Annotated in this window: 101 protein-coding genes, 2 tRNA genes and 1 riboswitch (2 of these 104 only partly in view); of the genes, 38 read left to right on the top strand and 65 right to left on the bottom strand. The window is 71.3% G+C overall.

Annotated features, from left to right (window positions below; genetic code table 11):
* Nucleotides 1-357, top strand: partial view of a VOC family protein gene (locus tag IGS69_RS13580; protein WP_190899540.1) — the 3' portion only. It extends 36 nt beyond the left edge of the window; only the last 357 of its 393 coding nucleotides appear in the window; its start codon lies beyond the left edge, outside the window; it ends in the stop codon at nt 355-357.
* A 1-nt stretch (nt 358) separates the two neighbouring features.
* Here the strand turns inward: IGS69_RS13580 and IGS69_RS13585 are convergent, their stop codons facing one another.
* Nucleotides 359-1,495, bottom strand: coding sequence for a dipeptidase (locus tag IGS69_RS13585; RefSeq protein ID WP_190899542.1), 1,137 nt, complete (start codon nt 1,493-1,495; stop codon nt 359-361).
* Between the two features lie 390 nt (nt 1,496-1,885).
* Between IGS69_RS13585 and IGS69_RS13590 the strand changes: the two genes are divergently transcribed.
* Together IGS69_RS13590 and IGS69_RS13595 are read left to right on the top strand one after the other, a co-directional pair.
* The gene (locus tag IGS69_RS13590) at nt 1,886-2,740 is read left to right on the top strand and encodes a helix-turn-helix domain-containing protein (RefSeq protein WP_190899544.1); all 855 of its coding nucleotides are present in this window, start codon (nt 1,886-1,888) and stop codon (nt 2,738-2,740) included.
* 38 nt (nt 2,741-2,778) lie between these two features.
* On the top strand, nt 2,779-3,243 hold the full coding sequence (locus tag IGS69_RS13595) for a hypothetical protein (RefSeq protein ID WP_190899546.1): 465 nt from the start codon (nt 2,779-2,781) through the stop codon (nt 3,241-3,243).
* A 228-nt stretch (nt 3,244-3,471) separates the two neighbouring features.
* On the opposite strand, the gene IGS69_RS13600 is transcribed toward IGS69_RS13595, so the two are convergent.
* The 4 genes from IGS69_RS13600 to IGS69_RS13615 all read right to left on the bottom strand — a co-directional run bounded on the left by IGS69_RS13600 (nt 3,472) and on the right by IGS69_RS13615 (nt 6,774).
* Entirely contained in the window at nt 3,472-3,747 is a 276-nt protein-coding gene (locus IGS69_RS13600; protein ID WP_332836556.1) for a DUF397 domain-containing protein, read from the bottom strand.
* 179 nt (nt 3,748-3,926) lie between these two features.
* The gene (locus tag IGS69_RS13605; protein ID WP_190899550.1) at nt 3,927-5,105 is read right to left on the bottom strand and encodes a dipeptidase; all 1,179 of its coding nucleotides are present in this window, start codon (nt 5,103-5,105) and stop codon (nt 3,927-3,929) included.
* A gap of 5 nt (nt 5,106-5,110) precedes the next feature.
* A complete protein-coding gene (purE, locus tag IGS69_RS13610; protein ID WP_003990723.1) occupies nt 5,111-5,638 on the bottom strand; it encodes a 5-(carboxyamino)imidazole ribonucleotide mutase in 528 nt (175 codons plus the stop codon).
* The gene (locus IGS69_RS13615; RefSeq protein ID WP_190899552.1) at nt 5,635-6,774 is read right to left on the bottom strand and encodes a 5-(carboxyamino)imidazole ribonucleotide synthase; all 1,140 of its coding nucleotides are present in this window, start codon (nt 6,772-6,774) and stop codon (nt 5,635-5,637) included. Before IGS69_RS13615 ends, purE begins: the two co-directional genes overlap by 4 nt.
* A gap of 163 nt (nt 6,775-6,937) precedes the next feature.
* Here IGS69_RS13615 and IGS69_RS13620 point away from each other — a divergent pair, with 163 nt between their 5' ends.
* Nucleotides 6,938-7,438 (top strand): GtrA family protein, encoded by a 501-nt coding sequence (locus tag IGS69_RS13620; RefSeq protein ID WP_190899554.1) that lies wholly within the window; start codon nt 6,938-6,940, stop codon nt 7,436-7,438.
* Nucleotides 7,439-7,459: 21 nt separating this feature from the next.
* On the opposite strand, the gene IGS69_RS13625 is transcribed toward IGS69_RS13620, so the two are convergent.
* Together IGS69_RS13625 and IGS69_RS13630 are read right to left on the bottom strand one after the other, a co-directional pair.
* The gene (locus IGS69_RS13625) at nt 7,460-8,734 is read right to left on the bottom strand and encodes an ATP-binding protein (RefSeq protein ID WP_190899556.1); all 1,275 of its coding nucleotides are present in this window, start codon (nt 8,732-8,734) and stop codon (nt 7,460-7,462) included.
* A 28-nt stretch (nt 8,735-8,762) separates the two neighbouring features.
* On the bottom strand, nt 8,763-9,440 hold the full coding sequence (locus tag IGS69_RS13630; RefSeq protein ID WP_030844734.1) for a response regulator transcription factor: 678 nt from the start codon (nt 9,438-9,440) through the stop codon (nt 8,763-8,765).
* A gap of 514 nt (nt 9,441-9,954) precedes the next feature.
* On the opposite strand from IGS69_RS13630, the gene IGS69_RS13635 reads away from it, so the two are divergent.
* Nucleotides 9,955-11,460 carry a peptide MFS transporter gene (locus IGS69_RS13635; RefSeq protein ID WP_190899557.1) on the top strand — a complete coding sequence of 502 codons (1,506 nt, stop codon included), beginning with the start codon at nt 9,955-9,957 and terminating at the stop codon, nt 11,458-11,460.
* Between the two features lie 89 nt (nt 11,461-11,549).
* Here the strand turns inward: IGS69_RS13635 and IGS69_RS13640 are convergent, their stop codons facing one another.
* The 4 genes from IGS69_RS13640 to IGS69_RS13655 form a co-directional block, all read right to left on the bottom strand.
* Nucleotides 11,550-12,539 (bottom strand): hypothetical protein, encoded by a 990-nt coding sequence (locus IGS69_RS13640; RefSeq protein ID WP_190899558.1) that lies wholly within the window; start codon nt 12,537-12,539, stop codon nt 11,550-11,552.
* Nucleotides 12,540-12,669: 130 nt separating this feature from the next.
* Nucleotides 12,670-13,371 (bottom strand): LPXTG cell wall anchor domain-containing protein, encoded by a 702-nt coding sequence (locus IGS69_RS13645; RefSeq protein WP_190899559.1) that lies wholly within the window; start codon nt 13,369-13,371, stop codon nt 12,670-12,672.
* Between the two features lie 314 nt (nt 13,372-13,685).
* Complete coding sequence (locus IGS69_RS13650; protein WP_190899560.1) at nt 13,686-14,240, bottom strand: ATP-binding protein; 555 nt, start codon at nt 14,238-14,240, stop codon at nt 13,686-13,688.
* A 243-nt stretch (nt 14,241-14,483) separates the two neighbouring features.
* A complete protein-coding gene (locus IGS69_RS13655) occupies nt 14,484-14,861 on the bottom strand; it encodes an STAS domain-containing protein (protein ID WP_190899561.1) in 378 nt (125 codons plus the stop codon).
* A gap of 250 nt (nt 14,862-15,111) precedes the next feature.
* Here IGS69_RS13655 and IGS69_RS13660 point away from each other — a divergent pair, with 250 nt between their 5' ends.
* The gene (locus IGS69_RS13660; protein WP_385863061.1) at nt 15,112-16,026 is read left to right on the top strand and encodes an RNA polymerase sigma factor SigF; all 915 of its coding nucleotides are present in this window, start codon (nt 15,112-15,114) and stop codon (nt 16,024-16,026) included.
* Between the two features lie 89 nt (nt 16,027-16,115).
* Here the strand turns inward: IGS69_RS13660 and IGS69_RS13665 are convergent, their stop codons facing one another.
* From IGS69_RS13665 to hutU, 5 genes are all read right to left on the bottom strand, one after another.
* Nucleotides 16,116-16,460: a hypothetical protein gene (locus IGS69_RS13665; protein WP_385863058.1), complete on the bottom strand. Its 345-nt coding sequence runs from the start codon at nt 16,458-16,460 to the stop codon at nt 16,116-16,118.
* A gap of 65 nt (nt 16,461-16,525) precedes the next feature.
* Complete coding sequence (gene hutI, locus IGS69_RS13670) at nt 16,526-17,821, bottom strand: imidazolonepropionase (protein ID WP_190899563.1); 1,296 nt, start codon at nt 17,819-17,821, stop codon at nt 16,526-16,528.
* Entirely contained in the window at nt 17,818-19,209 is a 1,392-nt protein-coding gene (locus IGS69_RS13675) for a formimidoylglutamate deiminase (RefSeq protein WP_232543511.1), read from the bottom strand. Before IGS69_RS13675 ends, hutI begins: the two co-directional genes overlap by 4 nt.
* On the bottom strand, nt 19,200-20,402 hold the full coding sequence (locus IGS69_RS13680; protein ID WP_190904488.1) for an allantoate amidohydrolase: 1,203 nt from the start codon (nt 20,400-20,402) through the stop codon (nt 19,200-19,202). The genes IGS69_RS13675 and IGS69_RS13680 overlap by 10 nt, the downstream gene beginning before the upstream one ends.
* 29 nt (nt 20,403-20,431) lie before the next feature.
* The gene (gene hutU / locus IGS69_RS13685) at nt 20,432-22,096 is read right to left on the bottom strand and encodes a urocanate hydratase (protein WP_190899564.1); all 1,665 of its coding nucleotides are present in this window, start codon (nt 22,094-22,096) and stop codon (nt 20,432-20,434) included.
* Nucleotides 22,097-22,231: 135 nt separating this feature from the next.
* Between hutU and IGS69_RS13690 the strand changes: the two genes are divergently transcribed.
* Complete coding sequence (locus IGS69_RS13690) at nt 22,232-23,605, top strand: type III PLP-dependent enzyme domain-containing protein (RefSeq protein ID WP_190899565.1); 1,374 nt, start codon at nt 22,232-22,234, stop codon at nt 23,603-23,605.
* Nucleotides 23,606-23,963: 358 nt separating this feature from the next.
* Here IGS69_RS13690 and IGS69_RS13695 read toward each other — a convergent pair whose 3' ends face one another.
* Nucleotides 23,964-24,806, bottom strand: coding sequence for a MurR/RpiR family transcriptional regulator (locus IGS69_RS13695; protein ID WP_190899567.1), 843 nt, complete (start codon nt 24,804-24,806; stop codon nt 23,964-23,966).
* Nucleotides 24,807-24,981: 175 nt separating this feature from the next.
* On the opposite strand from IGS69_RS13695, the gene IGS69_RS13700 reads away from it, so the two are divergent.
* Nucleotides 24,982-25,404 carry a hypothetical protein gene (locus IGS69_RS13700; RefSeq protein WP_190904489.1) on the top strand — a complete coding sequence of 141 codons (423 nt, stop codon included), beginning with the start codon at nt 24,982-24,984 and terminating at the stop codon, nt 25,402-25,404.
* 14 nt (nt 25,405-25,418) lie between these two features.
* On the opposite strand, the gene IGS69_RS13705 is transcribed toward IGS69_RS13700, so the two are convergent.
* Nucleotides 25,419-26,180, bottom strand: coding sequence for an SDR family oxidoreductase (locus IGS69_RS13705; protein WP_190899569.1), 762 nt, complete (start codon nt 26,178-26,180; stop codon nt 25,419-25,421).
* A 145-nt stretch (nt 26,181-26,325) separates the two neighbouring features.
* On the opposite strand from IGS69_RS13705, the gene IGS69_RS13710 reads away from it, so the two are divergent.
* Complete coding sequence (locus IGS69_RS13710) at nt 26,326-27,165, top strand: helix-turn-helix transcriptional regulator (protein ID WP_190899571.1); 840 nt, start codon at nt 26,326-26,328, stop codon at nt 27,163-27,165.
* A gap of 392 nt (nt 27,166-27,557) precedes the next feature.
* Here IGS69_RS13710 and IGS69_RS13715 read toward each other — a convergent pair whose 3' ends face one another.
* The gene (locus tag IGS69_RS13715; RefSeq protein WP_190899573.1) at nt 27,558-28,946 is read right to left on the bottom strand and encodes a cystathionine beta-synthase; all 1,389 of its coding nucleotides are present in this window, start codon (nt 28,944-28,946) and stop codon (nt 27,558-27,560) included.
* 156 nt (nt 28,947-29,102) lie between these two features.
* On the opposite strand from IGS69_RS13715, the gene IGS69_RS13720 reads away from it, so the two are divergent.
* The 3 genes from IGS69_RS13720 (at nt 29,103) to IGS69_RS13730 (ending at nt 32,569) form a co-directional block, all read left to right on the top strand.
* The gene (locus tag IGS69_RS13720; RefSeq protein WP_190899575.1) at nt 29,103-30,128 is read left to right on the top strand and encodes an SGNH/GDSL hydrolase family protein; all 1,026 of its coding nucleotides are present in this window, start codon (nt 29,103-29,105) and stop codon (nt 30,126-30,128) included.
* Nucleotides 30,129-30,292: 164 nt separating this feature from the next.
* Nucleotides 30,293-31,513 (top strand): acetyl-CoA C-acetyltransferase, encoded by a 1,221-nt coding sequence (locus IGS69_RS13725; RefSeq protein WP_190899577.1) that lies wholly within the window; start codon nt 30,293-30,295, stop codon nt 31,511-31,513.
* 273 nt (nt 31,514-31,786) lie between these two features.
* A complete protein-coding gene (locus IGS69_RS13730; protein WP_190899579.1) occupies nt 31,787-32,569 on the top strand; it encodes a hypothetical protein in 783 nt (260 codons plus the stop codon).
* 94 nt (nt 32,570-32,663) lie between these two features.
* Here the strand turns inward: IGS69_RS13730 and IGS69_RS13735 are convergent, their stop codons facing one another.
* The gene (locus IGS69_RS13735; protein ID WP_190899581.1) at nt 32,664-32,969 is read right to left on the bottom strand and encodes a hypothetical protein; all 306 of its coding nucleotides are present in this window, start codon (nt 32,967-32,969) and stop codon (nt 32,664-32,666) included.
* 101 nt (nt 32,970-33,070) lie between these two features.
* Here IGS69_RS13735 and IGS69_RS13740 point away from each other — a divergent pair, with 101 nt between their 5' ends.
* Nucleotides 33,071-33,301: a DUF4287 domain-containing protein gene (locus tag IGS69_RS13740; protein WP_190899583.1), complete on the top strand. Its 231-nt coding sequence runs from the start codon at nt 33,071-33,073 to the stop codon at nt 33,299-33,301.
* A gap of 79 nt (nt 33,302-33,380) precedes the next feature.
* On the opposite strand, the gene IGS69_RS13745 is transcribed toward IGS69_RS13740, so the two are convergent.
* The 3 genes from IGS69_RS13745 to IGS69_RS13755 all read right to left on the bottom strand — a co-directional run bounded on the left by IGS69_RS13745 (nt 33,381) and on the right by IGS69_RS13755 (nt 35,840).
* Nucleotides 33,381-34,289: a Bax inhibitor-1/YccA family protein gene (locus tag IGS69_RS13745; RefSeq protein ID WP_190899585.1), complete on the bottom strand. Its 909-nt coding sequence runs from the start codon at nt 34,287-34,289 to the stop codon at nt 33,381-33,383.
* 157 nt (nt 34,290-34,446) lie between these two features.
* Nucleotides 34,447-35,622, bottom strand: a complete 1,176-nt coding sequence (locus IGS69_RS13750; protein ID WP_190899587.1) for a 4-hydroxybenzoate 3-monooxygenase — start codon at nt 35,620-35,622, stop codon at nt 34,447-34,449.
* A gap of 134 nt (nt 35,623-35,756) precedes the next feature.
* Nucleotides 35,757-35,840, bottom strand: a tRNA-Leu gene (locus tag IGS69_RS13755).
* A 416-nt stretch (nt 35,841-36,256) separates the two neighbouring features.
* Between IGS69_RS13755 and IGS69_RS13760 the strand changes: the two genes are divergently transcribed.
* Together IGS69_RS13760 and IGS69_RS13765 are read left to right on the top strand one after the other, a co-directional pair.
* Nucleotides 36,257-37,027 carry an ABC transporter ATP-binding protein gene (locus IGS69_RS13760; protein ID WP_190899589.1) on the top strand — a complete coding sequence of 257 codons (771 nt, stop codon included), beginning with the start codon at nt 36,257-36,259 and terminating at the stop codon, nt 37,025-37,027.
* A 49-nt stretch (nt 37,028-37,076) separates the two neighbouring features.
* Nucleotides 37,077-39,605, top strand: a complete 2,529-nt coding sequence (locus IGS69_RS13765) for an ABC transporter permease (protein WP_190899591.1) — start codon at nt 37,077-37,079, stop codon at nt 39,603-39,605.
* A 54-nt stretch (nt 39,606-39,659) separates the two neighbouring features.
* Here the strand turns inward: IGS69_RS13765 and IGS69_RS13770 are convergent, their stop codons facing one another.
* The 17 genes from IGS69_RS13770 to IGS69_RS13850 all read right to left on the bottom strand — a co-directional run bounded on the left by IGS69_RS13770 (nt 39,660) and on the right by IGS69_RS13850 (nt 57,655).
* Entirely contained in the window at nt 39,660-40,952 is a 1,293-nt protein-coding gene (locus IGS69_RS13770; RefSeq protein ID WP_190899593.1) for a class I SAM-dependent methyltransferase, read from the bottom strand.
* A gap of 253 nt (nt 40,953-41,205) precedes the next feature.
* Nucleotides 41,206-42,594: an NAD(P)/FAD-dependent oxidoreductase gene (locus tag IGS69_RS13775; protein ID WP_190899595.1), complete on the bottom strand. Its 1,389-nt coding sequence runs from the start codon at nt 42,592-42,594 to the stop codon at nt 41,206-41,208.
* Between the two features lie 420 nt (nt 42,595-43,014).
* Nucleotides 43,015-43,956: a Ppx/GppA phosphatase family protein gene (locus IGS69_RS13780; RefSeq protein ID WP_190899597.1), complete on the bottom strand. Its 942-nt coding sequence runs from the start codon at nt 43,954-43,956 to the stop codon at nt 43,015-43,017.
* A complete protein-coding gene (locus IGS69_RS13785; RefSeq protein ID WP_190899599.1) occupies nt 43,953-44,483 on the bottom strand; it encodes a DUF501 domain-containing protein in 531 nt (176 codons plus the stop codon). Before IGS69_RS13785 ends, IGS69_RS13780 begins: the two co-directional genes overlap by 4 nt.
* A 53-nt stretch (nt 44,484-44,536) precedes the next feature.
* Nucleotides 44,537-45,013 (bottom strand): FtsB family cell division protein, encoded by a 477-nt coding sequence (locus tag IGS69_RS13790; protein ID WP_190899601.1) that lies wholly within the window; start codon nt 45,011-45,013, stop codon nt 44,537-44,539.
* Between the two features lie 102 nt (nt 45,014-45,115).
* Nucleotides 45,116-46,396, bottom strand: coding sequence for a phosphopyruvate hydratase (gene eno, locus IGS69_RS13795; protein ID WP_190899603.1), 1,281 nt, complete (start codon nt 46,394-46,396; stop codon nt 45,116-45,118).
* Between the two features lie 251 nt (nt 46,397-46,647).
* Nucleotides 46,648-47,334: a transglycosylase family protein gene (locus IGS69_RS13800; RefSeq protein ID WP_190899605.1), complete on the bottom strand. Its 687-nt coding sequence runs from the start codon at nt 47,332-47,334 to the stop codon at nt 46,648-46,650.
* A gap of 3 nt (nt 47,335-47,337) precedes the next feature.
* Nucleotides 47,338-47,504: riboswitch (cyclic di-AMP (ydaO/yuaA leader) on the bottom strand.
* A 228-nt stretch (nt 47,505-47,732) separates the two neighbouring features.
* A complete protein-coding gene (locus IGS69_RS13805; RefSeq protein WP_190899607.1) occupies nt 47,733-48,680 on the bottom strand; it encodes a LysM peptidoglycan-binding domain-containing protein in 948 nt (315 codons plus the stop codon).
* A gap of 121 nt (nt 48,681-48,801) precedes the next feature.
* Nucleotides 48,802-50,127 (bottom strand): cytochrome P450 family protein, encoded by a 1,326-nt coding sequence (locus IGS69_RS13810; RefSeq protein ID WP_190899609.1) that lies wholly within the window; start codon nt 50,125-50,127, stop codon nt 48,802-48,804.
* A gap of 87 nt (nt 50,128-50,214) precedes the next feature.
* Nucleotides 50,215-51,234 (bottom strand): nucleoside triphosphate pyrophosphohydrolase, encoded by a 1,020-nt coding sequence (locus tag IGS69_RS13815; RefSeq protein WP_190899611.1) that lies wholly within the window; start codon nt 51,232-51,234, stop codon nt 50,215-50,217.
* 77 nt (nt 51,235-51,311) lie between these two features.
* Nucleotides 51,312-51,959 (bottom strand): SurA N-terminal domain-containing protein, encoded by a 648-nt coding sequence (locus IGS69_RS13820; RefSeq protein WP_190899613.1) that lies wholly within the window; start codon nt 51,957-51,959, stop codon nt 51,312-51,314.
* A gap of 142 nt (nt 51,960-52,101) precedes the next feature.
* On the bottom strand, nt 52,102-53,598 hold the full coding sequence (locus IGS69_RS13825) for a serine/threonine-protein kinase (protein WP_269783202.1): 1,497 nt from the start codon (nt 53,596-53,598) through the stop codon (nt 52,102-52,104).
* A gap of 38 nt (nt 53,599-53,636) precedes the next feature.
* A complete protein-coding gene (locus IGS69_RS13830; RefSeq protein WP_190899617.1) occupies nt 53,637-54,266 on the bottom strand; it encodes a hypothetical protein in 630 nt (209 codons plus the stop codon).
* Nucleotides 54,267-54,450: 184 nt separating this feature from the next.
* Nucleotides 54,451-55,194: a GNAT family N-acetyltransferase gene (locus tag IGS69_RS13835; RefSeq protein WP_190899619.1), complete on the bottom strand. Its 744-nt coding sequence runs from the start codon at nt 55,192-55,194 to the stop codon at nt 54,451-54,453.
* A 65-nt stretch (nt 55,195-55,259) separates the two neighbouring features.
* A complete protein-coding gene (locus IGS69_RS34615; RefSeq protein WP_232543512.1) occupies nt 55,260-55,472 on the bottom strand; it encodes a hypothetical protein in 213 nt (70 codons plus the stop codon).
* A 22-nt stretch (nt 55,473-55,494) separates the two neighbouring features.
* Complete coding sequence (locus IGS69_RS13845) at nt 55,495-56,850, bottom strand: tetratricopeptide repeat protein (protein WP_190899621.1); 1,356 nt, start codon at nt 56,848-56,850, stop codon at nt 55,495-55,497.
* Nucleotides 56,851-56,920: 70 nt separating this feature from the next.
* A complete protein-coding gene (locus tag IGS69_RS13850) occupies nt 56,921-57,655 on the bottom strand; it encodes an HNH endonuclease family protein (protein WP_190904490.1) in 735 nt (244 codons plus the stop codon).
* Between the two features lie 197 nt (nt 57,656-57,852).
* On the opposite strand from IGS69_RS13850, the gene IGS69_RS13855 reads away from it, so the two are divergent.
* Complete coding sequence (locus IGS69_RS13855; protein WP_190899623.1) at nt 57,853-58,038, top strand: antitoxin; 186 nt, start codon at nt 57,853-57,855, stop codon at nt 58,036-58,038.
* Between the two features lie 220 nt (nt 58,039-58,258).
* On the opposite strand, the gene mfd is transcribed toward IGS69_RS13855, so the two are convergent.
* From mfd to IGS69_RS13870, 3 genes are all read right to left on the bottom strand, one after another.
* Nucleotides 58,259-61,792, bottom strand: coding sequence for a transcription-repair coupling factor (mfd, locus tag IGS69_RS13860; RefSeq protein WP_190899625.1), 3,534 nt, complete (start codon nt 61,790-61,792; stop codon nt 58,259-58,261).
* Between the two features lie 239 nt (nt 61,793-62,031).
* Nucleotides 62,032-64,611 (bottom strand): ABC transporter permease, encoded by a 2,580-nt coding sequence (locus IGS69_RS13865; RefSeq protein ID WP_190899627.1) that lies wholly within the window; start codon nt 64,609-64,611, stop codon nt 62,032-62,034.
* Entirely contained in the window at nt 64,608-65,396 is a 789-nt protein-coding gene (locus tag IGS69_RS13870; RefSeq protein WP_030844842.1) for an ABC transporter ATP-binding protein, read from the bottom strand. The genes IGS69_RS13865 and IGS69_RS13870 overlap by 4 nt, the downstream gene beginning before the upstream one ends.
* Before the next feature lie 469 nt (nt 65,397-65,865).
* Here IGS69_RS13870 and IGS69_RS13875 point away from each other — a divergent pair, with 469 nt between their 5' ends.
* The 4 genes from IGS69_RS13875 (at nt 65,866) to IGS69_RS13890 (ending at nt 70,194) form a co-directional block, all read left to right on the top strand.
* Entirely contained in the window at nt 65,866-67,359 is a 1,494-nt protein-coding gene (locus tag IGS69_RS13875; protein ID WP_190899629.1) for an MFS transporter, read from the top strand.
* Between the two features lie 21 nt (nt 67,360-67,380).
* Nucleotides 67,381-67,914, top strand: coding sequence for a GNAT family N-acetyltransferase (locus IGS69_RS13880; RefSeq protein ID WP_190899631.1), 534 nt, complete (start codon nt 67,381-67,383; stop codon nt 67,912-67,914).
* Nucleotides 67,915-68,122: 208 nt separating this feature from the next.
* Entirely contained in the window at nt 68,123-68,584 is a 462-nt protein-coding gene (locus IGS69_RS13885; RefSeq protein WP_190899633.1) for a DUF485 domain-containing protein, read from the top strand.
* Nucleotides 68,585-68,613: 29 nt separating this feature from the next.
* Nucleotides 68,614-70,194 (top strand): sodium/solute symporter, encoded by a 1,581-nt coding sequence (locus IGS69_RS13890; protein WP_385863102.1) that lies wholly within the window; start codon nt 68,614-68,616, stop codon nt 70,192-70,194.
* 516 nt (nt 70,195-70,710) lie between these two features.
* Here the strand turns inward: IGS69_RS13890 and IGS69_RS13895 are convergent.
* The 4 genes from IGS69_RS13895 to IGS69_RS13910 form a co-directional block, all read right to left on the bottom strand.
* Nucleotides 70,711-71,598, bottom strand: a complete 888-nt coding sequence (locus IGS69_RS13895) for a coiled-coil domain-containing protein (protein ID WP_190899637.1) — start codon at nt 71,596-71,598, stop codon at nt 70,711-70,713.
* Nucleotides 71,599-71,748: 150 nt separating this feature from the next.
* Entirely contained in the window at nt 71,749-72,210 is a 462-nt protein-coding gene (locus IGS69_RS13900; protein WP_190899639.1) for a carboxymuconolactone decarboxylase family protein, read from the bottom strand.
* A 178-nt stretch (nt 72,211-72,388) separates the two neighbouring features.
* Nucleotides 72,389-75,298 carry an SUKH-4 family immunity protein gene (locus IGS69_RS13905; protein WP_190899641.1) on the bottom strand — a complete coding sequence of 970 codons (2,910 nt, stop codon included), beginning with the start codon at nt 75,296-75,298 and terminating at the stop codon, nt 72,389-72,391.
* 7 nt (nt 75,299-75,305) lie between these two features.
* Nucleotides 75,306-76,310 carry an SMI1/KNR4 family protein gene (locus tag IGS69_RS13910; protein WP_185007719.1) on the bottom strand — a complete coding sequence of 335 codons (1,005 nt, stop codon included), beginning with the start codon at nt 76,308-76,310 and terminating at the stop codon, nt 75,306-75,308.
* Nucleotides 76,311-76,655: 345 nt separating this feature from the next.
* Between IGS69_RS13910 and IGS69_RS13915 the strand changes: the two genes are divergently transcribed.
* Nucleotides 76,656-77,258, top strand: a complete 603-nt coding sequence (locus IGS69_RS13915; RefSeq protein WP_190899643.1) for a YwqJ-related putative deaminase — start codon at nt 76,656-76,658, stop codon at nt 77,256-77,258.
* 86 nt (nt 77,259-77,344) lie between these two features.
* On the top strand, nt 77,345-77,839 hold the full coding sequence (locus tag IGS69_RS13920; RefSeq protein WP_190899645.1) for an SUKH-3 domain-containing protein: 495 nt from the start codon (nt 77,345-77,347) through the stop codon (nt 77,837-77,839).
* A gap of 13 nt (nt 77,840-77,852) precedes the next feature.
* Here the strand turns inward: IGS69_RS13920 and IGS69_RS13925 are convergent, their stop codons facing one another.
* Nucleotides 77,853-79,151, bottom strand: coding sequence for a sensor histidine kinase (locus IGS69_RS13925; RefSeq protein WP_190899647.1), 1,299 nt, complete (start codon nt 79,149-79,151; stop codon nt 77,853-77,855).
* A gap of 168 nt (nt 79,152-79,319) precedes the next feature.
* Between IGS69_RS13925 and IGS69_RS13930 the strand changes: the two genes are divergently transcribed.
* From IGS69_RS13930 to IGS69_RS13960, 7 genes are all read left to right on the top strand, one after another.
* Nucleotides 79,320-80,198: a hypothetical protein gene (locus tag IGS69_RS13930; RefSeq protein WP_190899649.1), complete on the top strand. Its 879-nt coding sequence runs from the start codon at nt 79,320-79,322 to the stop codon at nt 80,196-80,198.
* Nucleotides 80,199-80,209: 11 nt separating this feature from the next.
* Nucleotides 80,210-80,283: transfer RNA gene (locus tag IGS69_RS13935), tRNA-Gln, on the top strand.
* 130 nt (nt 80,284-80,413) lie between these two features.
* Entirely contained in the window at nt 80,414-81,862 is a 1,449-nt protein-coding gene (glmU, locus tag IGS69_RS13940; protein ID WP_190899651.1) for a bifunctional UDP-N-acetylglucosamine diphosphorylase/glucosamine-1-phosphate N-acetyltransferase GlmU, read from the top strand.
* 134 nt (nt 81,863-81,996) lie between these two features.
* Nucleotides 81,997-82,977, top strand: coding sequence for a ribose-phosphate diphosphokinase (locus IGS69_RS13945; protein WP_190899653.1), 981 nt, complete (start codon nt 81,997-81,999; stop codon nt 82,975-82,977).
* A gap of 185 nt (nt 82,978-83,162) precedes the next feature.
* Nucleotides 83,163-83,759, top strand: coding sequence for a 50S ribosomal protein L25/general stress protein Ctc (locus IGS69_RS13950; protein WP_190899655.1), 597 nt, complete (start codon nt 83,163-83,165; stop codon nt 83,757-83,759).
* A 69-nt stretch (nt 83,760-83,828) separates the two neighbouring features.
* Nucleotides 83,829-84,431: an aminoacyl-tRNA hydrolase gene (gene pth, locus IGS69_RS13955; protein ID WP_190899657.1), complete on the top strand. Its 603-nt coding sequence runs from the start codon at nt 83,829-83,831 to the stop codon at nt 84,429-84,431.
* A 54-nt stretch (nt 84,432-84,485) separates the two neighbouring features.
* Nucleotides 84,486-84,977: a hypothetical protein gene (locus IGS69_RS13960; protein WP_232543514.1), complete on the top strand. Its 492-nt coding sequence runs from the start codon at nt 84,486-84,488 to the stop codon at nt 84,975-84,977.
* Between the two features lie 79 nt (nt 84,978-85,056).
* Here the strand turns inward: IGS69_RS13960 and ppc are convergent, their stop codons facing one another.
* Nucleotides 85,057-87,789, bottom strand: a complete 2,733-nt coding sequence (ppc, locus tag IGS69_RS13965) for a phosphoenolpyruvate carboxylase (protein ID WP_190899661.1) — start codon at nt 87,787-87,789, stop codon at nt 85,057-85,059.
* 295 nt (nt 87,790-88,084) lie between these two features.
* Here ppc and IGS69_RS13970 point away from each other — a divergent pair, with 295 nt between their 5' ends.
* Together IGS69_RS13970 and IGS69_RS13975 are read left to right on the top strand one after the other, a co-directional pair.
* Entirely contained in the window at nt 88,085-89,098 is a 1,014-nt protein-coding gene (locus IGS69_RS13970; RefSeq protein WP_190899663.1) for an acyl-CoA desaturase, read from the top strand.
* Entirely contained in the window at nt 89,095-89,772 is a 678-nt protein-coding gene (locus IGS69_RS13975; protein WP_030844886.1) for a TetR/AcrR family transcriptional regulator, read from the top strand. The genes IGS69_RS13970 and IGS69_RS13975 overlap by 4 nt, the downstream gene beginning before the upstream one ends.
* Nucleotides 89,773-89,783: 11 nt before the next feature.
* Here IGS69_RS13975 and IGS69_RS13980 read toward each other — a convergent pair whose 3' ends face one another.
* Nucleotides 89,784-90,143 carry a VOC family protein gene (locus tag IGS69_RS13980; protein WP_190899665.1) on the bottom strand — a complete coding sequence of 120 codons (360 nt, stop codon included), beginning with the start codon at nt 90,141-90,143 and terminating at the stop codon, nt 89,784-89,786.
* A complete protein-coding gene (locus tag IGS69_RS13985; RefSeq protein WP_190899667.1) occupies nt 90,143-90,973 on the bottom strand; it encodes a trans-aconitate 2-methyltransferase in 831 nt (276 codons plus the stop codon). The genes IGS69_RS13980 and IGS69_RS13985 overlap by 1 nt, the downstream gene beginning before the upstream one ends.
* A 138-nt stretch (nt 90,974-91,111) precedes the next feature.
* Here IGS69_RS13985 and tamR point away from each other — a divergent pair, with 138 nt between their 5' ends.
* Nucleotides 91,112-91,609 carry a MarR family transcriptional regulator TamR gene (tamR, locus tag IGS69_RS13990; protein WP_190899668.1) on the top strand — a complete coding sequence of 166 codons (498 nt, stop codon included), beginning with the start codon at nt 91,112-91,114 and terminating at the stop codon, nt 91,607-91,609.
* On the opposite strand, the gene IGS69_RS13995 is transcribed toward tamR, so the two are convergent.
* Complete coding sequence (locus tag IGS69_RS13995) at nt 91,568-92,335, bottom strand: LuxR C-terminal-related transcriptional regulator (protein ID WP_190899671.1); 768 nt, start codon at nt 92,333-92,335, stop codon at nt 91,568-91,570. The genes tamR and IGS69_RS13995 overlap by 42 nt on opposite strands.
* A 301-nt stretch (nt 92,336-92,636) precedes the next feature.
* Between IGS69_RS13995 and IGS69_RS14000 the strand changes: the two genes are divergently transcribed.
* The 3 genes from IGS69_RS14000 to IGS69_RS14010 all read left to right on the top strand — a co-directional run bounded on the left by IGS69_RS14000 (nt 92,637) and on the right by IGS69_RS14010 (nt 94,862).
* Nucleotides 92,637-93,095 (top strand): GNAT family N-acetyltransferase, encoded by a 459-nt coding sequence (locus IGS69_RS14000; protein ID WP_190899673.1) that lies wholly within the window; start codon nt 92,637-92,639, stop codon nt 93,093-93,095.
* A 97-nt stretch (nt 93,096-93,192) separates the two neighbouring features.
* Entirely contained in the window at nt 93,193-93,852 is a 660-nt protein-coding gene (locus IGS69_RS14005; protein ID WP_190899675.1) for a hypothetical protein, read from the top strand.
* On the top strand, nt 93,840-94,862 hold the full coding sequence (locus IGS69_RS14010) for a hypothetical protein (RefSeq protein ID WP_385863022.1): 1,023 nt from the start codon (nt 93,840-93,842) through the stop codon (nt 94,860-94,862). Before IGS69_RS14005 ends, IGS69_RS14010 begins: the two co-directional genes overlap by 13 nt.
* 57 nt (nt 94,863-94,919) lie before the next feature.
* On the opposite strand, the gene galK is transcribed toward IGS69_RS14010, so the two are convergent.
* From galK to galT, 3 genes are read right to left on the bottom strand one after another with little or no spacing between them, the layout of a single operon-like run.
* Entirely contained in the window at nt 94,920-96,074 is a 1,155-nt protein-coding gene (gene galK / locus IGS69_RS14015; protein WP_190899677.1) for a galactokinase, read from the bottom strand.
* Nucleotides 96,074-97,042, bottom strand: a complete 969-nt coding sequence (galE, locus tag IGS69_RS14020) for a UDP-glucose 4-epimerase GalE (RefSeq protein ID WP_190899679.1) — start codon at nt 97,040-97,042, stop codon at nt 96,074-96,076. Before galE ends, galK begins: the two co-directional genes overlap by 1 nt.
* Nucleotides 97,039-98,100 (bottom strand): galactose-1-phosphate uridylyltransferase, encoded by a 1,062-nt coding sequence (gene galT, locus IGS69_RS14025; protein WP_190899681.1) that lies wholly within the window; start codon nt 98,098-98,100, stop codon nt 97,039-97,041. Before galT ends, galE begins: the two co-directional genes overlap by 4 nt.
* 164 nt (nt 98,101-98,264) lie before the next feature.
* Here galT and IGS69_RS14030 point away from each other — a divergent pair, with 164 nt between their 5' ends.
* Nucleotides 98,265-99,944 (top strand): sodium:solute symporter family protein, encoded by a 1,680-nt coding sequence (locus tag IGS69_RS14030; protein WP_190899683.1) that lies wholly within the window; start codon nt 98,265-98,267, stop codon nt 99,942-99,944.
* 21 nt (nt 99,945-99,965) lie between these two features.
* Nucleotides 99,966-100,283, top strand: coding sequence for a hypothetical protein (locus IGS69_RS14035; RefSeq protein ID WP_190899685.1), 318 nt, complete (start codon nt 99,966-99,968; stop codon nt 100,281-100,283).
* 354 nt (nt 100,284-100,637) lie between these two features.
* On the opposite strand, the gene IGS69_RS14040 is transcribed toward IGS69_RS14035, so the two are convergent.
* From IGS69_RS14040 to rsmI, 10 genes are all read right to left on the bottom strand, one after another.
* The gene (locus IGS69_RS14040) at nt 100,638-101,318 is read right to left on the bottom strand and encodes a helix-turn-helix transcriptional regulator (RefSeq protein ID WP_190899687.1); all 681 of its coding nucleotides are present in this window, start codon (nt 101,316-101,318) and stop codon (nt 100,638-100,640) included.
* A gap of 279 nt (nt 101,319-101,597) precedes the next feature.
* Nucleotides 101,598-103,493 carry an outer membrane protein assembly factor BamB family protein gene (locus IGS69_RS14045; protein WP_190899688.1) on the bottom strand — a complete coding sequence of 632 codons (1,896 nt, stop codon included), beginning with the start codon at nt 103,491-103,493 and terminating at the stop codon, nt 101,598-101,600.
* 61 nt (nt 103,494-103,554) lie between these two features.
* Complete coding sequence (locus tag IGS69_RS14050; RefSeq protein ID WP_190899691.1) at nt 103,555-105,345, bottom strand: outer membrane protein assembly factor BamB family protein; 1,791 nt, start codon at nt 105,343-105,345, stop codon at nt 103,555-103,557.
* Nucleotides 105,346-105,537: 192 nt separating this feature from the next.
* Nucleotides 105,538-107,346 (bottom strand): ABC-F family ATP-binding cassette domain-containing protein, encoded by a 1,809-nt coding sequence (locus IGS69_RS14055; RefSeq protein WP_190899693.1) that lies wholly within the window; start codon nt 107,344-107,346, stop codon nt 105,538-105,540.
* 166 nt (nt 107,347-107,512) lie between these two features.
* Complete coding sequence (locus IGS69_RS14060) at nt 107,513-108,415, bottom strand: 4-(cytidine 5'-diphospho)-2-C-methyl-D-erythritol kinase (RefSeq protein WP_190899695.1); 903 nt, start codon at nt 108,413-108,415, stop codon at nt 107,513-107,515.
* Nucleotides 108,412-109,302: a 16S rRNA (adenine(1518)-N(6)/adenine(1519)-N(6))-dimethyltransferase RsmA gene (rsmA, locus tag IGS69_RS14065; protein ID WP_190899697.1), complete on the bottom strand. Its 891-nt coding sequence runs from the start codon at nt 109,300-109,302 to the stop codon at nt 108,412-108,414. The genes IGS69_RS14060 and rsmA overlap by 4 nt, the downstream gene beginning before the upstream one ends.
* A gap of 154 nt (nt 109,303-109,456) precedes the next feature.
* Nucleotides 109,457-111,016, bottom strand: a complete 1,560-nt coding sequence (locus IGS69_RS14070; protein WP_190899709.1) for a resuscitation-promoting factor — start codon at nt 111,014-111,016, stop codon at nt 109,457-109,459.
* Nucleotides 111,017-111,139: 123 nt separating this feature from the next.
* The gene (locus tag IGS69_RS14075; protein ID WP_190899711.1) at nt 111,140-112,030 is read right to left on the bottom strand and encodes a TatD family hydrolase; all 891 of its coding nucleotides are present in this window, start codon (nt 112,028-112,030) and stop codon (nt 111,140-111,142) included.
* Between the two features lie 92 nt (nt 112,031-112,122).
* Nucleotides 112,123-112,551: a hypothetical protein gene (locus IGS69_RS14080; protein ID WP_190899713.1), complete on the bottom strand. Its 429-nt coding sequence runs from the start codon at nt 112,549-112,551 to the stop codon at nt 112,123-112,125.
* A 311-nt stretch (nt 112,552-112,862) separates the two neighbouring features.
* Nucleotides 112,863-113,711, bottom strand: a complete 849-nt coding sequence (gene rsmI / locus IGS69_RS14085) for a 16S rRNA (cytidine(1402)-2'-O)-methyltransferase (RefSeq protein WP_190899715.1) — start codon at nt 113,709-113,711, stop codon at nt 112,863-112,865.
* Between the two features lie 111 nt (nt 113,712-113,822).
* On the opposite strand from rsmI, the gene IGS69_RS14090 reads away from it, so the two are divergent.
* A protein-coding gene (locus tag IGS69_RS14090; protein ID WP_190899724.1) for a dolichyl-phosphate-mannose--protein mannosyltransferase crosses the window boundary here: on the top strand, nt 113,823-114,222 show its start. It continues 1,349 nt past the right edge of the window; the window shows 400 of its 1,749 coding nt (coding positions 1-400); its start codon is at nt 113,823-113,825; its stop codon lies off the right edge, out of view.

Here is a 114,222-nt window from a genome sequence, read left to right on the forward strand (position 1 = left end):
GACTGCCCCGACCCCCGCCAACTGGCCCGCTTCTACGCCGGGGTGGGCGGCGGCACTCCGGAGGACGACGACCCCGACTGGGTGGTGCTGCGCATCCCCGGCGGACCCCGGCTCGCCTTCCAGCGCTCCCCCGGTTACACGGCGCCGGAGTGGCCGCGGGCCGACCGCAACGCCCAGCAGTTCCACCTCGACTTCGACGCCGGTTCGACCTGGGACGAGATCGACGCGGCGGAGGAGCGGGTGCTGGCGCTGGGCGCGCGGGTGCTGGACAAGGAGGACGACGAGAAGAAGGACTTCCGCGTCTACGCCGATCCGGTGGGGCACCCGTTCTGCCTGTGCCGGATCGAGCACGACTGACCTACCCGTCCAGCTCCGAGATCGTCGCCGTGGACGGCTCGCGGCGCTGCTGGGCGGCGCGGGCCGTGAAGTCGGCGCCGCGCAGGACCCGCTGGACATTGCCCCAGGTCAGCAGCGCCACGTCCGCCTCCTCCCAGCCGCGCCTCAGCAGCTCCGCGATCAGCCGCGGATAGCAGGAGGTGTCGCCGAGCTCCTGCGGGTGCGCGGCTCCGGAGTCGTAGGTGCCGGACAGTCCGACGCAGTGCGCTCCGGCCACGGCCCGGACGTGGTCGAGGTGGTCGGCGACATCGCGGACGGTCGGGCCGGTCTGCTCGGCGGTCAGCGGCACCAGGCACAGCCCCTTGGCCGCGCCGAGCTCCGCCAGCAGGTCGTCGGGGAGATTGGCCGGGTGGGGGCGCAGGCTCCGGGCGGCGGAGCGGCTGCACAGCACGGGCGCCCGGGACAGGCTCAGGACGCGGCGCAGGGTCTGGGCGGAGGCGCCGGAGAGGTCCGCGATCACGCCGAGGCGGTTCATCTCGCGCACGACCTCCTCGCCGAACCGGGTCAGACCCGCCTCGCTCGCCCAGGACACGCCGGTCAGCGTGAGGACGCGCAGGCCGAGCAGGTGCAGCTGGCGCAGGATGCCGAGCGAGTCGCCCAGGGCCGGGGCGCCGGCGGGGCCGAGGAGCACGGCGACGCGGCCGCAGTTGCGGGCGTCCGCGACCTGTCCGGCCGTGACGGCGGGCCGCAGGCCCTCCTCGCAGGTCCGCACGACGGTCTTCGCCAGGTCCAGCTGCTCCAGGGTGGCGCCGACGGCCCGGTCGCCGTCCAGGCCCTCGGGCAGATGCAACGACCAGAACAGCGCGCCCACATGGCCGCTGCGCAGCCGGGGCACGTCCGTGTCGACGGTGCTCTCACCGTCTTCCAGGTCGTACCAGGACAGGCGCTTGAGCGCCCAGGGCAGTCCGTTGTAGCCGTCGGCGACGGGGTGCGCGGCCAGGATGGCGCGGGCCCGGGTGACGGGCGCGTCGCCCGGGTCGGAGACGGGCTCGTAGGACTCCGCCGTCACGACGCCCTCGTCGGGGTACGGCTCGGCCAGTTCGTCGAACTCGCCGGCGGCCGCGGCGGTGGTGCGCAGGTCGTCCTGGAGGTCTGCCATGGCGGCTCCGTACGGTCGTTCGTGAGGTACGGTCACCGTCGCACGGCGCGGGGAGTGGTTCCTGGTGGGCGGGGCGTTCGGAGTACGAGGCCGTGATCACGCCGGCTGTCACTCCCCCGGCCCGGGGGGGCCGTATGCACGTTCAGCCCCTTGCGCACCACTGCTACGCAGCCATCCGCCCTACGGTGTGAGCTGCACCACTCGCGAGGTCTACGCCAGCTCAGGTCGATTAGACAGGTGTCATTCGGGTATCCCCGGATTGACGGCAGCGTCAAGCGTGCGGCCATTCGAGTCACTCGATGGGATGATGGTCGATTCGCACCCGTAGGATGGGAAGGTTTCGGCACGCCAAGTGCTGTTTCGCCGCCGTCACTCTCCCGAAGGAGCGCCATGCCCAGGTCCGTGGACCCGAGCCTCAACCGCCGCAAGCTGCGTCTCGCCCTCAAGGCGGCCCGCGACAAGCGCGGCCTGACCCAGCGGCAGGCAGCCGAGGCCCTCGAGTGGTCGCTGAGCAAGCTCATTCGCATCGAGGCGGGGTCCGTCAGCCTCTCCGTCACGGACCTCAGGGCGATGCTCCACGAGTACGGGGTCGAAGACGCGGATCTGGTCGCGGAGTTGGAGGAGGCGGCCCGGGGCAGCAAAGGCCAGTCGTGGTGGTCCGGTTACAACGACATCATCAGCCAGCCCTTCGCCCAGTACCTGGGCTACGAGAGCGCGGCGAACGCCATCAGGGGCTACCACCCGAGTGTCCTGCCCGGCCATGTGCAGATCGCCGACTACGTGGCCGCGCTCTTCGATGCGGGACAGCCCGACGCCAGGGCCCAGCGGTACATCGACCTGCGCATGGACCGGCAGGAGCGGGTCCTCCAGGACGGCGGTCCGGAAGTCGAGATGATCATCGACGAGGCGGCCGTACGGCGCCAGGTGGGGGGCCCGGCGACCATGCGCCGTCAGCTGGCCTACCTCAAGGAGCTGATCAGCGAGAACCGCGCCACCCTCCGGGTGCTCCCCTTCACCGCCGGCGCACACGACAGTCTGGACAGCACCTTCTTCCTGCTCGGCTTCCAGGCCGACGAGGACGTGCTCTACATGGCGGGCCCGGGCGGCACGCTGACCAACCGTGACGACCGCGAACTCGTCGCCCGGTACCAGGAATGCTTCGAGGACCTACGCAACAAGGCGCTGACCGAGGACGAAACGGTGGCGTTGCTCGACGATCTCATCGAACATTTCCACCGCACCTGACCGCCGGTTCAGAGTGCCACGGGGGCCCAGGGGAAGCCATGACGACGAACAAGGGAAGGAAGAGGCGCAGCGCACCGGAGCAGTCCCCCGGTACCGCCCACGCCGACTCCACGCACCCGGCTGCCCCTGGGCCGGGCGGGCCGCAGCGCCGGTCCGAGCGCTCTGCCCTGGTTCGCAGAGCCCTCGTCTGCGGCGCGGCATGCGCCCGGCTGCTGCGCTTGAAGAAGGCGGAAAACGACCACCGCGTGGAACGCAGGCGTGCGCACGTCGACGACGTCCTGCGCGTGGTCCGCAACCTCGCCGCGCTGGTCCTGTTCACCACCGCCGTCTCCACCCTCGTGGCCTACGCCGGCATTCGGATGGGTGTGCCTCCGGAGATCTGCTGGATCGGCAGTGTCGGCAGTGGACCCATGCTGGTCCGCAGCTTCATCAGGCTCTTCGAGACGGTGCGTCCCTTGCTCCCGGACGCACCAGAAGATCCACCGTCCACTGACGGGCCGTAGCGGGTGAGCGCACCCACCACCAGCCCGCCACCGCCGACACCCCGACCAGCACGGTCAGCCACATGGTGAGCCGCGTCCACAGCCCCCCGCCCAGCAGCGAGGCGCCCGCACCGGCAGCCGAGGCGAGCGCACCGGTCACCAGGCAGTATGCGATCAGACCGGGCTCTCTCGTACTCATGCGCGTACGGTTTCGTCCGCTCGTTCCACGTCCGCCGGAAGAGGAGTCGCTCATGGCTCCGCCTGACCGGGTGCCGCGCACGACACCCATGCCATCGCCGTATGCCAGGCGTCGGGTGCGAAGCTCAGCACCGCCTGGTTCGGGCACTTGGAGTCCCGTACCCGGATCTCGCCCGGGGTCAGGGCGATCTCGCAGCAGTTGGGTTCGCTCGACGTGGTGCTGTAGCTGCTGCTGCGCCATGAAACCGCACCCTGATCCTCAGCCAACGCCGCCCCCTCCCGCACGCCGAGATGCCGCTCCTGCTCGCCCGGCGCCGGGAGCCACACCCGCGCGGTCGGGCCCCGTCATCGCCGGACTCGATCCGAGACAACCGCGATGACGCGGTCGATGTCCATCTCGGTTCTTACCCCTCGTAGCCGCGCTTCAACAGCTCGCAGCCGGCCCGCCCCCTCGTGACGGGTCGCGGGGTGCGTACACCGGCCAAGGTCACGAGCCGCGCGGGGCGTCAGCGGTCGAGGTCCTCGATGCGGGCGTTGGACGGCGGCCGCGTCGTCTGGAGCCCCCGGGCCACGCCCTCCGCCGCGTCCAGCACCCGGACCGCGTTCTTCCAGGTCAGCTTGGCCAGATCGGCCTTGGACCAGCCGCGGTCGAGCAGTTCGGCGAGGAGGTTCGGGTAGCCGGAGACGTCGGCGAGGCCGTCGGGCGTGAAGGCCGTGCCGTCGTAGTCGCCGCCGATGCCGAGGTGATCGATGCCGGCCGCCTCGCGCATGTGGTCCAGGTGGTCGGCGACCGCCGGCACCGTCGCGACGGGCCGCGGGTGCCGCTCCTCGAAGGCGCGGTGGACCTTCATGGCCTCCGCGGTGGTGTCGAGGTGGTGGAAGCCGTGGGCGCGCATGTTCTCGTCGGCCGCGGCCGTCCAGTCCACGGCCGCCTGGAGCACGAACTTCGGCACGAACGTCACCATCACCATGCCGCCATTGGCAGGCAGCCGCTCCAGGACGTCGTCGGGGACGTTGCGCGGGTGGTCGCACACGGCCCGGGCGGAGGAGTGGGAGAAGATCACCGGGGCGGAGCTCGCGTCGAGCGCGTCCCGCATGGTCGTCGCCGCCACGTGGGAGAGGTCGACGAGCATGCCGAGCCGGTTCATCTCCCGGACGACCTCACGGCCGAACGCCGTCAGACCGCCGGCCCTCGGCTCGTCGGTCGCGGAGTCCGCCCAGTCCACGTTGTCGTTGTGGGTGAGGGTCATGTAGCGCACGCCGAGCCCGTACAGCCCGCGCAGCGTGCCCAGGGAGTTGGCGATGGAGTGGCCGCCCTCCGCTCCCATGAGGGAGGCGATGCGGCCCTCCCCGCGCGCGGCCTCCATGTCGGCGGCGGTGAGCGCGGGACGCAGGTCCTCGGGGTGACGGGCCAGCAACTGCCGTACGCAGTCGATCTGTTCCAGCGTGGCCGCGACCGGGTCGGGCGCGTCCGCGCGGACGTACACCGACCAGTACTGGGCGCCGACCCCGCCGGCGCGCAGCCGGGGGATGTCGGTGTGCAGATGGGCGCTCTGGTCGGCGGCGATGTCGCGGGCGTCGAGGTCGTAGCGGACCTGCTCGCGCAGCGCCCAGGGCAGGTCGTTGTGGCCGTCGACGACCGGGAACTCGCGCAGGAGTTCCCGGGCTGCTTCGCCGGAGGTCATCGCCGTCACTTCCCCGCGCCGAAGCCGAACCCGCCCGAGCCCTCGACCTTGGAGCGCAGGCGCTTGCCCTTCTCGGTGGCCTGGTCGTTCAGCTCCTGCTGGAAGTCGCGCATCCGGCCGCGCAGTTCCTCGTCGTGCGCGGCGAGAATGCGGGCGGCGAGCAGACCGGCGTTGCGGGCACCGGCGACGGAGACCGTCGCGACCGGGACACCGGCCGGCATCTGCACGATCGACAGGAGGCTGTCCATGCCGTCGAGGTACTTCAGCGGCACGGGCACACCGATGACGGGCAGCGGGGTCACGGAGGCGAGCATGCCGGGCAGGTGGGCGGCGCCGCCCGCCCCGGCGATGATCACCTTGAGCCCGCGGGCGTCGGCCTGCTCGCCGTAGGCGACCATCTCGCGCGGCATGCGGTGCGCGGAGACGACGTCGACCTCGTAGGCGATCTCGAACTCGTCGAGGGCCTTGGCGGCGGCCTCCATGACGGGCCAGTCGGAGTCCGACCCCATGACGATGCCAACAACAGGGCTCATTCGGTGATGGTGCCTCTCAGGTAGCCGGCAGCGTGACGGGCGCGCTCCAGCACGTCGTCCAGGTCGTCGCCGTAGGTGTTGACGTGTCCGACCTTGCGGCCGGGCTTCACGTCCTTGCCGTACATGTGGATCTTGAGCTGGGGGTCGCGGGCCATGCAGTGCAGGTACGCGGAGTACATGTCCGGGTAGTCGCCGCCGAGGACGTTGACCATGACCGTCCACGGGGCGCGCGGGCGCGGGTCGCCGAGGGGCAGGTCCAGGACCGCGCGGACGTGGTTGGCGAACTGGCTGGTGACGGCGCCGTCCATCGACCAGTGGCCGGAGTTGTGCGGGCGCATCGCCAGCTCGTTGACGAGGATCCGCCCGTCGCGGGTCTGGAACAGCTCGACCGCGAGGTGCCCGACGACGCCGAGCTCCTTGGCGATGTTCAGCGCCATCTCGGAGGCCTCCAGGGCGAGGGCCTCGTCGAGGTCGGGCGCCGGGGCGACGACCGTGTCGCAGACGCCGTTGACCTGCTGCGACTCCACCACCGGGTAGGCCACGGCCTGGCCGTGCGGGGAGCGGACGACGTTGGCGGCCAGCTCCCGGACGTAGTCGACCTTCTCCTCGGCGAGCACGGGGACACCGGCCTTGAACGGGTCGGCGGCCTCCTCGACGGAGTCGACGACCCACACGCCCTTGCCGTCGTAGCCGCCGCGGACGGTCTTGAGGACGACCGGGAATCCCTCGCCCTCGGCCGCGAAGGCCGCCACGTCCTGCGGGTCGCTCACGATCCGGTGCCGGGGGCAGGGCACGCCGATCGCGTCGAGCTTCGCTCGCATCACCCCCTTGTCCTGGGCGTGCACGAGCGCGTCGGGGCCGGGGCGCACGGGGATGCCGTCCGCCTCCAGGGCCCGGAGGTGCTCGGTGGGTACGTGTTCGTGATCGAAGGTGATCACATCGCACCCACGGGCGAACTCGCGCAGTGTGCCGAGGTCGCGATAGTCGCCGATGACGACATCGCTCACGACCTGCGCAGCGGAGTCCTGCGGGGTGTCACTGAGGAGCTTGAACCTGATGCCCAGCGGGATGCCAGCCTCGTGTGTCATACGAGCGAGCTGGCCACCGCCGACCATGCCGACTACGGGGAACGTCACTCCCTCAGGGTATCGGCCGCGCCAGGGTGGCCGGTTTCCCGTCCCTCCCCGGGGCCACCCGGACCATCTCCGGCCGTCGACCGGCATCCGCAGGAAGATCGCGCGGGAGGGTGGTTAGCATGGCTGGATTGACGCCGACGACCGGACGGGGGCCTGCACGACCATGGGACATGGTGCCTCTCGGCTCCGACGGATCGTCCGCGAAGTCGCCAAGTTCGGCGCGGTGGGCGGTGCCGGGGTGCTGGTCAACCTCGCCGTCTTCAACCTGGTGCGGCACACCACCGACCTCCAGGTGGTGCGCGCGAGTGTGATCGCCACCGTCGTCGCGATCGTCTTCAACTACGTCGGCTTCCGCTACTTCACGTACCGCGACCGGGACAAGAGCCGCCGCACGCGTGAGATGACTCTCTTCCTGCTGTTCAGCGCGGTCGGCCTGGTCATCGAGAACGGCGTCCTGTACGCGGCCACGTACGGCTTCGGCTGGAACACCCCGCTCCAGAACAACGTCTTCAAGTTCCTGGGCATCGGCGTCGCGACCCTGTTCCGCTTCTGGTCCTACCGCTCCTGGGTCTTCCGCGCACTCCCCGCCCGCGAGGGCGACCCGGCCCCGGTCCTGCGGAACGAGCCGGCCGTCCCTCCGAAGACGAAGCAGCGGGTGCCGTAGCCCTCCGGGCCCGGGGCGCGCCTAGCGGACCGTGGGTTCCCCGTCGTCCTCGGGCTTGTTCAGCGGGATGCGGGACAGGAACAGGCCGAAGACCGGGGGCTTGGTCTGGAGCATCTCCAGGCGGCCGCCGTCGGCCTCCGCCAGGTCGCGGGCCACGGCCAGGCCGATGCCCGTGGAGTTGCGGCCGCTGATCGCCCGCTCGAAGATCCGGGCGCCGAGGTCGCCGGGGATGCCGGGGCCCTCGTCCGTGACCTCGATAACCGCCTGGTTGCCGGTGACGCGGGTGCGCAGGGCCACCGTGCCGCCGCCGTGCATGAGGGAGTTCTCGATCAGCGCGGCCAGCACCTGAGCGACCGCGCCGGGCGTGCCCACCGCGCGCAGATGCCGTTTGCCGGAGCTGACGATCGCCCGCCCCGCGCTGCGGTACGCCGGCCGCCACTCCGCGAGCTGCTGCTGGATGACCTCGTCGAGGTCGAAGGAGACGGCGGAGCCGGTGCGCGGATCGCGGGAGTTCGTCAGCAGCCGCTCCACGACGTCCGTGAGCCGCTCGACCTGCGTCAGCGCGATGGTCGCCTCCTCCTTCACCGTGTCCGGGTCGTCGGTGAGGGTGATCTCCTCCAGCCGCATCGACAGCGCCGTCAGCGGGGTGCGCAGCTGGTGGGAGGCGTCCGCGGCCAGCCGGCGTTCGGCGGTGAGCATGCGGGCGATGCGCTCGGCGGAGCCGTCCAGCACGTCCGCCACCCGGTCCAGCTCGGGCACCCCGTACCGCTTGTGCCGGGGGCGTGGATCGCCCGAGCCGAGCCGCTCGGCCGTCTCCGCGAGGTCGGTCAGCGGCGACGCCAGCCGGTTGGCCTGGCGGACGGCCAGCAGCACCGCGGCCACCACCGCGAGCAGCGCGACCAGCGCGATGATCAGCAGGGTGCGGCCGACCTCACGGGTCACCGAGGAGCGCGGCTCCTGGACGACGACCGTCTCGCCCTCCTCGCCGGGCGCGGTCGCGCTGATGACGTCCCCGGCGGGCTTCGTGCCGACCTCGATGGGCGACTTCCCGGGGATGCGGATCACCGCGTAGTAGCGGTCCTGGGTGACCTGCTTGCGCAGCACCTCCGCGTCGACCTGCTGCGCCCCGAAGAGCCGGCTGTCGACGATGCTGGCGAGCCGGACCGCCTCGGACTCCACCCGTTCCTGGGCGCTGTTGCTGATCGTCCGGGTCTCGACGATGACGAGGGAGACGCCGAAAACGGCGATCACGACGAGCACCACGGCGAGCGTGGACTGGATCAGTCGGCGACGCATGTCCTGTTACCCGAGCCCGCCTCGCGGCTCAGCTCTTCTCGAAACGGAAACCCACACCGCGCACGGTGGCGATGTAGCGGGGGTTGGCCGCGTCGTCGCCGAGCTTCTTGCGCAGCCAGGAGATGTGCATGTCGAGGGTCTTGGTCGACGACCACCAGGTGGTGTCCCAGACCTCCCGCATCAGCTGGTCGCGGGTGACGACCCGGCCCGCGTCGCGCACCAGCACCCGCAGCAGGTCGAACTCCTTGGCGGTGAGCTGGAGCTCCTCCTCGCCCATCCAGGCGCGGTGCGACTCGACGTCGATGCGCACGCCGTGCGTGGCGGGGGGCTGCTGCGGCTCGGAGGCGCCGCGCCGGAGCAGGGCCCGCACCCGTGCGAGCAGTTCGGCGAGCCGGAACGGCTTGGTGACGTAGTCGTCGGCGCCCGCGTCGAGCCCGACGACGGTGTCCACCTCGTCGGCGCGCGCGGTCAGGATGAGGATCGGGATGGCGTGGCCTTCGCCCCGCAGGCGGCGGGCCACCTCCAGTCCGTCCATGCCGGGCAGACCGAGGTCGAGCACGACCAGGTCGACTCCGCCCTGCAGTCCGGCGTCGAGAGCGGTGGGTCCGTCCTCGCGGACCTCGACCTCGTAGCCCTCCCGGCGCAGAGCACGGGCCAGCGGCTCCGAGATGGACGCATCGTCCTCGGCGAGCAGTACACGGGTCATGAGGTGATGGTAGACCTGCGGCGCCCTGAGCTGGGGTGTGACCGGAATCCTTGATTCTTACCGTCGGCATACCCGGTTCTCACGGACCGGGGGTAGGTGCACGCACCTCTGCCTGTGGGGTGCGATCCTGGTATGGACCATGGAAACCGGGCGTGCGGTTCCTTCGAAACCTGTGATCCGCGTCTCAAGCTCTTCCATATGCGGCGGTGTCCTGACGTATGGTGAATCTACGCCTGTAGCACCACGGCGACCTTCGGAGGCCGTTTGCCCTGAGGGTCTCTTTTGTGTGCGGGCCGGTTCCCGCCGGCCCCGACGTGAACGACCTGTGGCCGGGCCTCGTAGTGCGGCGACGCGCGTAGAGGCGTGGATCCCGGTGGCGACCGCCCACCGCTTCGTGACCCGGAGCGGACCCCCGTAGGCGTCGGGCGGACGGCCGTACCCACCGGTGCCGGCAGCCCCCCACCGGGCGCACCACCGCTGCCGCGGGGCGCGTCCCGAGCAGCAAGGAACGACCATGGCGTCCAGCCTGACGAAGGACTCGGCCCGACCGGGCACCCCCGGTTCCGAGAAGACCTTCTTCGGCCACCCCCGCGGACTGGCCACTCTGTTCATGACCGAGATGTGGGAGCGATTCTCCTACTACGGCATGAGGGCCCTGCTCCCGCTGTACCTGGTGGCCCCGGGTGGCCTGCACCTGTCGGCGGGCACGGCGACGGCGATCTACGCCGTGTACCTGTCGCTGGTGTACCTGCTCACCCTGCCCGGCGGCTGGTTCGCCGACCGGGTGCTCGGCCCCCGCAAGACGGTCGCCGCCGCGGGTGTGGTCATCATGATCGGCCACCTGTGCCTGGCGCTGCCCGCCGCCGCGAGCTTCTACGTCGGCCTGAGCCTGGTCGCCATCGGATCCGGTCTGCTGAAGGCCAACATCTCCACGATGGTCGGCCACCTCTACGACGGCCCGGAGGACCCGCGCCGCGACGGTGGCTTCACGGTCTTCTACATCGGCATCAACCTCGGCGCCTTCATCGCGCCGCTGGTCATCGGCACCGTCGGTGAGAACGTCGACTGGCACCTGGGCTTCGCGCTGGCCGCGCTCGGCATGGCGCTGGGCATCGTCCAGTTCCTGCTCGGCAGCCGCCACCTGGACGCCCGGAGCAGCGTGGTCCCGACCCCGCTGACGCCCGCCGAGAAGGCGTCCACCCTGCGCAAGGGCCTGATCTGGCTGGCCATCGCCGTGGTCTTCTACGGCCTCGTCGGCGGCACCGGCCACTTCACCCTGAACTGGGCCCTGATCCCGCTCACGCTCCTCGGCCTGATCGTGCCGATCCTGGTCATCTCCCGGATCATGCGTGACAAGGACCTGGACTCCGGCGAGCGGTCGAAGGTGTCGGCGTACATCTGGTTCTTCGTCGCCGCCGCCGTGTTCTGGATGATCTACGACCAGGGCGGCTCGACCCTGTCGCTGTTCGCCGAGGAGAGCGCCGACAACACGGTCTTCGGCTGGGAGTTCCCGGTCTCCTGGTACCAGTCGGTCAACCCGGTCCTGATCATGGCGCTGGCGCCGGTCTTCGCGTGGCTGTGGCTGTGGCTGAACCGGCGCGGCAAGGAGCCGAGCACCATCGTGAAGTTCGCCTCCGGTCTGGTGCTGGTGGGCGCGTCCTTCTTCCTCTTCCTCGCCCCGCTGTCGATCGCCGAGGGCGGTCACAAGGCCGCGGCGATGTGGCTGGTCGCGATCTACTTCGTGCAGACCGTCGGTGAGCTGACGCTGTCCCCGGTGGGTCTGTCCGTGACGACGAAGATGGCTCCGGCGAAGTACGCCTCGCAGATGATGGGCGTCTGGTTCCTCGCGGTCACCGCGGGCGACTCCGTCACCGCGCTGCTGTCCAACCCGGCCGTCGGCGGGGTCAACCTGGACAAGGCGGGCTTCGTGGCGCTGGAGGCAGCGCTCGCCGTGGTCGCCGGCTTCGCGGTGTTCATGTACCGCAGGAAGGTCAAGGCCATGATGGGCGACGTCCGCTGATCACCGCCGTCTGACTCCTCGAGCAGGGCCGTCGCACCCCCGGGTGCGACGGCCCTTTCTCATGTCCCGGGCGGTCATGCCCCGGTCGGTCATGTCCCGGTTGATCGCGGAGGGTCGGCTTCCGGGGCGAACCAGGGCTCGGTGGAGGCCCGGCGGGCCAGGGGCGGCCACCCCCGGCGCAGCGGACGGGCCGCGTGGCCGGGGCGGCGCGGTCGTACGTGGTCGATCACGGCCAGGCCCGCGCGGAACAGCGCCGCCGGCACGACGAGCAGGACGAGGACCCAGAACAGGGTCACGCCCCAGGGCCGTCCCACGCCCCAGGGATGCTCGGCGAGCACTTTGCCGCCGTACTTCAGCGACACGGTGTAGTCGCCGTGCGCCCCGGCCCCGAGCTCCACGGGCAGCTCGATGCGGGCCCTGCCGCCCGGGCGGATCGTGCCGCGCCACCGCTGGTCCTGCCACTGCGGGGCGAACACGCCGTGCGAGGTGCCGACCTGGAAGACCGGGTTCCTCACGGGGGACGTGCCGACGTTGCCGACGGTGACCACGAGGGTCCGGGAGGGCGGGGACCCGAACCAGGTGAGCAGACCGCCCGAGCCCCGCAGCCGGGTGTCCGCGAGCAGGGAGAGCCGACCACCGGCCGCGTCCGCGGGCAGCGGCTCGACGGCGTGCCCGGCGACCTGGAGGGCCGCGTCGGCCTCGGCCCCGAGTCCGGTCACCGTGGCCACATGGACCACGCAGGGGCACGGCACGGGCGGCTCCACGACGGGCAGTTCGCGGCGGAAGCGCCCGTCGGCGCCGGTCGTGACGGCCCGGCCGTCGGCGTTGGCGCAGGAGTTGGTGCCACCGGTCACCCCCCGCTTCGGCTCGGCCTGCCCGCACACGAGCAGCGTCAGCAGGGCACGGGGCCGCCAGCCGCTGCCGCTGACGGTGATCGAACCACCCGCCCCCGCCTGGGACTCCGACAACTCGACGCCGGGCCGTTCCACCGCTCCGACGGGCCCGGCCCCCGCCAGGACCAGCAGCAGCGCGAGCAGAGCCGGCAGGGACACATACGGAAGACGGACGACGGGCGGCATCGGCGGCTCCAGCGGTGGTGCGGTGCGGGCCCGCGCCGGACCGAGCGGCGTACGGCCCTGTCGTGCGGACGGGTCCTCGGCGTGCCGGGCCGGGCTCAGCGACGCACCTGGCAGGAGGTGTTCACGGCGGTCAACCGCCCGCCCGAGCTCCCTGGTGACGTCGTGTCAGCCACAGAGCCCCCGCCGCGCCGGCGAGCAGGACCGTGCCGCCGAGGGTGCCGAGCGCGACGGCCGAGTCCTCGGGCCCGGTCTGCGGAAGTCCGTCACCGGTGTCAGCGCCGGAGCCGCCGCCCTGGGCGGAACCGCCGGCACCGCCCGCGGCCCCGGCGCTGACGTCCAGGGTGAGGGACGGGCCCGGGTCGTTCGTCGGGGTGCACGTGGTCGTCGTGCCGAGCGCCTTGATGGTGAGCACTCCGGCCGTGAAGGTGACCTCGCCGCTCTTCTTCGGCGTGTACGTGCCGCTCAGATCGCTGATCTTGATGGGCGTGCTGGCGGGGATCGCGGCGTCGTTGGCGGGGCCGGACACCGAGAGGGTGCCGCTGTCGGTGCCGCCCAGGGCGATGGTGGCGCTCGGCGTCATCGCGCCCTTGCCCAGTTCGACCGGGCTGGAGGAGACGCCCTTCTGCCAGGACATGGTGATCCGGTAGCCGCTGCCGCTCTTGACGCCCTCGATGTCGATGGGCGAGACGGCACTCTTGTCGCCGATCGGCGTCTTGCACTGGTAGTTGACGTCGACGACCTCGGCCCGGGCGACGGGGGCGGCCATCCACACCGCCGAGCCGGCCAGGGCCGCGGCGGACGCGAGTGCGGCGGTTCGTTTCCGGTACGACACGGTGCCGCTCCCCTTCCTGTTCCTGACGGCGCATCAGATCGGGCCGTCAAGGTACGCCCGGGACCCTGAGGAAGGAAGACACGGCGCAGGCCGGATCTGTGGGGATCCGGCGTGCGGTGAGTGACGCAGGAGGGGAGGCGCGGCGCGGATCCCCACGCAGGATGGTCACCCGTTCGGACGCATCCCAGGGGCGCTCACCTGGGCGCGAGATCAGCACGTACGCCCGAGATCGGACAGGAATGCCCGTGATCGGACAGGTGCACCCCGGGGTCGAGCCGGTCAGGCGCCGGGGCCGAAGGCGCACTCCCCCAAGATCAGGCGGGTGCGCCCAGTTCTGCCCACACCGTCTTGCCGGAGACACCCGGCGCCCGGACGACGCCCCAGTCCAGGCACAGGCGCTGGACGATGAACATGCCATGACCGCCCGGGCGCCCCGCGCGGTGCGGGGTGCGGGGGGCGGGCTGACCGGTGCCCCGGTCGGCGACCTCGACGCGGATGACCTTGTTGTCGCAGGTGATCCGCAGCTGGTCCGGCCCCTCGGCGTGCAGGCAGGCGTTGGTGACCAGTTCGGAGACGACCAGCAGCACATCCTCGGCGGCGGCCCGCTGGTCGGCGGAGGCGGCGGGCAGCCAGCCCCACGCGTACAACGCCTGGCGGGTGAAGTCGCGGGCCAGCGGAACCACGCCGCTCTCGCCCTCGAAGCTCAGCCGGCGCACCTGCCGGCCGCCCGGCGGCGCCGCGGCCCCGGACGGCGCGTCCACGCCCTCGGCGGCCGCACCGGCCGCCGCTACGCCACCCTCGGACGCCCCGGAAGCGCCGCCGGGCTCCGGCCCGCGGTCGCCCGGCGGGTAAGGCCGGGTGGTGCTCATCAGCGCTTCACCTCACCGATTCACCAGTTCACGATTCAAAAAATTCACTGCACAGTCGGTCACGCAGGGCGCGGCACGTCGGTTTCGCGGCGCCCCCGCCACCCTGGCGACCGACAGGTTCAGGATGTCTCCTGCCCTGGCGGACCGACTGAACACCCATGTATTCGGCACGAAAGACGTGACGGGGCTGGGACACCGGTCACAGAGGGATGGCCGAGGCACCGCGCGCCGACGCACCGCCGGTCAGCCCGACTCGTCGGCCAGGGCCGCCTCGAGCGAGTCATGGACGCTGAAGACCGCATCCGCACCCGTGATCTCGAACACGCGTGCCACCACCGGCTGCATGCCGGCGAGCGAGACGCCGCCCCCGGCGGCCTCCGCCTTCAGCCGTGCCCCGAGGAGCACGTTGAGCCCCGTGGAGTCACAGAACTCCAGGCGTGCGCAGTCGATGACCAGGCGCTTGAATCCCTTGGCGAGGCAGTCCTCGAGTGGCTCGCGCAACAAGTCGGCGGTGTGGTGATCCAACTCACCCGCCGGGGTCACGACTGCGCTAGAGCCCTCTTCCCGCACCTCCACCAGAAGCCGGCCAGACTGTGTACTGCCGACCGTCCCGCGGTCCATGCCGTCTCTCTCTCCCGACGTCGAGGTGGTTGCTGACGCACTCGAACACTACGCCTTCCCCACACGGTCCGACACCCGAACAACTACACACAAACGGACATATGCCCACAGAACGCACTTGCGGTGGGCTCCGGAAAGCGGGTAGGCCTAGTAAGGACACGTAACCGACACGGCCGGCTTTGGAGGCGCCGCACACCGCAGTGCACCTGACGGCTCCGGCAGCCTTATGCCGAGAACGATGGAGGACATCATGTCACCCCGGCTCGACGAGTCGCGTACCCACAAAGCGGCGTCGACACCCCCTCCGGAACATCTGGATCCCATCGAGCAGGTCGAGATGCTCGTCACACAGGACGACCTTCTCTCCGGACTTCCGGACATCCCCCCGTACGAGGAAGTCGACGCGGTCGACGCCCGGGCGCTGTCCAAGACCCTCTTCGAGCGTCTGGAGACGCTGGAGGAAGGGACCCACGAGTACTCGTACGTCCGCAACACACTCGTCGAACTGAACCTCGCGCTGGTCAAGTTCGCCGCCTCCCGGTTCCGCTCCCGCAGCGAGCCGATGGAGGACATCATCCAGGTCGGCACCATCGGCCTGATCAAGGCGATCGACCGCTTCGAGCTGGCCCGCGGCGTGGAGTTCCCCACGTTCGCGATGCCGACCATCGTCGGCGAGATCAAGCGCTTCTTCCGCGACACCTCATGGTCCGTGCGCGTTCCGCGCCGGCTCCAGGAGCTGCGGCTCGACCTGGCCAAGGCCGGCGACGAACTGGCCCAGAAGCTCGACCGCGCCCCCACGGTGGCCGAGCTGGCGGAGCGCCTCGGGATCTCGGGCGACGAGGTCGTCGAGGGCATGGCGGCGTCGAACGCCTACACCGCCTCCTCGCTGGACGCCCAGCCGGAGGAGGACGACTCCGAGGGCGCGCTCGCGGACCGCATCGGCTACGAGGACCACGGGCTCGAAGGCATCGAGTACGTCGAGTCGTTGAAGCCGCTGATCGCGGAACTCCCGCCGCGCGACCGGCAGATCCTGTCCCTGCGGTTCGTCGCGGGCATGACCCAGTCGGAGATCGGCGAGGAGCTCGGCATCTCGCAGATGCACGTCTCGCGTCTGCTGTCGCGGACGCTGGTGCGGCTGCGCAAGGGGCTGACCGTCGAGGAGTGATCCTCGGCGACCCTGGTGTACGTGTCCCTCGGGGGCGGGCCGGACGGCCCGCCCCCGGGCGCGTGCCACCGGTGGTCCGCGGCGGCCTTTCAGTGGTCTGCCCGGCGGCCCCTCAGGAGTTGAGGACCAGCGCCGCCGTCGGCAGCAGGGGGGGCCGTCAGGCTCAGCAGCCAGTAGGTGTGCGGAGCCAGTGCCGTCCGGCGCCGGAGCGGCCGGTTGGCGAGCCACCAGACCAGGCCGTAGAGCGTGACCACGGGGACGACGATCACGAGCCAGAGGGCCATGCCGTCGTTCTCGGTGGGTTCCCGCACGGTCCAGCCCGCGTCCGCGAGCGGCCAGTTCACCGCGAGGTACCAGAGCAGCCAGAACGGCACCACGCCCGGGATCCCGAGCAGGACGTTCGCCACGAGTGGTGCCGACCAGTGCTTCAACATCCGCCCCGCCCTTCGGTGATGCCCGCCGTCCGCCGACGCGGCACCCCATTCTCACCGGCCGGTGATCACACCACACGCTCTCCGCGCCGCCACACCCCGCGGGCCAGCGGGACGCCGGGGCGGTAGGCCAGGTGGACATGGCTCGGGGCGTCGAGGAGCGTCAGGTCCGCGTACGCGCCCGGGGTGAGGCGGCCGACGTCGTCGCGCCGCAGGGCCGCCGCGCCGCCCGCGGTCGCCGACCACACGGCCTCGTCCGGGGTCATCCCCATGTCCCGCACCGCCAGCGCGATGCAGAACGGCACGGACGAGGTGAAGGACGAGCCGGGGTTGCAGTCCGTGGACAGCGCGACCGTGACACCCGCGTCCAGCAGCCGCCGCGCGTCCGGCCATGCGGCCCGCGTGGAGAACTCGGCGCCGGGCAGCAGGGTGGCGACCGTCCGGCCGCCGGCCAGGGCGTCCACGTCCGCGTCCGTGAGGTGGGTGCAGTGGTCGGCGCTGGCCGCGTCGAGCTCGACCGCGAGCTGCACACCGGGGCCGTAGGAGAGCTGGTTGGCGTGGATGCGGGGGTGCAGGCCCTTTGCCTTGCCGGCGGTGAGGATCGCGCGGGCCTGGTCGCCGTCGAAGGCGCCCTTCTCGCAGAAGACGTCGATCCAGCGGGCGTGCGGGGCGCAGGCGTCGAGCATCTCGCCGGTGACGAGGGCGACGTAGCCGGCCGGGTCCTGCGCGAACTCGGGGGCGACGATGTGGGCGCCGAGGTAGGTGACCTCGTCGGTGTGGGCGGCGGCGATGCGCAGGGCGCGGGCCTCGTCCTCGACGGTCAGGCCGTAGCCGGACTTGGTCTCGAACGTGGTGGTGCCCTGGCGGAGGGCTTCGGCGAGGTAACGGGTGACGTTGGCCTCGAGTTCCCCGTCGCTCGCCGCCCGTGTGGCCGCGACGGTGGTGCGGATGCCGCCCGCGCTGTACGGCCGCCCGGACATGCGGGCGTTGAACTCCTGCGTCCGGTCGCCCGCGAAGACGAGGTGGGAGTGGGAGTCGACGAAGCCGGGCAGGACCGCCCGGCCGCCGGCGTCGACCCGGTTGTCAGTGGCGGGTGCTTTGCTTTGATCACCGGTCCACACGACGCGGTCGCCTTCGATGACGACGGCCGCGTCCTGGACCAGTCCGAGGGGGGATCCGTCACCGAGGGAGGGGTCGTTGGTGACCAGGCTGGCGATGTTCGTGATGAGCGTGCTTGCGGTGCTCGCGGAGTGGGCGGGGCTGACGGTCGTCGCGTTGCTCATGGCGTCCTTGGTGGCCTGGTCGGCGGTGGGATCGGGTTCGGGGGCGGAGCCGGGCCGCGCGGGCTGGCGGCCCGGGGTCATCCGCGCAGGGCTTCGACGGCGTCCGCGAGGGCTCGGGGCACGTCCGGTACGAGGCAGTGGACCCCGTCCCGTACGACGTGCCGGCCTGCCACGACCGTATGCGACACGTCCGCTGCCGACGCGGCGAATACGGCCGTCTCGGCCCCGAGCCGCGGAAGCGGCCCTGCCGTCCTGACCGAGTCGAGCGCGATGGTGGTGAAGTCGGCGAGCGCGCCGGTCTCCAGGGCGCCCGCGTCCTCCCAGCCGAGGGCCGCGTGGCCGTCGGCGGAGGCCGCCCGCAGCAGGGCCGCCGCCGTCCAGTGACCGCGGGTGCGGGTGCGCAGGCGCTCGTTCAGTTCCATGGCCCGCGCCTCTTCGAGCAGGTCGATGACGGCGTGGCTGTCGGAGCCGAGGCAGAGCGGGGAGCCCTCGTTCTGCAGGGCGACGGCCGGTCCGATGCCGTCCGCGAGGTCCCGTTCGGTCGTCGGGCACATGCAGGTGCCGGTGCCGCTGCCGCCGATGAGGGAGACGTCCTCGGCGGTGAGGTGGGTGTTGTGGACGCCGGTGGTGCGCGGTCCGAGGACGCCGTGCAGGGCGAGGAGCTGGGTCGGGGTGCAGCCGTGGGCCTCCCGGCACGCCTCGTTCTCGGCGGTCTGCTCGGACAGGTGCACATGGAGCGGGGCCCGCCGCTGTTCCGCCCACCGTGCGATGGTCTCCAACTGGTCGGCGGGCACGGCCCGTACGGAGTGGATCGCCGCTCCGATCCGTGCGTGATCCCGTTCTTTGAGAAGTGAAGAGCGTGCGGCCCAGGCCTCGGCGTCCCCGTCGGAGAAGCGGAGCTGATGAGCGGTGGGGGGCTGTCCGAAGCCGGAGGAGAGGTAGGCGGTGTCGAGGAGGGTGATGCGGATCCCGGCCTCGGCGGCGGCCTCGATGAGGGCCTCGCCCATGGCGTTGGGGTCGGCGTAGGGGGTGCCGCCGGGGGCGTGGTGGACGTAGTGGAACTCGCCGACGGCCGTGATGCCGGCCAGCGCCATCTCGGCGTACACGGCGCGGGCGAGGGCGTGGTAGCTGTCCGGGGTGAGCCGGCCGGCCGTGGCGTACATGACCTCGCGCCAGGTCCAGAAGGTGCCGGAGCCGACCTGGACGGTGCCGCGCAGGGCGCGGTGGAAGGCGTGGCTGTGTGCGTTGGCCAGGCCGGGCAGGGTGAGTCCGCGCAGGACCTCGGCGCCGGGGGGCGGGGCGGGGGTGCCGGTGCGGACGGCGGTGATGCGGCCGTCCGCGACCTCCAGGGCGACACCCGGCTCGATGGGGGTCCCCCCTGCCCGAGCGGAGCCGAGAGCCCGGGGGAGAGTGCCGAGCCAGGCGTGCTCCAGCCAGTACGTCCGCGGGGCCGCTGTCGTCACCTGCACGCCAGTCCTTCCAGTACGTCGGCGAGTGCGAGTACCCCGGCCACACAGTCGTCCTCGCTCGCCGACTCGGCCGGGGAGTGGGAGACGCCGGTGGGGTTGCGCACGAACAGCATGGCGGTCGGGATGCTCCCGGACAGGATCCCGGCGTCGTGTCCCGCGCCGGTGCCGAGGACGGGGACCGTGAGGTCGGTGTCCGTACCGAGGATGCGGGCGAGTTCGTCGCGCAGGGCGTGGTCGAACTGGACGACGGGAGTGAAGGACTCGCGGACGATGTCGAGGTCGACGCCGTGCGCGTCCGCGTAACTCCGGGCCGCCTTCTCGATGCCGCCGACCACGGTGTCGAGGGTCATCTGGTCCTCGGCCCGGGAGTCGAGCCAGCCGCGCACGAGGGAGGGGATGGCGTTGACGCCGTTGGGTTCGACGGCGATCTTGCCGAAGGTGGCGACGGCCCCGGCGAGTTCGGCCTCGCGCCGGGCGGCGAGGACGGTCTCGGCGTAGGACAGCATGGGGTCGTGCCGGTCGGCGAGCCGGGTGGTGCCGGCGTGGTTGGCCTCGCCGCGGAAGTCGAACCGCCACCGGCCGTGCGGCCAGATCGCGCTGGCGAGGCCGACCCGGTCGCCGGACAGGTCCAGGGCCCGGCCCTGCTCGACGTGCAGTTCGACGAAGGCGCCGATGCGGGCGAGCCGTTCGGGGTCCGGCCCGATGGCGTCCGGGTCGTGTCCGGCCGCCTCCATGGCCCGGGGCAGCGTGACGCCGTCGCCGTCGGTGAGCCGGTGTGCCTGTGCGCGGGTGAGCTGCCCGGCGGTGAGCCGGGACCCGACGCAGGCGAGCCCGAACCGGGCGCCCTCCTCGTCGCCGAAGTTCACGATGGCGAGGGGCCGGGTGAAACGGGCGTCCCTGCTGCGCAGCTCGTCCAGCGCGGCGAAGGCGGACACGACTCCGAGGGGGCCGTCGAAGGCGCCGCCGTCCGGCACGGAGTCGAGGTGCGAGCCGGTGACGACGGCGTCCCCCTCGGCGGGGTCGCCGAGCCAGGCCCACTGGTTGCCGTTCCGGTCGACCTCGTGGCGCAGCCCGCGGGCCGTGGCCTGCTCCTCGAACCAGGCCCGGCATTCACCGTCGACCGCGGTCCAGGCGAAGCGCCGGTAGCCGCCGGAGCCGGGGTGCCGCCCCAGGGGGAGCAGCTCGCGCCACATGTGGTGGAAGGAGCCGCCGCTGTTCCGGGTCACGCCTGGTCACCTTCGCGCATCGGGACGCGGACGCCCCGCTCCCCCGCCACCGACTCCGCGATGTCGTACCCGGCGTCCACGTGCCGGATGACGCCCATGCCGGGGTCGTTGGTGAGCACCCGGCGGATCTTCTCGCCCGCGAGCGCCGTGCCGTCGGCCACCGTGACCTGCCCGGCGTGGATGGAGCGGCCCATGCCGACGCCGCCGCCGTGGTGGATCGAGACCCAGGACGCCCCGGAGGCGACGTTCACCATGGCGTTCAGCAGCGGCCAGTCGGCGATCGCGTCGGACCCGTCGAGCATGGCCTCGGTCTCGCGGTAGGGGGAGGCGACGGAACCGCAGTCGAGATGGTCGCGGCCGATGACGACCGGCGCGGCCAGCTCCCCGCTCGCGACCATGTCGTTGAACCGCTCACCGGCCTTGTCGCGCTCGCCGTAGCCGAGCCAGCAGATCCGGGCGGGCAGGCCCTGGAAGTGGACGCGTTCGCCGGCCATCGTGATCCAGCGGGCGAGGGACTCGTTCTCCGGGAAGAGGTCGAGGATCGCCTTGTCGGTCTTGGCGATGTCGGAGGCCTCGCCGGACAGGGCGGCCCAGCGGAAGGGGCCCTTGCCCTCGCAGAACAGCGGGCGGATGTAGGCCGGGACGAAGCCGGGGAAGGCGAAGGCGCGGTCGTATCCGGCGAGTTGGGCCTCGCCGCGGATGGAGTTGCCGTAGTCGAAGACCTCGGCGCCGGCGTCCATGAAGCCGACCATGGCCTCGACGTGCCGGGCCATGGACTCGCGGGCCCGGGTGGTGAAGCCGGCCGGGTCCTTGGCGGCGGCGTCGGCCATGTCCTCGAAGGCGACGCCGACCGGCAGGTAGGCCAACGGGTCGTGGGCGGAGGTCTGGTCGGTGACGATGTCGATCGGGGCGCCCTCGGCGAGCATCCGCGGGAGCAGCTCGGCGGCGTTGCCCAGGAGGCCGATGGACAGCGGCCTGCGCTGGTCGCGGGCCTCGGTGGCCAGCTGGAGCGCGTGGGCGAGGCTGTCGGCCTTCACATCCAGATAGCGGTGCTCGATACGGCGCTCGATGGCGCGCGGGTCGACGTCGATGCAGATCGCCACGCCGTCGTTCATCGTCACGGCGAGCGGCTGGGCGCCGCCCATGCCGCCGAGGCCTGCGGTCAGGGTGATGGTGCCGGCCAGCGTCCCGCCGAACTTCTTCGCGGCGACGGCGGCGAAGGTCTCGTAGGTGCCCTGGAGGATGCCCTGGGTGCCGATGTAGATCCAGGAGCCGGCGGTCATCTGCCCGTACATGGTCAGGCCGAGGTGTTCGAGGCGGCGGAACTCCTCCCAGTTAGCCCAGTCGCCGACGAGGTTGGAGTTGGCGATGAGGACGCGCGGGGCCCACTCGTGGGTCTGCATGACGCCGACGGGCCGGCCGGACTGGACCAGCATGGTCTCGTCCTGCTTCAGCCCTTGCAGCGTGCGCACCATCGCGTCGAAGGAGCGCCAGTCGCGGGCGGCCTTGCCGGTGCCGCCGTAGACGACGAGCTTGTCGGGGTGCTCGGCGACCTCGGGGTCGAGGTTGTTCCGCAGCATCCGCAGGGCGGCTTCCTGCTGCCATCCCAGGGCGCTCGGTTCCGTGCCGCGCGGCGCTCGGACAGGGCGTGGTCCTGACATGGTCTGCCTCCTGGGGGGTGCGTGGTGCTCCCGGCGGTGTGTTGCTGTGGCTATTCACATCCTGGACGTCTGAATAGAGCTAGTCAATACGTCGGGGCGTCGGCGCGGCGACGCCGTGGATGTTTGGCTGGATGCATGGGCGCACACATCGAGACGGCAGAGGCGGGCGACAGCGGGGCCCGGCGGGCGGCGCGGCGGGACGAGGCGGTGCGGGCCGCCGTGGAGCAAGGGCTGCTCGGGCCCGGCAGCCCCATCGTCGGGCTGCTGGACGTCACCGGCATCCGGGAGTCGGCGGCGGAGCTGCGGGCGGCGTTCGAGGCGGTGGTGGCGCCGGGGACGCCCGTGCTGCACGCCTTCGCGGTGAAGGCGACCCCGCTGGTGCCGGTCCTGCGGCTGCTGCGGGAGGAGGGCGTCGGCGCGGAGGTCGCGAGCCCGGGCGAGCTGGCCCTGGCGCGGGCGGCGGGCGTGCCGCCGGAGGCGACGGTGCTCGACTCGCCCGCGAAGACGCCGGCCGAGCTGCGCGAGGCGCTGTCCCTGGGCATCGCCGTCAACGCGGACAACCCCCAGGAGCTGGCCCGGATCGACGCCCTGATGCGGTCCTCGGCCAGCCGCTCTCCGCTGGGGATCCGGGTGAATCCGCAGGTCGGCGGGGGCTCCATCGAGGCGCTGTCCACGGCGACGGCCACCTCGAAGTTCGGGGTGGCGCTGCGTGACGAGGGGGCGCGGGAGTGGGTCGTCCGGGCGTATCTGGACCGGCCGTGGCTGACCCGGCTGCACGCGCACACCGGGTCCCAGGGCATTCCGCTGGCCCTGATGGCCCGGGGCGTGGCGGAGACGTACGCGCTCGCGGAGGAGATCAACCGGCGGGCCGGGCGGCGGCAGGTCGACACGCTCGACATCGGCGGCGGCCTGCCGGTGAACTTCGCGTCGGAGGAGACGGATCCGACCTACGCGCGGTACGCGCGGCTGCTGGCCGAGGAGGTGCCGGGGCTGCTCGACGGGCGGTACGGGCTGGTCACCGAGTTCGGGCGGTCACTGCTGGCCAAGCACGGGACGGTGGTGGCGCGGGTCGAGTACGCGAAGGCCTCCGGCGGGCGGGCGGTGGCGGTGACGCACGCCGGGGTGCAGGTGGCCGCGCGGACGGTGTACGCGCCGGGGAGCTGGCCGCTGCGGATCTCCGCGTACGACGCGAAGGGGCGGCCCAAGGAGGGGCCGGAGGTGGTGCAGGACGTCGCGGGACCGGCCTGTTTCGCGGGGGACCTGCTGGCGGAGGGGCGGTCCATGCCGCTGCTGGAGCAGGGGGATTACGCGGCGGCGCTGGACACCGGGGCGTATTACTTCGCCCATCACTACGGGTACAACTCGCTGGTGCGGCCCGGGGTGTACGGGTTCCTGCCGGGAGGGCGGTTCGCGGTGGTGCGGCGGGCGCAGACGGTGGGGGAGGTTGTTGCGGAGTCGGGTGGGGCGGAGGTGGACGCGTTGACGGGGGCGGGGTGGGAGGTTCCGTAGGTTTGCGGTCGGGTTCGGTGCGGTTCCGTAGGGTTTCGGCCTCGGGTGCGTCGTGGCTTGTCGCGCAGTTCCCCGCGCCCCTAAGGGCAACGCCGCGGGAAGGACCGCCGGACTCCGGCCTCGCGTGCGTGGGGGCTTGTCGCGCAGTTCCCCGCGCCCCTAGGGCATGCGCCGCCGTCGGATTGCAAGAGCGCCCAGCCACCACAGCGGGGCCGCTCCCGCCCGTACGACGACGGCCACTCGGGCCAGTCCCTGTCCTCCGCGCGTCACGTCCAGCCTCCGTCCGGTCTCCTCATCGTCGGGAGCCGTACGGTAGCGGCGGAACGTGAGACGAGTCTTAAGAAGCCCGCCCGTGCCGTCAGTCGACGAACAGGCCCCGCGCCGCCGCCTTCGTGTCGAACTCCTCGAGACGGGACTGGGCCTGGGGCAGGTCGTCGCACATGGCCTCCAGCAGCACCCGGCCGAGCAGCATCGGCGCGCAGGCCGTGTCGAAGGCGAGGCCGGTGCCGACGGCGGCGGGCAGCAGCAGGTCGGACACCTTGGCGACGGGCGCGAAGGCGGAGTCGGCGACCGTGACGACGGTCAGCCCGGCCTCCTTGGCGTAGGCGAGGGTGTCGACGACCTCGCGGGGGTGCCGGGGCAGCGCGAAACAGAGCAGTGCGCTCGCGCCAGCCCGGACGGCGGCGTCGATGCGGTCCTGCAGCATCGTGCCGCCCTCGCCGAGCAGCCGTACGTCGGGATGCACCTTGGCGGCGAAGTAGGCGAAGCCGTGGGCCTGGGCGGCAGCGGCCCGCAGGCCGAGGACGAGCAGCGGCCGGGAGGCCGCGAGGAGGCGCCCCGCGCGCTGGACGGGGCCCGGGTCGGCCAGTGCCTCCGCCAGGTGCCGCAGGTTCTCGATCTCGGCCTCGACGGCCTGCTGGTACTCGTTGTGGGACCCGGCCTCCGCCGCGGGCTCGGCGGGGGCGACCTCGCGCAGATGGCGGCGCAGGGCGGGGTAGCCGTCGAAGCCGAGGGCGACGGCGAACCGGGTCACGGACGGCTGGCTGACCCCGGCCAGCTCGGCGAGCTCCACGCTCGACAGGAACGGCACCTCGGCGGCGCGCCGCACCATACTGTGCGCGATGCGCCGCTGGGTGGGCGTCAGCCGGTGGCCCTCGAAGAGCGCCTGCAGCCGCGCGGCAGGGCTGTCGGTCACGCTCATGACGTGCTCCCCCTCGCCTATTCAGTAGCTGAGGATTCTGCATGAGCATATGCAGAGCGGCAAGCCGGACCGGAGGGCGGCGGCGCGCCAGGACCGGGAACCCCCGGGGGGAACAGGGGGGCTAACCCCAGTGCGGCGGGCGGCGGCGCTTTCTACCGTGGACGGCATGACCGGAATGGACGCGCGGGACACCGACCTCAAGAAGGAACTCGACGCCACCCTGCACGCCCGCAGGGAGCTGGGCGAGGAGTACGAGCCGGCACTGATCGAATCGTTCCTGGAGAAGCTCGACCAGCGGATCGACGGGGCGGTGGAGCGCCGGGTGCGCCGGCAGCTCGCGGAGCAGCAGATGCAGGCGGCCCGGGACTCCCGCTCGCCGAAGGTCACGGACTCCTGGGGCGAGCGGTTCGGCTTCGGGATCGTCTCCCTGGTCCTCGCGGTGCCGCTGTCCGCGATCGGCGGGGGCGTGGCCCGGCTGCCCGGGCTGCTCGTCGCCTGGGCGGGCATCGTCGGCGTCAACGTCGTCCAGGCGCTGCGCTCCAACCCGAACCTCTTCGGCCGCCGCAAGTCCTCCCAGGACGGTGGCTGGGAGGACTAACCAGGACCGGTCGTTCAGACCTGCCGCGTCGGCAGCGCGATGATCTGCCGCAGGTTGACCCGGCGCGGCCGGCTCGTCGCGTAGGCCACGAGGTCGGCCAGTTCCTCCGCGGACAGGGCGCCCACCTCGTCGAGCATGCCCTCGACCTGCCGGGACAGGTCCGCGTCCGCGATGTGGGTGCGCAGTTCGCTCTCCACGAACCCGGGCTCGATGTTGGTGACCCGGACGTCCCGGGGCCCGAACTCCCCGCGCAGGGCCTCCGACAGATAGGTGACGGCGGCCTTGGTCGCGCCGTAGACCGCGTAGCTCGGGAAGCTGAGGTGCGCGGCGATGGACGAGATGTTCACGATGTCGGCCGTACGGCCGTCGGCGGCGGCGCTCACCAGGTCCTCGGTGAAGGCGCCGATCATCCGCAGCACCCCGGAGACGTTGGTGTCGAGCATCCGCTGCCACTCGTCGGAGCGCCGGGCGTCGACGGGGTGGGGCAGCATGACGCCGGCGCAGTTCACGACCAGGTCGACGGTCCCGTACTCCGCGTGGATGCCCGCCGCGGCGTCCGCGACGGACGTCTCGTCGGTGACGTCCGCGGCGACGGCCAGGGCCTGCCCGCCGTCGGCCCGGATCTTCGCCGCGACCTCGGTCAGCCGTTCCGCCCGCCGGGCGACCAGCGCGACCCGGGCGCCCCGGGCGGCCAGCAGCACGGCGACGGCCTCGCCGATCCCGCTCGCGGCTCCGGTGACGACGGCGGTACGGCCGGCCAGGTTGTCGTACGACATGGGATTTCCCTTCGGTGCGGGCCGGGGCGTCTCCCCGGCCTCGGACACCACCTTCGGCGGCCTCGGCCGCGCTACCCAGGGCTGCGCTCTTCCTGGGTCTGTCAGTACCAGGTTCGGCGGGCCCGGGCGGCCTAGGCTCGGGGGCATGGACGGAGAACTGGGAGACTTCCTGCGCTCGCGCCGCGCCCGGATCCAGCCGGAGGAGGTGGGGCTGCCGTCGTACGGCCGCCGCCGCGTCCCGGGTCTGCGCCGCGAGGAGGTGGCGCAGCTGGCCGGGGTGAGCGTCGACTACTACGTCCGCCTCGAACAGGGCAGGGGGCCCGGGGCTCCCTCCCGGACCAGGTCCGGGGGTGTCTCGGACGCCGTGCTGGACGCGATCGCCCGGGTGCTGCGGCTGGACGAGGCCGAGCACGAGTACCTGCGGGCGGTGGCCCGGCCGCGCCGGCAGGACGGGTACGGGCCGGCCGCGCCCCGGGTGCGCCCGGGGGTCCAGTTGCTCCTGGACGGCATGGACCGCCATCCCGCCTACGTCCTGGACCACCGCATGGACGTCCTGGCCTGGAACCCCCTCGCCGACGCCGTGCTCGGCTTCGGCGGCGCGGACGGCCTCAGCCTGCCGCGCCGTCTCTTCCTCGACCCCGCCTCGCGCGGGCTCTACCCGGACTGGGCCGAGGTCACCGCCCAGATGGTCGCGCACCTGCGCCTGCAGGCGGGCCACCATCCCGGCGACCCCGCCACGGGGGAGCTCGTCGCCGAACTCGCCCGGGCGAGCGAGGAGTTCCGCCGGCTGTGGGGGGACCACCTGGTCAAGCCCTGCGACTACGGCGTGAAGCTCCTGCGGCACCCGGTCGCGGGCCTGCTGACCCTCCCCTACGAGACCCTCACCATCCCGGCGGCGCCCGACCAGACGATCGTGGTGTACGCGCCCGAGCCCGGGTCCGAGACGGCGGAGCGGCTCCAGTTGCTGGGAAGCTGGAAGGCGTAGCAGACATCGGGGAAGAGAGATGCGCGGGGACCGCCGCACCCCCGTGAACGGGGGGCGGGACGACGGCGGTCCCCGCGAAGGACGCGGGCCCGGTCAGGGCCGGGCGTGCGCGTCCATGGCGTCCGTGGAGGTCCGGGAGCCGCTCCGGAGGTCCTTGACGCCGTTCGGCGCCGGTTCGGGCGGGGAGGCCTCCCCAGTGCTGAGCGCCTGGGAGGTACCTCCATCGCCCTTGCCGACATCCACCAATGTGCAGGACACGTGTTAAGCGGGTGCTGCGCGGACGTGACACCCGCGTACCGGTTCCGCGAAGTCCGCGAACTCCGCGAAGTCCGCGGAGATCACGGACGCCGCGAGTTCACCCGGCGCACGGGCAGTTCACCGGCCGCCGGCCGTCACTTCCCCGTGCGGGCCAGGAAGGACAGCAGGTCCTGGCGGCTGACCACACCGGTCGGCTTGCCCTCGACGAGGACGATCGCCGCGTCGGCCTTGCCCAGCACGGCCATCAGGTCCGCGACCGGTTCGCCGGAGCCGACCTGGGGCAGCGGGCCGGACATGTGCTTCTCCAGCGGGTCCTCCAGCGAGGCGTTCTTGCTGAACAGCGCGTCCAGCAGCTCGCGTTCCACGACCGAGCCGACGACCTCGGCCGCCATCACGTCGGGGTGTCCTGCGCCGGGCTTGACGACCGGCATCTGCGAGACGCCGTACTCGCGCAGCACGTCGATGGCCTGACCGACGGTCTCCTCCGGGTGCATGTGGACGAGGGAGGGCATGCGGTCGCCCTCCTTGTCGTTCAGGACGTCGGCGACGCGGGCGCTCGGGCCCGTGTCCTCCAGGAAGCCGTAGTCGGCCATCCACTCGTCGTTGAAGATCTTGCTGAGGTAGCCGCGGCCGCTGTCCGGCAGCAGGACCACGACGACGTCGTCCGGCCCTAGCCGCTCGGCGACCTCCAGCGCGGCCACGACGGCCATGCCGCAGGAGCCGCCGACGAGCAGGCCCTCCTCCTTGGCGAGGCGGCGGGTCATCTGGAAGGAGTCCTTGTCGGACACCGCGACGATCTCGTCGGCGACGGTCCGGTCATAGGCGGTCGGCCAGAAGTCCTCGCCGACGCCCTCGACGAGGTAGGGCCGGCCGGAGCCGCCGGAGTAGACGGACCCCTCGGGGTCCGCGCCGACGACCTTCACGGAGCCGCCGCTGATCTCCTTCAGATAGCGGCCGGTCCCGGAGATGGTGCCGCCGGTGCCCACGCCCGCCACGAAGTGGGTGATCTTCCCCTCCGTCTGCTCCCACAGCTCCGGACCGGTGGAGTGGTAGTGGGAGAGCGGGTTGTTGGGGTTGGAGTACTGGTCGGGCTTCCAGGCCCCCGGCGTCTCACGGACCAGCCGGTCGGAGACGTTGTAGTACGAGTCGGGGTGCTCGGGGTCCACGGCCGTCGGGCAGACCACGACCTCGGCGCCGTACGCGCGCAGCACGTTGATCTTGTCGGTGCTCACCTTGTCGGGGCACACGAAGATGCACTTGTACCCCTTCTGCTGCGCCACGATGGCGAGCCCGACGCCGGTGTTGCCGCTGGTCGGCTCGACGATCGTGCCGCCGGGCTTGAGAGCGCCGCTCTCCTCCGCCGCCTCGATCATGCGCAGGGCGATGCGGTCCTTCACGGAACCGCCGGGGTTGAAGTACTCCACCTTGGCCAGGACGGTCGCCCTGATGCCCTTGGTCACGCTGTTGAGCTTCACCAGCGGGGTGTTGCCGACGAGGCTGATCATCGAGTCGTGGAACTGCACCGTTGTCTCCGGATGCCGCAGAAGTGGTCTGAGTGGTGCCGCCAGCCTATGACCTCGTCGTGGTCCGTGACGGTCGTTCACTCCCTGTTGCGATTGGGCGACGGGCTGTACGGGGCAAGCACTGGGTGTACGGGTTCGAGGAGGTGGCAGCGACGCATGACGAGCATGTCGAGGGCGAGGGTGGCCCGGCGGATCGCCGCCGGCGCGGCGTACGGCGGCGGCGGGGTCGGGCTGGCCGGGGCGGCGGCGGTCGGGCTGGTGCTGGCCGAGGTGCAGCTGGCGCGGCGCCGGGTGGGCAACGGCACGTCTCCTCATGTGCCGCACGCGGACGGGCTGTACGGCCGTACGTACGCCGGTCCGGTCGAGGCACCGCTGAGGCTGACGATGCTGGGCGACTCCACGGCCGCGGGCCAGGGCGTGCACCGGGGCGGGCAGACGCCGGGAGCGCTGCTGGCGTCGGGGCTCGCGGCGCTGGCCGAGCGGCCGGTGGAGCTGCGCACGGTGGCGACTCCGGGGGCCCGTTCGGACGACCTGGACCGCCAGGTGGCCCTGGTGCTCGCCGATCCCGGTCCGGTGCCCGACATCTGCGTGATCATGGTCGGGGCGAACGACGTCACCCACCGCATGCCCCCGACCCGCTCGGTCCGCCATCTCGCCTCGGCGGTCCGTCGGCTGCGCACGGCCGGTGCGGAGGTGGTGGTCGGCACCTGCCCCGACCTCGGCACGATCGAGCCGGTGCGGCAGCCCTTGCGCTGGCTGGCCCGGCGGGCCTCACGCCAGCTGGCGGCCGCTCAGACGATCGGGGTCGTCGAACAGGGCGGCCGCACGGTGTCCCTGGGCGACCTGCTGGGCCCCGAGTTCGCCGAGAATCCGCGCGAGCTCTTCGGCCCGGACAGCTACCACCCCTCCGCCGAGGGCTACGCGACGGCGGCGATGGCGGTCCTGCCGACCGTCTGTGCCTCCCTGGGCCTGTGGCCCGCCGAGGAGGAACGCCCGGACGCCTCCCGCCGCGAGGGCTTCCTGCCGGTGGCACGGGCGGCCGCGGAGGCCGCCTCGGAGGCGGGGACGGAGGTCGCGGCGGCGATGCCGAGCGGACCGCGCGGACCGTGGGCCCTGCTGAAGCGCCGGCGGCGCCGGCGGGTCCCCGAGCAGGAACCGGCCCCCGCGAGCCCTTCGAACTGAGGGGCGGAACGAAGCGCACCCGGGAACAGAAAGGAAGAGGCAGAAAAGCAAGCGCTTGGAAACTGCGGCCAGGGTCACACCGCGACACCCGTGACCCAGCCCATACGTACGGGTAACTTCCCAGACAGCCCAAGCAGACCACCCGGTACGTCAATGGAGCCGTGATGCCCGAAGCCGTGATCGTCTCAGCCGCCCGCTCCCCCATCGGCCGCGCCTTCAAGGGCTCCCTGAAGGACGTGCGGCCGGACGACCTGACCGCCACGATCATCCAGGCCGCGCTGGCCAGGGTCCCCGAGCTGGACCCGAGGGACATCGACGACCTGATGCTCGGCTGCGGCCTGCCCGGCGGCGAGCAGGGCCACAACCTCGGCCGCGTCGTCGCCGTGCAGATGGGCATGGACCACCTGCCGGGCTGCACCGTCACCCGGTACTGCTCCTCCTCCCTGCAGACCTCCCGGATGGCCCTGCACGCCATCAAGGCCGGTGAGGGCGATGTCTTCATCTCGGCCGGTGTCGAGACGGTCTCCCGCTACGCCAAGGGCAACTCCGACAGCCTTCCGGACACGCACAACCCCCTGTTCGCCGACGCCGAGGCCCGGACCGCCGCGGTCGCCGCGTCCGAGGGCTCGACCTGGCACGACCCGCGCGAGGACGGCCTGCTGCCCGACCCGTACATCGCGATGGGCCAGACCGCCGAGAACCTGGCCCGCGTCAAGGGCGTCACCCGCCAGGACATGGACGAGTTCGGCGTCCGCTCGCAGAACCTCGCCGAGGAAGCCATCAAGAACGGCTTCTGGGAGCGCGAGATCACCCCGGTCACCCTCCCCGACGGCACGGTCGTCTCCACGGACGACGGCCCCCGCGCCGGCGTCACCCTGGAGGGCGTGCAGGGCCTCAAGCCGGTCTTCCGCCCCGACGGCATGGTCACGGCCGCCAACTGCTGCCCGCTGAACGACGGCGCCGCGGCCCTCGTGATCATGTCCGACACCAAGGCCCGCGAGCTCGGCCTCACGCCGCTCGCCCGGATCGTGTCGACCGGCGTCTCCGGCCTCTCGCCCGAGATCATGGGCCTCGGCCCGGTCGAGGCGAGCAAGCAGGCCCTGCGGCGCGCCGGGCTGGGCATCGGCGACATCGACCTGGTCGAGATCAACGAGGCGTTCGCCGCCCAGGTGATCCCCTCCTACCGCGACCTGGGCATCCCGCTGGAGAAGCTGAACGTCAACGGCGGTGCCATCGCCGTCGGCCACCCGTTCGGCATGACCGGCGCCCGCATCACCACCACGCTCATCAACTCCCTCCAGTTCCACGACAAGCAGTTCGGCCTGGAGACGATGTGCGTCGGCGGCGGCCAGGGCATGGCCATGGTCATCGAGCGCCTCAGCTGAGCGGCGCACCGTAGCCGCCATAGCACCCACGGTGAGACCCCGGCCCAGAACCCTGGAAACTCCAGGGTTCTGGGCTGTTTTGTGATCCAATCTCCCCCAGGATGTGACCTATCTCCCTCCGCCAGGGGAGAACCGCAGGTCACAACAGCCACACCCCCTCCCCCGACACCGAAGCCATGTCCGTTTCGTGACGTTACGCACTGACAGCTGGTTAGTCCGCCCTTCAAGCTGAGGTAGGAAGTCGGGGGTCGACTTTGAACCGGGAGTACGTCAGTGAGCGCCATGCCGATCGCGTTGCTGGTCACCACGGCCGCCACGGGCGCCGTGGGCGTCGCCGTCCTGCGCACCGTCCTGCAGCTGCGCCGCCAGGTCGCGGCCCTGCACACCGCGCTGGCCGAGAGCCGCGCCGCCACCACCCGGGCGCTGCTGCCCGCCGCCCGTACCGCTGCCGACACCGATGAGATACGTGCCGCCGTGGCGGCGGCGCTCGCCGAGGAGCGCGAGCGGGAGCTCGCCGAGGCGCGGGCGTTCTGGGCCGCCCAGGAGGCCCGTGACGCCTCCGACGCGCCCTCCCTGCTGGGCCTGCCCGAGGTCGATGTGTTCCTGCCCCGCCAGGCCGATTTCGCGGGCCTGGAGCCGGTGTCCGAGCCCGGCGCCGACACCGAGGAACCCGCCACCGAGTCCCCGGAGCTGGCCGCGGCCCGCCGACGTCACCCCTCGCACCCGGACTTCGTGCCGACCCAGCCGCCGGTCGTGAACGACCACGAGCGCACCGTCGCCACCCTGGAGGAGCTGGCCTCCTCCCGCATCGAGCTGACGGACGTCCGCCCCGGCCCGCTGGGCACCCTGGACGTCTACGTCTTCGCCGACGGCACGACCCTGTGCATGACCCCGGGCCACCGCGAGACGGCTGAGCACCTCTCCGCGGCCCTTCGCGCAGGCGCGACCCCGGTCCTCCTGGGCGGCTCCGGCATCTCCGGCGCGTACACCCTCACGTTCGAATGCGGCGAGGAGAACGTGTACATCCTGGCGGACCGGGTCATCGCGTCCCTTTAGGAAGCGCCCCGTCAGGGGCGCGGGGCTGTATCAATGTGCGGCTCCGCCGCGTGGGCGCGAGCAACCACACTCGGCCCGCACCCGCGAACGAAGCTCAGACCCCCGCCCGCTTCTGCGCCTCCTCCACCAACGTCACGGCTTCCTCGACGTCGGCCCGGCCGGGGGCCACGACCGCCAGATCGTTCCCGGCGACGGTGATCTGATCTGCCGCTGCGAACATCCCCGCATCCGGCATCTCCCGGGGCTCCACGCCCTCGAGGACCTGCGCCCTGCGGGCCAACTCCCGGGCCAGCCCGAGGGCCTCGGCGGCAGCTCCCCGCTGCAGCCGGCTCTGGGGCGCGGCCCTCAATCGATCGGCGAAGTGCTCCACCGCACGGGTCAGAGGCGTCGTATCAACCACGCGGCGAGCGTACGCGTCCCAGCGGGACTGTTGCCAACGGGCGGACACTCAGGCACGGTGACCTGAAGGACCGGCTTACATCCCAGCGTCCGGAGGCGCCGATGTCCCAAGTCTTCTCCGAAGAGACCCACCGCAACCTGCTCGCCCGCATCCCCCACTGCACCGGTCGTGAGATCTCCGACTGGTTGCGCACCGTCGAAGACGGTCCGGCGCTCTTCCGCTTCGAGGAAAAGGTCAGCTGGCTCCGGCACGAACACAACCTCGCGTACGGCCACGCCAAGGCGATCATCCACGAGTACGACCTGAGGAGGGCCGCGCGCAAACTGCTCTAGGCGCGCCCACCGCACCCCTCCTGACGACGACGAAGGGCCCCGGCCGAAGCCGGGGCCCTTCGCGCTACGACTGCCTGGACTAGTCGCTGCTGTTGAGGATCGAGATGAGCCTCAGGAACTCCAGGTAGATCCACACCAGCGTCAGCGTGAGGCCGAAGGCCGCGAGCCAGGCCTCCTCGCGCGGGGCACCGTAGGCGATGCCGTCCTCGACCTGCTTGAAGTCCAGGGCGAGGAAGCAGGCACCGAGGATGATGCCGATGACGCCGAAGACGATGCCGAGGGGACCGCTGCGGAAGCCGAGGCCGTCACCGCCGCCGAACACCGCGAACAGCAGGTTCACGGTCATCAGCAGGATGAAGCCGAGCGCGGCCGCCATCACGAAGCCGTAGAAGCGTCGGTTGACGCGGATCCAGCCGGCCTTGTAGGCGATCAGCACACCGGCGAAGACCGCCATCGTGCCGATCACGGCCTGCATGGCCGCACCGTCGGCGATGCGGTTGTCGACGATGTTGGAGACGACGCCGAGGAACACGCCCTCGAACGCGGCGTACGTCAGGATCAGCGCGGGCGAGGCCTTGCGCTTGAAGGACTGCACGAACGCCAGGACCATGCCGATCAGGGCGGCGCCGATACCGATGCCGTAGCTACGGCTGATGTTGGCGTCGTCGATCGGCAGCAGGGCCCAGGAGAGCGCCGCGGTGAGGATGAGCACACCGAGCGTGCTCGCCGTGCGCAGGACGACGTCGTCGATGGTCATCCGGCCGGTGGTGGCCGGTGCCTGCGGCGGCGCGCCGTACTGCAGGTCCTGCTGGGCGTAAGGGTTCTGCGCGTACGGGTTCTGCGCGTACTGGTCGCCCGTCGGCTGCGCGTACGGGTTGCCCTGGGTGGCGACAGCGGGACCCCCGGCCTGCGGCGCGGTGTTGAAGCCCGCGTAGCCGTTGTCGCGGCTGAACCCCCGTCGCGAGAAGACCGGGTTTCTGCTCCTCATTTCACTCCTCCATGGCCACACGTCGTGGCCTTGGCTCAAGAGTAATAGGTAGGCAAAGGAATGACCCTACTGCTTGGGGAGGATCTTTCCCTCGTCGTGCTGCGCAACACGCTACGCGGCTTGGTGATTCCCCTCACCACAGGGGGTCACTCCCGGCTCAGCCGAACGGGAAGCCCGTGTAGGCCTCCGCCAGGTCCGTCTCGGCCGCGCGGGACGAGGCGATCCGCTCCAGCCGGGCGAGCTGGAGCCGGTCCTCGAAGGCCGTCGCGGCGGGTGCGCGGTGCAGCAGGGCCGTCATGTCGTTGGAGAACCGCTCGGCCTGCCAGACGCGGCGCAGGCAGGTCGCGGAGTAGGCGTCGAGCAGGTCCGGTGAGCCGGTCTCCTGCTGGTGCGTCAGGGCCCGGGCGAAGGTCACGACGTCGCCGACGGCGAGGTTCAGACCCTTGGCCCCGGTCGGGGGGACGATGTGGGCCGCGTCACCGGCGAGGAAGAGGCGGCCGTGGCGCATGGGCTCGTGGACGTAGGAGCGCATGGGGGTGACCGACTTCTGGGTGATCGGGCCGCGCTTCAGGAGCCAGTCGTCGTCGGTCTCGAACCGGCGTTCCAGCTCGTCCCAGATCTCCTCGTCGCTCCATGTCCCGGCGTCGGTGCCGTCGGGCACCTGGAGGTAGAGGCGGGAGACGGCCGGGGACCGCATGGAGAGCAGGGCGAAGCCGCGGTCGTGGCGGGCGTAGACGAGCTCGTCGTGCGAGGGCGGCACATCGGCGAGGACGCCGAGCCAGCCGAAGGGGTACGTCCGTTCGAAGACGCGGGCGAGTCCGGCCGGGATCGCCTTGCGGGCCACGCCCCAGAAGCCGTCGCAGCCGACGACGTAGGCGCACTCCAGGACGTCCTCGCGGCCCTCGTGCCGGAAGCGGATGCGCGGGGCGTCGGTGCCGGCGTCCTCCACGGCCAGCGCCTCCGCCTCGAAGAGCAGCGGCCCGCCGTCCTGGAGCTGGAGGGCGATGAGGTCCTTGCACACCTCGGTCTGGGCGTAGACGGTCACGGACCGGCCGCCGGTGAGGGCGGGGAAGTCCACGCGGTGGCGCCTGCGGTCGAACCGCAGCTCAATGCCGTCGTGGCGCAGCCCCTCGCGGTCCATGCGCTCACCGGCGCCGGCCGCGCGCAGCACGTCCGCGGTGCCCTGCTCCAGGATCCCTGCGCGCTGCCGCCGTTCGACGTAGGAGCGGTCGCGGCTCTCCAGGACGACCGCGTCGATGCCCGCGTTGTGGAGCAGCCGGGCGAGGAGGAGGCCGGCGGGGCCCGCTCCGATGATGCCGACGGTGGTGCGCATCGGACGACCTCTTCTCAGTCACGTTCGCCAGGTGAAATTTCCTTCACCATGTGCGTGTGAGTCTCCGACGGCATGCGGCCGCTGTCAACGGTCGGGCCGTGAACTCTTCAATGGACCACGCAGGGATCGGAAGGTGCCCGGAGCCGGACTTGAACCGGCACGCCCGCGAAGGGGCAGCGAGGTTTAAGCTCGCCGTGTCTGCATTCCACCATCCGGGCAGGCCGTGGGCTCCGCATCGAGGTTCCGAGACTATCGGGACAGGTCCCCCGAACAGCGGAAGCGTGGACCGATGTTGTCTTATTTTATTGACGTCTGAGGGTGCATCAGCACACGGAACGCGCCATCCGCACTTGCCAATAGCCTTCCCTGTGCCGGTCGGCCGCGCATGCGGAATGACGGAATTTCACCGCCCGAACGAGGGCACTCCACCTGTTCTCGACACCCGGACGCATCGGTTCCCGACACGGGGGCTCCTCAGGGGTGTTCGTCATCCCCAGGTATGACACCGCTCGGCGCGGTCAGACCCGAGTCGGCCTTCGGAACCAGAACTACGGGTGACTACACGGCGCCATGGGGCCCCGACGATGGAATACGTCCTTCCCCGTGCACAGCCGTCCGACAGGAGAGCCATCCCGTGACCACCGCATCCCTCACCGACCGGGCCACCACCGCGGCCGCGCGCGCCACGGATCTCTCGAAGATCTACGGGCAGGGTGAGACCCGGGTGGTCGCCCTGGACCGTGTCTCCGTCGACTTCCGGCAGGCCGAGTTCACCGCGATCATGGGCCCCTCCGGCTCCGGCAAGTCCACCCTGATGCACTGCGTGGCCGGGCTCGACTCGTTCTCCTCCGGCTCGGTGCGCATCGGTGACACCGAGCTCGGCTCCCTGAAGGACAAGCAGCTGACCAAGCTGCGCCGGGACAAGATCGGCTTCATCTTCCAGGCGTTCAACCTGCTGCCCACCCTGACCGCCCTGGAGAACATCACCCTTCCGATGGACATCGCGGGTCGCAAGCCGGACAAGCAGTGGCTGGACTCCGTGATCCGGATGGTCGGCCTGGCGGACCGGCTCGGCCACCGGCCGTCCCAGCTGTCCGGCGGTCAGCAGCAACGCGTCGCCGTGGCCCGGGCGCTGGCCTCCCGGCCCGAGATCATCTTCGGGGACGAGCCCACCGGAAACCTCGACTCGCGCTCCGGCGCCGAGGTGCTGGGCTTCCTGCGCAACTCGGTGCGGGAGCTGGGCCAGACGGTGGTGATGGTGACGCACGACCCGGTGGCCGCGGCCTACGCGGACCGGGTGATCTTCCTGGCGGACGGCCGGATCGTCGACGAGATGTACGGGCCGACGGCCGACTCCGTGCTCGACCGCATGAAGGCGTTCGACGCCAAGGGCCGTACGAGCTGACGCCCCCTCATCTACGCCCCGGCCCGAACCGACTGGACTGAGAAAACCCATGTTCCGTACCGCCTTGCGCAATGTGCTCGCGCACAAGGCCCGGCTCCTGATGACCGTACTCGCCGTGATGCTCGGCGTGGCCTTCGTGTCGGGGACCCTGGTCTTCACCAACACCATCTCCGACGCCTACCAGAAGAGTTCCGCCAAGGGCTTCGACCAGGTCGACGTCGCCGTGACCGCGGACTACCAGGACGCCGAGGGCGACCGGGTCGGCAAACGCCATGAACTGGACCAGGCGCTGTTCGACAGGAGCGAGCGGGTGCCCGGGGCCGCGTCCGCCATCGGGGTCGTGCAGAACTTCACGGCCCTCGCCGACAAGGACGGAAAGCTCATCGGCGACGGCTTCCAGTCGCAGGGCGGCAATTACTGGGGCGCCAAGGACCCCCGTTACCCGCTGGTCAGCGGGCGCGCCCCCAAGGGCCCGGGTGAGATCCTCATCGACTCCCGGACGGCCGAGCGCGCCGGCTACAAGGTCGGCGACACCGTGCGCATGTCCGTCGACGGGCCGGTCCTGACCCCGAAGATCACCGGCGTCTTCACCACCGACGACGGCAACGTCGCGGCCGGCGGCAGCCTCACCCTGTTCGACACGGCGACCGCCCAGAAGCTGCTGGGCAAGCCGGGCGTGTACGACCAGATCGCCGTCAAGGCCGAGCCGGGCGTCACACAGGCCGCGCTGAAGGCGCAGCTGGACAAGGCGCTGCCCGAGGGCACCGTCTCCACCACCACCGGGAAGCAACTCGCCGACGACCAGGCGGAGGCGATCTCCCAGTCGATGAGCAGCATGCAAAATGCCCTGCTGGTCTTCGCCGGCATCGCCCTGTTCGTCGGCACCTTCATCATCGCCAACACCTTCACCATGCTGGTCGCCCAGCGCACCAAGGAGCTCGCGCTGATGCGTGCGGTCGGCGCCTCGCGCCGGCAGGTGACGCGCTCGGTGCTCATCGAGGCCTTCGTGGTCGGCCTGGTCGCCGCCGTGACCGGTCTGGTCGCGGGCATCGGCATCGGGGCCGGACTGCGCTCCCTGATGGGCACGTTCGACGCGACCGTGCCCGACGGGCCGCTGGTCATCACGCCCGGCACGGTCGTCGCCGCGCTCGCGGTCGGCGTGCTGGTGACCATGCTGGCGGCGTGGCTGCCCGGCCGCCGCGCCGCGAAGATCGCGCCGGTCGCGGCCATGAGCAGCGTGCACGCCAAGGCCACGACCAAGTCCCTGGTGCTGCGCAACACGCTGGGCGCCCTGGTCTCGGCCGCGGGCGTCGCGGTGGTCCTCGTGGCCACGACCATGGACGGCACGGACGGCCAGATGCCGATGGGCTTCGGCGCGATGCTGCTCATCACCGGTGTGTTCATCCTGACCCCGCTGCTGTCCCGCCCGCTGATCGCCGCCGCCGCGCCGCTGCTGCGCACGTTCGGCACGCCGGGCAAGCTGGCCCGGCAGAACTCGGTGCGCAACCCGCGCCGTACGGCGGCCACCGCCTCCGCGCTGATGATCGGCCTGACCCTGATCACCGGCATGACGGTGATGGCGGGCAGTCTGCAGCAGGCGATCGAAAAGCTGGCGTCGGCGTCGATCAAGGCCGACTACGTGGTGTCCATGGCGAACGGCAACCCGCTGTCGCCGGACGTGGAGAAGCAGCTGAAGCAGGCCGGTGACGTCACCGCCACCAGCCCGATGCTCAACGCCGAATCCCGGATCGACGGCCGGAGCGAGTACCTGACCGGCATCAACGGCGCCACGATCGGCGACCTGGTCGGCCCGAAGGTGGACGGCGGGTCCTTCAAGGTCGGCGGCACCCAGGTCGTCGTGGACAGCGAGACCGCCAAGTCCTACGGCTGGAAGACCGGTTCCGCCTTCACCGCCTCCTTCGCGGACGGCGAGAAGCAGAAGCTCACGGTCGCCGGCACCTACAAGGGCAACGAGTTCCTCAGCGGCATCCTGCTCGACGAGAAGGTCCTCGCCCCGCACGAGGCGGACCCGTACAACATGAAGGTCATGGTGAAGACCGCGGACGGCACGTCCGACGCGGTGCAGGACAAGCTGGAGAAGGCCCTCGGCACCAACCCGGCCGTCAAGGTGCAGTCCAAGGACGACATCTCCAACGAGATCGCGGAGATGTTCACGCTGATGCTGAACATGGTCTACGGCCTGCTCGCGATGGCGGTGATCGTGGCGGTCCTCGGTGTCGTCAACACCCTGGCCATGTCCGTCTTCGAGCGCTCGCAGGAGATCGGCATGCTCCGCGCGATCGGCCTCGACCGCAAGGGCATCAAGCGGATGGTCCGCATCGAGTCCCTGGTGATCTCCCTGTTCGGCGCGGTGCTGGGCATCGGTCTCGGCGTGTTCTTCGGCTGGGCGGCCGGTGAGCCGCTGGCCTCGAAGATGGCGACCTACGAGCTGGTCCTGCCGTGGGCGCGGATCGGTCTCTTCCTGCTGCTGGCCGCGACGGTGGGCGTCCTCGCGGCGCTGTGGCCGGCCCGGCGCGCGGCGCGGCTGAACATGCTGGAGGCCATCAAGGCGGAGTAGCGGGACGCGCGAAGGGCCCCTTTCCCACCCGGGGAGAGGGGCCCTTCGCCGTGGTCAGTTCCAGGTGCGGGCGCGCAGCGGCAGGCCCGACGTCCCGGACTCGGGAGTGCGCACGGCGAGGACCTGGTTGACGCCGATGCGGTTGCGTTCGAAGGCCACGGCGGAGGCGGCCATGTAGAGGCGCCAGACGCGGGCGCGGCCCGGGCTGGTGAGCCGGGCGGCGCGCTGCCAGTCGGCCTCGAGGCGCTCGACCCAGCGGCGCAGGGTGAGGGCGTAGTGCTCGCGGATCGCCTCGACGTCGCGCACCTCGAACCCGGCGCGCTCCAGCTGGGCCACGGTCGCGCCGATCGGCTGGAGCTCGCCGTCGGGGAAGACGTAGGAGTCGATGAAGGCGTCGACGCTGTACGCCGTCTCGTCCCCCTGCGGGCGGCGGGCGATCTGGTGGTTGAGCAGCCGCCCGCCGGGCTTGAGCAGGCCGTACAGGTCGGCGGCGTACTCCAGGTACCGGTCGGCGCCGACGTGTTCGGCCATGCCGATGGAGGAGATCGCGTCGTAGGGCCCGTCGCGGACGTCGCGGTAGTCCTGGACGCGGATCTCGACCTTGTCGGTGAGGCCCTCGTCGGCGACGCGCTTGCGGGCGTAGGCGGCCTGCTCCTGGGAGAGCGTGACGCCGACGACGCGCGCGCCGTGCTCGCGGGCCGCGTGGATGGCCATCGAGCCCCAGCCGCAGCCGACGTCGAGCAGCCGCAGGCCGGGTCTCAGACCCAGCTTGCGGCAGACGAGTTCGAGCTTGTCCCGCTGGGCCTCTTCGAGGGTGCTGTCCGGGGTGGGCCAGTAGGCGCAGGAGTACACCATGGACGGGCCGAGGACGATCTCGTAGAAGTCGTTGCCGACGTCGTAGTGGTGGCTGATGGCGCGTCGGTCGGTGCGCTTGGTGTGCAGGTGGCGGCGGGGGTTGCGGGCTTCCTCGCGGGGCGGGGCGGGCGGCAGCGGGGGCCCGGCGAGCCTGACCAGTCCGCGGACGGCGGCGCGGACCTCGGGGTCGCGCAGGGCCTGGGCGAGGGTGCGGGCGTCCTCGCCGCGCTCCCAGATGAGACCGGCCAGCAGATCGAGGGTCGCGTAGAGGTCGCCCTCGATGTCGAGGTCGCCCGCCACCCAGGCGCGGGCCAGGCCCAGTTCGCCCGGCTTCCACAGCAGGCGGCGCAGCGCGCGGCGGTTGCGTACGACCAGGGTCGGTGCGCCCGGCGGGCCGGACTGCGAACCGTCCCAGGCGCGGATGCGCACCGGGAGCGGTGCTCCCAGCAACTGTGTGAAGAGGCCCTGCAGCCGCGGCGCGGCGTCTGCCATGGTGTGCACCTCCGATTGGGGCATCCCCTGCTCGAGCGAAGTCGAGAGCTTGGGGAAGGGAATCCCGGAATGTCCGACACCACGTAAACACCTGCGGGGCTCGGGCGCAGTCCCCGGCACGCGTCACGACTGGGCAAAACCGCCCCTTCGCCCGCGCGTTCGCCCGCCCGGACGCGCGGGCCGGGCACGCCGAAGGGCCTCCCGCACCACGGATGGCGGGAGGCCCTTCGTCAGGCGGATGACCGACCGGAGGTCAGGAGGCCTTGGCCTTCTCCTCGGTCTTCTCCTTCGGCGCGGCGGCGACCGGGGCCGGCTTGGCGGCCTCGTAGAACTCCTCGCGCGGCGTCTCCATCGCGCCGAGCGAGACGACCTCGCGCTTGAGGAACATCGCCAGGGTCCAGTCGGCGAAGACGCGGATCTTGCGGTTCCAGGTCGGCATGGCCAGACCGTGGTAGCCACGGTGCATGTACCAGGCGAGACGGCCCTTGAGCTTGATCTTCATCTTGCCCATGACGATCATCGCGACGCCCTTGTGGAGGCCGAGACCGGCCACCGCGCCCTTGTTGGCGTGGCTGTACTCCTTCTGCGGGAAGCCCCGCATGCCGGAGACCACGTTGTCGCCGAGGACCTTGGCCTGGCGCAGCGCGTGCTGGGCGTTCGGCGGGCACCAGGCGTTCTCGTTGCCCGCCTTGCGGCCGACGAGGTCCGGGACCTGGGCGTTGTCGCCGGCGGCCCAGATGTAGTCGGTGCCCTTGACCTGGAGGGTCGGCTCGCAGTCGACGTGACCGCGGGGGCCCAGCGGCAGGCCGTAGCGGGCCAGGGCCGGGTTGGGCTTGACGCCGGCGGTCCACACGATGGTGTTGGAGTCGACCTCGAGGCCGTTCTTCAGCACCACGTGGCCGTCGACGCAGGAGTCCATGGAGGTGGACAGGTAGACCTCGACGCCGCGGCCCTCGAGGTGCTCCTTGCCGTACTTGCCGAGCTTGGGGCCGACCTCGGGGAGGATCTTGTCAGCGGCGTCGACCAGGATGAAGCGCATGTCCTCACGGGACACGTTCTTGTAGTACTTCGAGGCGTCCCGGGCCATGTCCTCGACCTCGCCGATGGTCTCCGCACCGGCGAAACCGCCGCCCACGAAGACGAAGGTGAGCGCCTTGCGGCGGATCTCCTCGTCGGTGGTGGAGTCGGCCTTGTCGAGCTGCTCGAGGACGTGGTTGCGCAGGCCGATGGCCTCCTCGACGCCCTTCATGCCGATGCCCTGCTCCGCGAGGCCGGGGATCGGGAAGGTGCGGGAGACCGCGCCGAGCGCGATCACCAGGTAGTCGAAGGGCAGCTCGTAGGCCTCGCCGACCAGCGGGGAGACCGTGGCGACCTTGCGGTCCTGGTCGATGGTGGTGACCCGGCCGGTGAGAACCTCCGCCTTGGGCAGCACGCGTCGCAGCGGGACGACGACGTGGCGCGGGGAGATGTTGCCGGCGGCGGCTTCGGGGAGGAAGGGCTGGTAGGTCATGTACGACCGGGGGTCGACGACCGTGACGGTCGCCTCGCCGTAGCGCATCTTCTTCTGGATGCGCCGAGCTGCGTACAGGCCTACGTACCCACCGCCTACTACGAGGATCCTGGGACGCTCCGTGGTGCTCATGCCATCGAGTATCCACCCGCCTCAGGGGGGTGGCTCGTGCGCCCCTTCACAAGCTTGGGTGGGGTGTGTGCTATCCTCCGCGGCCCGCGTGATCCACGTCATGGTGACAACCGGGCTCCTTTGTGCACCCCGGAGCGTTGTCAATGCCGTGTGAGCTGCCTCTCTGCGCCGTTGGAGCCCCCGTGAGGCCCTCCCCGAGCGCCACCCCGAGCAGCTTCCCGACCCCCTCCATACCATGCTTCTGAACATGTTCAAAGGGCCGTTCAGTCCCCGGACGGGTCAACCGGGCCCTTCTCTTCGCCCGGGAGGGCCGAATTCCTTGTGAAGAACTTCACGAACTTTCCCGACAGACCGTCGCCCGGAGGTCCCTCCGGACCCCGGGACACGCTCATTCGTGATCCATGCCTGCTCAGAAGCGGGCTACGCGACCGACCATGCGATGCCGTCCAGGATGTCGTGCTCGCTCACGATGACCTCCTGCGCGCCGATCCGCTCCATGATCGACAGGAGCACCAGGGCACCCGCCCCGATCACGTCGACCCGGCCCGGGTGCATGGAGGGCACGGCCGCGCGCTCGGCGTGGGTGGAGCGCAGCAGCCAGTCGGTGATCTCGCGGACCTTCTCGCGGGAGACGCGGGAGTGGTGGATGGCCCCGGAGTCGTACTCGGGCAGCTCCTGCGCGATCGCCGACACGGTCGTCACGGACCCGGCCAGGCCCACCAGCGTGCGCGCCTCGCGCAGCGGAACCGTCTGCTCGGCGAGGTCGAGCGCGGCCTCGATGTCGGCCCGCATCGCCGCGATCTGCTCCTCGGAGGGCGGGTCGCTCACCACGCCGTCCCGGACCAGGTGCCGCTCGGTCATGCGGACACAGCCGACGTCCACCGAGCGGGCCGCCCGGACCCGGTCGTCGCCCACGACGAACTCGGTCGAGCCGCCGCCGATGTCCACGACGAGGTAGGGCGTCGGAAGGTGGTCGCTCCCGGCGAGCTCCTTGGTGGCGCCGGTGAAGGAGAACTCGGCCTCCTGGTCCCCGGAGATCACCTCGGGCTCGACGCCCAGGATGTCCAGCACGCCGCGCACGAACTCGTCGCGGTTCTCGGCGTCCCGGGAGGCGGACGTCGCCACGAACCGCAGCCGCTCCGCCCCGTGCTCCTTGATGATCGCGGCGTACTCGCGGCACGCCGCGAAGGTCCGCTGGAGCGCCTCGGGGGCGAGCCGGCCGGTGCGGTCGACCCCCTGCCCGAGCCGCACGATCGTCATCCGGCGGTCCAGGTCGACGAGCTCCCCGGTGGCGGGGTCGACGTCGGCGACCAGGAGCCGAATGGAGTTCGTACCGCAGTCCACGGCGGCGACACGGGTCACTGGGCGTCCTCCTCGGCGGTCGTCACACAGGCGCCCTTGCGCCACCACTCGGGCAGCATCGCCAGAGCCTCGTCGCCCAGCGGGTTCACGCCCGGCCCCGCGGCCAGCGAATGGGCCACCAGGACGTGCAGGCACTTCACCCGGTCCGGCATGCCGCCCGCGCTCGGGAAGTTCTTCAGCTCCTCGATCTCGTCGCGCCGCCGGATGTAGTCCTCATGGGCGGCCCGGTAGGCCGCCGCGAGCTCCGGGTCCGAGGCCAGCCGCTCGGTCATCTCCTTCATCACGCCGTTGGCCTCCAGCGTGCCGATGGCCGAGTTCGCCTTCGGGCACGTCAGGTAGTACAGCGTGGGGAACGGCGTGCCGTCCGGCAGCCGCGGGGCCGTCTCGACGACGTCGGGCTGTCCGCACGGGCAGCGGTGCGCGATCGCGCGCAGACCGCGCGGGGGCCGACCGAGCTGCTGCTTGAAGGCCTCGACGTCGGCGTCGGTGGGCTCGGTGCGCGGGGTGGTCGGCGGGGGCGTTTCCATGACTGTCTTCAGGCTGTCTTTCTCTGGGTTCAGGTCACTGAGCGGGACTCGGGTCACCGGCCGGCGGCGTCGGCCTTGTCGACCCCGTCCCAGACGTTCGAGTACCAGGGGCGGTCGGCCGCCCCCAGGTCGGTGCGCGACTGCTTCGCCGCGTGCGGGTCGACGACGATGAAGCCCGTCTCCCCCGGCATGACGTAGTGCAACCGCCGCCGGATCTGCTGTTCGGCGTACGCGTCGTCCTGCCAGCGCGCCTTCAGGTCGCGCAGCCGTTCGACGCGCTCGCGGGCCTGCCGCCGTTCGCGCTGGAGGTCGTCGATCTCGGCGCGCTGCGAGACATACTCCCGCATCGGGTAGGCCAGGGCCACGATCAGCGAGCAGAGCACCAGGGCGAGCAGCGCGGCCCGGCCGGTCAGCCGCGAGCGGCGGGCCTGGCGCTTGGTCTGCGAACGGTAGACCCGGGCCGCGGTCTGCTCACCGAGCAGCCGGATCCTGGTCGCGGTGGAGAACCGGTCCCGGTCCTTCACGGCCATCTGTCCGCCTCCCGCTCCACCGTCACACGCGCGTACGTCCCCGGACACGGTACGGGACCGAGTACGGGGACGTACGTACGACGCTGCCTCTTGTGGCCGGGGTCAGCCCTTGAAGCGCGGGAAGGCGCTGCGGCCGGCGTAGACCGCGGCGTCGTCGAGGATCTCCTCGATGCGCAGCAGCTGGTTGTACTTGGCGACGCGCTCGGAGCGGGCCGGGGCACCGGTCTTGATCTGGCCGCAGTTGGTGGCGACGGCCAGGTCGGCGATCGTGACGTCCTCGGTCTCGCCGGAGCGGTGCGACATCATGCACTTGAAGCCGTTGCGCTGGGCCAGCTCGACGGCGTCCAGGGTCTCGGTGAGCGAGCCGATCTGGTTGACCTTGACCAGCAGCGCGTTGGCGGCGCCCTCCTCGATGCCGCGGGCGAGGCGCTCGGGGTTGGTGACGAACAGGTCGTCGCCGACGAGCTGGACCTTGTCACCGAGCTTGGCGGTGATGGTCTTCCAGCCCTCCCAGTCGTCCTCGAACAGCGGGTCCTCGATGGAGACGAGCGGGTACGCGTCGACGAGCTCCGCGTAGTACTCGGTCATGTCGGCCGCCGAGCGCGCCTTGCCCTCGAACGTGTAGACGCCGTCCTTGTAGAACTCGGAGGCGGCGACGTCGAGCGCCAGGGCGATCTGCTCGCCGGGGGTGTAGCCGGCCTCGTTGATCGCCTCGAGGATGAGGTCGAGGGCCTCGCGGTTGGAGCCGAGGTTCGGTGCGAAGCCGCCCTCGTCGCCGAGGCCGGTGGACAGGCCGCGGCCCTTCAGCACCTTCTTGAGGGTGTGGTAGACCTCGGTGCCCCAGCGCAGCGCCTCGGAGAAGGACTCCGCGCCGATCGGGGCGATCATGAACTCCTGGATGTCCACGTTGGAGTCGGCGTGCGAGCCGCCGTTCAGGATGTTCATCATCGGCACCGGCAGCAGGTGCGCGTTCGGGCCGCCCAGGTAGCGGAACAGCGGCAGGTCGCTGGCCTCGGAGGCGGCGTGGGCGACGGCGAGCGAGACGCCGAGGATGGCGTTGGCGCCGAGGGAGCCCTTGTTGTCGGTGGCGTCCAGGTCGAACATCGCCTGGTCGATCAGGCGCTGCTCGGTGGCGTCATAGCCGACCAGCTCCGGGCCGATCTGCTCGATGACCGCGAGGACGGCCTTCTCCACACCCTTGCCGAGGTAGCGGTTCGGGTCGCCGTCGCGGAGCTCGATGGCCTCGAAGGCGCCCGTGGAGGCGCCGGACGGGACGGCGGCACGACCGGTGCTGCCGTCGTCGAGGCCGACCTCGACCTCGACCGTGGGGTTGCCTCGGGAGTCCAGGATTTCCCGGGCTACGACGACGTCGATGGACGGCACGAGCATCTCCTTCTTGATGTGACGCGGTACGCGGGTCGCGTGGACCCGGCGAGGTGCGGGCCCGGTGGCTCGCGACATGAGCCTAACCGGCTCGGGGCGATCGGCCACCGGGTCGCCCACCCCATGGACAGAACCGAGCGTAAATTGTTTCCGAACGGAACAAAGCCGGTTGCCGAAAAAACCCCGCCCCGGTGCGTACGGGGGATGACGCACCGGGGCGGGGAGCCCGTGGGGACGGGGGTGGCCGCTGCTTACTTCAGGTGCAGCTGCTGGCCCGGGTAGATGAGGTTGGCGTCCTCGACGATGTCCTTGTTCAGCTCGAAGAGCTTCTCCCAGCCGCCCTTGACCTTCTCCTCGGCCGCGATCGAGCTCAGGGTGTCGCCCTTGACGACCTTGTACTCGCCGTCGCCCTTCTTGACCTTCTTGCCGGTCGGGGTGGTGACGGTCTTCTTCGCGGCCGGGCGCTCGTCGGAGCGGGAGGCCGGCTGCTGGGTCTCGCGGGACTCCGTGCTCTGCTCGCTCTGCGCGGAGCTGCCGGAGTCGGTGGAACCGCCGCCGGTGTAGGCGGCGCTCGACAGGCCCTTGCCGCAGACCGGCCAGGCGCCCTTGCCCTGACCCGCGAGGACCTTCTCGCCGATCTCGATCTGCTGCGCCTTGGTGGCCTGGTCGGCGGTGGCGGCGTACTTGGTGCCGCCGTAGCCGGCCCACGTGGAGGCGGAGAACTGCAGACCGCCGTAGTAGCCGTTGCCGGTGTTGATGGACCAGTTGCCGCCGGCCTCGCACTGGGCGACGGCGTCCCACTCGGAGGCGGTGGCGGCGGAGGCGTTGCCGGCCGCCATCAGCGGGGCGGCGACGGCGGCACCGGCGACACCGGCGACGGCGATGGCACGGGTGGCCTTGGACGGACGACGGTGCTTGCCCTTGCCGGAAAACAGCATGGTGGATCCCCTCACCGACGCCTGCGAGGTGAGCTGTCGGGTTCGGGCCGGTTGAGTTGCCCGGCCGTGTCCCTCCCGGGACACGGCTTCACCCCAAGCCCTTCCGGCGCAACTGGCCGGTCGGGCACCTACCTTGGGTCCCCCGCTCCTGCCTACGGCGCTTGACGCGACGACTGTTCCCGTACGGCCGCTGGCAGGATTCGGCGTTGCGGCAGCCGGGGCTCGCGGTGGCGAGCGGTCATGACCGTAGACACGCGATCCACGGAATTTCAAAGACGATCAGGGCTTCTGAGATCTATCTCTCACGGACCCCAAACAGGACATTCACCGCGAAGTATGACGCGAACTCGCGCGGTTTCGGGGTGACTTCCGCCCCCGTTTCCGCACTGCCCGAACGGCTACTTCTCGTCCCCTTCGCCCTCCACCGTGAGCTTCTCACCGGGGAGGATGAGGTCCGGGTCCGAACCGACGGCCTTCTCGTTGTCCTCGTAGAGCTCGTACCATCCACCGCTGACGTCAAGGGAGTCGGCAATGGACCACAGGCTGTCGCCGACTCCCACGATGTAGTCGCCCTGGACGGCGTCGCCGGAGCCTCCGTCGCCGCGCGAGGCGTGACGGCCCGTGGACTCGTCCGCACCGCCGCTGCCGGACGGGAGGGATTCGTCGGCACTGGGGCCGCGGTGGCGGCCGGAGCCGGTACCGGTCTGGGCCGAGGATTCGTCCGCCTGGCGCGAGTTGCCGGCCTCGCCGCTCCCGGGGGTGGCCGACGCAGAGCCGCCGGATCCCTCGTTCCGCGACGCCGAGTCGGCGGATTCAGACGACTTGTCCGACTTGGACTTTTCATCCTCCGTGCCGGGCGACGACGACGGGGACGAGGAAGGGCTCGCGGACGGCGACGACCCGAGCGAGTCGAGGAGGCCGGGCGAGTCCGTCGGGGCGGACGAACCGGATGCGCCGGAGTCCGAGCCCTCGCCCTGCTCGAGCCCGGAGAGCAGTCCGCAGGTGCGCCACGCGCCGACCCCCTGGTCGGCGAGGATTCTCTCGGCCACGGCTATCTGCTGGGAGCGGCTGGCCAGGTCGGCGCTCGCCGCGTAGTCGAGACCGCCGTGGTTCTCCCAGTCCTCCTGGGACAACTGCAGGCCGCCGTAGTAGCCGTTGCCGCTGTTCTGGCTCCACGCGCCGCCGGTCTCGCAGTCGGCGACCCGGTCCCAGGTCGTGCCGTCGGCCGCACTGGCGCCGGAGGCCCCGAGGAGCGGGATCGCGATGGCGGAGCCGGTCACCCCGGCCGCGACGAGGAGAGCCGGAGCCTGGCGGGGGCGACGGTGCCGACCGTTCCCGGAGAGCATACGGAGACCTTTCGCGAGACAGCAGTGACCGACGCGGCGTGATTCCCCGCCTCGTTGATGGGTGAACGTATAGGCAGTCGATCACTTGTCACAAGTTCATGCCGCGCAGATCACGTGAAGATCACAGGTCTGATGTTTCGTCACCTTCAGCCGGTGCTTCCGGTTCTGCCGGTGCCGCCGGTGCGAATTCCACCGGCAGCGTGCGCAGTCCGCGCATGATCAGGCCGCCGCGCCACCGCAGTTCGGCCGGATCCGCGGCGAGCCGGAGGTCCGGGAGGCGGGTGAGGAGGGTGGCGAGCGCGGTCTGGCCCTCCAGACGGGCGAGCGGGGCGCCGAGGCAGTAGTGGATGCCGTGGCCGTACCCGAGGTGCTGGTTGTCGCGGCGGGAGAGGTCCAGCACGTCCGGATCGGCGAACCGCTCCGGGTCCCGGTCCGCGGCGGCCAGGACGACGAGGACGGGGTCGCCGGCCTCGATGCGCTGCCCGCCGAGGGTGAGGGGCTGCGTGGCGAAGCGCCAGGTGGCGAGCTCGACCGGGCCGTCGTAGCGGAGGAGTTCCTCGACGCCGGTCTCCAGGAGGCCGCTCTCCCCGGCGGCGAGGGACGCCTGGAGCCGGGCGCGCTGCCCGGGGTGGGTGAGCAGGGCGTAGGTGCCGTTGCCGATGAGGTTCACGGTCGTCTCGAAACCGGCGAACAGCAGGATGAAGGCCATGGCCGCCGCCTCGTTCTCGGTGAGGTGCTCACCGTGGTCGGAGGCGCGGATGAGACCGGAGATGAGGTCCTCGCCGGGGGCGGCTTCGGCGGGCAGCGCCTCCCGTTTGCGGTGGATGAGGTCGGCCAGGTAGCCGCGCATCTTCTTCACGGACCGCGCGACGCCGCCCCTCGGGCCGCCCTGGTGACGGATCATCATGCCCGCCCAGTCGCGGAAGTCGTCCTGGTCCTCGCGCGGGACGCCGAGCAGGTCGCAGATGGCGTAGATGGGGAGCGGGAAGGCGAACTCGTGGATCAGGTCGGCGGACCCCTTCCCGGCGAACCCGTCGATGAGGGTGTCGGTGAGCTCCTGCACCCGCGGCGCGAACTCGGCGACCCGGCGGGGCGTGAACGCCTTGGACACGAGCCGCCGCAGCCGGGTGTGGTCCGGCGGGTCGATGTTGAGCAGATGCGTCATCAGCTCGGCCTTGCGCTCCCCCGGGATCCCGGTCTTGCCCTTGGCGTGTGCGGGTTCGTCGTGATGCGCGGGGTTCTTGGAGAGCCGGTGGTCGGCGAGCGTCTGCTTGGCGTCGGCGTACCGCGTGACCAGCCAGGCCTCCACACCGCTGGGGAGCCGCGTCTTGTGGACGGGGCTGTGCTCGCGGAGCCAGGCGTAGGCGGGGTAGGGGTCGCTCGCGAACTCCCAGGTGAAGAGGTCGGGGGCGGTCGCGGGGGTGCTGGGCTGGGGCTGGTCGGTCACGCCTCGACGGTATCCGGCTTTGAGCAGCGCCCCTCCACCGTCACGGCTCCGCCGAGCACCTCCCCGGGACTCCCCCGCCCCAGCCGCTCAGCCCTCGGCGTCCTGGATCGCGTCCCGGTACGCGCGGGCCGCCGCTCTCAGGGCCGCCTCCGGGTCGACGCCCTCCGCCTCGGCGCGGACTGCCAGGGCCAGGAGGTCGTAGCCGATGCCCTCGACGGGTGGGAGGGGTATGTCCAGGTTCGCCGTGCGGACACGGGAGGCCAGTTTGGCGGCGAGGGCCAGGCCGGGCTGACCGAGGGGGATGCCCTCGGTGATCGAGGTGCGCTGCTTCTCGACCGCCTTGGTACGCAGCCAGTGCTCCTTGACCTCCTCGGGAGTGGAGGCCGTCGCGTCGCCGAAGACATGCGGATGGCGGTGGATCAGCTTGGCGACGATGCCGCCGGCCACGTCGTCGATGGAGAAGGGCTCCTCCCCGTCCTCCGGGCGGCCCTCCTCGGCGATGCGGGCGTGGAAGACGACCTGGAGGAGGACGTCGCCGAGCTCCTCGCGCAGTTCGTCGCGGTCGCCCTCTTCGATCGCCTCGACCAGCTCGTACGCCTCCTCGATGCCGTATTTGGCCAGGCCCTCGTGGGTCTGCCGGGAGGACCAGGGGCATTCGGCGCGGATGCGGTCCATGACCTGGACGAGGTCGAGGAACCGGGCGCCCGGCAGGTCGTAGGAGGCGGGCAGCAGCTCCAGCTCGGGCATGGCGATACGGCCGCTGCCGGCGAGGCGGGCCAGGCCGTCCGTGAGGACCGGTTCGCCCTCGCCGGTCGCGACCACGACCACCGTGTGCCCGCCGGCGCAGGCGTCGACCAGTTCCTGGGCGGTGGGGGACGCCTCGGTGACGGGGATCCCCGCCTCGCGCAGGTACGGCAGCTGCGGGTGTGTGCCGTCCGCGCACAGCACCCGGTCGGCCGCGTGCAGTGCCTGCCAGGCGGGCCAGGAGAGCAGGCCGGGGGCGACGCGGTGGCTGGTGGTGAGCAGGACGATGCGGCCGGGGGCGGCGGCCGCGTCGGGAGCGGTCCGCTCGGGGCCCGGGGTGGCTTCGGGGCTGTTGGCGTTCACGGTTCGAAGCTATCCCACGTCGCCGACAGCGCCCGAAGTTGTCCACAGGGCCCGGAGGGGCGCCAAGCCGACGGGCTCTACAGGCCCTGTTGCGTCTGCGCCGCCGTGACCTCTCGCACCCACGGCGTCTTGGCGTCGGCACGGCTGCTCTTCTGGACGTCCCAGGTGCCGTAGCGCGGGTTGAGGTCGACGTTCAGGTCCTTGGAGGCGTCGGAGAGGGCCTTCCAGAACTCGGGACGGTCGGTGTTCGTGCCGAGCTTCTCGGCGAGCTTCTGGGCCTCCAGCTGGAGGCGGAGGTTGTCGTCGAGGCGCTGCGGCGGGACGCCGTACTGCTGGAGCCAGGTCGTCTGAAGCGCCTTCGCCCCGCCGGCCTGCTGCTCCAGGCCGGACCGCATCGCCTGGATCTCCTTGCGGGAGACGCTCACTCCGGCGTTCTCGGCGGCGCGGTGCAGCACCCGGTCCAGGACCATGGTGTGCAGGGTGTCGCGGGTCAGGGTGCCGGTCCTGGCGATGACCTGCTGGTACTGCGCCTCGTCCGGTACGGCCGCCCGCTGGGCCGCGCGAACCTCGCCGACCCTCTCGTCCAGCTGCGAGACGGTGATCCGCTGGCCGCCCACCACGGCTGCCGCGCCGGGATGCGCGTCGTTCCCGCAGGCGGTGAGAAGGGGCGCCGCGGCGGCGATCGCGGCGGTGAGGACGAGCGCGGTGCGACGGCGGCGGTGCAAGGGAACCTCCCGAGGAGATTGTGCGACGGTGCACAAGGTCTTGCGATGATCGATGGTAGGCAGTGGCCAAGCTCTGGCCAACCCATTCGACCAACGATTCACCGGGACTTCCGGCACCGCCGCGCCTCACCCCGGGCGCCCGTCAGCCGCGGACCTGGCCCAGCCACTGCAGCGTCCTGCGGATCTCCGCACCGAGCGGGTGCCCGGGGCCGTGGGTGCGCTCCACGTCGTGCAGCAGCCGGGCCAGGGTGTCGTGGGCGGCTCCGCGGTCGCCGAGGGCGAGCTGGAGGTGCCCGATCCGGCGGCGGACGTCGTGCGCGAGCTCGGGTCCGCCGGCGGCGACGTACTGGTTCTCGTAGTACGGCAGGACCGCCCGGTACTCGGCGAGCGCCGCGGCCGGTTCGCCCAGCTGTTCCAGGCACTGGGCGGCCTCGTAGCGGTGGCGCAGGGCCTGCGGGTCGGCCTGGCCCGCCTCGGCGGCGCGTTCGTCGGCGAGGCGGCGCAGCTCGGGCAGGGCGCGCCGGTACTGCCCGTCGTCCAGGAGCGTGGCCGCGTACTGCTTGCGCAGGGTGCGTACGACCGGGGAGTTCGCGCCGTGCTGTTCGGCGGCGGCGGGCAGGATCGCCCCGAGGATGTCGACGGCCTGGGTGACACGGCCCTCGCCGAGGAGCCGCTTGACCTCGTCGACGGCGCGGGCGATGTCCGTCTGCCCCGGTGTCTCTGTGACGGGTGTGGCCGGCGCGGGCCGCGGCGCGGGGGTGCGCGCACGGTCGGGCCAGGGGGCGTGCGGGCGCAGGAAGGGGCGGGTGGGGTCGAGGGCCGCTCCGGTGGGCGTCCCGCGCGCGGGCAGGAGCAGCTCCAGGTGCTCGTAGACCTCCTGCGCGGAGGCGGGCCGGTGCTGCGGGTCCTTGGCCAGGAGGCGCAGGACGAGGGCCTCCAGGGCCTCGGGGACTTCGGGCCGGATGCGGCGTACGGGCAGCGGGGGCTCGTACAGGTGCCGGTGCAGGACGCCGAGGGCCGTGGAGCCGGAGAACGGCACGTCGCCGCTGAGCAGTTCGTGCAGGACCACACCGAGCGCGTACAGGTCGGTGTAGGGGCCGACGGCGCCGCCCATCGCCTGCTCCGGGGCCATGTAGGCGGGCGAGCCGATGGGCGTGCCGGTGTGGGTGAGGCGGGTGGTGTCCGCGTCCATGACGGAAGCGACACCGAGGTCGAGAACGGTGACCGTGCCGTCCTGCTTCACCATCACGTTGCGCGGCTTGAGGTCGCGGTGGACGATCGGCACCGCGTGCACGGCGCTCAGCACGGCGCACAACTGGGCCGCGACCGCGACCGCCCACTGCCACGGGTACGGGGTGTGCTCGGCGAGGTGGTCGCCGAGGTCGGCGCCGTCGACGTACTGCATGACGAGGAACAGCTCCTCGCCCTCGCTGCCCGCGTCGTGCACGGTGACCAGGCCGGGGTGGTCGACCTGCGCGGTCACCCGGCACTCCCGCACGAAACGGCGCCGCAGTTCCTCCGCGTCCTGCCCCGCCACCTTGTCGGGGCGCAGCAGCTTCACCGCCACGCGCCGGTCGAGCCGCTGGTCGTACGCCGTCCAGACCTGGCCCATGCCGCCCTGCCCGAGGAGGGCGGACAGTTCGTAGCGCCCGGCGACGACACGTCCTGCCGCCGCGGTCACCGTCCGCCCTCGTGGTCGCCGTCCCGGTGGCCTTCGCCCTCGTGCCGGCGCAGGTAGTCGCTGAGCTCGTCGAGTTCGGCGCGGACCTGGTCGATGCGGGCCGGGGCGGGGCGCTGAGGGGACTGCGGCGGCTGGAGCGGGCCCGCGACCGGGGGCGTGTCGTGCGGGGCCGGTGTGTGCGGCCCGGGTTGCTGCGGGACGGGCGTGGACGTCGGGGGGTACGGCGGCGCCTGCTGCGGATAGCCGTACGGGGCCTGCACGACGGTCGGGGCGTGGGGCGGCGCGTAACCGGCGAACGTCCGCCGCTCGCTGTGGTGTGCGATGTCCACGACGAGGAAGTAGATGGCGGCGCCCGCTCCGAGCAGCAGGATCACGGCGAGCGCGATGTCGGTCCGGTAGTCGCTCTCCGGCAGCGCGCCGACCACGGCGAAGCACGCGATGGCCAGGGGCAGGCTCACCCAGGCCAGCACCCAGTCGAAGGCCCGTCCGCGCAGCACGGCCACCCGGAACAGCGGTACGCAGGCCAGCACCCCGCAGGTGAGGAAGCCGGCTGCTGCGAACAGCACACGCAGGGAGATGACCGTTGCCGCGCTGCGGGGAGGCGGCGCCGCGCCGTGGCCGTACATGACTGCTCCTGGACCGGTGTGGCCGATGGGACGGACGTGCGAGTGACAGACCCTGTTGGGGAATCCGAGCGTATAGCCCGACACGGGAAACCGGTCACGGGTTGTACCGAACCGTTGTCATGCTGATCACTTCGTGTGAACAGCCCGTCCCCGGCCCGTCGTCGGCCGTACCGTCCGTCGAGCCCTACAGGGGGTGCCGCATCCACACGTTGGGCTCGACGTAGACCACGTACCCGCGCTCCACCTCGCAGCGCACCGGCACCAGAGCGCCCGGCACCTCGATGTCGCCGTCGGTGTCGAAGGGCAGGCCGGTCCAGCGACGCCAGTCCGCGAGCGAGGCGGCCACCGTCATGGACGCCGGGGCCACCGAGTCGATGGTGGCCCCGGCCCGGGCGTGGACGCGCAGCCACGGGTCCTGGGGCAGGCCGTCGGGGCGGACGCGGCGGGCGTACTCCTCCATCGGCGTGTGTGGTTCCAGGTGCTTGGCGTTGGGGCGGACCGGGGCGACGACCTCGCCGAAGCCGCGGGCCCGGGCGTTGTCCCGCATGGCCGAGAGCATCAGCCCGGACAGGCCGCGCCCCTGTGCCCGCGGGGCTACGGAGATCGAGATCGCGCTGACGGTGTCGGGCCGGACTCCGCGCCGCAGATCGGAGAAGGCCCACACCAGCACCGTGTCCCAGCCGTTGGCCGGCAGCCGGCCGCGGTGTTTGGCTCCGAGCGCGAATGGCACGCTGTAGGCGTTCGCCACGACCTCGCCCCGCTCGTCCTCGGCGAACAGGACGTACTCCGGCAGTTCGGCGGCGATCCGCGGGAAGTGGGCGGCGCCCACGAGGTCCTGGATCACGAACTCCGGCCAGCTGTCCGCCATGCCGACGACCCGTTCCAGCATGTCCGGGCGGTCGGCGAGGCTCGATATCTTCGGCTGCATGCGATCACAGTAGACAGGGGCGGCGGACGCACGGAATCGAATTGCCGCGTGGTCACAGCGCGGGGTCACAGCGCCGGCACCGGGTCCGCCGCCTGGGGAAATCTGGCTCGCTGTGCGGCGACCACCATGACGGCCACGGCTGTCAGAGCGATCCCGGCCCCCACGTAGAGCGGCGCCGCGTACCCGGGACCCGCGCGCCCGCCGACCACGTTCCCGACGGCCAGTCCGACGCCGTAGACCTCACCACCACGAGAGCCGGTCTCCGCCGTGTCGTCCACCGGACAGCCGTGAGAGGCGGAGTCAGAAGGGGGGATCGTTGAAGAGCGAGCCGGTGCGGACCGGTGTGACCGGCTCGGACTCACGCCGCTGGAGGAGTGCGACGGCGTCTTTGACGCGGCCCAGGTCGATGAGGTGGCCGGCCAGGTCATGGCTGTTCGCGAAGGCGTGCTGTTCGAGGACGGCAACAGCCTCCTCGGTGCGTCCGGCGACGGCGAGCAGCCCGGCGATGTGCGGCGCCGCGTACGAGGTGGCGCCCTCGGGGTGGGAGCGGGCCCGTGCGATCGCTTCGTCGACGCCGTCACGGGCAGCGATCAGCGGCAGCCGTATCCAGTACAGGTCCCAGTCCTCAGCGCCCCCGCGCGCGGCAGCGAGGGCGTCGAGGTGCGCCAGGCCGTCCTCGGGGCGGCCCTGTTCGAGGCACAGCTCGGACCACGTGTGCAGGATCCAGTCGTCCCCGTTGTGGTCCTCGGCCAGGACCCGCATCACCTCGACCGCTTCGTCCCCCCGGCCGTGCCGTGCCAGGAGCTGCGCCAGTTGCACCGCACCGTGGCACGGGTGGATCGGCGAGTCGCCCGGCTGCCGGTGGACGGCGATCGCGCCTTCCACGTCACCGCGCTCCTCCAGCACCTCGGCCAGGCGCCGCGCGGCATGACCGAGGGACTCGGTCGCCGCGTACGCACGCAGTTCCTCGATCCGATCGTGTCTCGCCAGCAGGTCGGCCAGCTGGTCGTGGTTGTTGACGGAGGTGCTGTGCTGCCGGGTACGCAGCAGGGCGATCGCTTCGTCGACGCGTCCCTGGCGTTCACGGATCGTGGCCAGCAGCCCGATCGCCGTGTCGGGGTCGAGACCGCGGCAGCACCACGGGCTGTCGCACCGGTGCCGAGCCGGGATCCGGGCAGCGAGCAGCGCGGCGATGTCCTCGTCCCGGCCTGCTCCTTCGGCGACGTCGACCAGAGCGGTGGCGAGAAGCCAGTCGTCGATTCCCGCGCTCAGCCGGGTGACCGCCTCGTCCGTACGCCCGTGCCGGGCCAGCAGGCGCGCGAAGAACTCCAGCGGGTTCCCTCCCGTGGCCGCGTACGGCCGGGCCAGCGCGATCGCCTCCTCTGCCCGCTCCCAGCTCTCCAGCAGTTCCGCCTGGGTCCGGGCGGCCGGCCACCAGCCCGTGGCGACGTACGGAGCGAGCACCTCCAGCGCCTGGGCCCGCCGACCCCGGTCACCGAGCAGCCGCGCCCACTCCCGCGCGCAGAACCATTCCCCTCGACCGGCCTGGACCTCCACCTCCTCACCGTGGCCGAGCTCGAGAAGCCGGGAGACCAGGAGCGGAGGAATGCAGCCGGACATGGTCCGGGCCTGGCGGTCGAGATCGGCGGCGTCCATGACCGCGCACCTTAGCCGCCGCGTCCGGCGGGCCCCGCAGCCCCCGGCAGGGAAGGTCATCGGGACGCTGTCAGTCCTGACACTGCTTCGACATCATCGCCTTGTCCGCCGTAGTCACCGCGAGGTCGTACTTGAGGGCCACCTGTGCGAAGCGGACCGCGTACGAGCAGCGGATCGACTTGTTCGGCGGCAGCCAGGACGCCGGGCCCGAGTCCCGCTTGGCGGAGTTCGTGGAGCCCGAGACCGGCAGAAGATTCAGCACATCGTTGGCCAGCTGCTCCCGCTTCTCCTTGCTCCACCGCGAGGCACCCAGCTGCCAGGCGTACGACAGCGGCACCACGTGGTCTATCTGCACCTCGGTGGCTTTCGCCTTCTTCCAGGCGATGTCTTTGCCGGTGTACGGGTCGTACAGGTCCATCGACACGACCACGCAGTCGGAACCCCTGCGGAACTCGACGTCCCGTCCATGGAGTTTCAGCAAGTCGTTCCGCGTGTCGCAACCGTTCCTCGCCAGCGGCACACCGTCCGCCGTGTCCATCCAGGCGTAGCCGAACTCGTCCCGTTCGTAGCCGGTCCTGGGGCCGCGGCCCTTCGTCGCCACCTTGTCGGTCAGGGCGCGCGCCCTCTCCTTGTCTGCGCCGGAGGTGACCGCCGCCAGTCCCGGTTCGGTGCCGCCCGGGTTGTCCAGCGGGTTCGCGGCCCGTCCGGCGCCGGCCGCCGGGGCGCCGGAACCGGAGGCTCCACCGCCGTCCGCGGGCGGGGCCAACCCCTCGCAGCCGGCCAGTGCCGAACCGGTGAACACCATCGCGACAGCCAGTGCCGCCCCGCCCCTCAGACGCGTCACCCTGCGCCCCTCCTCCGTCTGTTCCGCTCCGGCACGGGCGGCCCGCGCCCGGTCACACCGTAGCGAGGAAGAGGTTCAGACCACATCGGGCCTCAATGCGCATTCTTCACATCTGGCGCGTATCGTCGATTCTGAGTCATCTCCGGAGGGAGCTTTGCATGGGCATCTTCGACAAGTTCAAGAGCCAGGCGCGGAACAAGGGCAAGCAGGGCTCTGACGCCGCGGAAGAGCGGACCAACGAGAGGACCGGCGGCAAGTACGAAGACCAGGTCGACTCCGGCCAGCAGCGCGTCGAGGGCTCGCTGGGCATGGACCGCGACCGGGAACGGCCCGAACAGCAGTAAGGCCTCCGACTCCGAGGCCGTCCGCGGAGACCCATGGATGTCTCCCGCGGGCGGCCGCAGGTGTTCCACGACCGCCGCGAGCCGGTCGCCGTGCGCGACCGGCTCAGCCGGGTACCGCGTCAGGCCGACGCGCACAAGCCCGGCAGCGGCCCCGCCGCACCGGGCAACCGGTGCACAGGCACGGACGGTGGCCTGACGTGCCCTCAGCGCAGCCGACGCGTCACGACCCCAGCACCGACGTCAGGAACTCCCCGACCCACGCCAGCAGTTCCCGCCCGACCAGCGGCTTGCCGCCCACCTTCGCGGTCTTCGGGCGCGGCACCAGCACCTGGTGCACGGCCGGCTTGATGACGACGCCGGGGTACAGCCGCTTCAGCCGCAGCTCCTGCGACTCGCGCAACTCCACCGGCGCGAACCGGATGTTGTTGCCCTGGAGCACGATCTCGCCGACGTCGCACGCCCGCGCGAACATGCGCAGACCCGCGACGAGCAGCAGGTTCTCCACCGGTTCGGGCAGCTTGCCGTAGCGGTCGACGAGTTCCTCGCGGACCGCCTTGATGTCCTCCTCCGAGTTGGCGGAGGCGATGGCGCGGTACGCCTGGAGGCGGAGGCGCTCGCCCGGCGCGTAGTCGTGCGGGACATGCGCGTCGACGGGCAGCTCGATCTTGACCTCGAGCGGCGGCTCCTCCTCGATCTCGCCGGTCTCCAGCTGGCGCCGGTAGTCGGCGACGGCCTCGCCGACCATCCGCACGTACAGGTCGAAGCCGACGCCCGCGATGTGGCCGGACTGCTCGCCGCCGAGGAGGTTGCCCGCGCCGCGGATCTCCAGGTCCTTCATGGCCACGTACATACCGGCGCCCATCTCCGTGTGCTGGGCGATGGTCGCGAGCCGCTCGTGCGCGGTCTCGGTCAGCGGCTTCTCCGGCGGATAGAGGAAGTAGGCGTAGCCGCGCTCGCGGCCCCGCCCCACCCGGCCGCGCAGCTGGTGCAGCTGGGAGAGGCCGAAGTTGTCGCCGCGCTCCACGATCAGGGTGTTGGCGTTGGAGATGTCGATGCCGGACTCCACGATCGTCGTGGACACCAGCACATCGAACTTCTTCTCCCAGAAGTCGACGACGACCTGCTCCAGCGCCTGCTCCGACATCTGCCCGTGCGCGGTGGCGATGCGCGCCTCGGGGACGATCTCGCGCAGCCGGGCCGCCGCGCGGTCGATCGACTCGACGCGGTTGTGGATGTAGAAGACCTGGCCCTCGCGCAGCAGCTCACGGCGGATGGCGGCGCCGATCTGCTTCTCCTCGTAGGGGCCGACGAAGGTCAGGACCGGGTGGCGCTCCTCCGGCGGGGTGGTGATCGTCGACATCTCGCGGATGCCGGTGACCGCCATCTCCAGCGTCCTGGGGATCGGGGTCGCGGACATCGTCAGCACGTCGACGTTCGCGCGGAGCTTCTTCAGCTGCTCCTTGTGCTCGACGCCGAAACGCTGCTCCTCGTCGACGATGACCAGGCCGAGGTCCTTGAACTTCGTCTCGGACGAGAACAGCCGGTGGGTGCCGATGACGATGTCGACCGAGCCCTCGCGCAGGCCCTCCAGGACCGCCTTGGCCTCGGTGTCGGTCTGGAAGCGGGACAGGGCCTTCACGTTCACCGGGAACTGCGCGTACCGCTCGCTGAACGTCCCGAAGTGCTGCTGCACCAGCAGCGTCGTGGGCACCAGGACGGCCACCTGCTTGCCGTCCTGGACGGCCTTGAAGGCGGCGCGGACCGCGATCTCCGTCTTGCCGTAGCCGACGTCGCCGCAGATCAGGCGGTCCATCGGGACCGTCTTCTCCATGTCCTCCTTGACCTCGGCGATGGTGGTGAGCTGGTCGGGCGTCTCCGCGTAGGGGAAGGCGTCCTCCAGTTCGCGCTGCCAGGGGGTGTCCGGGCCGAAGGCGTGCCCGGGGGCGGCCATGCGCGCGCTGTACAGCTTGATGAGGTCGGCCGCGATCTCCTTGACGGCCTTCTTCGCGCGGGCCTTGGTCTTCGTCCAGTCGGCGCCGCCGAGGCGGTGCAGCGTGGGGGCCTCGCCGCCGACGTACTTGGTGATCTGCTCCAGCTGGTCGGTGGGGATGTAGAGGCGGTCGCCGGGCTGGCCGCGCTTGGCGGGGGCGTACTCGACGACCAGGTACTCCCGGGTGGCGCCCTGGACGGTGCGCTGCACCATCTCGATGTAGCGGCCCACGCCGTGCTGCTCGTGGACGATGTAGTCGCCCGGCTCCAGGGTGAGCGGGTCGATGGTCTTGCGGCGGCGGGCCGGCATGCGGGCGCCCTCGCGGCCGGACGCCTTCTGACCCGACAGGTCGGTCTCGGTCAGGACGGCGAGCCGTAGGGCCGGGTCGACGAAGCCGTGGTCGATCGAGCCGCACGCCACGTGCACGACGGACGGGGAGATCTCGGCGAGGTCGGAGTCGAGGCGGGCGGCGATGCCCTCGCCGCCCAGCACCTCGACCGTGCGGGCCGCCGGGCCGTGCCCCTCGGTGACGAACACCGCGCGCCAGCCGTCGGCGAGCCAGCCCTTGGTGTCGGCGAGGGCCTTGGCGGTGTCGCCGCGGTAGGTCTCCGGGGCGTGCATGCCGAGCTTGAGGGTGTCCCCGTCGAGCTCCTCGTCGGCGGCGAACGGCGACACCGACCACCACATCATGTCCAGCTCGCGGGCCCGGTCCCGGACGTCCGCGATGGACCACAGGGAGGCCGCGCCGACGTCGATGGGAGCCTCGCCGCCCCCGGCGGTGGCGGCCCAGGATGCCTGCAGGAACTCCTGGGAGGTGGCCACGAGGTCCGACGCGCGCGTGCGGACCCGCTCCGGGTCGCACACGACGGCCATGGCGCCCTTGGGCAGCACGTCGAGCAGCAGCTCCATGTCGTCGACGAGGACCGGCGCGAGGGACTCCATGCCCTCGACGGCGATGCCCTCGGCGATCTTGCCGAGCAGTTCACCGAGCTCGGGATGCTGTTCGGCGAGGGCGGCCGCGCGCGTGCGGACGTCCTCGGTGAGCAGCAGCTCACGGCACGGCGGCGCCCACAGCCCGTGCTCGGCGACTTCGAGGGAGCGCTGGTCGGCGACCTTGAAGTAGCGGATCTCCTCGACGTCGTCACCCCAGAACTCGACGCGCAGGGGGTGCTCCTCGGTGGGCGGGAACACGTCCAGGATGCCGCCGCGCACGGCGAACTCGCCGCGCTTCTCGACAAGCTCCACGCGCGCGTAGGCGGCCGCCGAGAGGGCTTCGACGATCTCGCCGAGGTCGGTGGTCTGCCCGGTCCTCAGGGAGACCGGTTCCAGGTCGCCGAGGCCCTTGACCTGGGGCTGGAGCACGGACCGGACGGGCGCGACGACCACGGAGACCGGGCCGGTCTCGGGGTCGTCGGGGCGGGGGTGGGCCAGGCGGCGCAGGACGGCCAGGCGGCGGCCGACGGTGTCGCTGCGCGGGCTGAGCCGCTCGTGCGGGAGCGTCTCCCAGGACGGGTACTCCACGACTTCCTCGGCCGGCAGAAGGGAGCGCAGGGCCGCGGTCAGGTCCTCCGCCTCACGGCCCGTCGCCGTGACCGCCAGCACCGGGCGGCCCGTCTCACGGGCCAGGGCGGCGATGGCGAAAGGCCGGGCCGCGGGGGGGCCGACCATGTCGACGTGCATGCGGTTGCCGTCTGCGGCCGCCCTGATCGCTTCCGCGAGGGCGGCGTCCTTGACTACGGCGTCGAGCAGACCGTGCAGGCTCATGGGGGGTGGTTTCCGTCCAGGGGGTGGGCAACACGACTGGCCCGACGCGCGTCGCGGGCCGGGGGTCTCCAGCGTACGTCGCTGCGCGGCTCGGCGTCGGGCCTGTGGATGGCGCCCCGGTGTGAGCCCTGCCGCGCACAGCACCCGGCGCCGGGAAGTCCTGGAGCGGACTTCCCGGCGCCGGGCCCCCCGCAACCCCCGTGTGCGGTGGTTCCCCGGGATGACGGTGTGCCGGCCGGCTACTCCGTCGCGATCGCGTTCAGGACGTTCATCCGGCCCGCCCGGAACGCCGGGATCAGTGCGGCGAACAGGCCCACGAACGCCGAGCCGATGAAGACGCCGATGATCGTCGGCCAGGGGATGTCCAGGACCCCCAGGCCCTCCAGGGCGAGCAGCTGCTGTGCCGTGGCGCCCCAGCCCATGCCCAGACCGAGGCCCAGCAGGGCGCCGAAGAGGGCGATGACCACCGACTCCATGCGGATCATGCGGCGCAGCTGGCGGCGGGACAGGCCGATCGCCCGCATCAGGCCGATCTCCCTGGTGCGTTCCACCACCGACAGGGCCAGGGTGTTCACCACACCGAGGATGGCCACGATGATCGCCAGGGCCAGCAGGCCGTAGATCATGTTGAGCAGCTGGCCGATCTGGTCCTTCAGGGCGTCCTTGTAGTCGGTCTGGTCGCGCACGATGTACTGCGGGTAGTCGTGCAGCGCCGACTTCAGGGACTTGTAGGCGGCGTCCTGCTGCCCCTCCTTGGCGCTGGCGAAGACCAGCGAGTCCAACGGCATCCTGTCGGCCGGGACGTACTTGGCCAGCGTCGAGATGGACGTGTACATCGCGCCCGCGTCGATCACGACGTCGCTGCTGGTGATCGCCCGGACCGTCAGGTCGGCCGCGGAGCCGTCCTTGAAGGCGACCTTGATCTTGGATCCGAGGGTGATGCCGTGGTCCTCGGCGAACTTCTCGTGGACCGACATCGAGTCGGGCTTGTAGGCGTCGGGCAGCTTGCCGGCCACGGTCTCGGTGCGCAGGTCGGTCGCGTACGACGGGTCGGCCGCCGTGACCGCCGTGTCCTTGAGCGTCTTGCCGTCAGGAGTGGTGAAGTCCGCCTTGGTCCACTTGTACTCGGTGACCCGTGCCAGGTCCGGCGACGACTTCACGGCCTTGACCGCCTGCGGGGTGATCAGCTGGCCCTGGTCGGACTGGATGATGAAGTCCGTGCCGACGGTCTTGTCGAGCTGGTCGGTGGCGGACGCCACCATGGAGGAGCCGACGACGGACAGGCACGCCACGAGGGCGAGGCCGATCATCAGCGCGGCGCCCGTCGCTCCGGTGCGGCGCGGGTTGCGCAGGGCGTTGCGCTCGGCCATACGGCCCACGGGCCCGAACATCCGCAGCAGGACGGCACCGAGGACGCGGACCACCGCGCCGGCGAGCAGCGGGCCGATGACGACGAACCCGATCAGCGACAGCACCACGCCGAGGCCGAGCCACATCGAGCCGTCCTTGGCCTTGTCGGCCGCCGCCGCGAGGTAGAGGGCGAAGCCGCCGGTGCCGGTGAGGACCGTGCCGATCGCGGCGCGGATCCAGCCGGCCTTGGCGTCGGCAGGGGCTCCCGCGTCGCGCAGTGCGGCCATCGGGGAGATCTTGCCGGCGCGCCGGGCGGGCAGGTAGGCGGCCAGGACGGTGACGACCACGCCGAGGACGAGGCCGACCACCGGGGTCGTCCAGGCCACGGTCAGATCGTCGGTGGACAGTTCCATGCCCATCTGGCCCATGAGCTTCATCAGGCCGACGGCGAGGCCGACGCCCGCGCCGACGCCGAGCACCGAGCCGACGAAGCCGAGCAGCAGCGCCTCGGCCAGCACGGAGCGGTTGACCTGCTTGCGGGAGGAGCCGATGGCCCGCATCAGGCCGATCTCCCGGGTGCGCTGGGCGACCAGCATGGAGAAGGTGTTGATGATCAGGAAGATGCCGACGAGGAAGGCGATCCCGGCGAAGCCGAGCATCGCGTACTTCATGACGTTCATGAAGCTCGCGACGTCCTTCTGGTTGGCGTCGGTGGTCTCCTTGGCCGTCTTCACCTGGAAGTCGCCGCCGAGTTCGGCCGTGACGTTCTTCTTCAGCTGTGCGTCGCTGACGCCGGCGGCCGCGGTGACGTTGACGTTGGTGTAGACGTCGCTCTCGCCGACAAGGGTCTGCTGGGCGGTCTTGGTGTCGACGTAGAAGATCGCGGCGCCGGGGTTGGTGACGGTGAAGTCGGCGATGCCGGAGATCTTCGCGGTGTGGGTGCCGACGGCGCTGATCACGCCGATCTCGTCGCCGAGCTTCAGGTCGTGCTTGTCGGCGGTGTCGGCGTCGACCATGATCTGTTCGGGGCCCTTGGGCGCCACACCCGAGGTGATCTTCATGGTGCGGGCGTCGGTGTCGTTCCAGTTGCCCACGATGGTCGGGGCGCCGCTGGAGGGCGACAGATTGTCCTTGTCGCCGTCGACGACCGTCACCGAGGTGGAGAACACCGTTCCCTCGGCGGACTTCACGCCCTGCGCCTTGCGGACCTCACCCAGCACGGAGGCCGGCATGACCGGCGGCTTGCCGTTGTCGGCGGTGGTCTCGCCGCTGTCGGAGGCGCCCTTCGCGCTCACCGTCACGTCGGAGGAGGTGGCCGCGAAGAGCTTGTCGAACGTGGTCGACATGGTGTCCGTGAAGACGAGGGTGCCGCAGACGAAGGCGACCGACAGCAGGACGGCGATCGCGGAGAGCGCCATCCGCCCCTTGTGCGCGAAGAAGTTGCGCATCGAGGTCTTCATGACGGTCATGACGTGCGCCCCCGGGCGTCGAAGTCCTTCATGCGGTCGAGGACGGCCTCAGCGGTCGGCTTGTACATCTCGTCGACGATGCGGCCGTCGGCGAGGTACAGCACCCGGTCGGCGTAGCTCGCGGCCACCGGGTCGTGGGTGACCATCACGATGGTCTGGCCCAGTTCGTCGACGGACCGGCGCAGGAAGCCGAGGACCTCGGCGCCGGCGCGCGAGTCGAGGTTTCCGGTCGGCTCGTCCCCGAAGATGATCTCGGGACGGGCCGCGAGGGCCCGCGCCACGGCGACGCGCTGCTGCTGGCCGCCGGACAGCTGGGTGGGGCGGTGCTTGAGGCGGTCGGCGAGCCCGACGGTCTCCACGACCCGCGTCAGCCACTCCTTGTCCGGCTTGCGGCCCGCGATGTCCATGGGCAGCGTGATGTTCTCGATGGCGTTGAGCGTCGGCAGCAGGTTGAACGCCTGGAAGATGAACCCGATCCGGTCCCGGCGCAGCCGCGTGAGCTTCTTGTCCTTGAGGCCCGTGATCTCGGTCTCGTCGAGGTAGATCTGGCCGTCCGTCACGGTGTCGAGTCCGGCGAGGCAGTGCATGAGCGTGGATTTGCCGGACCCCGAGGGGCCCATGATCGCGGTGAACTGGCCGCGTGCGATGTCCACATCGACGTGGTCGAGGGCGACGACGCGGGTCTCACCGGATCCGTACGCCTTCACGACCTGCCGCGCCCGCGCGGCAACGGCCGTACGCCCTCCAGTACCCCCGTGCCTGGGAATGGTCACAGCCGAAGTCACGGTATGTCTCCTATATCGGTCAGCAGATGGTGAAGGCGGTCGCCTGATCGACAGCCGCTGTGCGCGTTGCCGGACCAGGGGTCCGTTCGACGCGTTGTCAGTCTCCCGGCGGGGAGGGGTCCCGCGCCCTGGTGTTCAGCGCAGTCTTTTGCTGTGGAAAACCCCACCCCCGCCGGTGTGCCAACCGCCCCCCGGCGGCGTAAAGCCAGGTTAAGGACGAGCCCCCGCCCGTCTCGTCCTCCGCCGGTACGAACCCTCCCCAGGTCGTAGTACGGAGGTACCCCTAGGGGCAGTCCACCGCAGGGTGGAGGCGATCTCAGGGTTTGCTCCACCTGTCGGCCCAGTCAGGCTCCACCCTCCCGCTGCGTCAGGGTCAAGTGGGAAGCTGTCCGCGGCAGGTAGGTGCAAGGGGCAGGCATACGACGGGACCCGTGGCGCGGGGGCGGCCGGGGCGAGGGGGAGGCACCGGGTGGGCAGCACCAGTTCCGCGGCACGAGAGGCCGCACGTCCCGCCACGACCGGCCGGCGCGGAGCCGTCGTCGCGGCGCTGATGCTGTCGATGGCGCTGGCGGCGCTCGACGCGACCATCGTCTCGACGGCCGTCCCGCAGATCGTGGGGGACCTCGGCGGTTTCTCCGTCTTCTCCTGGCTGTTCTCCGGCTATCTGCTGGCCGTGACCGTCACCCTGCCTGTGTACGGCAAGCTCTCCGACACCTTCGGCCGCAAACCGGTCCTCATAGCCGGGTCGGTGGTCTTCCTGCTCGGGTCCCTGCTGTGCGCGGTGGCCTGGAACATGGGGGCGCTCATCGCCTTCCGCGTCGTGCAGGGCCTGGGCGGCGGCGCGCTCCAGGGCACGGTGCAGACCCTGGCCGCCGACCTGTATCCGCTGAAGGACCGGCCCAAGATCCAGTCGAAGCTGTCGACGGTGTGGGCGGTGTCCGCGGTGGCCGGCCCGGGCCTGGGCGGGGTGCTCGCGGCGTACGCGGACTGGCGCTGGATCTTCCTGATCAACCTTCCGATCGGCGCGCTCGCGCTGTGGCTGATCGTCCGTCACCTGCACGAGCCGGAGCGGGAAGCCACCCCGCACGCGCGCGTGGACTGGGCGGGCGCGCTGGCGGTGTTCGCCTGCGGCGGCGTGCTGCTCACGGCCCTGGTGCAGGGCGGAGTGGCGTGGCCGTGGCTGTCGGCGCCCTCGCTGGCGCTGTTCGGTGCGGGGCTCGCCCTGGTCGTGGTGGTGGTGCTGGTGGAGCGCCGGGCGGCGGAGCCGATCATCCCGGGCTGGGTGTGGCGGCGCCGTACGATCGCCGCGGTCAATCTCGCCCTGGGCGCGCTGGGCCTGCTGATGGTCGCGCCGTCGGTGTTCCTGCCCACCTACGCCCAGTCGGTGCTGGGCCTGGCACCGGTGGCCGCCGGATTCGTGCTGTCCGTCTGGACGTTGAGCTGGCCCGTGTCGGCGGCGCTGAGCCAGCACGTGTACCGCAGGATCGGCTTCCGCAACACGGCGATGCTGGGCATCGGCACGGCCGCGCTGATCCTGTTCGCGTTCCCCTTCCTGCCCTATCCCGGGCAGGCGTGGCAGCCGACGCTGCTGATGCTGCTGCTGGGCGCCGCGCTGGGCCTGTTCCAGCTGCCGCTCATCGTCGGTGTGCAGTCGACGGTGGGATGGGCGGAGCGTGGGACGACGACCGCGTCCGTGCTGTTCTGCCGCCAGACCGGCCAGACGATCGGCGCCGCGCTGTTCGGCGCGGTCGCCAACGGGGTGCTGGCCGCCAGGCTCGGCGGTGCGGGCGACCTGGACTCGGTGACGCGGGCGCTCGGTCCGGGCACGGCACCCGAGGCGACCCGGCGCGCGATCGCCGACGCGGTGCACGCGGTCTACCTCGGCGCGGCGGGCGCGGCCGCCCTGGCGTTCCTGGTGCTGCTGTTCCTCGCGCCCCGGACATTCCCGGTGCTCAAGGACTGAGGGCGTCCGTATCCTCACCCCATGGTGACCATGGAGCCCCTGCGGGCGGACCACGCGGACGCGCTGCTGGCGTTCGAGCGTGCGAACCGGGCGTGCTTCGCGCGTACGGTGCCGGACCGCGGGGACGCCTTCTTCACACCGGCGGGGTTCGCGGCCCGCCTTGGGGCACTCCTCGACGAGCAGCACGCGCGCGTGTGCCGCTTCCATGTGGTCCTCGGGGAGGACGGCGAGCTGATCGGCCGGGTGAACCTGATGGATCTGGCCGACGGCAGCGCCGAACTCGGCTACCGCGTCGGCGAACAGGCCGCCGGCCGGGGCGTGGCGACGGCAGCCGTCGCGCAGGTGTGCCGGCTGGCGGCCACCGACTACGGCCTGACGTCCCTCACCGCGCGCACGACCCTCGACAACCCCGCCTCCATGAGGGTCCTGACCCGCAACGGCTTCACGTGGGCGGAGAACACGACGGTGGGCGGACAACCGGGGGTCCGCTACGTCCTCCGGTCCCTCGACGCCGCCCCCGACAGCCCTTCGGTGTTCCGGCGTCCCGGGCGCTGATCCACCTCAGGTGACGCGCCCGGACCTGCGAAAAGTCGGAGTTAACGCGGGTAACACCCGAGGCCGGAGAAGTATGCGCGCCTACCGACCGATCAGTTTGTCGAAACCCTCGCGCTCGACCCCTACTCCGAAGTAGCGTGCAGGGCTCCCACCCCCCACCTCCCTGCGGCCCGCCGCACCGGATCCAACCCTCGCAAGGAGTACCGGGATGTCCTACGACCCGTCCCCGTCCTACCCGTACCGACCACCCGACTCGTCCCCACCCCCGCCCCCGTCCCACGACCCGTACACGTACGACACCTACCCCTGGGCACCGCAGGAGGCGCCCGAACCGGCCGAACGGCGTCCCCAGCGCCACGCCGCGCTCGGGCACCACAGCGACCTGCGGGTCCTGCGCAGCGCCTACCGCTGGCAGCGACGCGTGGCCACGCTCACGGCGCTCGGCTACTTCGTCCTGTTCCTGATCCTGTCGGCGTTCGCGCCGTCGTTCATGACCAGCACCGTCACCGACGGCCTGCCCCTCGGTCTGCTGCTCGCGCTCCTCCAGGTCCCCGTCACCTGGCTGGCGATCGCCCTGTACGAGCGGACGGCCCGCCGCCGCGTCGACCCGATCGCGGACCACATACGCAAGAACGCCGAGCTGGACGCGAAACGAGAGGGGACGCGGTGAACACCGACTTCAGCGGCAACGCCCAGGCCATGTCCCTGGTCGGCTTCTCCGCCGTCGCCACGATCACGCTGCTGCTGTGCGTGATGACGGGCCCGGACCGGGACGACCTGGACGAGTTCTACACCGGCTACAGCTCCCTGTCCCCCATGCGCAACGGCCTGGCCATCGCGGGCGACTACATCTCCGCCGCGACCGTCCTCGGCACCGGTGGCGTCATCGCGCTGTTCGGCTACGACGGGATCGTGCTGGCCCTGAGCACGGCGCTGTCGCTGATGCTGCTGATGTTCCTGCTGGCCGAACCGCTGCGCAACGCCGGCCGGTTCACCATGGGCGACGCGTTGACCCGCCGGATGCAGGGACGCGGGGTCCGCATCGCGGCCTGCGCGGTGACCCTGGCGGCGCTGCTGCCGCTGATGCTGGTCCAGCTGGCGGGGACCGGGCAGCTGATGGCGTTCATCCTCGGCTTCTCCGGCGAGTCACTGCAGACCGGCTGCATCATCGGCGTGGGCGCGCTGATGATCAGCTACGCGGCGATCGGGGGGATGAAGGGCACCGCCCTCATCCAGATCCTGAAGATCGTGATGCTGCTCGGCTCCGGCCTGATCATCGCGGTGCTGATCCTGAACCGGTTCGACTGGGACCCGGGAGCCCTGTTCGACGCGGCCGCGCAGAACAGCGGCGTGGGCTCGGCCTTCGTCTCCTCGGGCCTGCAGTTCTCCGGCGGCCCCAACCCCGACCTGGACATGATCACCGCACAGCTGACGGTGGTCCTCGGCGGTGCCGTCCTGCCGCACGTCACCATGCGCATGTACACGGCCTCCAGCGCCCGGCAGGTGCGGCGCTCCATGTCCTGGGCGGTGTCGGGCGTGGCCCTGTTCGTGCTCGTCATCACGGTCGTCGGCTTCGGCGCGACCGCGCTGGTCGGGCGGGAGCTGATCGCGCAGGTCGACCCGCAGGGCAACACGGCGTATCTGCTCGGATCGAAGGCGGCGTTCGGCGCGGACGTGTCGTGGGTGGAGACACTCCTGTTCACGACCGTCACCACGGCGGTCTTCCTCACGCTGCTCGCCTCCGTCGCCGGCATGATCCTGGCCTGCGCCAACTCCCTCGCGCACGACGTGTTCGCGGCCCGGGTGCAGGAGATGTCACAGCGGCGCGAGATGACCGTGGCGCGGCTGTCGGCACTGGCCGTCGGCGCCCCCGCGATCCTCCTGGCCACCCAGGTCCAGCACCGCAGCCTGCAATGGCTGGTGACGCTGTCCTTCTGCCTGGGCGCCTCGGCCATCGCGCCCGCGCTGGTCTACAGCCTGTTCTGGCGCCGCTACACGCGCACGGGCCTGCTCAGCACGCTCATCGGCGGCTCCCTGGCGGTCCTGTTGCTGATGCCGGGCACCAACCTGGTCTCCGGGTCACCCCTCTCCGCCTTCCCCGAGGCCGACTTCAACTGGTTCCCGTTCACCACCACGGGCCTGCTCTCCATACCCCTGGGCTTCGCCTGCGGCTGGCTCGGCACGCTGGCCTCCGGCCACCGGAAGTCGGAGGAACACCGCCACCAGTACGAGGCGGTGGAGGGCTGGATCCTGGCGGGCGCGGCCCGACGGGACCAGTGACGCGGGCGGCAGGACAGCCGGGGACGGCTGGCCCTGCCGCCACGGCACACCGGCCCGGCCTGGTCGGCACCCGGCAGCCGGCCGCGTCACAGCGACGGGCCGCTTGCTGCGGGCTGCCGGCGGTTGGCGGTGGGGTTGGCGGTGGGGTTGGCGGGTTGGCGGTGGCGGTTGGCGGGTTGGCGGCCGGATATCTGCCGACAGCCGGCTGGCGGCTGCTTGGCACCGACTTCCGGGTCCGGCTGCCAGGTGCCGGCTGCTGAACGCCGACCACCGGTAGCTGGTCGCCGACCTCGGGCTGCCGGGCCTTGGCCTCCGGCTGCGAACGGCATGCTTCCGGCCCTCGGCCCCAGGCCGCGCCAGCCCTCGGCCCCCGAGCCGCGCACGGCATGCTGCCGACCCTCGGTCGCGGGCCGCGCACGGCATGCCGCCAGCCCTGGGCCCCGGGCCGCGGACCGCATGCCGTCGGCCCTCAGCCCCGGGCGCGCACGGCATGCCCTCGGCCCCGGGCCACCGGGCTCACTCCGACGCCACTCGTCCCGCCCAAGCCGTGAGGCTGGTGTGGACGCGGTTGATGTGGGACCGGGCGTCGTCTCGCTGCTCGGCGTGTTCGCCGAGGAGCCGGTCCGTCTCCTCCGCCACGGCCTCGGCGTGCTCACGGGCCCGGGCGACCAGCTCCGCCGCATGGGCGTGGGCCTCCGCCTCCAGTTCGCGGGCGGAGTCCTCCGCGTCGGCGAAGGCCTGCTCGGCGTCGAACAGCGCTTCCTCGGCGCGCGTCAGCGCCTCCTCGTCATCCGTGCCCGACGCAGCCTCGCGGGCAGCCTCCTCGCGCTCCGCCTCCGCCCACCCTTCGGCCTGCTCCTTGTTCTGCTCGGCCAGCATCCCGGAGGTGCGCCGGCGCATCTCCCGTAGCGCGGCCACCGCCTCGCCCCGCTCTTCCTCCGCCTCACGCCCTGCCACGCCTCGGATCTCGTCGGCCTCGGCGTGCGCGGCGAGCAGCCGCCGGCGGGCGCGTTCGTCGCCGTCGGCGCGTACGGCATCGGCATGCGCCTGCGCGGACTCGCGCACGCCCGCCGCGAACGACCGTGCCGCGTCCACGCGTTGCCCCGCGTCCCGCAGCGCCCCCTCCCGTACGGCAGCGGCCTCCTGCTCGCCGAGTTCGAAGAGCCGCCGCGCACGCTCCCCCAGCGTCTCGTAGTTCTGCGGGGCCAGGCGGGCCACGGCCTCACGCAGCAGCTCCAGTTCCTCGTCCATCCGCCGGGCGAGCACCGTCAGGCGGGCTGCCCTCTCCCAGGCCGCGTCCCGGTCCGCGGAGAGGGACTCGGCGTACGCGTCGACCTGCTCGGGACGGTAGCCGCGCCCCCGCACGGCCGTGAAGCCGTGCGGTGACGCCGTCGCGCTGCTCATCCGGACCCCTCTCCACCACATCGATGCGCAGGCACGCGCACCGACGCGAAGTCGCGCCAGAAATGGGATGATTCAGCGAACATCCTGGTGGATCAGACGGAAGTGTGCATAACGCGACACTCCACACAGAGGTCACGGGCCCACGGCCCGTCAGCCCCAGGTGGTGCCCGCGGGCTCCTGGACGGTCGTGTTGATGCGGTTGAACATGTTGGTGACCGAGACGGTGAGGATCAGCGCGGAGAGTTCCTTCTCGTCGAAGTGGTCGGCCACCTCTTCCCACAGCGCGTCCGGCACCGACTCCCCGGAGAGGTCGGAAAGCCGCGTCATCGCCTCCGTCAGCTTCAGCGCGGCGCGCTCGGCGTCCGAGAAGAAGGGCGCGTGCCGCCAGGCGGCGACCGCCGCGATGCGCTCCTCGCTCGCCCCGGCCTTGCGGAGATTGGCCACGTGCCCGTGCACGCAGGCCCCGCAGCCGTTGATCTGGCTGGCGCGCAGCCCGACGATCTCCGCCACGTCCGGTGCCAGGCCGCCCTCCCCGATCGCCTGGAAGAGGGTGCCGATGCCCTTCATCGCGCCGGAAAGGACGTACGCCGGGTTCGTCATCCGTGCCTGCATGATCTCTGCCTCCTGAGTCGGCGGTGCGTCGTGCGTCGCTGTCACTGCACTGACGGAGCGGCGGAGGGAGATGTGACCGCCCGGCGCGAAAAAAGATGCGGCACGGGCATGAAAAGAGCCGGGCCCGGTCGTACGAGCGACCGGGCCCGGCTCCTTGTGGCACGTCAGCGGCGAGGCGTCACAGCAGTCCGTCCCACATCTGCTCCAGCAGCACCGACCACCAGCTCTCCGGCGACCCCAGTGCCGCAGGGTCGAGCGCGGCCAGCTGAGCCTGGAAGTCGACGGTCCAGCGGCCCGCCTGCTCCTGGTTCAGCCCGAACCGCAGCCGCCACATCCGCCCGAGCAGCGCCAGACAGCGCGTGAACTCCGGCAGCCCGGTGTTCACGAACTGCGGCGGCACGGGCGCCCCGCCCGGCCCCGCCTCCACCGGCACGGCCACGATGTTCGCCGTGCCGTACTGCACGCAGATCGCCTTGCCGAAGTCGCTGCCCATCACCAGGTACGAACCGGCGTCCGAGGCCGGCTGCACCCCGCGCTCGGCCGCCAGCTCCGCCAGCGTCGGAACGGGCCGGCCGGGCTGCGCCTGCGCCCAGAAGAACGGGCCCATGTCCATCGGCAGTCCGGCCGCCACCAGCGTGTGCGCCACCACCGGCGGCACACCCTGCCGCGACACGGCGGCCTGCTCGAACCGGAACACCCCCGGCCCGAACGCGGCCCCCAGCTCCTGCCCGATGGCCTCCGGCGGGATCGGCGGCGCCATCTGCACCGGCGGCAGCGGAGCACGCACCGGCGCAGGGCGCGCCGGACCGTCCGCCACCTGGTGCAACTCACCCTGGTGAGCCAGCAGTTGCTGCATGCCCTGCTGCCGGCTCGCGTGGTCCGTGCCGTACGGCGCGATGCTCGCGATGCGCGCCTGCGGCCACTGCTCCCGGATCATCCGCGCGCAGTACGCACCCGGCAGCTCGCACGACTCCAGCTCGGTGTGCAGCTCCAGCACCTGGTCCGGAGGCACGTTCATGGCCCGCAGCTCGTGGAAGATCTGCCACTCCGGGTGCGGCGTACCCGGCGCGGAACGCCGGATCAGCTGCTGCTCGGAACCGTCCTGCGCGCGGTAGCGCAGCACGGCCTGATAACCGGGCCCGACCGTCGGCTGCCCGGTCGGCTGCTGCGGATAGCCGTACGCCGGCGGCTGCCCGGGGACGGGCTGGCCGGGCGGCGGCATCACACCCGGAGGCATCGCACCCGACGGCATCGCCCCCGGCGGCATGCCGGGCGGCACCGCGCCCGGCATCCCCGGCGGCATCGGCTGCGCACCGGGCGTGCCAGGGGCGCCCGGGGCAGCGGGTGGTGCGCCGGGAGCCTGCGGCGGCGGAGGCACGCCGGGGCCGCCGCCCGCCGGGGGCGTGGCCAGCATGGTCTCGGCATGGTGCACGGGACCCGGACCACCGGGGGCTCCGGGCGCGCCCGGAGGCTGCGGCGGACCGGGCGGGTTGGGAGCACCCGGCGGGTTCGGCATCCCCGGGGGCTGGGGCGCACCCGGAGCACCAGGCGCTCCAGGGGGCGCCGGAGGCTGCGGCGCACCCGGGCCCATCCGGCCCGGATCGGCAAGCATCGTGGCAGCGTGGTGGACACCGCCGGGCGGCGTACCGCCCGGGACGCCCGGAGGACCGGGCGGGGTCGGCGCACCGGGAGCACCGGGAGCACCGGGAGCACCTGGCGGCGGCAGCGGCATGCCCGTCCCCGAAGAGTCCCCGGACGCGGATCCGGAGCCGGGTCCACCCGGGCCATCGGGCCCGAGCGCCGACACCATCTGCGTGGGCACGTAGCCGCCCGCGGGAGTACCCGGCGCACCGGGCCCCGACGGCGGGGGCGTGCCGCCCGGCTGAGCACCGGGCGTCCCCGGGGCACCCGGAGGAGGCGGAGTGGACGGACCGCTACCCCGCCGCCCGGGCGGCGGAGCGGCCTTGCTGGTCACGGCGTCGGCGATGTCCCCGGCGTTCGGAGCGGCCCCCGGCCCGGCGGCCGGCGGAGGCGTACTCCCCTGCGGCGCCTGCGGATACCCGTACGGCTGACCGCCCGGCACGGGCGGAGGCGTACTGCCCTGCGGCACACCACCGGGCGCCGTCCCCGGCCCACCCGGAGCACCCGCAGCACCCGCAGCACCCGCAGCACCCGGCGGCGTCCCCGGCGCACCCGCCGAACCCGCCGAACCCGCCGGATAGCCGTCGTACCCCGGACCACCAGGCGCGGGCGCGGCCCCCGGCCCCTGCGCGTTCGGGTCGTCGACCGCCGGTGACAGTGCCGTCGGCGGCAGCTGGCTGCCGCCCGACATCAGAGTCGTCTTGGCCTCGGCCGCAGCCGAAGGCGGCGCGCTGTCGCTATCACTGTCGGCCCCGCTCAGCGGCGGCGCGAAAACCGTCGCCGGCAGCGGCACGGAACGGTCGTCACCGGCGTCCGCGTTGGTGTCCGTGCCGGCCCAGGGCGTCGCCCCCGCCGGCACACCCGGCACAGCCGGAGCCCCGGAAGCACCCGCACCGGCGTCGGAGTCGGAGTCACCGCCCCCGGCCGCCGGCCACGAGGCACCACTGCCCGGCGCGGGAGCCACCGCCCCGGAACCAACACCGGCCCCAGCACCAGACCCGGAATCCGACCCCCCGGCCGCAGCAGCCCCCTGATCCCCGGCTCCAGCCCCCGCACCCCGCCGATCCGGAATGCCCAGCTTGTCCGCCGCGTCCTGCAACCACTCCGGCGGAGTCAGCAGGAACGACGTCTGATTCAGATCCACCCGCGCCGCGGGCGCCGCCGGTGCCGGCTCGTCCACCGCGTCCGGACGGCCGTACTCCTCCTCGTACCGGCGGATCACCTCACCCACCGGCAGCCCGGGCCACAACGTCGCCTCACCGCTGTCCCGCGCGAGCACCAGCCGCTGCGCGCCACCGTCCGACCGCGGCCCGTCCGCCCGGTCCTCGGCCCACACCACGAACCCGAGATCGAACTCCCGCACCCGCACCTCACGATGCTGATACGACGGCACATCCCCGTTGATCCACTCTTCCGCGCGCTCCTGCGCCTGCGCGAACGTCACCATCGCCGACTCACTCCCCCACGGCCGAGGACGACACCGCACCCACCGGCACCACACGCGCGAACCCGCCGTCCACCATCAGGTTCGCCACCGTCTCCAACTCCGGCGGATTGCCCGCCAGCCGCGACAGGAAGACATCGAAGTCGTCCCCGCACGGCAGCAGCAACCGCTCCACGCGCTCCGCCGGCGGCACCGAGGGATCCACGTCCCGCGCGTCGTCGTACGCGCAGAACCACACCGAACCGATCCGCTCGCCCTTCACCTTCACGGCAAGCAACCCGCCCTGGACGAACGCGATCCCCAGATAGTCCTTCGTCAGATGGTCACGCAGACACTTGTTGACGTACACCAGGTCATTGACCGCCGCCTCGTCGCGCACCGTGAAGAACGGCTGGTCCACCAGCAGCCCCAGCTCCGCGTCCAGCGCGGCACCCACCGGCGCACAGCCACCCGCCGCCTTCAAAAACGACCTGTACGCACCCGGCAACCGGTAGCCGAGATCCTCCTCGACCCCCTGCACCTGCGACTCCGTCACCGCCACACCCGACTTCGGCAGACCGAAATGCGCCGGACGCGTCTCCTGCAACGGCCGCGTGCCCCGCTTCGAATGGTCGACACCCGACGTCGCCACACCCCCGTGATGCCGCAGCAGCGCCTTCACCTCGACCGGAACCAGCTCCAGCCGCCGCGTACCCACCACGTGATGCCACGTCCAGCCGTGCGGCGTCGCCACCGCCGGCACCGTGTCCCACAACTCGTGCCCCGACGCCGACAGCGCCGTGTTCGCCGACACATAGTCCGTCAGCCGCAACTCGTCGACACCGAAACCCTCCGGCGGCTCCGCGATCTCCGCGGCCGCACGCGCGTAAGCCGAGAAGTCGGGGTAACCGTGCTCGTCGACCCGTACCCCTCTCGGGTGACGCGCCGCCCGGACCGGATCCGGGAAGTGCACGACCTGCCCGGCATAGGCCGCGTTCGGCGGCGCGGCTTGCTGCCCGAGCCGACCTGTCGTCATGGCGGTTGCCCCCTGCGGCACTCTGTACGACCCGTATTGACCACCCTTGGCGCACTACGACCCGTATCGACTGTCACTGCACACGCCGACCGCGGATCACCCTCCGGTTCACTGCATCGAGCCCCGAACGGATCACCGCATCGCCCGCGGTGCCGACAGCCTATGCGGTACGACGACACCGGTCACCGGCACCGGCCGGCACCCCCTCCGCTTCCGTGACCAGGCGTCACCCCACCGTGACGCCACACCCCGCTATGGGCGTGTCGCCGCGCCCCAGCTTCCGCACCAGCCACGGCATTTGGCAGTCTGTGACCCCCGGGGGGATGCACGGAGGGGAAGACGATCATGAATGCCACGCAGACGGGACCACACACCGGCAGGTCCGCCGACCCACGAAACGGCGACCCCCGAGGCGGCACCCACGGCACCGGCCCCCAAGCCGGCGACCCACGAGCCACCGACCCCCGAGGCGGCGACCCCCGCATCGGCTGGAGCGCCACCGAGGCAGCCCACGCCCCCGCCCTCCGCCACCGCCGCGACGGCATCCTCCCCACCGTCGCCGCCGCCCTCTCCGTCCGCGGCGCCACCCTCACCGGCACCGCCGCCCGCGGCGACACACCCCCCGCCCTGCACCCCCTCGTCCAGGACTTCCTCGACACCCTCACCAGCGCCCAACGCGACCGCTACACCGGCCGCTGCGCCGAAACCATCCTCATCTCCCGCCACATCGCCGCCGCCGACACCGCCCGCAGCAAACGCGCCGCACGCAAACCCATGACCAACGGCGAGGCACGCAAAGCCCTCAAGCAGGCCAAACTCACCGCCCGACGCATCCGCGAGGACGGCGACCCCCTCCACGGCAGCTTCGCCACCCCCTGCCGCGCCTGCACCGCGCTCAGCGCCCACTTCGGCGTCCGCATAGTCGACCCGGCGTCCGAGAACAGCTGACGCACCCCACCCCCCACACACCCAGCACCACACACCCCGGCGTGCCCCGTCGCGCCACCCCACGACCCCGACGAGACGAACGGCGCATGCACACCGACCGCACCTCCACCACCCGCTTCGCCGTACCCGTCGACGCCGCCCTGCGCGCCGCCGGCTGGCAACCCGGACGCTGGGACATCAAACAAGCCGAAATCTGGGCCGACACCCTGCGCGACCACGCCTCCCCCGCAGGCCACCGCCACACCGTCTTCCCCGCCGCCGTCGAAGCCTGGGCCGAATTCGGCGGACTCCACATCACCCCCAAAGGACCCGGCCGCCAAGTCGCCCCCGCCCACCTCCACCTCGACCCACTGCACGGCCTCCACATGGCCCGCACCCTCGGCGACCTCGGCCGCGCCCTCGGCACCGACGTCTGCCCCCTCGGCACCGAAACCGACAGCCACGCCCTCCTCGCCATCGACACCGACGGCCGCGTCTACACCCTCGACCACACCGGCGACTGGTACCTCGGCCCCGACATCGACCAAGCCCTCGCCACCCTCATCGCCGGCACCGCACCCGCCCGCCTCACCACGACCTGAGCACCACGCCCCGTCACGACGCCGGAATCACCGCCGACACCCGAAAACCCCCCGCATCCGTCGGCCCCGACACAAACACACCCCCCAGCGCCAAAACCCGCTCCCTCATCCCCACCAGCCCGTTCCCCCCCGACGGCAACCCCGCCGACGACGCGGCCTCCTCAGGCGGCTCGTTCTCCACCTGCATCGCGATCTCCGACACCCGATGCGCCACCCGCACATACGTCTTCGCCCCGGCCGCGTGCTTGTGGACGTTCGTCAACGCCTCCTGCACCACCCGATACGCCGTCTGCTCCACCAACGGCGCATACGACCGCACATCCCCCTCCACCGACAACGCCACCACCATCCCCGCGGCAGCCGACTGCCCCACCAACTCCTCCAGCTCCGCCAGACACGGACCCTCGTCATCCGCCGCCCGCGAAGCCGCCGCAGCCGCAGCCACCCCCACCGCCGCCAACGGCACCGACGCCGCCGGCTCCCGCCGCTCACCCGCACCGCTGCGCAGCACCCCGAGCATCTCCCGCAGCTCCGTCAGCGCCTGCCGCCCCATGTCCCCCACCAGCGCGGCATTGCGCACAGCCTTCTCGGGATCCTTCCGCGCCACCGCCTGCAACGCCGCGGCATGCACCACCATCAGACTCACCCGATGCGCCACGACATCGTGCATCTCCCGCGCGATCCGCGTCCGCTCCTCGCCACGGGCCCACTCCGCCCGCTCCTCCGCCCGCTCCGCGAGCAACTGAAGCTCCCGCTCCAGACTGTCCGCCCGCTCCCGCAAGCTCTCCATCAGCCGGCGCCGCGCCCCCACGTACAGACCCAGCAGCACCGGAGGCGCCGTGAACCCCAGCGACATCGTGATCGCCGCGAACGGAACGAACCAGTCCCCTATGTCCAGGTCCCCCCGCGACATGTCCTGCCGCGTCTTCACGAACGTCACGATCAACGTCCCCACCAGCGACATCCCCGCCAGCGAACCGATGATCCGCCGCGGCAGCTCGGCCGCGGCCAGCGTGTACAGGCCGACGACGCCCATCAGGAAACCCATCTCGGCGGGCGTGATCGCGATCGAGACCAGCACGACGGCGATCGGCCACCGGCGCCTCACCAACAGCACGGAACCGGCCAGCAACCCGAAGACGACCCCCGCCGGCACCGGGATCCCCGCGTCCCGCGCGAACGGGATCCCCTCCAACGCGCACTCCAGCGCGGACACCACGGCCAGGCTCGCATCGAACACGGCGCTACGTCGTCTGGCCCACCACCACGGCCCTCCCCGGGCCGTCACATGCTCTTCCCCCGTCGCGGTCATGCCTCCCAGCCTACGGGCGGCCCCCGCCGGTTTTCCGGCGCATTTCCCGGACTGGCCCACACCACACTCCGTGACCGTTCGGCTGCGATACCACCCGATATCCCTCGAACTGCTGAATCGCTCACCGTTCGACCCCGGAGGCACTCATTCCGCCCGGACGGTATGCGTATGACACATGCAGCTGGCAAGTACGCCGACTTCGAGGGACTGCGGGAGAAGGCGGTGGCATTGCGCCGCGCGGGACTGAGCCGACGCCAGATCCGCGACCGCCTCCACGTCGACAACAACGACATCCTCAACCGCCTCCTCCAAGGCGAACCGGCCCCGGCCTGGACAAAGCGCCCGAACGCGAAGGACGACCTGAGGGAGAAGGCAAGGGAACTCCGACTCCAGGGCTGGACATACGACCAGATCCAGGTGGAACTGGGCTGCTCCAAGAGCTCGATCTCACTGTGGGTACGGGATCTGCCGAAGCCGGAGCGTCGCGACCCGACAGAGCAGGCGAAACTGGCAGCGCAACGGAGGTGGGAGCACGAGCTGGCGGCGCGCGACGAGGAACGGCAGCAGACGAAGGAAGCCGCCAGGCAGGCGATCGGCGAGCTCTCCCACCGCGAACTGTTCCTGGCGGGAGTTGTCCTCTACTGGGCCGAGGGCGCAAAGGACAAGGCACACAGCCGACAGCGCCGCGAGAACCTCCAGTTCATCAACAGCGACCCTAACGTCATCGGCTTCTACCTGCGCTGGCTCGATGCGCAGGACGTCGAGCGCGAGCGCCTCCGATTCCGCGTGTACATCCATGAGTCGGCGGACGTGACGGAAGCCGAGTCCTACTGGGCCGAGCTCGTCGGGGTGGACCCCTCGGCTCTCCAACGCACGACACTCAAGAGACACAACCCGAGAACCGTACGTAAGAACGTCGGCGACTCCTATCGAGGCTGCTTGGCCATCTATGTCACCAAGAGCGCCGAGTTGTACCGTCGCATGGAAGGCGCCTGGTACGGCATAGTAGGCGCTGCGCCTGCAGCCGATCTAGAGAATCGGACATAGCAGACGAACCATCCCGGGTCGTCTAATGGTAGGACAAAGAGTTTTGGTCTCTTGAATGAGGGTTCGATTCCTTCCCCGGGAGCCACAGAAGACACAACTTCAGTTCGGGTCCTGACCGACAAACTCCCGGTCAGGACCCGCACCCATGCCCCCCACAAAACCCCCCGGTATCCTGCGGATGTCACCCCACCCCATCCACAGCCGAAGGGCATCCCGTGAGCGCCAACCGCCCGGCAGCCGTCGTCGTTCTCGCAGCGGGTGAGGGCACCCGTATGAAGTCGGCCACACCCAAGGTCCTGCACGAGCTCTGCGGTCGCAGTCTCGTGGGGCACGTCCTCGCCTCCGCCGGCGAGCTGCAGCCCGAGCATCTGGTCGTCGTGGTCGGCCACGCCCGTGAGAAGGTCACCGCCCACCTCGGTGAGATCGCCCCGGACGTCCGCACCGCCGTGCAGGCGGAGCAGAACGGCACCGGGCACGCCGTGCGGATGGGTCTGGAGGAGCTGGGCGGGGCCGTCGACGGGACGGTCGTCGTCGTGTGCGGCGATACGCCGCTGCTGACGGGCGCGACCTTGCGGGCCCTGGCGGACACGCACTCCGCCGACGGCAACGCGGTGACCGTGCTGACCGCCGAGGTGCCGGACGCGACGGGGTACGGGCGGATCGTCCGTGACGACGCGAGCGGTGCGGTCACGGCGATCGTGGAGCACAAGGACGCCACCGATGCCCAGCGGTCGATCCGTGAGATCAACTCGGGTGTGTTCGCGTTCGACGGGCAGCTGCTGGCGGACGCGCTGAAGAAGGTGCGGACGGACAACAGTCAGGGCGAGGAGTACCTGACGGATGTGCTCGGGATCCTGCGTGAGGCCGGTCACCGTGTGGGTGCCTCCGTGGCCGCGGACCACCGTGAGATCGCCGGTATCAACAACCGTGTGCAGTTGTCGGAGGCGCGCCGGATCCTGAACGACCGGTTGCTGACGGAGGCGATGCTGGCCGGCGTGAGCGTCATCGACCCGGCCACGACGTGGGTCGACGTGACCGTGACCTTCGAGCAGGACGCCGTCGTCCACCCGGGCACGCAGCTGCACGGCTCGACGCATCTCGGTGAGGGTGCGGAGGTCGGGCCCAACTGCCGGCTGACCGACACCCGGGTCGGTGCGGGTGCGCGGGTGGACAACACCGTGGCCACGGGTGCCGAGGTCGGTGCGGAGGCGACGGTGGGTCCGTACGCGTATCTGCGTCCGGGTACGCGGCTGGGTGCGAAGGGCAAGATCGGGACGTACGTGGAGACGAAGAACGCGTCGATCGGTGAGGGGACGAAGGTGCCTCATCTGTCGTACGTGGGGGACGCGACGATCGGTGAGCAGACGAACATCGGTGCCGCGAGCGTGTTCGTGAACTACGACGGCCAGGAGAAGCACCACACGACGATCGGTTCGCACTGCCGGACGGGCTCGGACAACATGTTTGTGGCACCTGTCACGGTGGGGGACGGTGCGTACACCGCTGCGGGGTCCGTGATCACGAAGGATGTGCCGGCGGGTTCGCTGGCCGTGGCCCGTGGTCAGCAGCGGAATATCGAGGGTTGGGTGGCTCGGAAGCGTCCGGGGAGCGCGGCTGCGAAGGCGGCTGAGGCGGCTTCCCGGGAGTCGGCCGGCGAGGGCTGACCGGAAACCGATGCCTGAAACACGGCGTACGGTGATAAGTGCACACCCGCACCCCACCAGCTGAGACGGCCTCCGGCAAGCCGGCTGCGAGGCTTCTCGACCCCTAGCTGCGACACCTCTGAGGAGACAGTGCTGTGACCGGGATCAAGACGACCGGCGAGAAGAAGTTGATGTTCTTCTCCGGCCGCGCCCACCCCGAGCTTGCCGAGGAGGTCGCCCATCAGCTGGGTGTCGGGGTTGTCCCGACGAAGGCCTTCGACTTCGCGAACGGTGAGATCTATGTGCGCTATCAGGAGTCGGCGCGTGGCGCCGACTGTTTCCTGATCCAGAGCCACACGGCTCCGATCAACAAGTGGATCATGGAACAGTTGATCATGATCGACGCGCTGAAGCGTGCGTCGGCCCGCTCCATCACGGTCATCGTGCCGTTCTACGGTTACGCGCGGCAGGACAAGAAGCACCGTGGGCGTGAACCGATCTCGGCGCGTCTGATCGCGGACATGATGAAGACCGCGGGTGCGGACCGGATTCTGACCGTGGATCTGCACACGGATCAGATCCAGGGCTTCTTCGACGGTCCGGTGGACCACCTGTTCGCGCTGCCGCTGCTGGCGGACTACGTGGGCCGGAAGGTGGACCGGGAGAAGCTGACGGTCGTGTCGCCGGACGCCGGCCGGGTGCGGGTGGCGGACCGCTGGTGCGACCGGCTGGGTGCGCCGCTGGCGATCGTGCACAAGCGGCGTGACAAGGACGTCGCGAACCAGGTCACCGTCCACGAGGTCGTGGGTGAGGTGAAGGGTCGCGTGTGTGTCCTGGTGGACGACATGATCGACACGGGTGGGACGATCTGTGCCGCTGCGGACGCGCTGTTCGCGCACGGTGCGGAGGATGTGATCGTGACGGCGACGCACGGTGTGCTGTCGGGTCCGGCCGCGGATCGGTTGAAGAACTCGCGGGTGAGTGAGTTCGTGTTCACGGACACGCTGCCGACGCCGGGTGAGCTGGGCCGGGATCTGGAGAAGATCTCGGTGCTGTCGATCGCTCCGACGATCGCGAGTGCGGTGCGTGAGGTGTTCGAGGACGGTTCGGTGACGAGCCTGTTCGACGAGCAGTAGGAGCCCGCGTCGGGCTTGTGTAGATCCTTTTGGGTGTGGCCTCCCTATCCGAGTAGACTGCTTCAGTTGCTCGGCGAGGGAGGCCGTTCCCGTTCTGGGATGCGGTTGTCCGTTATCGACGCGCTCTTCGTAGCAGGCCGTTCGTGGCCGGGTGACCACGTCCGTTCTGATTTCGAGGAGTGACTATGTCCGAGGTGAAGATCTCCGCCGCGACGCGCACCGAGTTCGGCAAGGGTGCCGCGCGCCGTATCCGTCGTGAGAACAACGTTCCGGGTGTGCTGTACGGGCACGGTTCGGACCCGCTGCACCTGACCCTGCCGGGTCACGACCTGCTGATGGCGCTGCGTACGCCGAACGTGCTGATCGCGCTGGAGGTCGACGGCAAGACGAGCGAGCTGGCGATCCCGAAGTCGGTGCAGCGTGACCCGCTGAAGGGCTTCCTGGAGCACGTGGACCTGCTGCTGGTGAAGCGCGGCGAGAAGGTCACGGTCGAGGTTCCGGTGCACACCGAGGGCGAGCTGGCCCCGGGTGGTTACCTGCTGGAGCACGTGCTGAACGCGCTGCCGGTCGAGGCCGAGGCGACGCACATCCCGGAGTCCGTGACGGTGTCCGTCGAGGGTCTCGAGGCCGGTGCCTCGATCCTGGCGAAGGACATCACGCTGCCTAAGGGCACGACGCTGGCCGTCGAGGAGGACGCTGTCGTCCTTCAGGTTCTGGCCGCGCAGGCCGAGGAGGCCCCTGAGGGCGAGGAGGCCGTCGAGGAAGAGGCCGCCGAGGCCTGATCCTCTTCGTCGTCGTTTCGTCGGCCGCTGTTCCCGTGCGGGGCAGCGGCCGACGCGTATGAAGGAGACATGGACGTGACGACCGATGCGGCCGCTCCCTGGCTGATCGTGGGGCTGGGCAATCCGGGGCCGGAGTACGCGGGGAACCGGCACAACGTGGGTTTCATGGTGGCGGATCTGCTGGCGGACCGGGTCGGGGGGAAGTTCAAGCGTGCCGGGCGGGCGCAGGCGCAGGTGGTGGAGGGCCGGATCGGGCCTCCGGGGCCGTTGAACCGGCGGGTGGTGCTGGCGAAGCCGATGTCGTACATGAATCTGTCGGGTGGGCCGGTGAATGCGCTGCGGGACTTCTACAAGGTGCCGGTGGGGCATGTGGTGGCGGTGCATGACGAGTTGGACATCGACTACGGGGTGCTGCGGCTGAAGCTGGGGGGCGGGGACAACGGGCACAACGGGTTGAAGTCGATGACGAAGGCGTTCGGTGCGGAGTATCACCGGGTGCGGTTCGGGATCGGGCGGCCGCCGGGGCGGATGCAGGTGGCGGATTTCGTGCTGAAGGATTTCTCGGCGGCGGAGCGCAAGGAGCTGGACTACTTCGTGGACCGGGCGGCGGATGCGGTGGAGGCTCTGGTGATCGAGGGTCTTGAGCGGGCGCAAAGCACGTACAACTCCTGACTTGTCACCCGTCGAGGTTGACGGGCCGTTCAGGCATGGCCAATGATCCCGGCCATGCCTGCCATTGCCACCTCTTCGTCCCAGGGTTCGGCCGCTGTACTGCGGTTCGGGAGGTTCGCGGCGATGGGTACGGTCGCGGTGCTGATCTTGATCGCGGGTGTGTGGGCGTCGTGGGGTACGGCGCAGCACGTGATGCTGACGAAGGGCCGGGAGCGGGGCACGGTCGAGGTGGCGCGGTGCGGGGCGGATGTGTGCTGGGGCCGGTACGCGCCGTTGTCGGAGGGTTCGCAGCCGCGGGCGCGGGTGGTGCTGGAGAAGTCGGTCGCGGTGGAGCGGGGCCGGACGTACACGGTGGTTTTGAAGTCCGGTCGTGATGACGCGGTGCGTTCGGGTCCGGCGGGTGTGCTGTATGCGTGGATTCCGCTGGGTGGTGCGTTGTTGCTGGCGTCGGTGGTGGTGGCGGGTGGGCTGCTGCGGACGCGGGCGGCGTGGGTGATGGCGTTGTCGGGGGTGGCGTTGCTGACGGCGGCGTTCGTGGCCGTCTGAGGTTCTGTGTTCTCGAGGTGGGCGTGACGGTGCCCCCGGGCCTGTGCGGGCTCGGGGGCACGGTGGTGTCGGGGGTGGGTCAGCCGGTGTTGCGCAGGCCGGCTGCCACGCCGTTGACGGTGAGGAGGAGGGCGCGGGCGAGGAGCGGGTCGGGCTGTTCGGCGGCGGCGGCCGTGTCGCGCTGGCGCTTGAGCAGGGCGACCTGGAGGTAGGAGATGGGGTCGAGGTAGGCGTCGCGGATGGCGAAGGTCTGCTTCAGGTCGGGTGCGGCGTCGAGGAGTTCCTCTTCGCCGGTGACGCGCAGTACTTCACGCACGGTGAGTTCGTGTTCGGCCTTGATGGTGTCGAAGATGTGCTTGAGCTCGTCGGGGACGAGGGTGTCGACGTAGTGCTGGGCGATCCGCAGGTCGGTCTTGGCGAGGGTCATCTCGACGTTGGAGATGAAGTTGCGGAAGAAGTGCCACTGCTGGTGCATCTCGTCGAGGACGGTGTCGAGGCCGGCTTCGCGCAGGGCCTTGAGGCCGGAGCCGACGCCGAACCAGCCGGGGACGATTTGCCGGGACTGGGTCCAGCCGAACACCCAGGGGATGGCGCGCAGGCCGTCGAGTGAGACGCCGGAGCCGGGGCGGCGGGAGGGCCGGGAGCCGAGGTGCAGGTCGGCGAGCTGGTCCACCGGTGTCGAGGCGAGGAAGTACGTCGGCAGGTCGGGGTCTTCGACGAGGCGGCGGTAGGCGGCGTGGGCGGCGTCGGAGACGACGTCCATCGCGGCGTCCCAGCGGGCGAGGGCCTCGTCGGACTGGCGGGGTGCGGTGTGCAGGGCGGAGGCCTGGAGGGTGGCCGCGACGGTCAGCTCCAGGTTTTCCCGGGCCAGGGACGGGATGAGGTACTTGTCGGAGATGACCTCGCCCTGTTCGGTGACCTTGATCTCGCCTTCGAGGGTGCCCCAGGGCTGGGCGAGGATGGCGTCGTGGGTGGGGCCGCCGCCGCGGCCGACGGTGCCGCCGCGGCCGTGGAAGAGGCGCAGGCGTACGCCGTAGCGGTGGGCGACGTCGCGCAGGCGGCGCTGGGCGCGGTGGATCTCCCACTGGCTGGTGGTGATGCCGCCGAACTTGGAGGAGTCGGAGTAGCCGAGCATGACCTCCTGGACGTCCCCGCGCAGGGCGACGAGGCGCCGGTAGGAGGGGTCGGAGAGCATGTCCTCGAGGATGGTGTCGGCGGCCTTGAGCTCGTCGGTGGTCTCGAGCAGCGGCACGATGCCGATCTTGGCCCAGCCGGCGTGGAGGTCGATCAGGCCGGCTTCGCGGGCGAGGACGGCGGCGGCGAAGACGTCGTCGGCGCCCTGGCACATGGAGATGATGTAGGACTCGATGACCTCGGGTCCGAAGACCTCCAGGGCGCGCTTGACGGTGCTGAAGACGCCGAGGGTCTTCTCGCCGGGCGCGTCGACGGGGGCGGGGGTGGGGGCGAGCGGCCTGCGGGACCTGAGTTCCTTGGCGAGGAGCTTGGCGCGGTAGTCGCGGGGCATGTCGGCGTAGCGCCAGGATTCTTCGCCGAGGCGGTCGAAGAGCTGGCCGAGGGCGTGGTGGTGGGCGTCGGCGTGTTCGCGGACGTCCATGGTGGCGAGCTGGAGGCCGAAGGCGGCGAGGGTCCGGATGGTGCGGGCGAGGCGGCCGTCGGCGAAGAGGCCTCCGCGGTGTTCGCGCAGGGAGCGCTGGATGATCCGCAGGTCGTCGAGGAGTTCGGCGGTGCCGAGGTAGTCGCGGCCGTCGCGGTGGGCGGTGCCCTTGGCGAGGCGCTTCTTGGTGTTCTCGAGCTTCTGCCGGATGCAGGTGGCCTTGAGCCGGTAGGGCTCTTCGGCGTTGAGGCGCTTGTAGCGGGGGCTGATCTCGGGGAGGTTCTCCAGGTCGGTCTGGAGGGAGGTCAGGAGTTCCTCGGTGGCGCCGGTGTAGCGGATGGAGTTGGAGAGGAAGCCGCGGAGTTCGTCGATGGTCTCCAGGGCGTCGTTGATGCCGTGTTCGTGCTGGAGGATCAGGACGTCCCAGGTGACCTGGGGGGTGACGTTGGGGTTGCCGTCGCGGTCGCCGCCGATCCAGGTGCCGAAGGTGAGGGGGCGGGTGTCGTCGGGGAGCTTGACTCCGGCGCGCTCGAGTTCGGCGGTGAGGTCTTCCAGGACGTCGCCGACGGCGTTGGCGTGCAGCTCGTCGAGGTAGTAGATGGCGTTGCGGGCCTCGTCGGCGGGCTCGGGGCGCACCACGCGCAGTTCGTCGGTCTGCCAGATGAGGTCGATGTTCTCGGCCAGGCGGGTGTCCAGGCGGCGCCGGTCGGATTCGATGACCGGGGTCTCCAGGAGCGCGGCGATGCGGCGGAGCTTGTTGAGGACCGAGCGGCGTGCGGCCTCGGTGGGGTGGGCCGTGAAGACGGGGCGGACGTTGAGGTTGCCGACCGTCTCGCGCAGGTGCTCGGGGTCGGCGTCCTTGAGCCGGTCGGCCGTTCGGGCGAGGAGTCCGCCTTCGGCGGCGCGGCGGGCGCGCAGTTCGCGGCCGCGGTGGACCTGCTCGGTGACGTTGGCGAGGTGGAAGTAGGTGGAGAAGGCGCGGACCAGCTTGGCCGCGGTGTCGAGTTCGGTGCCGCGCAGCAGCTCGGCGGCGGCCTCGCCGTCCTCGCGGGTGAGGCGGCGGACCTTCTCGACGAGTTCCAGCAGCTCGGGGCCCTCTTGGCGGACGAGGGTCTCGCCGAGCAGGTCGCCCAGCCGGCGGATGTCGGCTCGCAGCTCGCTGCTCGTCGTCGTGGTCTGGTCGTCGGCACTGCTCACAGGTGCGGCTCCTTGCAGTGTTGAAGCTCGTCTGGGAGGGGAACCCGGACGGCGTCTCGCGCGGCGGGGCGCCGCATACGGGTCCGGACATCCGGGAAGAAATCAGAGCGGACCGCGCTGTCCGACCGACTCCAGGATAGGTGTCGACCGGGACGCGCAGGCTCGCGGGCTCTTGCCGCCGGGCGACGCACTGCCATACTTACGATGCCGTAGGTTACGGAACCGTAGGGAGCACGTCACGGTTCGCGTGCCCCGGCCACTCCTTCTCCCTCCACATACCCCCCAGGGGACGCGTATGACCAGTAGTTCCGACGTGATCGAGGACGCTCCGAAGGCGCCCGGTCAGGCCACCGATGCCGCTTCCGCCACGCTGGGCGGCGAGAAGAAGCGGTCCGTCGAGCAGATCGCCCTGCTCCTCTTCATCATCGTCCCGTTCGTCGCGCTGCTGGCGGCCGTGCCGCTGGCGTGGGGCTGGGGGGTGAGCTGGCTGGACCTCGGTCTGCTGGTCTTCTTCTATTACCTGGGGTGCCACGGCATCACGATCGGCTTCCACCGTCACTTCACGCACGGTTCCTTCAAGGCCAAGCGGCCGCTGAAGATCGCTCTGGCGATCGCGGGGTCGATGGCGGTCGAGGGTCCGCTGGTGCGCTGGGTGGCGGATCACCGCAAGCATCACAAGTTCTCCGACGCGGAGGGTGACCCGCATTCGCCGTGGCGGTTCGGTGAGACCCTTCCGGCCCTGATGAAGGGCCTGTGGTGGGCGCACATCGGATGGATGTTCGACGAGGAGCAGACGTCGCAGGAGAAGTACGCCCCGGACCTGATCAAGGACAGGACGCTGCGCACCATCTCCCGCCAGTTCGTCCTGTGGACGGTGGTGTCGCTGGCGCTGCCGGCGCTGATCGGCGGTCTGGTCACGATGTCCTGGTGGGGCGCGTTCACCGGGTTCTTCTGGGGTTCGCTCGTGCGGGTGGCCCTGCTGCACCACGTGACCTGGTCGATCAACTCGATCTGCCACGCGGTCGGCAAGCGCCCCTTCAAGTCGCGTGACCGCTCGGGCAACGTGTGGTGGCTGGCGGTGCTGTCGTGCGGTGAGTCCTGGCACAACCTGCACCACGCCGACCCGACGTCCGCCCGGCACGGTGTGATGCGCGGGCAGCTGGATTCGTCGGCCCGGCTGATCCGCTGGTTCGAGATGGCGGGCTGGGCGTACGACGTGCGGTGGCCGTCACGCTCGCGTATCGATTCGCGCCGTAACACCGGGGAAGGCGGCTCCCCGCGCGGAAAGGAGCCCGTCGAGGCGGCATGATGGGCGCTGTGGCGACCGACTCGAGCAGCACCCCCAGCAATGACAAGCCGCGGCGAGCGCGTCGCACCCGGATGACCGGTGCCGAGCGCCGTCAGCAGCTGCTGGAGATCGGTCGCACGCTCTTCGCGGCGAAGGGTTTCGAGGGCACGTCGGTGGAGGAGATCGCGGCGAAGGCCGGGGTCTCCAAGCCGGTGGTCTACGAGCACTTCGGCGGCAAGGAAGGGCTGTATGCGGTCGTGGTGGACCGTGAGATGCGCCGCCTGCTGGACATGGTGACCAGTTCCCTCACCGCCGGTCACCCCCGTGAGCTGTGCGAGCAGGCGGCGTTCGCCCTGCTGGACTACATCGAGGAGTACACGGACGGTTTCCGCATCCTGGTCCGTGACTCCCCGATCCCCCAGTCGACGGGCTCCTTCGCCTCGCTGATCTCGGACATCGCCACGCAGGTGGAGGACATCCTGGGCCGCGAGTTCAAGAGCCGCGGCTTCGACCCCAAGCTGGCCCCGCTGTACGCGCAGGCGCTGGTGGGCATGGTGGCCCTGACCGGCCAGTGGTGGCTGGACGTCCGCAGGCCGAAGAAGGCCGAGGTGGCCGCGCATCTGGTGAACCTGGCGTGGCACGGCCTGGACGGGATAGAGGCCAAGCCGCACCTGATAGGGCGCCGCAAGGCCTGACCGGGTCCGTCTCAGAGGGGTTCGAGGAACTCCAGGCGGTTGCCGACCGGGTCCAGCGCGTAGAACCGCTTGTGCCCGGGCAGGGCGGAGTCCCAGGCGACGGCCACACCGCCGGACTCCAGCCGGGCGGCGTAGGCGTCGATGCCCGTCACCCGCAGTCCGGGGTGGGCCTTGCGCGCCGCCCGGAAGCCCTCCTCGATCCCCAGGTGCAGCCGCACCGCCCCGGCCCGGAACCAGCACCCGCCCCGCCGGGCGAGCTCGGGCGGTTTGCGCACCTCGATCATGCCGAGGACGCCGACGTAGTACGCCCGCAGCCGCTCCTCGCTGCCGGGCGGGGCGGCGAGCTGGACGTGGTCGAGGGCGGTGATCATCAGCCCTCCTTCCGGGCGACGGCGAACACCCGGCGGAACGGGAACGGCGTGCCGTGCGGGCCGGCCGGATACGCCTCGCGCAGCGCGGCCCGGTACTCGGCGACGAAGGCCTCCCGCGCCTCGGGGTCGTCGGCGAGCGCGGTCAGCACGGGCCGCAGGCCGGTCCCCTTCACCCAGTCGAGCACCGGGTCCTCCCCCTGGAGCAGGTGGATGTACGTCGTCTCCCACACGTCGGCCGCGCAGCCGAGGGAGGTCAGCCGCTCCAGGTAGGTCTCGGGGGTGTGGACGGCGTCGGCGTGGCGCAGGGTGTCGTCGAGCCGGCCGCGCCAGCGCGCAGAACCGGCGAGTTCGCGCATGAGCCGGTGGCTGGGGGCGTCGAAGTTGCCCGGCACCTGGAAGGCGAGGGTGCCGCCGGGTTTCAGTCCTGCCACCCAGTCGGGGAAGCGCTGCGCGTGCCCGGGCACCCACTGGAGTGTGGCGTTGCTGATGATCAGGTCGTGGGGCTGGTCCGGTGTCCACGTCCGTGCGTCGGCGTGGTGGAAGTCGAGACGCCCGCCGCCCGTGGTCGGGCCTTCGTGGTCGACGTGGGCCTTGTCGAGCATCTCGGGCGAGTTGTCGTAGCCGGTGATCCGGGCGGTGGGCCAGCGGGCGGCGAGCAGCACGGTGACGTTGCCGGGGCCGCAGCCGAGGTCGGCGATGCGGGGGTGGTCTGCGGGTGGCTGGGTGGGCAGGTCGGGGACGCGGGCGAGGAGGTCGGTGAAGGGGCGGGCGCGGTGGCCGGCGTGACGGAGGTACTGGGTGGGGTCCCAGGTGGGGGTGGCTGCGGGCATGGTTCTCCTCCTGGTGTGCTGTGTGCCCTGGTGGTGACCGTGCGAGACGCACACCCAGCGTGATCCTTCGGGTCTCTCGATGTCAAGAAAATGGACGTCAAGAGACTCTACGTCGACACAACCACTACACTGATCGTCATGGAGGACGAGGTCGATCGGCTGGTCGCAGCGTGGCGCCGGGAGCGCCCTGACCTCGACGTGGAACCGCTCGAGGTACTCAGCCGTGTGAGCAGACTGGCCCGGCATCTGGACCGGGCGCGGCGGCTGGCGTTCTCGGAGCACAACCTGGAGCCGTGGGAGTTCGACGTGCTGACGGCCCTGCGCCGCGCGGGCACGCCGTACCAGCTCTCGCCCGGTCAGCTCCTCACCCAGACGCTCGTCACCTCGGGCACGATGACGAACCGCATCGACCGCCTGGCCAAGAAGGGCCTGGTGGAACGGCTCCCCGACCCCAGCGACCGCCGAGGCGTCCTGGTCCGGCTGACGGACGAGGGGCAGGACCGCGCGGACCAGGCCCTCGCGGGTCTGCTGGACCAGGAGCGCGCGATCCTCGCGGAGCTCTCCCGGGCCCAGCGCGGCGAACTGGCGGGGCTGCTACGCCAGCTGACCGCCCCGTTCGACAACATCCCCGGCTAGGTCCACGGGCCCCACCCCGGCGCGCCGCGCGAGGGCGACGGCGGCGAGGGTGGAATGCACACCGAGCTTGCCGAGCACGTTCTGCATATGGGTCCGCACGGTGTGCGGCGACAGATACAGGCGCTCGGCGACGGCCTTGCGCCCCAGTCCCGCGACCATGCACCGCAGCACTTCCCGCTCACGCGGAGTGAGGGACTCGACGAGCCGCTCGCTCTCGGTGCGGTGCTTGCGGGCGGCGGTGAGCTCCCGCAGCACGCCCGTCAGCAGCGCGGGCGGCAGATGCGTCTCGTCCCGCAGCACGCCCCGGATGACCGTGAGCAGCCGGGACAGCGAGCAGTCCTTCGCCACCCACCCGGAGGCGCCGGCCTGCAGGGCGAGCGCCGCCCGCCGCGGGTCGTCCTTCTCGGCGAGCACGACGATCCGTACGTGCGGCTGCGCGGAGCGCACGCCCGTGACGAGGGAGATCCCGTCGACGAGCCCGTCCTCGTTGCTGTCCTGCACGGGTACGGCCGGCCGGGCGCCCGGCACTTTCCCTCCCAGGTCGGCGTCCACGAGCAGCACGTCGAAGCGCCGCCCCTCGGCGACCGCCCGCTCCAGGCTGCGCAGCGCGGCCGGACCACTTCCGGCCGCGGAGACGTCGACGTCCGGCTCGGCCGCCAGGGCCGCCGCGAGTGACTCCGCGAAGATGCGATGGTCGTCGACGACCAGGACTCGGATGCGAACCACGAAACCCCCTTCCCCGAGCTCCCGAAGAGCAGGGGCTACCCCATCGTCGGAGGATGACACCGCGCGGGTACGACGCCGGAGTATCCGGCTGCTGCATCCGTTCGTCCTTGCCGCAGCAGCCTGTTCGGGTCGCCGCAGCCGCACGGCCGCCGCCGTGCAGTACCGCTACCCCCACCCCGGGCGTCGTACCCGGCTGTCTCGCCCCCTGAGCGGCACCGGCCCCCACCGGTGCTGTTCATCAGGGTACGGACGGGGGCCCGGAGCGGAAGGTTATTTGCAGAACTGACTGTCCGACGCGTTTATGGTGTGCCGCATGTTCCGTCTTGAGACAGAAGTCGACAAGGCCCGACGTGATCTGCTCCGCACACGCCTGCGGGACACGAACACAGCCGCCTCTCCGATCCTGCGTGCCCTGCGCGGAACACCGGACGAAAGGGACGCGCCCTTGCATGTGTGGGCTGTGAACGACCGGGACGACGCCCTCGCCGGCGGCCTGGTCGGCCACACCTGGGCGACCTGGCTCCACGTGACCTACCTCTGGGTCGACGAACGCCACCGGGGCAGGGGCCTGGGCGCGCGGTTGCTCTCCGAGGCGGAACACATCGCGACGACCTCCCGCGGCTGCCGCGCGTCCCGCCTGGAGACCTGGGACTTCCAGGCCCCGCGCTTCTATCAGAAGCAGGGGTACGAGGTGGTGTGCGCGGTGCCGGACTATCCGCCGGGCATCACGGAGTACATGCTGACGAAGAGGCTGGGCTGAGCTGCGGGACGCAGCCCTCGATGACGCCCTGCCTTCACTCACCGATAGCGTTGGTTCGCTTGAGTTATCCCCCCACACATGATCAACGGGAGACACAGTGAACCGCCCCGCCCGGCTCGTGACAGCCGCGCTCACCGCATCCGCGGCCCTGCTGCTGACCGCCTGTGGCTCGGGGGGAGGTGACAGCCCGTCATCATCCGACAAGATCGCCGGCGCGGGTTCGGGCGACAAGGGCTCGGCTTCGCCTTCGGCCTCCGCGTCCGCAGACGGGATCGATCGGCCGCAGATCAAGCTGCCGTCGGACATGAAGATGGTCTTTGAGGGGCAGCAGACGGGTGACTCCGTCAAGGACGCGATTCTGGCGGACAACGAACGGGCCGTCAGCACGGTGTGGCAGGCCGTGGCGTCCGGCGATCTGAAGAAGTCGGGCATGGGCTTCTACTACACGGACGCCGCACTGACGGGCGTCTACAACTACGCGAAGGACAACAACGCCAGGAAGACCAGTTGGGCCGGCACCCTGCGCTACTTCGACCGACAAGTGACGGTGTTCGACAAGACGTCGGCGGCCCTGACCTACTGTGTGGACGAGAGCAAAGCCAACGTCAAGGACCTCAAGACAGACAAGGTGCAGGTGGTCGAAACCTCGCCTGACAGCTACGTGTACTACAACGCCAGCGTGAAGAAGGACAAACAGGGCGTCTGGCAGATCTGGAAGCTTCACGAGGACCGCGGCTCCCAGAGGTGCCAGCCGTGACGCAGCGCGCGGCACTGGCGACTCTGACCGCCACAATGCTCCTCCTCGGAGTGGACACGGCTGTCGCCGGCGGCATCGGCAGCAACGGAACGCAGGTGAAACCGTCCGGGAACTCATCAGGACGGGTGCTTCAGTCGCGCATCAGCTTCAAGGTGAAGGGCGCAACCACGTCGAAGGACGGCGGGCCGATCACCTCCACCGCCATGGACTGGGAACCTCCTGCCTGTTGGTACGAGCCGTACTGGAAGGCCAAAGACTTCAAGACCTACACCGAAGCCAACTGGTCCATCTACGACTCCGTCGGTGGTGCGCCCGAGGGCGTGGCGGACGACAAGGCCCGCTACAAGGAGGGCCGCCCCTACAAGGACTTCAACGTCGACAAGAACGACGAGGGCATGTGGTGGGTCGCCGTCACGAATCCGAAGATGGAGGACGACCCCGCCGCAGGAAACTGCAAACGCGACCCCTTCTGGGTCGACAACGGCAAGAACCCCGGTGTCCCCCAGGCCATCGACACCGAGACCCTCGCCGGGCTCGCGCATCAGCGCACCGTCGTGCCGCCGACCAGGATCTCCCTCGCGCCGGAGGCCAGGTCGACGGTGAACGCGCCCACTTGGGTCTGGCTGGACAAGGGCGCCTTCAAGCCCGTGTCGGTCACGGCGAGTCTGCCCGGCACCGGGCTGTGGGCGACGACGACGGCGAAGCCGGTGAGCCTGCACATCGATCCGGGAACTGCGGACGCGGAAACCCTTCCCGCGTCCGGTGAGTGCCTGATCAACGACGACGGCTCCATCGGAGAGCCGTACGCCCGGGGCAAGGCGGAGCTGACGCCTCCGTGCGGGGTGCGGTACCTGCGTTCGTCGGGAGACGGCACCTACGGCCTGGAGGCGACCCTCACCTGGGAGATCACCTGGGAAGGCGCGGGGAACACGGGCGGCGATCTGCCCAACGGCACCTTCGCCACCACCACCGAGGTGCCCGTCCAGGAGATCCAGTCCGTCAACCGCTGAGCGTGGCTGCGGTGCCCTGCCTCGGGGGAGGGAGGGCACCACTGTCGTCGGGGTCCGTCAGTGGAGGCGGTGGGCGCCCGATGAGGGGACCGCTTCGAAGACTCGGGGGGGCGTGAAGCCCGCCGCCGCGAAGGCCTCTGTCACCGCCTTGGTGATGGCGTCGACGTCCGGCTCCTCCGCGAGGACGATCGCCGCGCCGCCGAAGCCGCCGCCCGTCATGCGGGCGCCCAGCGCGCCGTGGGCCAGGGCCGTGTCGACGACCAGGTCCAGTTCCGGGCAGGAGATGCGGAAGTCGTCGCGGAGCGAGGCGTGGCCCTCGACCAGGACGGGGCCGATCGCGCGGGTCTCACCCGACTCCAGGAGGGAGACGACCCGTTCGACGCGCTCGTTCTCCGTGACGATGTGACGGACCAGGCGGCGGACCTCCTCCTCGTCGCCCAGGCGGGCCAGGGCCGCGTCCAGGCCGGCGTAGGGGACGTCCCGCAGCGCGTCGACGCCCAGCAGGTCCGCGCCCTTCTCGCAGCCGGCGCGGCGCTTGCCGTACTCGCCCTCGCTGTGGGAGTGCTTGACCTGCGTGTCGACGACCAGGAGCCGCATGCCCTCGGCGGCCAGGTCGAAGGGGATCTGGCGCTGGGAGAGGTCACGCGTGTCGAGGAACAGGGCGTGGCCGGCCTCGCAGCAGGCCGACGCCGTCTGGTCCATGATGCCGACCGGGGCACCGACGTAGACGTTCTCCGCGCGCTGGCACAGGCGGGCCAGCTGCCAGCCCCGCAGGCCGAGGGAGAACAGGTCGTTCAGGGCGAGGGCGACGACGATCTCCAGGGCCGCCGACGACGACAGGCCCGCGCCGGAGGGAACCGTGGAGGCCAGGTGGACGTCCGCGCCCGTGACCGCGTCGCCGGCCTCGCGCAGGGCCCAGACCACGCCCGACGGGTACGCCGTCCAGTTCCGGTCCGACCCCGGCGCCAGCTCGTCGGCGCGCAGCTCGACGACCCCGCCCCCGACGTCCGCCGAGTGCAGGCGCAGCACGCCGTCCGTGCGCCGGGAGACGGCCGCGACGGCGGTGTGCGGCAGCGCGAAGGGCATCACGAAACCGTCGTTGTAGTCGGTGTGCTCACCGATGAGGTTGACGCGGCCCGGGGCCGCCCAGACACCCTCGGGGGCGGTTCCGTAGAGCTCTTCGAAACCGTCCCGCACCTGTTGTGCGCCCACTACTGCTCCCTTGCGATGTTCTGCGCGAAGTCCCACGCGTCCGCGACGATGCCCGCGAGGTCCGCGCGGGACGGGTTCCAGCCCAGCTTCTCGCGGGCGGTGTCGGCCGACGCCACCAGGACCGCCGGGTCGCCGCCCCGGCGCGGGGCCACGACCTCGGGGATCGGGTGGCCGGTGACCCGGCGGACCGTCTCGATGACCTCGCGGACCGAGAAGCCGTTGCCGTTGCCGAGGTTGCAGATCAGGTGCTCGCCGGAGGTGGCGGCGGTCAGGGCCAGCAGGTGGGCCTCGGCCAGGTCCGCGACGTGGATGTAGTCGCGCACGCAGGTGCCGTCCGGCGTCGGGTAGTCGTCGCCGAACACCGAGATCGCCTCGCGCCTGCCCTGCGCGACCTGGAGGACCAGCGGGATCAGGTGGGACTCGGGGTCGTGGCGCTCGCCGTACGCGCCGTACGCGCCCGCCACGTTGAAGTAGCGCAGCGAGACCGCGCCGAGGCCGTGCGCCGCCGCCTCGCCCGTGATCATGTGGTCGACGGCGAGCTTCGAGGCGCCGTAGGGGTTGGTCGGGGACGTGGGCGCCGACTCGACGATGGGGACCTGCTCCGGCTCGCCGTATGTCGCCGCCGTCGAGGAGAAGACGAGCGTGCGGACGCCTGCCTCGCGCATCGCGGCCAGCAGCGCCATGGTGCCGCCGACGTTGTTGTCCCAGTACTTCTCCGGCTTCACGACCGACTCGCCGACCTGCGAGAACGCGGCGAAGTGCAGCACACCGTCGAAGGAGGGGTCCAGCCACTTGGCGGCGTCGCGGATGTCGCCCTCGATGAACGTCGCGCCCGCGGGGACGCCCTCGCGGAAGCCGGTGGAGAGGTTGTCGAGGACGACGACCTCGTGACCGGCCTCCAGCAGGTGCTGCGCGACCACGCTGCCGACGTATCCCGCGCCGCCCGTCACCAGGTACTTCCCGCTCATGAACTCGCTACCTCTCGCAGTCGCTCGGCCGCGCGCTCCGGCGGCACGTCGTTGATGAACACGTTCATGCCGGACTCGGAACCCGCGAGAAACTTCAGCTTGCCGGAAGTGCGGCGGATGGTGAAAAGCTCGAGGTGCAGCGCGAAGTCCTCACGCGCGACCCCGTCGAACTCCTCCAGCGCGCCGAACGGCGCCTGGTGCCAGGCCGCGATGTACGGCGTCGGCGCCTCACCCTCACCGAAGATCCGGTCGAAGCGCCTCAAGAGTTCCAGATAGACCTTGGGGAACTCTGTGCGCGCGGCCTCGTCCAGGCCGAGCAGGTCGGGCACGCGGCGCTTGGGGTACAGGTGGACCTCGTACGGCCAGTGCGCGGCGTACGGCACGAAGGCGACCCAGTGTTCACCCTCCAGGACGACCCGCTCACCGGCGAGTTCACGCTCCAGGACGGCGTCGAAGAGGTTCTCCCCGCCGGTCATCTCCTTGTGGGCCGCCACCGAGCGGAGCATCAGGGCGGTGCGGGGCGTGGTGAAGGGGTAGGCGTAGATCTGCCCGTGGGGGTGCTGGAGGGTCACGCCGATCTCGGCGCCCCGGTTCTCGAAGCAGAACACCTGCTCGACGGAGGGGAGATGCGACAGCTCCGACGTGCGGTCCGTCCAGGCCTCCAGCACCAGGCTCGCCTGTTCCTCGGTGAGTTCGCCGAAGGACGCGTTGTGGTCGGAGGTGAAGCAGACGACCTCGCAGCGGCCCGAGTCGCCGGCGAGGGAGGGGAAGCGGTTCTCGAAGACGACGACGTCGTACGAGGAGTCCGGGATCTCGCTCAGCCGGTCGCCCTCGGAGGGGCACAGGGGGCACTCGTCGGCCGGGGGGTGGTAGATGCGGCCCTGGCGGTGCGAGGCGATGGCGACGGAGTCGCCGAGCAAGGGGTCGAGGCGGATCTCGGACGTGGTGACGGTGGGGTCCAGCGGGCGGCGGTCGGTGGCGTTCCGCACGCTGTCGTCACGCAGGTCGTAGTAGATGAGCTCGCGACCGTCGGCCAGTCGGGTCGAGGTCTTCTTCACGCCGGACTCCTTGCCCTTCAAACATAACCCAACACACCTAAACACGACTCACCCCAATCGTCAACATCACAATCAAACAAAGAGCGTCATCGGACGTGTTCAATCACTGAAGGCGGAGAAGTAGATTCCGCGAGGTATCGGTTCACGCTACGAAGCGAGGGCTCATGCAGACCCCCACCTATCTGTCAGCCGAGCTGCGACTCCCCACAAACTGGATCGACTACACGATCCTCGGCATCTACTTCGTCGTCGTCCTCGGCATCGGCTTCGCCGCCCGCCGCTCGGTGAAGACCAGTCTCGACTTCTTCCTCTCCGGCCGTTCGCTGCCCGCCTGGGTGACCGGCCTCGCGTTCATCGCGGCCAACCTGGGCGCCACCGAGATCCTCGGCATGGCCGCCAACAGCGCCCAGTACGGCGTCTACACCACGCACTGGTACTGGATCGGCGCCATCCCGGCCATGGTCTTCCTGGGCCTGGTGATGATGCCCTTCTACTACGGCTCCAAGGTCCGCTCGGTGCCCGAGTTCCTGCTGCTGCGCTTCGACAAGGCGGCGCACCTGCTCAGCTCGGTCCTCTTCGCCTTCGCCGCGATCCTCATCGCCGGCGTCAACCTCTACGCCCTGGCCATCGTCGTGGAGGCACTCCTGGGCTGGCCGGAGTGGGTGGCGATCGTCGTCGCCGGATTCTTCGTCCTCGCCTACATCACCCTCGGCGGCCTGTCCTCGGCGATCTACAACGAGGTCCTCCAGTTCTTCGTGATCCTGGCGGCGCTCATCCCCATCACCTTCCTGGGTCTGAAGAAGGTCGGCGGCTGGGACGGACTGTCCGACTCCCTGACGAAGACCCACGGCGCCGACTTCATGACCTCCTGGGGCGGCACGGGCATCGGCAGCGAGAACCCGCTCGGCGCGAACTGGCTGACGATCGTCCTGGGCCTCGGTTTCGTGCTCTCCTTCGGCTACTGGACGACGAACTTCGCCGAGGTGCAGCGCGCGCTGTCCGCGAAGAACCTCTCGGCGGCCCAGCGCACCCCGCTGATCGCCGCGTTCCCGAAGATCTTCATCGTGTTCCTGGTCATGATCCCGGGCCTGGTCGCCGCGGTCCTGGTTCCGAAGATCGGCACGCCCGACTCCGACCTCCAGTACAACGACGCCATCCCGTACCTGATGGAACAGCTGCTGCCCAACGGTGTGCTGGGCATCGCCGTCACCGGTCTCCTGGCGGCCTTCATGGCGGGCATGGCGGCCAACGTGTCGTCGTTCAACACCGTGTTCACCACGGACATCTGGGCGAAGTACGTCGTCCGGGACCGTGAGGACGAGTACTACGTCCGCTTCGGCCGGCTCATCACCGCGGTCGGTGTCCTGGCCTCCATCGGCACGGCGTTCCTCGCGCGGTCCTTCTCCAACATCATGGCCTACCTCCAGGCGCTGTTCTCCTTCTTCAACGTGCCGATGTTCGTCGTCTTCATCATCGGCATGTTCTGGAAGCGGGCTTCGATGAAGTCGGGCTTCTGGGGGCTGCTCGCGGGCACCACCGCGGCGATGGTCAACTACTTCGTCCTCTACAAGCAGGACATCATCGACATCCCCTCCGACCAGGGGGCCAACTTCGTCTCGGCGATCGCGGGCTTCGTCGCTGGTGCGGTGGTGATGGTGGCGGTGTCGCTGTTCACGGCGCCCAAGCCGGCCGAGGAGCTGCAAGGACTGGTCTACGGCACGCGCTCGCCCGGCATGGCGGAGCCGCCGGCGCCGGGGGACGAGGCCTGGTACCGCAAGCCGGCGCTGCTGGGCTGGGGCGCGATCGTCCTGGCCGCGGCCTGCTACATCCCGTTCTCGTTCTGACCGACGGAGGATTGATCGCACATGTCCGAGTCCCATTCCGAGAAGGACCTGCAGCGGGAGATCTCCGAGCTGCAGGGCAAGTCGGCGACCGCCGCGCGGCTGTTCGACATCCGGCGGATCATCGGCGGGCTGTTCGTGGTCTACGGCGTCATCGTCACGCTCGCGGGGCTGACGGCGTCCGACGCGGACATCGACAAGGCGGCGGGCGTCAACATCAACCTCTGGACGGGGTTGGGGATGCTGCTGCTGGGCCTGTTCTTCCTGGCCTGGCTCAAGCTGAGGCCGGCGGCTCCGGCGCCGCCCGGGGTTGAGCCGGGGGATGACGAGCGGGTGGGGTAGCGCGCGGCGTCGCTACGGTGATCTGCGGCGCCCTGGGCAGCGGGGTACCGGACGTCGGTACTTGGCCCTGGGTGGGCCCGGAGCCCGACGTACGGAGGCACCCGGCGTCGGGGCCGAGCCCGGGCGTCCGCAGCCCGGCGTTGCCAGGTACCCGGCGTCGGTGCTGAGGCGCAGTGGGCGCGCGCCCCGGCGTCTCTGGGTGCCGGCGTCGGTGCTCAGGCCGGGTGGGTCCGCAGCCCGGCGGAACGGGGTGCCGCTGCGCCCACCCGTGCCGCCCCCAGCGGCACGCATGCCCGCAGCTGGGGCACCGCGAAGACGAAACGAACGCGCACCCCCACCCCACCCCCGCCCACCTCACAGCTCCCGCTGCACCGCCCCCGCCCGGTCCAGCAACCCCGTCCGGGCCGCCAGGGCCGCCGCCTCCAAGCGGGAACCCACGCCCAGTTTCATCAGCACCCGCTGGACGTGCGTACGTGCGGTCGACGGTGCGATGCCCATGCCCGCCGCGATCAGGCGGGTGTCCTCGCCGTCGGCGACCCGGACCAGGACCTCCACCTCCCGCGGCGTGAGCATCTGGAGCAACCGCTGGCCCTCGTCGTCCGGTTGGGCCGCCGGGTTGAGCAACTCGCTGAACGCCCCCTGCAGCAGCTGCGGCGCCACCGCCGCCTCCCCCGACCGCGCCTTCATGATCGCCCGCTCGACGCCCTCTATGCGCTCATCGTGCCGGACGTACCCCGACGCCCCCGCCGCGAACGCCGCCGCGATGCCCCGAGGGCTCGGCACCGGCCCCAGCACCAGCACCGCCACCTGCGGCCGGTCCCGCTTGATCTTCACCACCGGGTCGAACATCCCCGGCTCCGCCGGCGTAGCCGTCCCCAGCAGGCACACCTCCGGCGCCCGCGTGATCACCAGCTCCGCCGCCCCCGCGGCCGGCGCTGCCGCGGCGAGCACCCGGTGCCCCCGCAGCTTCAGCGCCGAAGCCAGCGCCTCGGCCAGCAATCGGTGGTCGTCGACCACCATGAGCCGCACTCCCATCGAGTAACCCCCCAGTCACCCCAGCCCCCCATGGAAGCCCCCCGGCTCCCCCGCCTTCATGCCCCCGGAAGCTACACGCTTGTTCGACGTTGCGCTCCCCCTACCGGCGAGAATCGCCCCGGATCGCCGAAATTCCTCTCATTCCAGGTTGACCGCGCCAAACAGCTGTGGCCCCGCCCCTGAACAGGGACGGGGCCACACCAACCACCAGTCGATCAAGAACCGGTCAGTACCCGATCAGGGCCCGATCAGAGCCCGGTCAGAGCCCTGTCGGACCAGTCAGCCCGTACCGAAGCCGACCGCCAGATACTCCTTGTCCCGCACCGTCGACCGCTTGCTCGCGTACACCTTCGACATGTACAGGCGCCCCTCGGCGTACAGGAATTCCGAGTACTCCGGCGACATGCTGGTCTCCACGTCGCGGACCGACTCCGTCGACGGATTCCGCAGCAGCGTCGTCTGCTTGAAGCTGCCCCCGGCGATGCTCACGATCTGTCCGCCCTTGTCGTAGGGCGGACGCTTGTACGCGATCAGGTTGCCGCCGTCCATGCGCAGCGGCGAGATCGTGTAGCCGTCACCCGCGTCGGCCCGCTGCCCGGTCTGCTTGCCGGTGGCGAGGTCGAAGGCGACGATCTCGTTGGTCTGGCTGTACTTGCCCGTGCCGTCGTGCTCCTCGGTCGGCAGGTAGAGCCGGTCGTTGCCGACGGCCAGCAGGTTGCAGGCCTCGACGCGGGTGATGCCCTCGCAGCGGGCCGCGAACTGCTCGCCCGGCGCGGAGATGCGCGTGCGCAGCTTGCCCGTCTTGCCGTCGATGGAGAAGAAGTCGGAGATGCCGCTGCCGTCGCCCGCGGAGTCGCCGACGTCGGCGGCCACGACCAGCGGGTTGGTCGACACGATGCTCGCGTACTCGATGCCCTCGGTCATCTTGTACTCCGAGATCACCTTCCCGGACTTCGGGTCGATGGTCTGGATGTGCAGCTGCCGCTGGTCGTACGAGCCGCACTTGCGCACCGCGACCAGCTTCTCGCCGCCGCCGTACCCGGCGTCGTAGCAGGAGTCGGTCGGCTTCGGGCTCCACAGGAGCTTGCCGGAGACGTCGAAGGCGGCGCCGCCGCTGGTGCTGCCGACGGCGACGGTCTTCCCGCTGAGCGTGATGTTGTCGAAGTTGATCAGCTGGTCACCGGTCTTGACGGTCTTCGTCCACAGCCTCTTGCCGGCGTCGAGGTCGATGAGCGCGACCTGGCTGCACCCGTGCGAGGGGTCGGCCTTGGTGGGCATCGCCGGCTGGTAGAGGATCGCCGTCAGGTTGTCGTCGGTGACGTGGCGGCTGGCCTGGCAGACCGGACCGGCCAGCGGGAGCTTCCACAACTGGCTGCCCTTGTCGCGGTCGTAGCCGACGATCTGGGCGATGCCGCTCTTGACGTACGCCTTGTCGGTGAGCCACGAGCCGGAGACGACGACCGTGCTGTCGTTCTTCACCTCGGGCGCCGGGACCTGGAAGAGGACCTTGGCGCCGGGGTCGGACGGCGCCTTCTCCTTGCCGGAGGTGGCGCCGCCGTTGCCGTCGTCCGTGCCGCCGGTGCCACCGCTCACGCCGGCGGTGTCGTTCTGCTTGCCCTCGTCCTTGCCGGACGAGGCGTACCAGACGCCGCCGCCGATGATCAGGGCGATCGCCACGACCGCGGCGACGATGATCACCACCTGCGCGTTGAGCTTCTTGCCGCCGCCGGGCTGTCCTGCCTGCGGCTGGTACGGCATGGTCGGCTGCTGCGGATAGCCGTACCCGGGCTGCTGCCCGTAACCCGGCTGCTGCCCATACCCGGGCTGCCCATAGCCCGGCTGCCCGTAAGGCGCCTGCTGCGGCTGCCCGTACGCCCCCGGCTGCTGACCGGGGTATCCGTAGCCGGGCGCGCCCTGCGGGGCCTGCGGGGGCTGGGGTGCCGGCGCCCCCTGCGGATACCCGTACCCCTGCGGAGGCGCGGCCGGCGGAGGCGTCTGCGGAGCCTGCGGCGCCTGGGGGTAGCCGTACCCCGGCTCAGGGGCCTTGCCGAGGTTCGGCCCGGCCGCGGGCGGCGGGGTCTGCGGCGGCGGGTCCTGGGGCGGCTGGTCCTGGGGCGGCCCGAAGCCGCCCCCCTGCGGGGGCTGCTGGGGCGGCGGGGGCGGCGGCTGGGTCATGGCGTGGGTACCTCGAAGAAGGGGACGGACGACGGGGCGAGTTCGGCAGGAGGAGGAAGAGTCACTTGCCGTAGGCGAGCATCAACTTCTCCTTCGAGTCGTCGTTCCCGCTCAGCCGGGTCGTCGAGATGTAGAAGCGCCCGTCGACCCAGTCGATGTCCTTGGAGAAGAAGCTGTCCTCGATGTCCGCGGCACCCTCGGGGTTCTGCAGCAGCTTGGACGGCTTGTGGCTGCCGCCGCCGGTCGGGATGGACACGATCTGCCCGCCCGCGTCGTACGACGGCTGCACGTAGGCGATGAGCTTTCCGCCCTCGGTCTTCATCGGCAGCATCGACTCGTCGGAGGGCGACTTCACGCGCCACTTCTCCTTGCCGTTGGCGAGGTCGACCGCGACGATCTCGTTGGCGCCGGTGGTGGCCTCGGTCGGCAGGTACAGCGTGGTGTCGTCGACGGCGACGCCCTGGCAGCCCGTGAGGTTGCGCTCGAGGATGGCCCAGCCGCACTCGGGGGCGAAGTCCTCGTCGAAGCCGACCTGCGAGCGGAACTTGCCGCCGGAGGTGAAGGTGGAGATGTTCCAGGCCTTCTTCGCCTCGTTGGTGCTGTAGACGACCAGCGGGCTCACCGAGTAAGTGCGCGCGACCCGCCAGCCCTTGTCGAACGGCTGGGTCCACCGGGCCTTGCCGGTCTTCGGGTCGAGCTCCTGGATCTCGTCGTGCTCCTTGTCGGAGCCCGCGCCGCAGGAGGAGACGGCGATCAGCTTCTCCCCGCCGGCGAACGCGGCGGGGAAGCAGGCGTTGCCGTACTTCTTCTTGTCGAAGAGCTTGTCGCCGTTGGTGACGTCGTACGCCGTGCCCGACTGGGAGCGGCCCACCATCAGCGTCTTGCCGGTGATGGACAGTTCCACGGAGAGCGTGGAGTCGAACAGCGCGCCGTCGGCCACCTGTTCCTTCCAGCCCTTCTCGCCGGTGACGAGGTCGATCTCCTGGAGCTGGTTGCACTTGGCGCGGTCGCTGCTGCCGCTCATGTACGCGACGACGATCTTGTCGTCGGACGTCTTCTGCGGAGTCGTCGCGCAGATCTTCTGCGGGAAGGTGATCGCGTCCCAGGACGGCTTGCCGTCGCCGACGTTGTACGCGGACAGCTGCTTGTAGGCGGCCTTCACGGCGGTCTTGCCGGTGATCCACATGCCGTCGGCGTCGGCGCCGGAACCGGGGGCGTCGGGCGCCTCCTTGTACCAGAGGACCTTGGCCTCGCCGGCCTGGCGGCCCGCGTTGAGGTCCTCCGGGTCCTCGCCGCCGTCGCCGCTGCCGTCGCCGGGGTTGACCGGGGCGGAGGAGCCGGGCTTGGCGTCGTCGGTCTTCTGGGCGACGGGCTTCTTCTTGCCCTTGCCGTCGTCGCCGCCGGTGACGGCCCACACGGTGCCGCCGACCACGAGCAGCGCGGCCACCGCGGCACCGATGATCATGGCGGGCTTGCCCTTGAAGGGGTTGGTCGAGCCGCCCCCGGGCGGGGTGCCGGGCGCGCCGGGGTACTGCGGCTGCTGCGGGTAGCCGTAGCCGGGCTGGCCGTAGGGACCCGGCTGCTGGGGCTGGCCGTAGGGACCGGGGTTGTACGGCCCCGGCTGCTGCGGCTGCCCGTACGGACCGGGCTGCTGCGGAGGCTGCTGCTGCGGGTAGCCGTACCCAGGCTGCGGCGGGCCGGGCTGCGGCGCGCCCTGTGGGGGCGGCGGTGTCTGGGGCGGGCCCTGGGGCGGCGGCGGGGTCTGCGGTGCCCCGTAACCACCGCCCTGCGGCGGCTGGTTCTGCGGCGGTCCGAAGCCACCGTGCGGCGGCTGACTGGGCGGCTGAGTCATCAGCGGCTCCCCCGTTCGATCACTGATTTTTAGCCGCGCCCTGAGATGCTCAAGAGGCTCAGAGTCGCTTCATAAAGTTCTAAGACGGCTCTTTCTATCACCCCGTTCCGACAACGGAGCGGGCCGTATCACCCCCTGTTCCCAAGGGAGGACCGGCCCGTGATGCCGTCGTTATGCGTCTTCACGCGCCCTTCACGCGTCTTCGGCGAGTTCCAGCCAGCGCATCTCCAGCTCCTCGCGCTGACCGGCCAACTCCCGCAGCTCGGCATCCAGTTCCGCCACCTTCGCGAAGTCGGTGGCGTTTTCGGCGATCCGGGCGTGGAGCTTGGTCTCCTTCTCGGAGACCTTGTCGAGCTGCCGCTCGATCTTCTGGAGCTCCTTCTTGGCGGCGCGCTGGTCGGCGGCGCTCTTCTCCGGCGCGGCGGTCTGGGACACGGCGGCGGGTGCCGAGGCGGCCGCGGCCTCCTCCATGCGCCGGCGCCGCTCCAGGTACTCGTCGATGCCGCGCGGCAGCATCCTGAGGGCACCGTCGCCGAGCAGGGCGAACACCCGGTCGGTGGTGCGCTCGATGAAGAAGCGGTCGTGGGAGATGACGATCATGGAGCCGGGCCAGCCGTCGAGCACGTCCTCCAGCTGGTTCAGCGTCTCGATGTCGAGGTCGTTGGTGGGCTCGTCGAGGAAGAGGACGTTGGGCTCGTCCATGAGCAGGCGCAGCAGCTGGAGCCGGCGGCGCTCACCGCCGGAGAGGTCGCCGACGGGCGTCCACTGCTTCTCCTTGGTGAAGCCGAACGTCTCGCACAGCTGCCCGGCGGTCATCTCGCGTCCCTTGCCGAGGTCGACGCGCTCGCGCACCTGCTGCACGGCCTCCAGCACGCGTGTGGCCGGGTCGAGTTCGGCGACCTCCTGGGAGAGGTAGGCCAGCTTGACCGTCTTGCCGACGCGGACGCGTCCGCCGGCGGGCTGGGTCTCGCCCTCGGACCTGGCGGCCTCGGCCATGGCCCGCAGCAGGGACGTCTTGCCGGCGCCGTTGACGCCGACGAGACCGATCCGGTCGCCGGGTCCGAGCTGCCAGGTGACGTGCTTGAGGAGGACCTTGGGGCCCGCCTGGACCGTGATGTCCTCCAGGTCGAACACGGTCTTGCCGAGCCGCGAGGACGCGAACCGCATCAGCTCGCTGCTGTCACGGGGCGGCGGCACGTCCTTGATGAGCTCGTTGGCGGCCTCGACGCGGAAGCGCGGCTTGGACGTACGGGCGGGCGCCCCGCGGCGCAGCCAGGCCAGCTCCTTGCGGACCAGGTTCTGCCGCTTGGCCTCCTCGGTGGCGGCGATGCGCTCGCGCTCGGCCCGGGCGAAGACGTAGTCGGAGTAGCCGCCCTCGTACTCGTAGACGTCGCCGCGCTGGACGTCCCACATGCGGGTGCACACCTGGTCGAGGAACCACCGGTCGTGGGTGACGCACACCAGCGCCGACCTGCGGGTCTGCAGATGCCGGGCGAGCCAGGCGATGCCCTCGACGTCGAGGTGGTTGGTGGGCTCGTCCAGGACGAGCAGGTCCTGCTCCTCGATGAGCAGCTTGGCGAGCGCGATCCGGCGCCGCTCACCGCCGGAGAGCGGGCCGATGACGGTGTCCAGCCCCTTGGGGAACCCCGGCAGGTCGAGCCCGCCGAACAGGCCGGTCAGCACGTCCCTGACCTTGGCGTCGCCCGCCCACTCGTGGTCGGCCATGTCGCCGATGACCTCGTGGCGGACGGTGGCCTCGGGGTCGAGGGAGTCGTGCTGGGTGAGCACGCCCAGGCGCAGGCCGCCGGAGTGGGTGACGCGGCCGGTGTCGGCGCTCTCCTGCCGGGCGAGCATGCGGATGAGCGTGGTCTTGCCGTCGCCGTTGCGGCCGACGACACCGATGCGGTCCCCTTCGGAGACGCCGAGGGAGACGCCGTCGAGCAGGGCGCGGGTGCCGTACACCTTGCTGACGTTCTCGACATTGACCAGGTTGACGGCCATTACTCTCCTGCCAAGGGGGATGGATCGACCCTCCAGGGTAGTCGCGCGCGGGGGTACTCCGGCCGGGGCGGTCAGCCGCAGGGCGTCCCCCACCTCGGGCTCGCTCCCCCGGTGCCGCCCGAGCCGGCGGCGGGCGGCCTCGCGCCACCGGGTCCTCGTCAGGTGATCAGCCGGCGGCCGCCACCGTCGCGCCGGGCGCCGGGCCCGAGGCCGTGCGGACCGCACGGCACGTCCCGGACGACAGCAGCGCCTGCGCCACCGCGGCGGCCGACTCCGGGTCGCGGACCAGGAACGCGGTGGTCGGGCCGGAGCCCGAGACGAGTGCGGTGAGGGCGCCGGCGGCCCGGCCCGCGGCCAGGGTGCCGGCGAGTTCCGGGAAGAGGGAGAGGGCGGCGGGCTGGAGGTCGTTGGAGACGGCCGCGGCGAGCGCGTCCGGGTCGCCCTTGGCGAGGGCGGCGAGGAGCTCCCCCGAGGCGACCGGTTCGGGGATGTCCGTGCCCTCGCCGAGCCGGTCGAACTCGCGGAAGACCGCCGGGGTGGACAGGCCCCGCCCGGCCATCGCGAACACCCAGTGGAAGGTGCCGCCGACCTCCAGGGGCGTCAGCTGCTCGCCCCGCCCGGTGCCCAGCGCCGCGCCGCCGACCAGGCTGAACGGCACGTCGCTGCCCAGCTCGGCGCAGATCTCCAGGAGTTCCTCGCGCGAGGCGCCGGTCCCCCACAGGGCGTCGCAGGCCACCAGGGCACCGGCGCCGTCCGCGCTGCCGCCCGCCATGCCGCCGGCGACGGGGATGTCCTTGGCGATGTGGACGTGGACGTCGGGGCTGCGGCCGTGGCGTTCGGCGAGCGCCACGGCGGCCCGCGCGGCCAGGTTCGTACGGTCCAGGGGGACCTGGTTGGCGTCCGGCCCGTCGCAGGTGACGCGGAGCTCGTCGGCCGGGGTGACGGTGATCTCGTCGTAGAGGCCGACCGCTAGGAAGACGTTGGCGAGGTCGTGGAAGCCGTCGGGGCGGGCGGCGCCGACCGCCAGCTGGACGTTGACCTTGGCCGGGACGCGGACCGTGACGCTCACGCGGTCTCCTTCTCCTGGTGCCGGTTCGCCTTGTGCTCGGCGATTCGCGCGAACTCTTCCACGGTCAGCGACTCGCCCCGGGCCTGCGGCGAGACCCCGGCGGCCACGAGGGCCTCCTCGGCCGCGGCGGCGGATCCGGCCCAGCCGGAGAGGGCGGCCCGCAGCGTCTTGCGGCGCTGGGCGAACGCCGCGTCGACGACGGCGAACACCTCGCGCTTGGAGGCCGCCGTCTTCAGCGGCTCGCTCCGGCGGACCAGGGAGACCAGGCCGCTGTCGACGTTGGGCGCCGGCCAGAACACGTTCCGTCCGATGGCACCGGCGCGCTTGACCTCGGCGTACCAGTTGGCCTTCACCGAGGGGACGCCGTAGACCTTCGAGCCGGGCGGGGCGGCGAGCCGGTCGGCGACTTCCGCCTGGACCATGACGAGGGTGCGCTCGATGGTCGGGAAGGTGTCCAGCATGTGCAGCAGGACCGGGACGGCCACGTTGTAGGGCAGGTTGGCGACCAGCGCGGTCGGGGCGGGGCCCGGCAGCTCGGTGACGTGCATGGCGTCCGAGTGGACCAGGGCGAACCGGTCGGCGCGCTCGGGCATGCGGGCCGTGACGGTCGCGGGCAGCGCGCCGGCCAGCACGTCGTCGATCTCCACCGCCGTGACCCGGTCGGCGGCCTCCAGCAGTGCGAGGGTGAGCGACCCGAGGCCCGGGCCGACCTCGACGACCACGTCGTCGGGGCGGACCTGTGCGGTGCGGACGATACGGCGGACGGTGTTCGCGTCGATCACGAAGTTCTGTCCGCGTTGCTTGGTCGGGCGCACGCCGAGGGCTGCCGCGAGCTCGCGGACGTCGGCGGGGCCCAGAAGGGCGTCGGGGGTGGGGCTGCTGGTCACGGGGACAAGGGTACGGGGGGTTCTCCAGGGCCCGGTTTCCCGGCCGCTCGGCGTCGGTGCCGGGGCCGGGGCGTTGCCCGGCCCGGCGCCGACGGGTGCCGCTCTCTGTGGGACGGGTGCCGCCTTCGCGGCACGATGGCCCGCAGCCGGGTCGTCATCCGTGCAGGCGGCCGCCGCAGTGGGGCCATGGGCTTGCGCCCCGTCGGACGTACAGCTTCTTCGCCCGGTACGTCTGCTCCGCCGCGGGTGCGTCCTGGGGGCGGCCGCTGCCGCCGAGGGCCTGCCAGGTCCGGGTGTCGAACTGGTAGAGGCCGCCGTAGGTGCCCGAGGAGTCGATCGCGTCGGGCCGGCCGCCGGATTCGCAGGCCGCGAGGCCCTGCCAGTCGAGGTGGTCGGCGCCCCGCACCGAGGCCGGGCGCTGTTTGGTGCCGACCTTCACCACCTGCGGGCGGGGCTCGCGCACCACCTCCGACTTGATCCGGCGCGGCTTCTGCCGGACGCCGTTGACCGTGCGCAGGGCGAAGGTGACCCGGCGCAGGCCGGGTTCGCCCGCCCGCTCCACGACCTCCGTGCCACGGAACAGCGTCGGGTCCTCCGTCCGCCGCACCTGGAAGGGGATCGGCTCCTCGCGGACCTCCTTGCCTCCGGTGATCCGCAGCACGGTCACGGTCTGCCCGTCGCGCGGGAAGCTGCCCTGCGGGACCGAGGTGGTGTCCTGGCCGCGCAGGGTGATCCCGGCCTCCTCGACGGCCTCCCGCACGGTCGCGGCGTTGGTGCGTACGGTGCGGGCGCGGCCGTCCGCCATGATCGTGACCGTGCGCTCGGTGCGCACGTCCAGCGCGAGCCCCTCGCGTCCGATGCGCCGGGCGCGCGAGGTGGAGACGTACGCGCCCTCCTGCCGTACGCCGAGCTGCCGCAGCGCCCCTTCCACCGTGTGGGCGGTCGTCCACACCTGACGGCGGTGTCCGTCGAGGGTCAGCCGCACCGGGCGGGCGTAGTGCACGGCGACCTCGTCGCCGCTGCTGATCTCCGTGCCGGGCCCGGGCGCCACCACGTCGTGGGCCCCGATCTCGACGCCCTCCTCCGTCAGCAGCTCGGTGACGTCGTCGGCGAAGGTGTGCAGCGTGCGGGTCTCGCCGTCGATGTTCAGCTCGATCGCCTTGTCCTCGGCGACGAACGCCGTGGTGCCGCCCGCGAGGAAGGCGACGACCAGGGCCTGGGGGAGCAGCCGTCGCATGGGGCCGTCGGGGCGCTCGGCGTAGCGCGCCTTGCGCCGGCGCGCGGACCTGCGGTGCGAGCCGTTGCGCGCCGCGGCACGCGACCCGGCGCGCGCATCCGCGCCCGGGTCGGCGTACCCCGCGAGCCCGGGCCCGGGCTCGTCGTCCGGAACGCCCTGCCGGGGCAGGCCGGGCAGGGTCGGCACCTCGTGATCGGGCAGGGTCGGCGCCTCGTAGGCGGCCACGGCCGGCACCTCGTAGGCGGCCAGGGTCGGTGCCTCACGGTCGGGCAGGGTCGGCGCCTCACCGTCGCGCAGGGTCGGAACCTCGTAGGCGGGCCGGTAGGTGTCCTGGTAGACGCCGGATGCCCCGGGTGTCCCGTGGGCGAGCGTCTCCGCGCTGTGCAGGCCGGCCGGTGGCGCGTCGAAACCGCCGTACACCGGGTCGGCATAGGCCGGGCCATACGTCTCGTACGTCTCGTACCGCGCGTTGCTCACGCCGCTCCAGGGGCCGGAGGGGTCCAGAGGGGTCCGGATCGGGCCCCCAGAACCTAGCGGAGCGGTCGTCACTCTCCAAAGCGACGCGGCTACGCACAGTCGTGCGGTGAGGTCGGGGGCGGGTCAGTATCCGAACGCGCGTGCCGTGTTGGCGCCGAGGGCCGTGGCCAGCGTGTCCTCGTCGATGCCGCGCACCTCGGCCATGGCCCGCACGGTGATCGGCACGAGGTACGGGGCGTTGGGCCGGCCGCGGTAGGGCGCCGGGGTGAGGAAGGGCGCGTCCGTCTCCACGAGGAGGAGCTCCAGCGGGGCCACCGCCACCGCGTCCCGCAGGTTCTGGGCGTTCTTGAAGGTGACGTTGCCGGCGAAGGACATGAAGTAGCCCGCGCTCGCGCAGATCTCCGCCATCCCGGCATCGCCGGAGTAGCAGTGGAAGACGGTCCGCTCGGGAGCGCCCTCCTCCTTGAGCACGCGCAGGACGTCGGCGTGGGCCTCGCGGTCATGGATGACCAGGGCCTTGCCGTGCCGCTTGGCGATCTCGATGTGGGCGCGGAAGGACAGCTCCTGCGCGTCCATGCCCTCCGGTCCCGTGCGGAAGTAGTCGAGGCCCGTCTCACCGACGCCCTTGACCTGGGGCAGCGCGGCGAGCCGGTCGATCTCGGCGAGCGCGTCGTCCAGGGCCGCCCGGCCGCCCGGCTCGCGGGCGCCCTGCCGCGACCAGCCGTCGGGGTCGCCGTGCACGATCCGGGGCGCCTCGTTCGGGTGCAGGGCCACCGTCGCGTGGACGGCGTCGTGTGCGGCGGCCGTCTCGGCCGCCCAGCGGGAGCCCTTCAGATCGCAGCCGACCTGCACGACCGTCGTCACTCCGACCGACGCCGCCTTCGCCAGCGCCTCCTCGACCGTGCCGGACTGCATGTCCAGGTGGGTGTGGGAGTCGGCGACCGGCACCCGGAGGGGCTCCGGGAGGGGCGGGGCCGCGTTCTTGTCCTGGCGGCCGGAGTCGTTCGAAGGCATGCCCCGATCCTACGAAAGGGCTCTGCGAGCAAGGCACGCCCTCCCCGAGGGAGGAGGGCCGGGGAGGGCGTGAAAGAGGGAAGCCGGACGGGTCAGCTCGCCTTGCGCTGGAAGGGGTGCAGCAGGTCGGACAGATGCCAGTGGTGGTGCTCGCGCTGCTCCTGGCCGGCGGTCGGCCCGGGCTCGGCGTCAGCGGTGGGTGCCTCCACGGGCCCGCCGGGCGGTGGCACGCGGGAGGGCCGGTGGGCCGCGTCACGCGCCGAGGCGACCCGCCCGGACCGCATGATCCGCACGACGTGGCTGTCGCAGTTGTGGCACTCGGGCTTGTTCAGCGGGGAGGGCACGACCTTCCCGTCCGCGACGTAGAGGACGAACTCGTGACCCGCGCCGTCCGTGTGGTGCTCTATCTCGTACGACTGCTCCCAGCCGTGCCCGCACCTCATGCAGGCGAAGGAGTAGGACTCGTTGACGACTGCGGTCGCACCGGCGCGGAGCCCGGTCTGCCCTGCGATCTCACTCATGCCAGCTCCTGTTGGTCCGCTGTGGCGTGAGGACGATTCCGTCCCCGCGAACCAGTGGACTCCTGGGCCGGACCGATGGCAGCAGACCTGTCGACTATTGGCCCCGATTTGGGCGTCCCTTGCCCCTGGGCCCCTTCCCCTTTGCCCACGCATGGGGCGCACGCTCAAACGACATGCGCCCTGCTCAGAGGGTGTTTCAGCGCCCCTTCAGGGGCGCGGGTCCGTATCCATGTGCGGCTCCGCCGCGCGGGCGCGGTCAACCACACACAACCCGCCCCCGCCAAGCACTCCGGCCCCCGCCCCGGACCCGGTCACCCCGCCGCGTTCTTCGCAGCGACCACGGCATCGAACACAACCCTCTTCGGCACTCCCGCCTCCGCCGCCACCGCGGCGATCGCCTCCTTGCGCCGCTCCCCCGCTTCCTCCCGCACCCTCACCCGCCGCACCAGTTCCTCCGGCCCGACCTCCTCGGGCCCCTTCTCCGGCGCGCCCTCCACGACGACCGTGATCTCCCCGCGCACCCCCTCCGCGGCCCACGCGGCCAGCTCCCCCAGCCCGCCCCGCCGTACTTCCTCGTACGTCTTGGTCAGCTCCCGGCACACCGCGGCCCGCCGCTCCGTCCCGAAGACCTCGGCCATCGCCGACAGCGTGTCGTCGAGCCGGTGGGGCGCCTCGAAGTAGACGAGCGTGCGCCGCTCGCCGGCGGCCTCCCGCAGCCGGCCGAGCCGCTCCCCCGCCTTGCGCGGCAGGAACCCCTCGAAGCAGAACCGGTCGACGGGCAGCCCGGACAGCGCGAGCGCGGTGAGCACCGCGGACGGGCCGGGCACGGCGGTGACCCGCACGTCCCGCTCGACCGCGGCGGCGACCAGGCGGTACCCCGGGTCGGACACCGACGGCATCCCCGCGTCGGTCACCAGCAGCACCCGCGCGCCGCCCGCCAGCTCCTCGACCAGCTCCGGCGTGCGGGCGGACTCGTTGCCCTCGAAGTACGACACCACCCGGCCCTTGGGCGTGACGCCGAGCGCCTGGGTCAGCCGGCGCAGCCGCCGCGTGTCCTCGGCGGCGATCACATCGGCTCCGGCCAGTTCCTCGGCGAGCCGGGGCGGGGCGTCCGCGATGTCGCCGATGGGGGTGCCTGCGAGTACGAGGGTTCCGATCACGCTCCCATCCTCCCAGGGGCGGGGGGTGCGGACTCCTCCCAGGGGCGGAGGATGCGGACGCATACCGGCCATGCACGGGACTCACACAGAACGGTTCCCTACGATGGCGCGGTGACCAGTACCACGTCCTCCACGGACACCCGTCAGGGCCAGGCGCCGCTCGACCAGCGGCCGTCCTGGCAGCAGCGGCTGCGCCGCTTCGGCTACCAGGGGCAGCCCAGAAGCGACGCCGGCGACGTCCGTGACCGCCTGGTGCCGCCGTACACCGAGCCCTCCCCGCGCCTGTGGGCGGCGCTCGGCGTCCCGCACAAGCTCGCGAAGCGGCTGGTGCGCTGGTCGGGCTGGATCGGCCCGCTGCTGGTCACGCTGCTGGCGGGGGTGCTGCGGTTCTGGAACCTGGGCAGCCCCAGGGCGGTGATATTCGACGAGACGTATTACGCCAAGGACGCCTGGGCGCTGGTCCACCGCGGATTCGAGCTCAACTGGGACAAGAACGCCAACGACCTGGTCC

This window comes from Streptomyces tuirus (genome assembly GCF_014701095.1).
GTDB lineage: Bacteria > Actinomycetota > Actinomycetes > Streptomycetales > Streptomycetaceae > Streptomyces > Streptomyces tuirus.

Bases quoted from the DNA above. Each gene is read 5' to 3' on its own strand.
- IGS69_RS13585 (WP_190899542.1), bottom strand. From the start codon at position 1,495: ATGGCAGACCTCCAGGACGACCTGCGCACCACCGCCGCGGCCGCCGGC.
- IGS69_RS13590 (WP_190899544.1), top strand. From the start codon at position 1,886: ATGCCCAGGTCCGTGGACCCGAGCCTCAACCGCCGCAAGCTGCGTCTC.
- IGS69_RS13595 (WP_190899546.1), top strand. From the start codon at position 2,779: ATGACGACGAACAAGGGAAGGAAGAGGCGCAGCGCACCGGAGCAGTCC.
- IGS69_RS13605 (WP_190899550.1), bottom strand. From the start codon at position 5,105: ATGACCTCCGGCGAAGCAGCCCGGGAACTCCTGCGCGAGTTCCCGGTC.
- purE (WP_003990723.1), bottom strand. From the start codon at position 5,638: ATGAGCCCTGTTGTTGGCATCGTCATGGGGTCGGACTCCGACTGGCCC.
- IGS69_RS13620 (WP_190899554.1), top strand. From the start codon at position 6,938: ATGGGACATGGTGCCTCTCGGCTCCGACGGATCGTCCGCGAAGTCGCC.
- IGS69_RS13625 (WP_190899556.1), bottom strand. From the start codon at position 8,734: ATGCGTCGCCGACTGATCCAGTCCACGCTCGCCGTGGTGCTCGTCGTG.
- IGS69_RS13630 (WP_030844734.1), bottom strand. From the start codon at position 9,440: ATGACCCGTGTACTGCTCGCCGAGGACGATGCGTCCATCTCGGAGCCG.
- IGS69_RS13635 (WP_190899557.1), top strand. From the start codon at position 9,955: ATGGCGTCCAGCCTGACGAAGGACTCGGCCCGACCGGGCACCCCCGGT.
- IGS69_RS13640 (WP_190899558.1), bottom strand. From the start codon at position 12,539: ATGCCGCCCGTCGTCCGTCTTCCGTATGTGTCCCTGCCGGCTCTGCTC.
- IGS69_RS13650 (WP_190899560.1), bottom strand. From the start codon at position 14,240: ATGAGCACCACCCGGCCTTACCCGCCGGGCGACCGCGGGCCGGAGCCC.
- IGS69_RS13655 (WP_190899561.1), bottom strand. From the start codon at position 14,861: ATGGACCGCGGGACGGTCGGCAGTACACAGTCTGGCCGGCTTCTGGTG.
- IGS69_RS13660 (WP_385863061.1), top strand. From the start codon at position 15,112: ATGTCACCCCGGCTCGACGAGTCGCGTACCCACAAAGCGGCGTCGACA.
- IGS69_RS13665 (WP_385863058.1), bottom strand. From the start codon at position 16,460: ATGTTGAAGCACTGGTCGGCACCACTCGTGGCGAACGTCCTGCTCGGG.
- hutI (WP_190899563.1), bottom strand. From the start codon at position 17,821: ATGACCCCGGGCCGCCAGCCCGCGCGGCCCGGCTCCGCCCCCGAACCC.
- IGS69_RS13680 (WP_190904488.1), bottom strand. From the start codon at position 20,402: ATGTGGCGCGAGCTGCTCCCCCTGGGGCGGCACCCCGGCTCCGGCGGC.
- hutU (WP_190899564.1), bottom strand. From the start codon at position 22,096: ATGTCAGGACCACGCCCTGTCCGAGCGCCGCGCGGCACGGAACCGAGC.
- IGS69_RS13690 (WP_190899565.1), top strand. From the start codon at position 22,232: ATGGGCGCACACATCGAGACGGCAGAGGCGGGCGACAGCGGGGCCCGG.
- IGS69_RS13695 (WP_190899567.1), bottom strand. From the start codon at position 24,806: ATGAGCGTGACCGACAGCCCTGCCGCGCGGCTGCAGGCGCTCTTCGAG.
- IGS69_RS13700 (WP_190904489.1), top strand. From the start codon at position 24,982: ATGGACGCGCGGGACACCGACCTCAAGAAGGAACTCGACGCCACCCTG.
- IGS69_RS13705 (WP_190899569.1), bottom strand. From the start codon at position 26,180: ATGTCGTACGACAACCTGGCCGGCCGTACCGCCGTCGTCACCGGAGCC.
- IGS69_RS13710 (WP_190899571.1), top strand. From the start codon at position 26,326: ATGGACGGAGAACTGGGAGACTTCCTGCGCTCGCGCCGCGCCCGGATC.
- IGS69_RS13720 (WP_190899575.1), top strand. From the start codon at position 29,103: ATGACGAGCATGTCGAGGGCGAGGGTGGCCCGGCGGATCGCCGCCGGC.
- IGS69_RS13725 (WP_190899577.1), top strand. From the start codon at position 30,293: ATGCCCGAAGCCGTGATCGTCTCAGCCGCCCGCTCCCCCATCGGCCGC.
- IGS69_RS13740 (WP_190899583.1), top strand. From the start codon at position 33,071: ATGTCCCAAGTCTTCTCCGAAGAGACCCACCGCAACCTGCTCGCCCGC.
- IGS69_RS13745 (WP_190899585.1), bottom strand. From the start codon at position 34,289: ATGAGGAGCAGAAACCCGGTCTTCTCGCGACGGGGGTTCAGCCGCGAC.
- IGS69_RS13750 (WP_190899587.1), bottom strand. From the start codon at position 35,622: ATGCGCACCACCGTCGGCATCATCGGAGCGGGCCCCGCCGGCCTCCTC.
- IGS69_RS13765 (WP_190899591.1), top strand. From the start codon at position 37,077: ATGTTCCGTACCGCCTTGCGCAATGTGCTCGCGCACAAGGCCCGGCTC.
- IGS69_RS13770 (WP_190899593.1), bottom strand. From the start codon at position 40,952: ATGGCAGACGCCGCGCCGCGGCTGCAGGGCCTCTTCACACAGTTGCTG.
- IGS69_RS13775 (WP_190899595.1), bottom strand. From the start codon at position 42,594: ATGAGCACCACGGAGCGTCCCAGGATCCTCGTAGTAGGCGGTGGGTAC.
- IGS69_RS13785 (WP_190899599.1), bottom strand. From the start codon at position 44,483: ATGGAAACGCCCCCGCCGACCACCCCGCGCACCGAGCCCACCGACGCC.
- IGS69_RS13790 (WP_190899601.1), bottom strand. From the start codon at position 45,013: ATGGCCGTGAAGGACCGGGACCGGTTCTCCACCGCGACCAGGATCCGG.
- IGS69_RS13800 (WP_190899605.1), bottom strand. From the start codon at position 47,334: ATGCTGTTTTCCGGCAAGGGCAAGCACCGTCGTCCGTCCAAGGCCACC.
- IGS69_RS13805 (WP_190899607.1), bottom strand. From the start codon at position 48,680: ATGCTCTCCGGGAACGGTCGGCACCGTCGCCCCCGCCAGGCTCCGGCT.
- IGS69_RS13830 (WP_190899617.1), bottom strand. From the start codon at position 54,266: ATGTACGGCCACGGCGCGGCGCCGCCTCCCCGCAGCGCGGCAACGGTC.
- IGS69_RS13835 (WP_190899619.1), bottom strand. From the start codon at position 55,194: ATGCAGCCGAAGATATCGAGCCTCGCCGACCGCCCGGACATGCTGGAA.
- IGS69_RS13845 (WP_190899621.1), bottom strand. From the start codon at position 56,850: ATGGACGCCGCCGATCTCGACCGCCAGGCCCGGACCATGTCCGGCTGC.
- IGS69_RS13850 (WP_190904490.1), bottom strand. From the start codon at position 57,655: ATGGTGTTCACCGGTTCGGCACTGGCCGGCTGCGAGGGGTTGGCCCCG.
- IGS69_RS13855 (WP_190899623.1), top strand. From the start codon at position 57,853: ATGGGCATCTTCGACAAGTTCAAGAGCCAGGCGCGGAACAAGGGCAAG.
- mfd (WP_190899625.1), bottom strand. From the start codon at position 61,792: ATGAGCCTGCACGGTCTGCTCGACGCCGTAGTCAAGGACGCCGCCCTC.
- IGS69_RS13865 (WP_190899627.1), bottom strand. From the start codon at position 64,611: ATGACCGTCATGAAGACCTCGATGCGCAACTTCTTCGCGCACAAGGGG.
- IGS69_RS13880 (WP_190899631.1), top strand. From the start codon at position 67,381: ATGGTGACCATGGAGCCCCTGCGGGCGGACCACGCGGACGCGCTGCTG.
- IGS69_RS13885 (WP_190899633.1), top strand. From the start codon at position 68,123: ATGTCCTACGACCCGTCCCCGTCCTACCCGTACCGACCACCCGACTCG.
- IGS69_RS13890 (WP_385863102.1), top strand. From the start codon at position 68,614: ATGTCCCTGGTCGGCTTCTCCGCCGTCGCCACGATCACGCTGCTGCTG.
- IGS69_RS13895 (WP_190899637.1), bottom strand. From the start codon at position 71,598: ATGAGCAGCGCGACGGCGTCACCGCACGGCTTCACGGCCGTGCGGGGG.
- IGS69_RS13900 (WP_190899639.1), bottom strand. From the start codon at position 72,210: ATGCAGGCACGGATGACGAACCCGGCGTACGTCCTTTCCGGCGCGATG.
- IGS69_RS13905 (WP_190899641.1), bottom strand. From the start codon at position 75,298: ATGGTGACGTTCGCGCAGGCGCAGGAGCGCGCGGAAGAGTGGATCAAC.
- IGS69_RS13910 (WP_185007719.1), bottom strand. From the start codon at position 76,310: ATGACGACAGGTCGGCTCGGGCAGCAAGCCGCGCCGCCGAACGCGGCC.
- IGS69_RS13915 (WP_190899643.1), top strand. From the start codon at position 76,656: ATGAATGCCACGCAGACGGGACCACACACCGGCAGGTCCGCCGACCCA.
- IGS69_RS13920 (WP_190899645.1), top strand. From the start codon at position 77,345: ATGCACACCGACCGCACCTCCACCACCCGCTTCGCCGTACCCGTCGAC.
- IGS69_RS13925 (WP_190899647.1), bottom strand. From the start codon at position 79,151: ATGACCGCGACGGGGGAAGAGCATGTGACGGCCCGGGGAGGGCCGTGG.
- IGS69_RS13930 (WP_190899649.1), top strand. From the start codon at position 79,320: ATGACACATGCAGCTGGCAAGTACGCCGACTTCGAGGGACTGCGGGAG.
- IGS69_RS13950 (WP_190899655.1), top strand. From the start codon at position 83,163: ATGTCCGAGGTGAAGATCTCCGCCGCGACGCGCACCGAGTTCGGCAAG.
- pth (WP_190899657.1), top strand. From the start codon at position 83,829: ATGGACGTGACGACCGATGCGGCCGCTCCCTGGCTGATCGTGGGGCTG.
- IGS69_RS13960 (WP_232543514.1), top strand. From the start codon at position 84,486: ATGCCTGCCATTGCCACCTCTTCGTCCCAGGGTTCGGCCGCTGTACTG.
- IGS69_RS13970 (WP_190899663.1), top strand. From the start codon at position 88,085: ATGACCAGTAGTTCCGACGTGATCGAGGACGCTCCGAAGGCGCCCGGT.
- IGS69_RS13975 (WP_030844886.1), top strand. From the start codon at position 89,095: ATGATGGGCGCTGTGGCGACCGACTCGAGCAGCACCCCCAGCAATGAC.
- IGS69_RS13980 (WP_190899665.1), bottom strand. From the start codon at position 90,143: ATGATCACCGCCCTCGACCACGTCCAGCTCGCCGCCCCGCCCGGCAGC.
- IGS69_RS13985 (WP_190899667.1), bottom strand. From the start codon at position 90,973: ATGCCCGCAGCCACCCCCACCTGGGACCCCACCCAGTACCTCCGTCAC.
- tamR (WP_190899668.1), top strand. From the start codon at position 91,112: ATGGAGGACGAGGTCGATCGGCTGGTCGCAGCGTGGCGCCGGGAGCGC.
- IGS69_RS14000 (WP_190899673.1), top strand. From the start codon at position 92,637: ATGGTGTGCCGCATGTTCCGTCTTGAGACAGAAGTCGACAAGGCCCGA.
- galE (WP_190899679.1), bottom strand. From the start codon at position 97,042: ATGAGCGGGAAGTACCTGGTGACGGGCGGCGCGGGATACGTCGGCAGC.
- IGS69_RS14030 (WP_190899683.1), top strand. From the start codon at position 98,265: ATGCAGACCCCCACCTATCTGTCAGCCGAGCTGCGACTCCCCACAAAC.
- IGS69_RS14035 (WP_190899685.1), top strand. From the start codon at position 99,966: ATGTCCGAGTCCCATTCCGAGAAGGACCTGCAGCGGGAGATCTCCGAG.
- IGS69_RS14040 (WP_190899687.1), bottom strand. From the start codon at position 101,318: ATGGGAGTGCGGCTCATGGTGGTCGACGACCACCGATTGCTGGCCGAG.
- IGS69_RS14045 (WP_190899688.1), bottom strand. From the start codon at position 103,493: ATGACCCAGCCGCCGCCCCCGCCGCCCCAGCAGCCCCCGCAGGGGGGC.
- IGS69_RS14050 (WP_190899691.1), bottom strand. From the start codon at position 105,345: ATGACTCAGCCGCCCAGTCAGCCGCCGCACGGTGGCTTCGGACCGCCG.
- IGS69_RS14055 (WP_190899693.1), bottom strand. From the start codon at position 107,346: ATGGCCGTCAACCTGGTCAATGTCGAGAACGTCAGCAAGGTGTACGGC.
- IGS69_RS14075 (WP_190899711.1), bottom strand. From the start codon at position 112,030: ATGCCTTCGAACGACTCCGGCCGCCAGGACAAGAACGCGGCCCCGCCC.
- IGS69_RS14080 (WP_190899713.1), bottom strand. From the start codon at position 112,551: ATGAGTGAGATCGCAGGGCAGACCGGGCTCCGCGCCGGTGCGACCGCA.